Origin of the sequence: Arthrobacter sp. AOP36-C1-22 (assembly GCF_052377515.1) — a bacterium.
Lineage (GTDB): Bacteria > Actinomycetota > Actinomycetes > Actinomycetales > Micrococcaceae > Arthrobacter_H.
On the sequence record NZ_JBQSWW010000004.1, the window covers coordinates 1 to 113,288 of the forward strand.

Annotated in this window: 105 protein-coding genes and 2 tRNA genes (1 of these 107 running past the window's edge); 61 read left to right on the top strand and 46 right to left on the bottom strand. The window is 67.8% G+C overall.

Annotated elements, in window-relative coordinates:
• Positions 1-150: 150 nt before the first annotated feature.
• From mgrA to ACT3S6_RS03495, 3 genes are all read left to right on the top strand, one after another.
• On the top strand, positions 151-1,212 hold the full coding sequence (mgrA, locus tag ACT3S6_RS03485; protein ID WP_444553771.1) for an L-glyceraldehyde 3-phosphate reductase: 1,062 nt from the start codon (positions 151-153) through the stop codon (positions 1,210-1,212).
• Between the two features lie 324 nt (positions 1,213-1,536).
• Positions 1,537-2,937, top strand: a complete 1,401-nt coding sequence (locus tag ACT3S6_RS03490) for an NAD-dependent succinate-semialdehyde dehydrogenase (RefSeq protein WP_444553772.1) — start codon at positions 1,537-1,539, stop codon at positions 2,935-2,937.
• Between the two features lie 56 nt (positions 2,938-2,993).
• Positions 2,994-4,202, top strand: coding sequence for an AI-2E family transporter (locus tag ACT3S6_RS03495; protein ID WP_444553773.1), 1,209 nt, complete (start codon positions 2,994-2,996; stop codon positions 4,200-4,202).
• A 325-nt stretch (positions 4,203-4,527) separates the two neighbouring features.
• On the opposite strand, the gene galK is transcribed toward ACT3S6_RS03495, so the two are convergent.
• From galK to ACT3S6_RS03530, 7 genes are read right to left on the bottom strand one after another with little or no spacing between them, the layout of a single operon-like run.
• A complete protein-coding gene (galK, locus tag ACT3S6_RS03500; RefSeq protein ID WP_444553774.1) occupies positions 4,528-5,748 on the bottom strand; it encodes a galactokinase in 1,221 nt (406 codons plus the stop codon).
• The gene (galT, locus tag ACT3S6_RS03505; protein WP_444553916.1) at positions 5,745-6,893 is read right to left on the bottom strand and encodes a galactose-1-phosphate uridylyltransferase; all 1,149 of its coding nucleotides are present in this window, start codon (positions 6,891-6,893) and stop codon (positions 5,745-5,747) included. Before galT ends, galK begins: the two co-directional genes overlap by 4 nt.
• A gap of 5 nt (positions 6,894-6,898) precedes the next feature.
• Positions 6,899-9,016 carry an alpha-galactosidase gene (locus ACT3S6_RS03510; RefSeq protein ID WP_444553775.1) on the bottom strand — a complete coding sequence of 706 codons (2,118 nt, stop codon included), beginning with the start codon at positions 9,014-9,016 and terminating at the stop codon, positions 6,899-6,901.
• Positions 9,013-12,153, bottom strand: a complete 3,141-nt coding sequence (locus ACT3S6_RS03515; RefSeq protein WP_444553776.1) for a glycoside hydrolase family 2 TIM barrel-domain containing protein — start codon at positions 12,151-12,153, stop codon at positions 9,013-9,015. The genes ACT3S6_RS03510 and ACT3S6_RS03515 overlap by 4 nt, the downstream gene beginning before the upstream one ends.
• Positions 12,154-12,163: 10 nt before the next feature.
• Positions 12,164-13,150: a carbohydrate ABC transporter permease gene (locus tag ACT3S6_RS03520; RefSeq protein WP_444553777.1), complete on the bottom strand. Its 987-nt coding sequence runs from the start codon at positions 13,148-13,150 to the stop codon at positions 12,164-12,166.
• Positions 13,147-14,058 (bottom strand): carbohydrate ABC transporter permease, encoded by a 912-nt coding sequence (locus ACT3S6_RS03525; protein WP_444553778.1) that lies wholly within the window; start codon positions 14,056-14,058, stop codon positions 13,147-13,149. The genes ACT3S6_RS03520 and ACT3S6_RS03525 overlap by 4 nt, the downstream gene beginning before the upstream one ends.
• 23 nt (positions 14,059-14,081) lie before the next feature.
• Positions 14,082-15,443 (bottom strand): ABC transporter substrate-binding protein, encoded by a 1,362-nt coding sequence (locus tag ACT3S6_RS03530; protein WP_444553779.1) that lies wholly within the window; start codon positions 15,441-15,443, stop codon positions 14,082-14,084.
• A 305-nt stretch (positions 15,444-15,748) separates the two neighbouring features.
• On the opposite strand from ACT3S6_RS03530, the gene ACT3S6_RS03535 reads away from it, so the two are divergent.
• From ACT3S6_RS03535 to ACT3S6_RS03550, 4 genes are all read left to right on the top strand, one after another.
• Positions 15,749-16,534 carry a DeoR/GlpR family DNA-binding transcription regulator gene (locus ACT3S6_RS03535; protein WP_444553780.1) on the top strand — a complete coding sequence of 262 codons (786 nt, stop codon included), beginning with the start codon at positions 15,749-15,751 and terminating at the stop codon, positions 16,532-16,534.
• A 9-nt stretch (positions 16,535-16,543) separates the two neighbouring features.
• Positions 16,544-17,611 carry a CdaR family transcriptional regulator gene (locus ACT3S6_RS03540; protein ID WP_444553781.1) on the top strand — a complete coding sequence of 356 codons (1,068 nt, stop codon included), beginning with the start codon at positions 16,544-16,546 and terminating at the stop codon, positions 17,609-17,611.
• A gap of 146 nt (positions 17,612-17,757) precedes the next feature.
• Complete coding sequence (locus ACT3S6_RS03545) at positions 17,758-18,918, top strand: glycerate kinase (protein ID WP_444553782.1); 1,161 nt, start codon at positions 17,758-17,760, stop codon at positions 18,916-18,918.
• Between the two features lie 31 nt (positions 18,919-18,949).
• A complete protein-coding gene (locus ACT3S6_RS03550; protein ID WP_444553783.1) occupies positions 18,950-19,330 on the top strand; it encodes an RNA-binding S4 domain-containing protein in 381 nt (126 codons plus the stop codon).
• Here the strand turns inward: ACT3S6_RS03550 and ACT3S6_RS03555 are convergent.
• Complete coding sequence (locus ACT3S6_RS03555; RefSeq protein WP_444553784.1) at positions 19,327-19,836, bottom strand: ferritin; 510 nt, start codon at positions 19,834-19,836, stop codon at positions 19,327-19,329. The two genes, ACT3S6_RS03550 and ACT3S6_RS03555, sit on opposite strands and share 4 nt — an antisense overlap.
• Positions 19,837-19,980: 144 nt before the next feature.
• On the opposite strand from ACT3S6_RS03555, the gene ACT3S6_RS03560 reads away from it, so the two are divergent.
• Together ACT3S6_RS03560 and ACT3S6_RS03565 are read left to right on the top strand one after the other, a co-directional pair.
• Positions 19,981-21,678, top strand: a complete 1,698-nt coding sequence (locus tag ACT3S6_RS03560) for an ABC-F family ATP-binding cassette domain-containing protein (RefSeq protein WP_444553785.1) — start codon at positions 19,981-19,983, stop codon at positions 21,676-21,678.
• Between the two features lie 96 nt (positions 21,679-21,774).
• Positions 21,775-23,148 carry an NAD-dependent succinate-semialdehyde dehydrogenase gene (locus tag ACT3S6_RS03565; protein WP_444553786.1) on the top strand — a complete coding sequence of 458 codons (1,374 nt, stop codon included), beginning with the start codon at positions 21,775-21,777 and terminating at the stop codon, positions 23,146-23,148.
• Positions 23,149-23,207: 59 nt separating this feature from the next.
• Here the strand turns inward: ACT3S6_RS03565 and ACT3S6_RS03570 are convergent, their stop codons facing one another.
• A complete protein-coding gene (locus tag ACT3S6_RS03570) occupies positions 23,208-23,531 on the bottom strand; it encodes an acylphosphatase (protein ID WP_444553787.1) in 324 nt (107 codons plus the stop codon).
• Positions 23,528-25,516, bottom strand: coding sequence for a prolyl oligopeptidase family serine peptidase (locus ACT3S6_RS03575; protein WP_444553788.1), 1,989 nt, complete (start codon positions 25,514-25,516; stop codon positions 23,528-23,530). Before ACT3S6_RS03575 ends, ACT3S6_RS03570 begins: the two co-directional genes overlap by 4 nt.
• Before the next feature lie 59 nt (positions 25,517-25,575).
• On the opposite strand from ACT3S6_RS03575, the gene ACT3S6_RS03580 reads away from it, so the two are divergent.
• Positions 25,576-26,124 (top strand): DUF1697 domain-containing protein, encoded by a 549-nt coding sequence (locus tag ACT3S6_RS03580; protein ID WP_444553789.1) that lies wholly within the window; start codon positions 25,576-25,578, stop codon positions 26,122-26,124.
• Here the strand turns inward: ACT3S6_RS03580 and ACT3S6_RS03585 are convergent.
• Entirely contained in the window at positions 26,121-27,416 is a 1,296-nt protein-coding gene (locus tag ACT3S6_RS03585) for an MFS transporter (RefSeq protein WP_444553790.1), read from the bottom strand. The two genes, ACT3S6_RS03580 and ACT3S6_RS03585, sit on opposite strands and share 4 nt — an antisense overlap.
• Positions 27,416-27,958, bottom strand: a complete 543-nt coding sequence (locus ACT3S6_RS03590; RefSeq protein WP_444553791.1) for a TetR/AcrR family transcriptional regulator — start codon at positions 27,956-27,958, stop codon at positions 27,416-27,418. The genes ACT3S6_RS03585 and ACT3S6_RS03590 overlap by 1 nt, the downstream gene beginning before the upstream one ends.
• Positions 27,959-28,073: 115 nt before the next feature.
• On the opposite strand from ACT3S6_RS03590, the gene ACT3S6_RS03595 reads away from it, so the two are divergent.
• The 7 genes from ACT3S6_RS03595 (at position 28,074) to ACT3S6_RS03625 (ending at position 34,732) form a co-directional block, all read left to right on the top strand.
• The gene (locus ACT3S6_RS03595; protein ID WP_444553792.1) at positions 28,074-29,723 is read left to right on the top strand and encodes an MFS transporter; all 1,650 of its coding nucleotides are present in this window, start codon (positions 28,074-28,076) and stop codon (positions 29,721-29,723) included.
• 193 nt (positions 29,724-29,916) lie between these two features.
• Positions 29,917-30,120 (top strand): cold-shock protein, encoded by a 204-nt coding sequence (locus ACT3S6_RS03600; protein WP_086995297.1) that lies wholly within the window; start codon positions 29,917-29,919, stop codon positions 30,118-30,120.
• 149 nt (positions 30,121-30,269) lie between these two features.
• Positions 30,270-31,136, top strand: coding sequence for a methylenetetrahydrofolate reductase (locus ACT3S6_RS03605; RefSeq protein WP_444553793.1), 867 nt, complete (start codon positions 30,270-30,272; stop codon positions 31,134-31,136).
• A gap of 50 nt (positions 31,137-31,186) precedes the next feature.
• Complete coding sequence (locus ACT3S6_RS03610) at positions 31,187-32,179, top strand: LLM class flavin-dependent oxidoreductase (protein ID WP_444553794.1); 993 nt, start codon at positions 31,187-31,189, stop codon at positions 32,177-32,179.
• A 95-nt stretch (positions 32,180-32,274) separates the two neighbouring features.
• Positions 32,275-32,553, top strand: coding sequence for a hypothetical protein (locus ACT3S6_RS03615; RefSeq protein WP_444553795.1), 279 nt, complete (start codon positions 32,275-32,277; stop codon positions 32,551-32,553).
• 50 nt (positions 32,554-32,603) lie between these two features.
• On the top strand, positions 32,604-33,530 hold the full coding sequence (locus ACT3S6_RS03620) for a LysR family transcriptional regulator (RefSeq protein ID WP_444553917.1): 927 nt from the start codon (positions 32,604-32,606) through the stop codon (positions 33,528-33,530).
• Positions 33,531-33,667: 137 nt separating this feature from the next.
• Positions 33,668-34,732, top strand: coding sequence for an enoyl-CoA hydratase/isomerase family protein (locus tag ACT3S6_RS03625; RefSeq protein WP_444553796.1), 1,065 nt, complete (start codon positions 33,668-33,670; stop codon positions 34,730-34,732).
• A gap of 14 nt (positions 34,733-34,746) precedes the next feature.
• Here ACT3S6_RS03625 and ACT3S6_RS03630 read toward each other — a convergent pair whose 3' ends face one another.
• The gene (locus tag ACT3S6_RS03630) at positions 34,747-36,579 is read right to left on the bottom strand and encodes an FMN-binding glutamate synthase family protein (protein ID WP_444553797.1); all 1,833 of its coding nucleotides are present in this window, start codon (positions 36,577-36,579) and stop codon (positions 34,747-34,749) included.
• Positions 36,580-36,625: 46 nt separating this feature from the next.
• Between ACT3S6_RS03630 and ACT3S6_RS03635 the strand changes: the two genes are divergently transcribed.
• Complete coding sequence (locus tag ACT3S6_RS03635) at positions 36,626-37,291, top strand: hypothetical protein (RefSeq protein ID WP_444553798.1); 666 nt, start codon at positions 36,626-36,628, stop codon at positions 37,289-37,291.
• An 11-nt stretch (positions 37,292-37,302) separates the two neighbouring features.
• On the opposite strand, the gene ACT3S6_RS03640 is transcribed toward ACT3S6_RS03635, so the two are convergent.
• Complete coding sequence (locus tag ACT3S6_RS03640; RefSeq protein ID WP_444553799.1) at positions 37,303-39,681, bottom strand: ATP-binding cassette domain-containing protein; 2,379 nt, start codon at positions 39,679-39,681, stop codon at positions 37,303-37,305.
• A gap of 318 nt (positions 39,682-39,999) precedes the next feature.
• Between ACT3S6_RS03640 and ACT3S6_RS03645 the strand changes: the two genes are divergently transcribed.
• Positions 40,000-41,895, top strand: coding sequence for a hypothetical protein (locus ACT3S6_RS03645; RefSeq protein ID WP_444553800.1), 1,896 nt, complete (start codon positions 40,000-40,002; stop codon positions 41,893-41,895).
• A 42-nt stretch (positions 41,896-41,937) separates the two neighbouring features.
• Here the strand turns inward: ACT3S6_RS03645 and ACT3S6_RS03650 are convergent, their stop codons facing one another.
• The 7 genes from ACT3S6_RS03650 to ACT3S6_RS03680 all read right to left on the bottom strand — a co-directional run bounded on the left by ACT3S6_RS03650 (position 41,938) and on the right by ACT3S6_RS03680 (position 50,207).
• A complete protein-coding gene (locus ACT3S6_RS03650) occupies positions 41,938-42,696 on the bottom strand; it encodes a glucosamine-6-phosphate deaminase (protein ID WP_444553801.1) in 759 nt (252 codons plus the stop codon).
• 26 nt (positions 42,697-42,722) lie between these two features.
• Positions 42,723-43,421, bottom strand: coding sequence for an N-acetylmannosamine-6-phosphate 2-epimerase (locus tag ACT3S6_RS03655; RefSeq protein ID WP_444553802.1), 699 nt, complete (start codon positions 43,419-43,421; stop codon positions 42,723-42,725).
• A 149-nt stretch (positions 43,422-43,570) separates the two neighbouring features.
• Entirely contained in the window at positions 43,571-44,512 is a 942-nt protein-coding gene (locus tag ACT3S6_RS03660; RefSeq protein ID WP_444553803.1) for a dihydrodipicolinate synthase family protein, read from the bottom strand.
• Positions 44,513-44,606: 94 nt separating this feature from the next.
• The gene (locus ACT3S6_RS03665; protein WP_444553804.1) at positions 44,607-45,428 is read right to left on the bottom strand and encodes an ABC transporter ATP-binding protein; all 822 of its coding nucleotides are present in this window, start codon (positions 45,426-45,428) and stop codon (positions 44,607-44,609) included.
• Complete coding sequence (locus ACT3S6_RS03670) at positions 45,425-47,602, bottom strand: dipeptide/oligopeptide/nickel ABC transporter permease/ATP-binding protein (protein ID WP_444553805.1); 2,178 nt, start codon at positions 47,600-47,602, stop codon at positions 45,425-45,427. The genes ACT3S6_RS03665 and ACT3S6_RS03670 overlap by 4 nt, the downstream gene beginning before the upstream one ends.
• 3 nt (positions 47,603-47,605) lie before the next feature.
• Positions 47,606-48,562, bottom strand: a complete 957-nt coding sequence (locus ACT3S6_RS03675) for an ABC transporter permease (RefSeq protein ID WP_444553806.1) — start codon at positions 48,560-48,562, stop codon at positions 47,606-47,608.
• A 97-nt stretch (positions 48,563-48,659) separates the two neighbouring features.
• Positions 48,660-50,207 carry an ABC transporter substrate-binding protein gene (locus ACT3S6_RS03680; protein WP_444553918.1) on the bottom strand — a complete coding sequence of 516 codons (1,548 nt, stop codon included), beginning with the start codon at positions 50,205-50,207 and terminating at the stop codon, positions 48,660-48,662.
• A gap of 235 nt (positions 50,208-50,442) precedes the next feature.
• Between ACT3S6_RS03680 and ACT3S6_RS03685 the strand changes: the two genes are divergently transcribed.
• Positions 50,443-51,183 carry a FadR/GntR family transcriptional regulator gene (locus ACT3S6_RS03685; RefSeq protein ID WP_444553807.1) on the top strand — a complete coding sequence of 247 codons (741 nt, stop codon included), beginning with the start codon at positions 50,443-50,445 and terminating at the stop codon, positions 51,181-51,183.
• Positions 51,184-51,195: 12 nt separating this feature from the next.
• Here ACT3S6_RS03685 and ACT3S6_RS03690 read toward each other — a convergent pair whose 3' ends face one another.
• The 3 genes from ACT3S6_RS03690 to ACT3S6_RS03700 are packed head-to-tail and all read right to left on the bottom strand — an operon-like array spanning position 51,196 to position 54,281.
• Positions 51,196-51,705 (bottom strand): GNAT family N-acetyltransferase, encoded by a 510-nt coding sequence (locus tag ACT3S6_RS03690; protein WP_444553808.1) that lies wholly within the window; start codon positions 51,703-51,705, stop codon positions 51,196-51,198.
• A gap of 51 nt (positions 51,706-51,756) precedes the next feature.
• Complete coding sequence (locus tag ACT3S6_RS03695) at positions 51,757-52,320, bottom strand: acyl-CoA thioesterase (RefSeq protein ID WP_444553809.1); 564 nt, start codon at positions 52,318-52,320, stop codon at positions 51,757-51,759.
• 50 nt (positions 52,321-52,370) lie between these two features.
• Positions 52,371-54,281, bottom strand: coding sequence for a glycoside hydrolase family 15 protein (locus ACT3S6_RS03700; protein WP_444553810.1), 1,911 nt, complete (start codon positions 54,279-54,281; stop codon positions 52,371-52,373).
• A 195-nt stretch (positions 54,282-54,476) separates the two neighbouring features.
• Here ACT3S6_RS03700 and ACT3S6_RS03705 point away from each other — a divergent pair, with 195 nt between their 5' ends.
• The 9 genes from ACT3S6_RS03705 to ACT3S6_RS03745 all read left to right on the top strand — a co-directional run bounded on the left by ACT3S6_RS03705 (position 54,477) and on the right by ACT3S6_RS03745 (position 63,335).
• Positions 54,477-55,262 (top strand): DeoR/GlpR family DNA-binding transcription regulator, encoded by a 786-nt coding sequence (locus tag ACT3S6_RS03705; protein WP_444553811.1) that lies wholly within the window; start codon positions 54,477-54,479, stop codon positions 55,260-55,262.
• The gene (locus ACT3S6_RS03710) at positions 55,259-56,266 is read left to right on the top strand and encodes a 1-phosphofructokinase family hexose kinase (RefSeq protein WP_444553812.1); all 1,008 of its coding nucleotides are present in this window, start codon (positions 55,259-55,261) and stop codon (positions 56,264-56,266) included. The genes ACT3S6_RS03705 and ACT3S6_RS03710 overlap by 4 nt, the downstream gene beginning before the upstream one ends.
• 2 nt (positions 56,267-56,268) lie before the next feature.
• Positions 56,269-58,284 carry a PTS fructose transporter subunit IIABC gene (locus ACT3S6_RS03715; protein WP_444553813.1) on the top strand — a complete coding sequence of 672 codons (2,016 nt, stop codon included), beginning with the start codon at positions 56,269-56,271 and terminating at the stop codon, positions 58,282-58,284.
• 44 nt (positions 58,285-58,328) lie between these two features.
• Positions 58,329-60,029, top strand: coding sequence for a putative PEP-binding protein (locus tag ACT3S6_RS03720; protein WP_444553814.1), 1,701 nt, complete (start codon positions 58,329-58,331; stop codon positions 60,027-60,029).
• A 37-nt stretch (positions 60,030-60,066) separates the two neighbouring features.
• The gene (locus ACT3S6_RS03725; RefSeq protein WP_444553815.1) at positions 60,067-60,345 is read left to right on the top strand and encodes an HPr family phosphocarrier protein; all 279 of its coding nucleotides are present in this window, start codon (positions 60,067-60,069) and stop codon (positions 60,343-60,345) included.
• A 156-nt stretch (positions 60,346-60,501) separates the two neighbouring features.
• Complete coding sequence (locus ACT3S6_RS03730) at positions 60,502-61,254, top strand: mycothiol-dependent nitroreductase Rv2466c family protein (protein WP_444553816.1); 753 nt, start codon at positions 60,502-60,504, stop codon at positions 61,252-61,254.
• Positions 61,251-61,748, top strand: a complete 498-nt coding sequence (locus tag ACT3S6_RS03735; protein ID WP_444553817.1) for an SRPBCC family protein — start codon at positions 61,251-61,253, stop codon at positions 61,746-61,748. Before ACT3S6_RS03730 ends, ACT3S6_RS03735 begins: the two co-directional genes overlap by 4 nt.
• Positions 61,749-61,878: 130 nt before the next feature.
• Complete coding sequence (locus ACT3S6_RS03740) at positions 61,879-62,550, top strand: DUF4956 domain-containing protein (RefSeq protein ID WP_444553818.1); 672 nt, start codon at positions 61,879-61,881, stop codon at positions 62,548-62,550.
• Positions 62,547-63,335, top strand: coding sequence for a polyphosphate polymerase domain-containing protein (locus ACT3S6_RS03745; RefSeq protein ID WP_444553819.1), 789 nt, complete (start codon positions 62,547-62,549; stop codon positions 63,333-63,335). The genes ACT3S6_RS03740 and ACT3S6_RS03745 overlap by 4 nt, the downstream gene beginning before the upstream one ends.
• Positions 63,336-63,387: 52 nt before the next feature.
• Here ACT3S6_RS03745 and ACT3S6_RS03750 read toward each other — a convergent pair whose 3' ends face one another.
• From ACT3S6_RS03750 to ACT3S6_RS03760, 3 genes are all read right to left on the bottom strand, one after another.
• On the bottom strand, positions 63,388-63,684 hold the full coding sequence (locus tag ACT3S6_RS03750) for a peptidyl-tRNA hydrolase (protein WP_444553820.1): 297 nt from the start codon (positions 63,682-63,684) through the stop codon (positions 63,388-63,390).
• Between the two features lie 14 nt (positions 63,685-63,698).
• Positions 63,699-64,094 (bottom strand): hypothetical protein, encoded by a 396-nt coding sequence (locus tag ACT3S6_RS03755; protein WP_444553821.1) that lies wholly within the window; start codon positions 64,092-64,094, stop codon positions 63,699-63,701.
• 116 nt (positions 64,095-64,210) lie between these two features.
• Positions 64,211-67,942: a proline dehydrogenase family protein gene (locus tag ACT3S6_RS03760; RefSeq protein WP_444553822.1), complete on the bottom strand. Its 3,732-nt coding sequence runs from the start codon at positions 67,940-67,942 to the stop codon at positions 64,211-64,213.
• Positions 67,943-68,060: 118 nt separating this feature from the next.
• Here ACT3S6_RS03760 and ACT3S6_RS03765 point away from each other — a divergent pair, with 118 nt between their 5' ends.
• From ACT3S6_RS03765 to ACT3S6_RS03795, 7 genes are all read left to right on the top strand, one after another.
• Positions 68,061-68,990 carry a LysR family transcriptional regulator gene (locus tag ACT3S6_RS03765; protein WP_444553823.1) on the top strand — a complete coding sequence of 310 codons (930 nt, stop codon included), beginning with the start codon at positions 68,061-68,063 and terminating at the stop codon, positions 68,988-68,990.
• 162 nt (positions 68,991-69,152) lie between these two features.
• A complete protein-coding gene (gene putP, locus ACT3S6_RS03770; protein ID WP_444553824.1) occupies positions 69,153-70,673 on the top strand; it encodes a sodium/proline symporter PutP in 1,521 nt (506 codons plus the stop codon).
• 253 nt (positions 70,674-70,926) lie between these two features.
• Complete coding sequence (locus tag ACT3S6_RS03775; protein WP_444553919.1) at positions 70,927-71,190, top strand: GlsB/YeaQ/YmgE family stress response membrane protein; 264 nt, start codon at positions 70,927-70,929, stop codon at positions 71,188-71,190.
• 115 nt (positions 71,191-71,305) lie between these two features.
• Complete coding sequence (locus ACT3S6_RS03780; RefSeq protein WP_444553825.1) at positions 71,306-72,709, top strand: DUF1731 domain-containing protein; 1,404 nt, start codon at positions 71,306-71,308, stop codon at positions 72,707-72,709.
• A 6-nt stretch (positions 72,710-72,715) separates the two neighbouring features.
• The gene (locus ACT3S6_RS03785; protein WP_444553826.1) at positions 72,716-73,234 is read left to right on the top strand and encodes a methylated-DNA--[protein]-cysteine S-methyltransferase; all 519 of its coding nucleotides are present in this window, start codon (positions 72,716-72,718) and stop codon (positions 73,232-73,234) included.
• A 16-nt stretch (positions 73,235-73,250) separates the two neighbouring features.
• Positions 73,251-73,649 carry a hypothetical protein gene (locus tag ACT3S6_RS03790; protein ID WP_444553827.1) on the top strand — a complete coding sequence of 133 codons (399 nt, stop codon included), beginning with the start codon at positions 73,251-73,253 and terminating at the stop codon, positions 73,647-73,649.
• Between the two features lie 57 nt (positions 73,650-73,706).
• The gene (locus tag ACT3S6_RS03795) at positions 73,707-74,336 is read left to right on the top strand and encodes a DUF2249 domain-containing protein (RefSeq protein ID WP_444553828.1); all 630 of its coding nucleotides are present in this window, start codon (positions 73,707-73,709) and stop codon (positions 74,334-74,336) included.
• A gap of 7 nt (positions 74,337-74,343) precedes the next feature.
• Here the strand turns inward: ACT3S6_RS03795 and ACT3S6_RS03800 are convergent, their stop codons facing one another.
• A complete protein-coding gene (locus tag ACT3S6_RS03800; RefSeq protein WP_444553829.1) occupies positions 74,344-75,261 on the bottom strand; it encodes a 2-dehydropantoate 2-reductase in 918 nt (305 codons plus the stop codon).
• Positions 75,262-75,299: 38 nt separating this feature from the next.
• Between ACT3S6_RS03800 and ACT3S6_RS03805 the strand changes: the two genes are divergently transcribed.
• Entirely contained in the window at positions 75,300-75,836 is a 537-nt protein-coding gene (locus ACT3S6_RS03805) for a DUF421 domain-containing protein (protein ID WP_444553830.1), read from the top strand.
• A gap of 57 nt (positions 75,837-75,893) precedes the next feature.
• Here the strand turns inward: ACT3S6_RS03805 and ACT3S6_RS03810 are convergent.
• A tRNA-Ala gene (locus ACT3S6_RS03810) sits at positions 75,894-75,969 on the bottom strand.
• A 201-nt stretch (positions 75,970-76,170) separates the two neighbouring features.
• On the opposite strand from ACT3S6_RS03810, the gene ACT3S6_RS03815 reads away from it, so the two are divergent.
• A complete protein-coding gene (locus ACT3S6_RS03815; RefSeq protein ID WP_444553831.1) occupies positions 76,171-76,596 on the top strand; it encodes a VOC family protein in 426 nt (141 codons plus the stop codon).
• A 158-nt stretch (positions 76,597-76,754) separates the two neighbouring features.
• A complete protein-coding gene (locus ACT3S6_RS03820) occupies positions 76,755-78,137 on the top strand; it encodes a sugar porter family MFS transporter (protein ID WP_444553832.1) in 1,383 nt (460 codons plus the stop codon).
• 13 nt (positions 78,138-78,150) lie between these two features.
• Here the strand turns inward: ACT3S6_RS03820 and ACT3S6_RS03825 are convergent, their stop codons facing one another.
• The 3 genes from ACT3S6_RS03825 to ACT3S6_RS03835 all read right to left on the bottom strand — a co-directional run bounded on the left by ACT3S6_RS03825 (position 78,151) and on the right by ACT3S6_RS03835 (position 82,024).
• Positions 78,151-79,386, bottom strand: coding sequence for an MFS transporter (locus ACT3S6_RS03825; RefSeq protein WP_444553833.1), 1,236 nt, complete (start codon positions 79,384-79,386; stop codon positions 78,151-78,153).
• Positions 79,387-79,531: 145 nt separating this feature from the next.
• Positions 79,532-80,740, bottom strand: a complete 1,209-nt coding sequence (locus ACT3S6_RS03830; protein ID WP_444553834.1) for an NAD(P)/FAD-dependent oxidoreductase — start codon at positions 80,738-80,740, stop codon at positions 79,532-79,534.
• Between the two features lie 132 nt (positions 80,741-80,872).
• Positions 80,873-82,024, bottom strand: coding sequence for a N(5)-(carboxyethyl)ornithine synthase (locus ACT3S6_RS03835; protein ID WP_444553835.1), 1,152 nt, complete (start codon positions 82,022-82,024; stop codon positions 80,873-80,875).
• A 107-nt stretch (positions 82,025-82,131) separates the two neighbouring features.
• On the opposite strand from ACT3S6_RS03835, the gene ACT3S6_RS03840 reads away from it, so the two are divergent.
• A complete protein-coding gene (locus ACT3S6_RS03840) occupies positions 82,132-83,040 on the top strand; it encodes a cation diffusion facilitator family transporter (protein ID WP_444553836.1) in 909 nt (302 codons plus the stop codon).
• On the opposite strand, the gene ACT3S6_RS03845 is transcribed toward ACT3S6_RS03840, so the two are convergent.
• The 6 genes from ACT3S6_RS03845 to ACT3S6_RS03870 all read right to left on the bottom strand — a co-directional run bounded on the left by ACT3S6_RS03845 (position 83,037) and on the right by ACT3S6_RS03870 (position 87,573).
• A complete protein-coding gene (locus ACT3S6_RS03845) occupies positions 83,037-84,509 on the bottom strand; it encodes an enoyl-CoA hydratase/isomerase family protein (RefSeq protein WP_444553837.1) in 1,473 nt (490 codons plus the stop codon). The genes ACT3S6_RS03840 and ACT3S6_RS03845 overlap by 4 nt on opposite strands.
• Positions 84,510-84,523: 14 nt before the next feature.
• Positions 84,524-85,735 carry an acetyl-CoA C-acetyltransferase gene (locus tag ACT3S6_RS03850; protein WP_444553838.1) on the bottom strand — a complete coding sequence of 404 codons (1,212 nt, stop codon included), beginning with the start codon at positions 85,733-85,735 and terminating at the stop codon, positions 84,524-84,526.
• A gap of 16 nt (positions 85,736-85,751) precedes the next feature.
• Positions 85,752-85,982, bottom strand: coding sequence for a hypothetical protein (locus ACT3S6_RS03855; protein ID WP_444553839.1), 231 nt, complete (start codon positions 85,980-85,982; stop codon positions 85,752-85,754).
• Between the two features lie 75 nt (positions 85,983-86,057).
• Positions 86,058-86,133 (bottom strand) — tRNA-Ala (locus ACT3S6_RS03860).
• Between the two features lie 83 nt (positions 86,134-86,216).
• Positions 86,217-87,371, bottom strand: coding sequence for an alanine racemase (locus tag ACT3S6_RS03865; protein ID WP_444553840.1), 1,155 nt, complete (start codon positions 87,369-87,371; stop codon positions 86,217-86,219).
• Positions 87,358-87,573, bottom strand: a complete 216-nt coding sequence (locus tag ACT3S6_RS03870; RefSeq protein ID WP_444553920.1) for a helix-turn-helix domain-containing protein — start codon at positions 87,571-87,573, stop codon at positions 87,358-87,360. Before ACT3S6_RS03870 ends, ACT3S6_RS03865 begins: the two co-directional genes overlap by 14 nt.
• A 397-nt stretch (positions 87,574-87,970) precedes the next feature.
• On the opposite strand from ACT3S6_RS03870, the gene ACT3S6_RS03875 reads away from it, so the two are divergent.
• On the top strand, positions 87,971-88,444 hold the full coding sequence (locus tag ACT3S6_RS03875) for an Lrp/AsnC family transcriptional regulator (RefSeq protein ID WP_444553841.1): 474 nt from the start codon (positions 87,971-87,973) through the stop codon (positions 88,442-88,444).
• A gap of 21 nt (positions 88,445-88,465) precedes the next feature.
• Here the strand turns inward: ACT3S6_RS03875 and ACT3S6_RS03880 are convergent, their stop codons facing one another.
• Positions 88,466-89,932 (bottom strand): SDR family oxidoreductase, encoded by a 1,467-nt coding sequence (locus ACT3S6_RS03880; RefSeq protein ID WP_444553842.1) that lies wholly within the window; start codon positions 89,930-89,932, stop codon positions 88,466-88,468.
• A 55-nt stretch (positions 89,933-89,987) separates the two neighbouring features.
• Entirely contained in the window at positions 89,988-90,800 is an 813-nt protein-coding gene (locus ACT3S6_RS03885; protein WP_444553843.1) for a tryptophan-rich sensory protein, read from the bottom strand.
• 105 nt (positions 90,801-90,905) lie between these two features.
• Here ACT3S6_RS03885 and ACT3S6_RS03890 point away from each other — a divergent pair, with 105 nt between their 5' ends.
• From ACT3S6_RS03890 to ACT3S6_RS03925, 8 genes are all read left to right on the top strand, one after another.
• Complete coding sequence (locus ACT3S6_RS03890; RefSeq protein WP_444553844.1) at positions 90,906-91,463, top strand: MarR family winged helix-turn-helix transcriptional regulator; 558 nt, start codon at positions 90,906-90,908, stop codon at positions 91,461-91,463.
• 77 nt (positions 91,464-91,540) lie between these two features.
• Positions 91,541-92,599 carry a polyprenyl synthetase family protein gene (locus ACT3S6_RS03895; RefSeq protein WP_444553845.1) on the top strand — a complete coding sequence of 353 codons (1,059 nt, stop codon included), beginning with the start codon at positions 91,541-91,543 and terminating at the stop codon, positions 92,597-92,599.
• Positions 92,600-92,601: 2 nt separating this feature from the next.
• Positions 92,602-93,486 carry a phytoene/squalene synthase family protein gene (locus ACT3S6_RS03900; RefSeq protein ID WP_444553846.1) on the top strand — a complete coding sequence of 295 codons (885 nt, stop codon included), beginning with the start codon at positions 92,602-92,604 and terminating at the stop codon, positions 93,484-93,486.
• On the top strand, positions 93,486-95,225 hold the full coding sequence (gene crtI / locus ACT3S6_RS03905) for a phytoene desaturase family protein (protein WP_444553847.1): 1,740 nt from the start codon (positions 93,486-93,488) through the stop codon (positions 95,223-95,225). Before ACT3S6_RS03900 ends, crtI begins: the two co-directional genes overlap by 1 nt.
• Positions 95,222-95,584, top strand: coding sequence for a lycopene cyclase domain-containing protein (locus ACT3S6_RS03910; protein ID WP_444553848.1), 363 nt, complete (start codon positions 95,222-95,224; stop codon positions 95,582-95,584). The genes crtI and ACT3S6_RS03910 overlap by 4 nt, the downstream gene beginning before the upstream one ends.
• Positions 95,581-95,895, top strand: coding sequence for a lycopene cyclase domain-containing protein (locus ACT3S6_RS03915; RefSeq protein ID WP_444553849.1), 315 nt, complete (start codon positions 95,581-95,583; stop codon positions 95,893-95,895). Before ACT3S6_RS03910 ends, ACT3S6_RS03915 begins: the two co-directional genes overlap by 4 nt.
• Complete coding sequence (locus ACT3S6_RS03920; protein ID WP_444553850.1) at positions 95,892-96,746, top strand: prenyltransferase; 855 nt, start codon at positions 95,892-95,894, stop codon at positions 96,744-96,746. The genes ACT3S6_RS03915 and ACT3S6_RS03920 overlap by 4 nt, the downstream gene beginning before the upstream one ends.
• A complete protein-coding gene (locus ACT3S6_RS03925) occupies positions 96,743-98,401 on the top strand; it encodes a cryptochrome/photolyase family protein (protein WP_444553851.1) in 1,659 nt (552 codons plus the stop codon). The genes ACT3S6_RS03920 and ACT3S6_RS03925 overlap by 4 nt, the downstream gene beginning before the upstream one ends.
• Positions 98,402-98,479: 78 nt before the next feature.
• On the opposite strand, the gene ACT3S6_RS03930 is transcribed toward ACT3S6_RS03925, so the two are convergent.
• The 3 genes from ACT3S6_RS03930 to ACT3S6_RS03940 form a co-directional block, all read right to left on the bottom strand.
• Positions 98,480-98,890, bottom strand: coding sequence for a hypothetical protein (locus tag ACT3S6_RS03930; protein WP_444553852.1), 411 nt, complete (start codon positions 98,888-98,890; stop codon positions 98,480-98,482).
• Between the two features lie 154 nt (positions 98,891-99,044).
• Positions 99,045-99,545 carry a DUF456 domain-containing protein gene (locus ACT3S6_RS03935; protein WP_444553853.1) on the bottom strand — a complete coding sequence of 167 codons (501 nt, stop codon included), beginning with the start codon at positions 99,543-99,545 and terminating at the stop codon, positions 99,045-99,047.
• A 43-nt stretch (positions 99,546-99,588) separates the two neighbouring features.
• Positions 99,589-100,353 carry a SurA N-terminal domain-containing protein gene (locus ACT3S6_RS03940; RefSeq protein ID WP_444553854.1) on the bottom strand — a complete coding sequence of 255 codons (765 nt, stop codon included), beginning with the start codon at positions 100,351-100,353 and terminating at the stop codon, positions 99,589-99,591.
• Positions 100,354-100,597: 244 nt separating this feature from the next.
• Between ACT3S6_RS03940 and ACT3S6_RS03945 the strand changes: the two genes are divergently transcribed.
• The 9 genes from ACT3S6_RS03945 to ACT3S6_RS03985 all read left to right on the top strand — a co-directional run bounded on the left by ACT3S6_RS03945 (position 100,598) and on the right by ACT3S6_RS03985 (position 108,155).
• Positions 100,598-101,356, top strand: coding sequence for a LamB/YcsF family protein (locus tag ACT3S6_RS03945; protein ID WP_444553855.1), 759 nt, complete (start codon positions 100,598-100,600; stop codon positions 101,354-101,356).
• Entirely contained in the window at positions 101,353-102,978 is a 1,626-nt protein-coding gene (locus ACT3S6_RS03950; RefSeq protein WP_444553856.1) for a carboxyltransferase domain-containing protein, read from the top strand. Before ACT3S6_RS03945 ends, ACT3S6_RS03950 begins: the two co-directional genes overlap by 4 nt.
• Positions 102,975-103,706: a GntR family transcriptional regulator gene (locus ACT3S6_RS03955; protein ID WP_444553857.1), complete on the top strand. Its 732-nt coding sequence runs from the start codon at positions 102,975-102,977 to the stop codon at positions 103,704-103,706. The genes ACT3S6_RS03950 and ACT3S6_RS03955 overlap by 4 nt, the downstream gene beginning before the upstream one ends.
• Positions 103,707-103,829: 123 nt before the next feature.
• Positions 103,830-104,087, top strand: coding sequence for a hypothetical protein (locus tag ACT3S6_RS03960; RefSeq protein WP_444553858.1), 258 nt, complete (start codon positions 103,830-103,832; stop codon positions 104,085-104,087).
• Between the two features lie 7 nt (positions 104,088-104,094).
• Complete coding sequence (locus tag ACT3S6_RS03965; protein WP_444553859.1) at positions 104,095-104,988, top strand: FHA domain-containing protein; 894 nt, start codon at positions 104,095-104,097, stop codon at positions 104,986-104,988.
• 102 nt (positions 104,989-105,090) lie between these two features.
• Positions 105,091-106,548 (top strand): GuaB1 family IMP dehydrogenase-related protein, encoded by a 1,458-nt coding sequence (locus ACT3S6_RS03970; protein ID WP_444553860.1) that lies wholly within the window; start codon positions 105,091-105,093, stop codon positions 106,546-106,548.
• Between the two features lie 77 nt (positions 106,549-106,625).
• Positions 106,626-107,099, top strand: a complete 474-nt coding sequence (locus tag ACT3S6_RS03975) for an ATP-binding cassette domain-containing protein (RefSeq protein WP_444553861.1) — start codon at positions 106,626-106,628, stop codon at positions 107,097-107,099.
• Complete coding sequence (locus ACT3S6_RS03980; RefSeq protein ID WP_444553862.1) at positions 107,086-107,424, top strand: hypothetical protein; 339 nt, start codon at positions 107,086-107,088, stop codon at positions 107,422-107,424. Before ACT3S6_RS03975 ends, ACT3S6_RS03980 begins: the two co-directional genes overlap by 14 nt.
• Positions 107,421-108,155, top strand: coding sequence for an ABC transporter permease (locus ACT3S6_RS03985; protein WP_444553863.1), 735 nt, complete (start codon positions 107,421-107,423; stop codon positions 108,153-108,155). Before ACT3S6_RS03980 ends, ACT3S6_RS03985 begins: the two co-directional genes overlap by 4 nt.
• On the opposite strand, the gene ACT3S6_RS03990 is transcribed toward ACT3S6_RS03985, so the two are convergent.
• Positions 108,152-108,643 carry an Lrp/AsnC family transcriptional regulator gene (locus ACT3S6_RS03990; protein ID WP_444553864.1) on the bottom strand — a complete coding sequence of 164 codons (492 nt, stop codon included), beginning with the start codon at positions 108,641-108,643 and terminating at the stop codon, positions 108,152-108,154. The genes ACT3S6_RS03985 and ACT3S6_RS03990 overlap by 4 nt on opposite strands.
• Positions 108,644-108,820: 177 nt before the next feature.
• Between ACT3S6_RS03990 and ald the strand changes: the two genes are divergently transcribed.
• Together ald and ACT3S6_RS04000 are read left to right on the top strand one after the other, a co-directional pair.
• Positions 108,821-109,951 carry an alanine dehydrogenase gene (gene ald / locus ACT3S6_RS03995; protein ID WP_444553865.1) on the top strand — a complete coding sequence of 377 codons (1,131 nt, stop codon included), beginning with the start codon at positions 108,821-108,823 and terminating at the stop codon, positions 109,949-109,951.
• Between the two features lie 75 nt (positions 109,952-110,026).
• Positions 110,027-110,581: a DUF421 domain-containing protein gene (locus ACT3S6_RS04000; protein WP_444553866.1), complete on the top strand. Its 555-nt coding sequence runs from the start codon at positions 110,027-110,029 to the stop codon at positions 110,579-110,581.
• Positions 110,582-110,597: 16 nt separating this feature from the next.
• Here the strand turns inward: ACT3S6_RS04000 and ACT3S6_RS04005 are convergent, their stop codons facing one another.
• On the bottom strand, positions 110,598-111,050 hold the full coding sequence (locus ACT3S6_RS04005; RefSeq protein ID WP_444553867.1) for a DedA family protein: 453 nt from the start codon (positions 111,048-111,050) through the stop codon (positions 110,598-110,600).
• A gap of 49 nt (positions 111,051-111,099) precedes the next feature.
• Positions 111,100-112,371: an MFS transporter gene (locus ACT3S6_RS04010; RefSeq protein WP_444553868.1), complete on the bottom strand. Its 1,272-nt coding sequence runs from the start codon at positions 112,369-112,371 to the stop codon at positions 111,100-111,102.
• A 179-nt stretch (positions 112,372-112,550) separates the two neighbouring features.
• On the opposite strand from ACT3S6_RS04010, the gene ACT3S6_RS04015 reads away from it, so the two are divergent.
• Positions 112,551-113,288: the 5' portion of an NAD(P)H-binding protein gene (locus ACT3S6_RS04015; RefSeq protein WP_444553869.1), read on the top strand. 183 nt of this gene lie beyond the right edge of the window; only the first 738 of its 921 coding nucleotides appear in the window; it begins with the start codon at positions 112,551-112,553; the stop codon falls past the right edge of the window.

Genomic DNA, 113,288 nt, shown 5'->3' on the forward strand with positions numbered 1-113,288 from the left:
ATCGGGAACCAGCCACCAATCAGCCGCTTAACTAACGTCTATGGGCAGTACAGCTAAGGGACACCGCCTGGTATCGATCACTGAGGGGTAGTTCCCCGGGCACCGCGTAGCATGGGGCTGACCTTGTCTTCCCGTCCCCAGGAGCACCCCATGGCTGATGACGTCCACACCCCCCGCACCCCGGAAACCCACGATCCCTACGTCGCCGCCCTCGAGCGCTACGACGACCTCCAGTACCGCAGGGTCGGCAACTCCGGCCTGCTGCTGCCCCCGTTGAGCCTGGGCCTGTGGTGGAACTTCGGGGACAACAGGACCTTCGGCACCCAGCGGGAGATCCTGCGCCACGCCTTCGACCACGGGATCACCCATTTCGACCTGGCGAACAACTACGGCCCGCCCGCCGGTTCCGCCGAAGAGAACTTCGGACGCATGATGCGTACCGATTTCCGCCCCTACCGCAACGAGATGATCATCTCCTCGAAGGCCGGTTACGACATGTGGCCGGGCCCGTACGGGAACTGGGCCTCGGCCAAGTACCTCCGGGCCTCCGCCGATGAATCCCTGCAGCGTCTGGGCCTGGATTACGTCGACATCTTCTACTCGCACCGACCCGATCCGAACACGCCCATCGAGGAAACCATCGGCGCACTGGACCAGCTGGTCCGCCAGGGCAAGGCCCTCTACGTCGGCATCTCCTCCTACTCACCGGAGCGGACCGCCGCCGCGAAGGCCGTGGCCCGTGAACTCGGCACCCCGCTGGTCATCCACCAGCCCTCTTACTCGATGCTCAACCGCTGGGTCGAGGACGGGTTGCTGGACACCCTGGAGGAACTGGGCATGGGCTCGATCGCCTTCACCCCCTTGGCCCAGGGCCTGCTGACCGGGAAATACCTGGACGACAAGAACGCGGTCCCCGCCGGAGGCAGGTCCTCGCTGGCCGGACTCACCGAGGAGAACCTGTCCACGGTCCGCGAACTGGCCCGGCTGGCCGAGCAACGAGGCCAGACCCTGCCCCAGATGGCCATCGCCTGGCTGCTGCGCGAGGGCGGGGTGACCTCCGTGCTCATCGGGGCCTCCTCGACCCGGCAGCTTGACGAGAACCTTTCGGCCGTGGAAAACACCTCCTTCACCCCGGAGGAACTGGAACTGATCGATGGAATCACCAGCGGAGCCGACAGCGTGGACATCTGGCGCCGCTTCTCCCAGTCCTAGGCAGGTGCAGCCGGTGGACACCGCACCCAGGAGCCGCTCCCCCAACGACCCCGCCTCGGCGGGCACCTCGCCGCAGCGGCACCGGCCGTCGCCGCCCTGAGCGGGGACCGGCTCCGGCGGCAGCGGCGGCAGCTTCTCCGGCTCCGGAAGCTCCTCCAGCGTCCAGCCCCGCACCCCCGCGGCCCCGGGCCCTTGCACTGAAGCAGGGCCGCCAAAATGTGCAGATGCAGTGACTCGATTCACAAAGCCGGGGATCCGGGACATGATGGATCCGTGCGGCCTCCGCCCAGGGCGCCGTGAGTTTCAACGAAGAGGAGACCGGCAGTGACCACCACCGCCCAGCAGTCCAACCCGTCCGGCTACCGCGTGCAGAACCCCGCCACCGGTGAGGTCGTCGAGACCTTCGAAACCGCAACCGACGCCCAGGTCCGCGAGGCCGTGGACGCCGCCCAGGCCGCCTACGATTCCTGGGGCGCCCTGCCCATCGCCGACCGGGCCGTCATCGTCAAGCGCGTCGCCGAACTGTTCACCGAACGGGCCGACGAGCTCGCCTCCACGATCACCCTGGAGATGGGCAAGCCGTTCTCGGAGTCCAAGGACGAGGCCGAGTTCTGCACCGACATCTTCAACTACTTCGCCACCGAAGGCCCCACCCTGGCCGCCGATCAGGAGATCAAGGCCATCGGCGGGGGCCGCGCCATGGTCCAGCGGTTGCCGGTCGGCCCGCTCCTGGGGATCATGCCGTGGAACTTCCCGTACTACCAGGTCGCCCGCTTCGTCGCGCCGAACCTGATGCTGGGCAACACGATCGTGCTCAAGCACGCCGAGACCTGCCCCCGCTCGGCCTTGGCCATCAAACAGATCATGGACGACGCCGGGGTCCCGGCGGGCGCCTACGTGAACCTGTTCGCCACGCATGACCAGATTGCCGATGTCATCGCCGACCCGCGCATCCAGGGGGTCTCGCTGACCGGTTCCGAGCGGGCCGGGGCGATCATCGGGCAGCTGGCCGGCAAGAACCTGAAGAAGGCAGTACTTGAACTCGGGGGTTCGGACCCCTACGTGGTGTTGGATTCCGCGGACGTGGCGGCCGCCGCCAAACTGGCCTGGGACACCCGGGTCGAAAACACCGGACAGGCCTGCAACTCCAATAAGCGCATGATCGTCATGGAGGACATCTACGACGATTTCGTGGCGGGTCTCACCGCGCAGGCCCACGGGCTGGTCCCCGGGGACCCGGCCGCCGAGGAGGCGGGCACGTTCGGCCCGCTGTCCTCCCGCGCCGCCGCCGAGGCGGTGCACGAGCAGGTGCAGGACGCCGTCGCCCAGGGCGCCACCCTGCATGCCGGCGGAACCCTCCATGACGGCCCGTCCTGCTACTACTCCCCCGCCGTGCTGACCGGCGTCACCGAGGACATGCGGGCCTACCGCGAGGAACTCTTCGGCCCCGTCGCGGTCGTCTACAAGGTCTCCTCCGACGAGGAGGCCATCCGCCTGGCCAACGACACCCAATACGGTCTGGGCGGCGCGGTCTTCAGCACCGACGAGGAGCGGGCCCGCAAGCTCGCCCAGCGGTTGCAGGTCGGCATGGCCAACGTCAACGGCATCGGCGAGGACGCTGATCTACCGTTCGGCGGGGTCAAGCGTTCGGGCTACGGCCGCGAACTGGGCCCGCTGGGAATGGATGAATTCGTGAACAAACGTCTGTTCTACATCGCCGATTAGCAGGTCAGCGCCCGGTTGCTCGCCTAGAGTGGTGGCATGAATCCAGAGGTCATCCGATGAGTCTTCGTTTATTCCGTCGCCGCTCCAGGCGCAGCAATGCCCCGGCGCTACCCGTCAGTCCCGGCGCACGCCACGCCCAGATCGATTCGCTGGGAGCCGCGGATCCCCGCGTGGCCCCCACGGACCGGGTGGCATTGCTGTGGTCCAACGCCTTGGGCCGCACCGCGACCCGGGCCGCCCAGGTCCTGCTGGTGCTTGTCCTGGCCGGTGTCGCCGTTGTCGGGCTGGCACAGGTCAGCGTCGTCGTGCTACCGCTACTGATCGCCCTGATCCTCACCAGTGCCCTCTGGCCGCTGGTGCTGCTGATGCGGCGCCATGTCTCCGCGATGTTGGCCGCCTGGACGGTCTTTCTGGGCTCCTTCGTGATCCTGGGGGGCGTCGGGACGGCGATCGTCTTCGCTGTCCGCGCCGAATGGTCGGGCCTGGTCGACCAGGCCGTCCAGGGGTTCGGACAACTCCAGGACATGGTCAAGGACCTGCCCATCCAGATCGGCCAGAAGCAGATCGATGAAGGTGTCCACGTCGTCACCGATTTCCTGACCAGCAAGCAGTTCGGCGCCGGCGCCCTGTCGGGCCTGTCTGCGGCCGGGAGCTTCTTCACCGGCCTGTTGCTGCTGCTGGTCATCCTGTTCTTCTTCCTGAAGGACGGCGACAAGATCTGGGCCTTCTTCCTGTCCTGGATCCCGCGCAGCCACGACGCCCAATGGCGTGCCAGCGGCTACCGGACCATCCACACCCTGGGTGGCTACATCCGCGGGACCGCCACCGTAGCCTTCGTCGATGCCGCAGGTATCGGCATCGCCTTGTGGATCCTGCAGGTCCCCCTGGCCCTGCCCCTGGCCGCCATCGTCTTCATCACCGCCTTCATCCCGCTGGTCGGGGCCACCTTCGCCGGGATCCTGGCGACCCTCGTGGCCCTGGTCGCGAACGGTCCCGTCGTGGCCCTGATCGTTTTGGGCGTGGTGATCCTGGTCAACCAGCTCGAGAGCAACTTCCTGCAACCGGTCGTCATGGGCCAGGCCCTGCACCTGCACGCACTGGTCATCCTGCTGGCCCTGACCGTGGGCACCGTGCTCAGCGGTGTCGTCGGCGCCGTGCTCTCCGTCCCGCTGACCGCCGTCGGCTGGGCGATCGTGAAGATCTGGACCGGACGCGACCCCGAGGCCGTCAACGAATACGAGCCCGCGGCCGTGGAGGAGGAGTAGCGCCCCGGCGGCCCCGCACCGATCCCGGGGCAATGCCCACCCGGCGTACAGCCAACTCAAAGCTTCGGCCCCTAGAGTCATAAGTACCTCATCAGGTGCGAGTGATGAAACACAAGGCCCCAGTCCTGCCCGGACTGGGGCCTTCATCATGTCCGCCCCAGCCCCCCCTGGGCTGCGGCCATGACCGGAACCGAGGGGTTCGCAGCCAACCCCCACCCCACACACAGCGGGCAGCTAGGTTCGGCCCCTAGTGTTTTAAACACCTCATCAGGTGCGAGTGATGAATCCGGCCCCGGCTTTCTCCCCCCGAAAGCCGGGGCCTTCCTCATGCCTGGGTGGTCCGCCTCCGGGCCCCGGCCCCGGGCTGGACGGCGAAGATATCCGGGGGCCGGTATCCCTCGGCGGCGAAGCGTTCCCGAACGGCGGTCCCCACGGCCTCCGCCGCGGCGACGTCGACCAGGGCGATCGCCGATCCCCCGAAGCCTCCCCCGGTCATCCGGGCCCCGAACGCCCCGGCCTGCTGTGCCGCCTCCACGGCGGCATCGAGTTCGACGCAGGAGATGCCGAAGTCATCGCGCATCGAGGCATGGCTGGCATCCAGGAACGGGCCGATGGTGCGCGGGCCCCCGGTCTCCAACGCCGCCACCGTGTCCAGGACCCGCTGGTTCTCGGTCACGATATGGCGCACCCGGGCGAAGGTCGCGGCGTCCAGGACCTCCGCGGCCTCGACAAGCCGCTCGAGACCCACATCACGCAGTGCCGGGACCCCCAGCCCGGCGGCACCGCGGGCGCAGGCTGCCACGAGGTCCTTGTACCCGCCGGATTCATGCGCGTGGACGACCTTGGTATCGATCACCAGAAGCACCAGGGATTCGGCGGCCAGATCCAGCGGCACCTGCCGGGAGAGACGGCTACGGCAGTCCAGGAACAACGCATGGCCCGCGGTGCCCAGCAGGGACGCGGACTGGTCCAGGATCCCGGTGGGGGCCCCGACGAAGTCGTTTTCCGCCTGTTGGCAGACCAGCACCAGTTCCTCCCGGTCGATGCCGGCGTCCAGGAGCTCATCCAGGGCCAGGGCCACCGCGCATTCGATGGCCGCCGAGGAGGACAAACCGGCGCCCGAGGGGACGTCGGAGTCCAGCAGGACATCCACCCCCGGCACGTGGTGCCCGCGCTGTTGGAGGGCCCAGATGACCCCTGCCAGGTATCTGGCCCAGGGGACGACGTCGGCGGGCTCGAGCCGGTCCAGGTCCACCTCGGCGATTTCCCCGGCGAGGGCCGTCTGGCCGGTTCCCGCAGGATCCGCCCCCTGCAGCGAGGCCACCCGCAACCGGGCCGGCCCCGAGGGCCGTAGGGCCACCGCGACCCGGGCACTGTTCCGCAAGGCGAAGGGCAGAACGAACCCTTCGTTGTAGTCGGTGTGTTCGCCCATGAGGTTCACCCGGCCCGGTGCCGCCCAGATGCCATCGGGCCGGCCACCGAAGAGGGTGGCGAAGCCGGCCGAGAGCTGCTCCAGGGATGCGGCGTCCTTCTCCCCGGGCTTCATGCGCTGGCTCCGGTCGGCGTTGCGAGGGCGGCCCGTAGGCGTGCGGCGGTGGTTTCGGGGGTGACGTCGGCGATGAAGGCCCCCATCGCGGCTTCCGATCCTGCCAGGTATTTGAGTTTTTCCTCGGCCCGCCGCGGGGAAGTCAATTGCAGGTGCAGGCGCAGTTCCCCGGCCGCGGGGTGCCGGACGGGGGCCTGGAACCAGGCGGCGATATACGGGGTCGGAGTCGCATAGAGGGCGTCGACGCCGCGGAGCAGGCGCAGGTAGACATCGGCCAGGTCGGAGCGTTCCCGGGCCGTGAGCCCCGCCAGATCGGCGACGTGCCGGTTCGGGACCACATGGACCTCCACGGGCATCCGGGCGGCGAAGGGAACGAACACGGTGAAGTATTCGGTCCTCTCCACGATCCGGGTTCCTGCGGCCACCTCGAAGTCCAGGACGTCCTGCATGAGGTTGCGTCCGGTTTCCTCGCGGTGGCGTTGGGCCTGGTCCAGTTGGGTCAGGGTGCGCGGGGTGACGTAGGGGTAGGAGTAGATCTGCCCATGCGGGTGGTGCAGGGTCACCCCGATCTGCGCCCCCCGGTTCTCGAAGGCGAAGACCTGCTCGACGCCGGGCAGGGCGGAGAGCTCCGCGGTGCGCTGGGCCCAGGCGTCCACGACGGTCCGGGCCCGTGGGACATCCAGGTCGGCGAAGGAATCCCCGTGGTCGGCGCCGAAGGCAATGACCTCGCAGCGGCCCTCGGCCGGGTAAGTCTCCCCCATCGCCTCGGAGCGCTGCTGCTCCTGTTGCCCCGGCCCGAAGGAGGGGAAGCGGTTCTCGAACACGACGACGTCGTACTGTGCGGCGGCGACTTCGGTGGACCGCTCGGGCCCCGAGGGACACAGCGGGCATTCGTCGGCCGGTGGCAGATGCGTCCTGCCCTGCCGGTGGGCGGCAAAGGACACCCATTCACCGGTCAATGGGTCACGGCGTAGCCGGGCGGGGCTGGGCCGCTCCGGCAGTTCCCGCAGGTCCGCCGGGGGGACGAAGTCCTCATGCTGGCCGGGGTGGTCGAAGAAATACAGCAGTTCACGGCCATCGGCCATCCGGGCCCGGACGGGCTGGCGGAGGGCATCGGCTCCTGCGGTTTCGGTGGGGCTGTTCATGGTACTCACAAAGCCTCCAGTGCTTCGGCATGGAGCAGGATGGCCCGCTCGGGGTTCAGTGCGGGCAGGGCCAATCCCACGGTGGACAGATAACTGCCCGTGGCGGTGAAGCCGTCTTCCAGCCACGCGGGCGGTTCCCGGTGGATGAAGGTTCCCGGTTCGCGACCGGGCACGATGGCCCTGACCCGGTAGGTCTTCTCCTCCTGCAGGCCCGGCAGGGCGATGACTCCCGGGCCGGCGCCTTCGGAGGAACGCAGCAGCGCGAAGGCATACAGTGCTTCGCCGCCGTCGGCGGCGACGGTTCCGTAGAGGCTGAATGCCGCGTCCCCCAGGTCGGCCCGGACCTGGATACCGGAATGCAGCAGTCCGCGGTGCTTCTTATACAACCCGACCAGCTGGTGCAGGGTCGCCCGGTCGGCCCCGCGGGCTTCGCGGATATCCCATTCGAGCCCGAAGTGGCCGAAGAGGGCGGTGATCCCGCGGAAGGCCAACGCGTGGGTGCGCCCCGAGGTATGGGACGTGGCCGGGCCGATATGCTGTCCGACCAGTTCGGGGGCCAGCACGCGTTGGGTCAGTTCCTGGATGTGTTGGCGTTCCAGGGCGTCGTTGGAGTCCGAGGCCCAGACCCGGTCGGCGTGTTCGAGCACCCCGAGGTCCACCCGGGCCCCGCCGGAGGAACAGGATTCGATTTCCAATCCGGGATGGGCGGCCTTCAGCTGGTCCATCAGGGCGTAGGCGGCCAGCGTCTGCCCGTGCTGCGAAGGCCGGCCGGCCGAGGCCAGATCGGTCAGATCCCGGTTCTGGTCCCATTTCAGGAACGAGATCGGTGCCCCGGCCTGCGCGGCATCCGTCAACACCGCATCCAGGGCGGTGAAGAGGTGGGTGTAGGCCTCGGGCACAGTCAGGTCCACGACGTGCTGGTTCCGCCAGGTCGGGGCCAACCGGTCTCCCCGGGCCCGGCACAGCCAGTCGGGGTGGTCGGTGGCCAGTGCCGAATCGGGGTTGGCCATTTCGGGTTCGACCCAGAGACCGAATTCCATGCCCAACTCGTTGACCCGGCTGATCAACGGGACCAGCCCCTCCGGCCAGACCTGCCCGGAGACCTGCCAGTCCCCCAGTCCCGAGGTGTCGTCACGGCGGGAGCCGAACCATCCGTCGTCGAGCACGAATCGTTCCACCCCGGCCTCGGCTGCCGCATGGGCCAACGAGACGAGCTCGTCGAGGTCATGCCGGAAATAGACGGCTTCCCAGGTGTTGAGCACCACGGGCCGGGCCCGGCGCGGATGGCCCGGGCGGGAGCGCAGGTAGGTATGGAAACGGGAGGCGACCCCGTCCAGTCCTGCCGGCGAATAGGCGAAGTAGACCCACGGACCGGTATGGCTCTGCCCGGTCTCCAGGACGATCTCCCCGGTCCCCGGCAGTTCCCCGGCCCCCAGGGCGCGGGACGGGTCGGCGGTGCGTTCGGCGAAGACCGTGCTGTTTCCGCTCCAGCCCAGGTGGGCCGCCCAGAGTTCGCCGCGGCGGTGGGCGAAGCCGGGGGTTCCGGCGGCCAGGAGCAACGGGGCGTCGTGCCCGGTCCGACCCCGTCGTCCGGTCCGGGCATGGGTTCCGGTGACGAAGGGCAGGCGTTGTTCGGATCGTTCGCGGGACCAGCGTCCTGCGGTATCCAGTAGTTCGGTGGCCTGCTGTCCGACGGGGAGCATCGTGTTCAGCGCCCTGACCTCATAGCCCGCATCGCCCGTATTGGTCAGGGCGTGGCGCAGCCGCAGTAGTCCGCCGGGCAGCAATTCCACGGTGGTTTCCAGTTCCAGTCCGGCCTCGGCATCGGTGGCGGTGAGGACGAGCTGGCTGTCCCCGCGGCGCACCTCGGGATCGGTGAAGCGCACGGAGGTGTCCCGTCCGCCGCGTCCGCCCTCGAGCAACGGGGTGCCCGCCCAGCCGGCACTGGCCTGCGGCCACAACGGCATGCTCAGCGGGTGGTCGTAGTTCGAATGCAGCACCGGGCCGGTCGATTCCCGTCCGGGCAGGGCCCCCGGGTCGGCGCCGAAGTGCACGACGGCGGGATCGCCGGCGGTCTGCAGGAGCAAGGCGACCCCGTCCCCGCTGAGACGGTGCAGGCTCATGGGGTCCCACCGCGTTCCGGGAGCACGGCCAGTTCCAGGAGCAGCTCGGCACGACGGGCCGTGAAGGCCTCCGCGTCGGCGACGTCGATGCCGCAGGAGCGGCTGCCCAGCCCGTGCTGGCCGGCGTCGATCCCCAGATGCCAGTGGGTGGATTCGGGCAGTTCGGTGGGATGGCTGGCCCCGGCCAGTTCCTGCTGGCTCCAGGGGCTGAGCGTGAATCCGGTATCGGCCGGGCCCTCCAGGATGGTCAGCCGAAGGGTCCTGCCGTCCACCAGGTCCAGGTCCAGGGACCGCAGGTCGCCGCGGCGGCCGTTGGCCTGCGGGCGCGGGTAGCCGGTGCGCAGTTGCCCCACCGGCAACCGGTGGGTGCCGAAGCGTTGGGCCGAGCGGGAGTCGGCGTAGCTCTCGCCCGGTCCGGCCCCGGTGAATCGGGCGGTGCAGTCGTCGGTGAGCGCCGCGGCCGGCAGGGTGAATCCGAGGCCGAGCTGGGCCAGCGGGAATCCGTAGTCCTGCAGGGCCTGCATCTTCGCCCGGAGGCGCAGGGTCGTTCCGGTGGCGCTGAAGTGCAGATCGACGTCGAAGCCCTCGGGCCGGGCCGGGGCGCCATAGCGGTAGACGCTGGACAGTTCCCGGGCCGTGGCCCGCATGGACAGGGTCCGGCGTTGCAGCCGGTGCAATCCGGCGGTCCGCCAGTGTTCCGCCACGGCGATGACGGGGCCCGGGGCCAGCCCGGCGTAGGCCTCCCAGTCGAAGTCCTCCGGGGCCTGGGCGTTGTTCCCTGCCGTATCGGGTCCGCCGGGGCGCATGCCGCGGCTGGGTTCGATGGTGCCTTCGTCGTTGTCGGTGGGGGCCCTGTAGGCCAGTAGTTCGGGCCCGGCCAGTTCCAGGTCGGCGAGGGAGGCCAGCATTCCGGCCTCGTCGAAGGAGGCCAGTTCCCAGGGTTGCCCGGCATCCTGCGCGTGCTGCCCGGCCTGCCCGGGGGCTTCGGCAAGGGCCGGCGTTCCGGCGAGGCGTCCCTGCCCCCAGGCGACCTCGTGGCCGGCCGGCGCCCACCAGGTCGGGTCGGCCAGCTGCACGGAGACACCCAGCAGCGCGCCGGGATGCCGGCCCGCCACCACGGGGACGGGCACGGTGGCCGTGGACCGGGGCGCCGTAGGCGCCACGTCCAGGACCCCTTCGGCCAACGGTGTGCCGGACCCGTCGGGGGCCGGGTCGGCGGCGTCGAGCCGCCAACGGAAGAGGTAGTCGGAGGTGTCCGCGAAGTCCTGCCGGTTCTCGATCCGCAGCTCCTCCCCGACGGTGATCCTGACGGGTTCGATGACCTTGGCATATTCGGTCAGTCCGGGGCTCGGGGTGCCATCGGCGAAGACGAGTCCGTCCAGGACGAAGTTGGAATCGTGGATCGGTTCCGCGAAGTCCCCGCCATAGGCGTGGACCGGCTGGCCATCGGGGGTGGAGGCGAGGATGCCGTGGTCCTTGTACTCCCAGACGAAGCCGCCCGCGGCCCGGGGGTAGGCGTCGAAGAGGGCCTCGTAGTCGCTCATCCCCCCGGGTCCGTTGCCCATGGCGTGCACGTACTCGCACAGGATGTAGGGCTGGGTCCCGATGCGCCCGGAGCCTTCGGCACTGACCGAGGGGACGGGGTTCCCGGCCAGCAGCGACTCCGATTCGGTCGGGGTGGCATACATGCGGGAGTAGACGTCGGTGTAGCGGGCCTCGTGGTCGCCCTCGTAGTGGATGGGGCGCGTGGGGTCGTGGCGGCGCAGCCAGTCGGCCATGGCGGCCAGGTTGGCCCCGGTGCCCGATTCGTTGCCCAGCGAGAACATCACCACACAGGCGTGGTTCGCGTCGCGGCGCCAGGTGCGTTCGATCCTATCCAGGTAGGCCGGCAGCCAGATCGGGTCGTCGGAGGGGTTGGATTCCCAGCCGGTGGCGACGAAGCCGTGGGTCTCCAGATCGCATTCGTCGATGAGCCAGAACCCGAGCTCGTCGGCGAGGTCCAGCAGGTGGTGGTTGGGCGGGTAGTGGCTGGTGCGGATGGCGTTGATGTTGTGCCGCTTCATCGTTTCCAGCTCGCTGCGGGTGAATTCGGTGGTGATCGCCCGGCCGGTGACCGGATGGAATTCGTGCCGGTTCACCCCGCGGAAGCGGATGGGTGCGCCATTGACGCGCAGCACCCCTTCGGCGATGTCGACCCGCCGGAATCCCAGCCGCAGCGTGACGGTTTCCCCCGGGGAGGCCAGGGTGGCGGTGTAGAGCCGCGGGGTCTCGGCGGTCCAGCCGTGGACCCGGCCGACGGGGACGTCGAGCATGGCCGTGGACGTCCCATCGGTGGGGGCCTCGATCGTCTGCTCGATCCCCAGTTCCGGCAGTGAGAACCGCAGCGGGAAGGACCCCGCCGGGGCCGTCGCTTCCAGTGCCAGATGCCCGGCACCGGCGTCGTAATCGGCGACGACGTGGACATCACGGATCCCCGCGGCGGGTTCACCGATCAGGGTGACGTCGCGGAAGATGCCCGGCAACCACCACTGGTCCTGGTCCTCGAGATAGCTGGCGGCGGAGAAGGCGTGCACCCGCACGACCAGCCGGTTGGTCCCGGTTCCGTGGTGCACCGAGGAGGTGACATCGAATTCGTGGGTGAGCCGGCTGCCGGAGGCATGGCCGAGTTCGGTGCCGTTGAGCCAGGCCTTGAACGTCGATTCGACCCCTTCGAACCGCAGGATCACCCGGCCCAGGGAATCCAGGACCCCGGAATCGAAGCCCAGTTCCTCGAGCGTGAACTCGCGCAGGTAGTCGCCGGTGCCGTTCTCGTCGGGGACATGGGGCGGGTCCAGCGGGAACGGGTAGTCCACGTTGGTGTACCAGGGGCTGCCGAAGCGGTTGATCTGCCCGGTCACCAGCGGCCCGTTGGCCGCATCCAACACCCAGTGCCCGGGAACGGCCACCGCGTCGGGGAACAAGGCCTCCTGCGCGGCGGGATCCTGGTGGGCGGCGGCCACCGAGGGCGAATACCTGAACCCCCAGTCCCCGTTCAGGCTGGCTTCGGGCCGGTCCGAGCAGAGATGGGCCCGCGCCGGCAACAGGCCGGCTCCGGGTGAGGGGTCGAGGTGGTACGGCAATGCCTGCTGGTCGGTCACGGGGTTCCTCCTACTTGCTGCTGCCGAGGGTCAGCCCGGCGACGAAGTGCTTCTGCAGGATCATGAACAAGATCACTGTCGGCAGGGCGATCATGACCGCACCGGCGGCCACGAGGTTGTTGTCGGTGAAGAACGCTCCCTTGAGGTTGTTCAACGCACTGGTCACCGGCATGGCGTCGCCATCGCGGAGCAGGACCAGTGCCCAGAAGAAGTCGTTGTAGATCCAGGCGAACTCGAGGGTGGCCAGGGCCGCCAGTGCCGGGCGGGTCAGCGGCAGGACGATCTGGTAGAACTGCCGCCAGACCCCTGCCCCGTCGACCTGGGCGGCTTCTCCGAGTTCGTCGGGCAGTGCCTTCATGAAGTTGCTGAGCACGAAGACGCAGAAACCCATTTGGAAGGCCACATTGATCAGCACGACCCCGAACTGGGTGTTGTAGATGTCCAGGGACAGGAACATCCGGTACAGCGGGGTGATGATGACCTGCTGGGGCAACAGGTTCGCGGCGGTGAAGAACATCAGCATGAACAGGTTCAACTTGAAGCTGAAGCGGGCCAGGACGAAGGCGGCCATCGAGGACATGAACAACACGATGATGACCGCCGGGACGGCGATGTAGAGCGAGTTCAGGAAATAGTGCGGCAGGTCGGCCTGCGTCCAGGCGGTGACGTAGTTGTTGAAGTTCAGCGTGTCCGGCAGGGACACGTAGCCCTTCTCCGCCGTCTCCGAATAGGGACGCAGGGAGGTGTAGACGGCCCAGGCCAGCGGGGCCAGCCACAGGACCGCCCAGACGATGAGGCCCACATGGAGGATGACCCGTCCGGGGCGCAACGGGGCCTTGTTCTTCCGCCCTGGTGCGGCGGAGGGGGCCGAGGTGCTGCTCCTGCGCCCGGTTCCATGGCGGCCCCGGGGCGGCGCTTCCTGCGTCACCACGGTGGCGGAGGATGTGCCGGTGCGGTCCGGATGGGATTCGTCGGGGGTCGTGGTGGCGGCACTCATCGGGCCCCCTCCTTCTTGAAGGTCTGAACCAGGTACGTGATGATGAACACCAGCGAGATGACCAGCAGGACGACGGCGATCGCCGAACCGAAGCCGATCCGGCTGGCCTCGCCGATGATGTTGTTGGTGATCAGCACCGAGAGCAGTTCCAGCCCGTTGGTTCCCTTGTTGATGATGTAGACGATGTCGAAGGCGCGCAGCCCTTCGATGACCGTCACCACCAGGACGATCACGTTGATGGGCTTCAGGGTCGGGAAGACGACCTGGAAGAAGGTCTGTCGCTGGTTGGCTCCATCGATCGCCGCCGCCTCCTTGATCGAGACGTCGACCCCCTTCAGTCCGGCCAGGTAGAGGATCATGATGTAGCCGACATGGCGCCAGCTGGCCGCCACGAGCACGGCCCAGAGGTTGATGTCCGAGTTGCCCAGCCAGTTCACGTTGGCACCGGTGAGCTGGTTGATCAGCCCCTGGTCCTGCGAGTAGAGCAGGGTCCAGATGAAGCCGACCAGGGCCAGGGAGAGCACCACCGGAAGGTAGAAGATGCTCTGGTAGACGCGGGTTCCCTTGATGTTCTTGTCCAGCAGCACGGCCAGGAACAATCCCAGTGGGGTGGCCACCAGGGCCAGGACCAGCAACCAGATCACGTTATGCCACATGGCCGGCCAGAAGGGCGGGTAGATGGTGGCCAGTTGCTGGTAGTTCTGGAACCCGACGGGTTCCATGGCCGTCACCCCGTTCCACCGGGTGAAGGAGAGGAACACCGAGCCCAGCGCCGGCCCCCAGATGAAGGCCAGCACCACCAGCGCCGGGGCACCGAGCATCAGGGTCAGTACCACCCGGTCGGTGCTGCTGTAGCGGCGGACCTTGCGGGGTGGGGCCGCAGGCGCGCTCTGTGTCGTCGTAGTCATGGTGTTCCTCTCCTGCAGCGGCATCAGGCGGTGAAGATGGCCTTCTTCTGCGCCTCGATGTCCTTCAGGATGTTGTTGATGTCCTTCGGGTCCTTGATGAAGGCCTGCAGCGAGGGGATCATCACCGTGGAGGCGAAGTCAGGGCGGGTGTCGCGGTCCAGGAACTGTGCGGTGTGCTTGGCTTCCCCGACCAGTTCCACCGCCTTCTTCTGCAGGGCCGTGTAGTTGGAGGTGTCCACGTTCGTCGCCGGGCCCACGATCGACTTATCGGCTTCGGTGTTGATCTGCTCCGCTTCGGCACTGCCCAGGAACTCGAGGAGGTCCTTGGCGGTTCCACCGTTTTCGGTCTTCGCGCTCATCATGAACCCGTCGGTGGGGGCGTCGATGGAGTCCGTGCCGTGTTCGTCGTTGATCTTGGGGAACTTGAAGAAATCCAGGTCCTCCAAGGCCTCGCCGCCCTCCGCTCCCTGGAACTGCTGTGAGATCGACATGCCGAAGACCGCCATGCCGGTCTTTTTCTGCAGCAGCCCCTGGGCCATTTCCTGCCAGTCACGGCCCAGGCCACCCTTCTGGTGGTAGGGCATCTGCTTGGCCCACGTGTCGAAGACGTCCTTGACCTCATCCGATTCCCACGATTCTTCGCCGGCCAGGAGGCTGGTGTGGAAGTCGTAGCCGTTGATGCGCATGTTCAGGATGTCGAAGGTGCCCATGGCCGGCCACCCGTCCTTGTCGCCGAGGCCGATGGGGGTCAGCCCGTCCTTCTGCATCTCCTTGCTCAGGCTGATGTACTCGTCCAGCGTGGTGGGGATGTCGTAGCCCTTGTCCGCGAACACCGACTTGCGGTAGAACACGGCCCAGGGGTAGTAGGAGACCGGAACGAAATACTGCTTGCCGTCGGTTGCGGTCGCGGAGGCCTTGAAGGCCTCGCTGAAATCGTCACCGATGTTGTCCCAGACGGAGCTGACGTCCCCGGCCAGACCCTGGTCGGCGAAGAAGCGCATGCGGTAGCCGGCGAACCAGCTGAACACGTCATCGGGTTCGCCTTGCAGGTAGGAGTTGATCTGCTCCTGATAGGTGTTGTGGTCCACCGTGTTGATGCTGACCTTGGAACCGGAGTCCTTCTTGAAGGTGTCGATCATCTTCTTATAGGCGGCCTTCGGCACGGCATCGGACTGGTTGGAGCCGAAGGAGATGGCCCCGGTGCCCTCCTTGACGTCCGAGCCTCCTCCGCCTCCTCCGCAGGCGGTCAACGCGGCCATGGCCGACAGGCCCACGGCCCCGCCGAGCACCGAGCGGCGGCCCACCGGGACGCTGAGACCAGCTCCGAGCGAAGACGGGCTGGGTGCGAACGAATATCCGCTCTTCCGGGGGTTGGACTGTGCCACGGTGACTCCTTGGGTTGTGCCGCAGACCCGTTTCAGGTGCCAGGCGACGGAGAATTCTTGAAAAACACTCAAAGTCGATCATAAAGCAACGTAATCAGACTTATCGCTACTATGGCACGCGTCACTTTGGAGCGCAAGGGGTCGATGTCAACCAATTGTCGAGGGCGCTTTTGGCGGGATTTATCGGTATTTTTTGAAAAAAGAACCACTCGCACATTTCCGAACCTCGACTATGCTGATCTGACCGGGCCATCCCGCCCTCCGTCCGTCCGCTCCCCGCAATCCCCGAAAAAGGTGTCCCGAACATGGCAGAAATGCTCCCGCAGCAACGTCGTCGGCACATCCTGGACGAGTTGAACAAATACGGACAGGTGCGCGTCACCGAGCTCTCCCACGAACTGGGCATCTCGGAGATGACCGTCCGGCGGGATCTGAACGCGCTGGCAGCGGCCGGGGAACTGGTCAAGGTCCACGGCGGGGCCACCCGTGAACAATCGGCCACCAGCATCGAGCCCGGCTTCACCCGCAAACTCGGGCTCGCGGCCCCCGAGAAGGAGGCCCTGGCGCTGCGGGCGGCCGAACTGATCGAACCTGGCATGTCCGTGGCACTGAATTCCGGGACCACCACCTATGCCCTGGCCGGTCACTGCACGGGTATTGCCGACCTGACGGTGGTGACGAACTCCCCCCGCATCGCCGAGGTCTTCTACAGTGCCGACAACCCTTCCCAGTCGGTCATCCTCATCGGTGGCATCCGGACCCCCTCCGACGCCCTGGTGGGCCCGTTGGCCACGGCCGCCCTGGCCCAGCTGCATGTGGACATCTGCTTCATGGGGATCCATGGCATGACCGCCGAAGACGGTTTCACCACCCCGAACATGCTCGAAGCCCAAGCCAACCAGGCGTTCATGTCCGCGGCGGCGGAACTCGTCGTCGTCGCGGACCACAGCAAATGGGGCATCACCGGGTTGTGCCAGATCGCCGAACTCGGCACGGCGGATGTCCTGATCACCGGGGACAACCTCTCCCCCGAGGCGGTCGACATCCTCGGGCAATCCATCGAAACGCTCCTGCTGGCACCCACCGCCTAAACTGGCGGCATGCCCCAGCCCCTCAGCCCGGAACTGGCCCAGCGCGTCATCGACCAGGTCGCCCCGACGCTGGAGTTCAACATCAACATCATGGATCCCGCCGGACGGATCATTGCGTCCACCGACCCCGCACGGATCGGCTCGACCCACGCCGTCGCGCGGGCCGTGGCCGCCGGCGAACCGGGGATCGTGCACGACGGCGCGTCGCCCGCCGAACGCCCGGGGGCGAACCTGCCGCTGCGGTTGGACGGGAAGATCGTGGGCGTACTGGGCCTCACCGGACCTCCGGAGCGGGTCTCGCCCGTGGCCCAGGTGCTGGTTCTGACCACGGCCCTGCTGCTCGAACGCGAACGTGAACTCGATGACTCCGCCCGCCGCGAAGCAGCCGACCGCGAACTGCTGTCCGGGATGGTGGCCGGCGATATCGACGGTGCGGCCATCACCGGGGCGCTGGCCTCCGGGCTTCCCGGGCTGGCGGCCCCGTGGAGCCTCTCCGCCGTCCTGGACCGCCAGGAGAGCGGCACGGTGGAACCCGACCCCGGGGCAGTCCCTCCTCCCGGCGCCCAGCGGCGGGCCCGTTTCGGCGGGGCACAGTGGATCCTGACCGGGGCCCGGTCCACCCGCCCGGAAGACCGGGCCACGGCAGTCCCCCCGGCGGGGACCCTGATGATCGACGGCGGCCCCTGCGCCGACGGCGCCGAGCTGGCCGGGGTGGCCCAGGCCCTGGGGGCGTTGGTCGCCGCCGCCGATCTGCTGCCGGAACCACCGGCGTCGGGGATCCTCAGGCTCGATGAATTGGCTCCCGAACTCAGCGTCTCCTGCCTGCCGGCGGCGACCCGCGCCTCGATGGCCCGCCGGGTGGACTCCCTGGGCGCGGGGCACCGAGGCACGGTGGTGGCCTTCCTGCGCTGTGGTGCCTCGGTCGCGGCCGCGTCCCGTGAGCTGTACCTGCACCGGAACACGACCGTGCAACGCCTGGAGCGCATCACCGAGCTGACGGGGCTCGACCCGCGGAGCCCGGCCCAGGCGGCTTCGCTGCAGCTGGCGATCATCGCCGCCCGCCGCCGGACCCGGTAGCCACGCAGGCGGCCGCACCTCCCGGGGGCCTTCCCCGACACATCCGGAAAAACAGTGCATATTGCACATGTTCTGGTGGACCAATGCACCAAAGACCGGACAACTCATCCATATTTCTTCGTTCGGCAGTGTCCTAGAGTGGAGCCATGAGCCCCCAATCACCTCCCGTCATCGTCGTCGCCCCCGATTCGTTCAAGGGCAGTGCCTCCGCCGCCCAGGCTGCCGCCGCCCTCGCCCGCGGGGCCCGCGCCGTCGCCGGACCGGCCGCCACCATCCTCGAACTGCCCATGGCCGACGGCGGCGAAGGCACCCTGGATGCGCTGCTGGCGACCTGGGGGACGGAACCGTTGACCATGGAAACCACCGACGCCCTCCGCCGCCCCGCCACGGCACGGTACGGGCTCTCCGCGGATGGGACCACGGGCATCATCGAGGCGGCCGAAGCCAACGGGTTGCCCCAGGTCGCCGATCTCGACCTGCGCCCGCTGGAGGCCGATACCTACGGGGTCGGGCTGATCGCCGCCCGCCTGCTGGACGCAGGGGTCTCGGAGATCCTGCTGTGCATCGGCGGCTCCGCAACCACCGACGGGGGTACCGGGATGCTCCGCTCCCTGGGGGCCCGGTTCCTGGATCCCGGGGGCGAACCCGTCGCCCCGGGGGGCGGCTCGCTCTCGGCCATCTCCCGGGTGGACGTATCGGGGCTGCACCCCCGGGCCGCCTCCATATCCTGGCGGATCGCCGTGGACGTGGACAACCCGTTGTGCGGGCCACGGGGTGCCGCCGCGGTCTTCGGCCCGCAGAAGGGGGCCGGCCCCGAGGACGTCGCGGTGTTGGATGCCGGTCTGGCCCATCTGGCCACGGTGCTCGACGCCGAGGAGGTGTCCCGGCACCCCGGGTTCGGGGCCGCCGGCGGACTGCCCCTGGCCCTGGTGTCCCTGCTGGGGGCCGAAACGGTTCCGGGGGCCGAACTCGTCTCCACCGCCGTCGGACTACGCACTGCCCTGGCCGGCGCCGACGTCGTGCTCACCGGGGAGGGACGGCTGGATAGCCAGTCCCTGGGCGGCAAGGTCGTCGACGCCGTCCGCCGCACCGCGGACCAGCACAGCCGGATCGTGGTCATCGCCGGTGCCGTGCAGCTCGATGCCGCCTCCTGCCGGGAGGCCGGGCTGACCGCGGCGTTCTCCATTGCCTCGGGAGCGGCGACGCTGGCCGAGCTGCAGGCCGATGCCGAGCGCCTCATCGAGGACGCCGCGGCCCAGGCCTGCGCGGCCCTCGGCCTCGGAGCGCCGGGGGCTTCGACCCGGTAGCTCCCGCCGCGGGCGGCTAGGCTCGGGGATCATGAAGATTCTGGACAAGGCAGTGCGCATCGATGCGTGGCTCTGGGGGATCCGCGCCTTCAAAACCCGCTCCGCGGCGACGGCGGCCTGCCGGGCGGGTCACGTCAAACTCAACGACCGCCCGGCCAAGGCCGCGGCGGTCGTGGTTCCCGGAGACATGATCCGGGTCCGGGAATCCGGGTTCGAGAAGATCCTCGAGGTGCGCGCCCTGATCTCCAAACGCGTCGGGGCTCCGGCGGCGGCCAGCTGCTACACCGACCACACCCCGGAACGTCCGAAGGCGCCGTCGTTGATGATTCCGGTCCGCGACCGCGGAACGGGGCGCCCCACCAAGAAGGACCGGCGCGAACTCGAACGGCTGCGCCGCGAACTGGAAGGCTAGACCGCCTCGTCCGCGCCCGGACGCTCCGCGAGCTCCGCGTCCAGACGCAGCAACCCGTTCCCGTCCTCACCGATCAGGCGGACCCGGCCGATGATCTCCCCGACGGTCGCCTCCTCTTCGAGCTGTTCCTCGACGAACCAGTTCAGCAGCGGCAGGGCGTCGATGTCCCCCTCCTGCTGCGCCAGACGGTAGAGGCTGCGGATGGCTTCCGACACCTTGACCTCATGGGCCAGCGAGGCCTCGAAGGCCTCCAGGACGGTACCGGCCTTCACACCGGGTGCCTTGATGCCACCGATGGAAGGGCTCGCGTCGCGGTCGGTCATATGGGCGATGAACTTCTCCGCGTGGACGACTTCTTCCTGGGCCTGGGCCCGGAACCATCCGGCGATGCCCGGCAGGTCATGGACGTCCATTTCGATGGCCAGCTGGCGGTAGACCACGGAGGCCTCGAGTTCGAGGGTGACTTGGTCGTTGAATGCTTCCTTCAGTGCTCCAGTAAGTTTCATGTGGATTAATCTACGGTGATTCCACCGGGCTGTCATCGCAGTCTGGCCTAACTGACCCGGGCATGGATCCATTAGCGAACACGGGCGTTGTCCCCCACGGGACGGGGTTGGGAAGCCATGCCTGCCCGGCCCTAGACTGGCCGGATGGGTCATATTGATGTTGCCGGAATCGACTATTTCCTCTCCGACGGCACGCAGCTGCTGAACGAGGTCTCCTTCAAGGTCGGCAACGGCAGCAAAACCGCCCTCATCGGACCCAACGGCGCCGGGAAGACGACGCTTTTCAAGATCATTGCCGGTGACCTCACCGCCGACGGCGGGACCGTCGGCCTGTCCGGCTCGATGGGCATCATGCGCCAGTTCGTCGGGCAGGTCCGTGACGAGTCCACGGTGCGCGACCTGCTGGTCTCCGCCGCACCCCCGGCCCTGGCGAAGGCCGCGGCCGAGATGGCAGCCGCCGAGGAGGCCATGCTCGAAGACCATACAGACCCCGCAGCCGAGGAGAAGACGCAGATGCGTTACGCCCAGGCGATCGTGGACTGGGGTGACGTGGGCGGATACGACATCGAGACCGTCTGGGACGTGGTCTGCATGGAGGCCCTCGGTCTGCCCTTCGAGGCCGCCGCCCACCGTCCGGCGACCACGCTCTCCGGTGGCGAGCAGAAACGGCTGGTACTGGAGGCGCTTTTCGCCGGCAACGACGAGGTCCTGCTGCTCGACGAACCGGATAACTACCTTGACGTCCCGGGCAAGCGTTGGTTGGAAGGCAAGCTGCGCAGCTCCGACAAGGCAGTGCTGTTCATCAGCCACGACCGCGAACTACTCAATCAGGCCGCCGAACGCATCATCACCCTTGAACCCGGTGTCAACGGTGCCTCCGCCTGGATCCATGGCGGGTCCTTCGGGAACTACGGCGAAGCACGTGCGGACCGCAACGCCCGCTTCGAGGAACTGCGCAAACGCTGGGACGAGGAGCACACCAAGCTCAAGGAGCTGGTGAACATGTACAAGAACAAGGCGGCCTTCCGTTCCGATATGGCCACCCGGTACAGCGCGGCACAGACCCGGTTGGCGAAGTTCCTGGAGATCGGCCCTCCCGAGGCGCTGCCGATGGAACAGAACGTCAAGATGCGGCTGAAAGGCGGCCGCACCGCCAAACGGGCCGTGGTGGCCACGAGACTGGAGCTCACCGGGCTGATGAAGCCCTTCTCCACCGAGGTCTGGTTCGGGGACCGGGTGGGGGTGCTCGGTTCCAATGGTTCCGGCAAATCGCACTTCCTGCGGCTGCTCGCCGCCGGCGGCACCGACCCCGAACGCGAACATCTCCCCGTCTCGGATATCGCCCTGACCGAGGTTCCCCACGAGGGCAAGGTCAAGCTCGGCGCCCGCATCCGTCCGGGCTACTTCGCCCAGACGCATATCCGGCCGGATCTGGGTCATCGTTCCCTGCTGGACATCCTGCACCGCGGCGACGAGCACCGCTCCGGCATGGGGCGCGAGGCGGCTTCGGGGGCCCTTGATGGTTACGGATTGGCTGCACAGGCCGAACAGGCCTTTGATTCACTCTCCGGAGGGCAGCAGGCCCGTTTCCAGATCCTGTTGCTGCAACTTTCGGGAGCGACCCTGCTCCTCCTCGACGAACCCACCGACAACCTGGACCTGCACTCCGGCGAAGCCCTGGAACGGGCGGTCAATGCTTTTGAAGGAACCGTTCTGGCGGTCACCCACGACCGCTGGTTCGCCAAGTCCTTCGACAGGTTCCTGGTCTTCGGGTCCGACGGGAGGGTCTACGAGTCCGAGGAACCCGTCTGGGATGAGGCCCGGGTCCAACGGACCCGCTGAGCGGGAATACCCGTCCCGTCCGGGACGCTGTGCCCGGCAGGTGACCGTTGAAGGACAACGGCCACGATTGATCGTCCCCCACCGAAGGAGACCACGTTGAGCATGTACGCCGTCACCAACCCAGCCACCGGAGAAGTCGAGAAGGAATACGAGACCTTCACCGACGCGGCCCTGCAGGAAGCCCTCGCCGGCGCCCATGCCTCCTTCGCCACCTGGCGGAACACCTCGGTGGACGACAGGGCCGCCCTGCTCGGACGCGTCGCCGACCTGTACGAGGAACGCCGGGACGAACTGGCAGCGATCATCACCCGTGAGATGGGCAAGCCCGTCATGCAGGCCAAGGGCGAAATCGGCATCGTCGCCTCCATCTACCGGTACTACGCCGCCAACGGCCCCGGCTTCCTCGCCGACGAGGAACTCGACGTCGCCGCCGGCGGATCCGCCGTGGTGCGCAAGGAGGGTCTGGGCGTGTTGCTGGGCATCATGCCCTGGAACTTCCCGTACTACCAGGTTGCCCGGTTCGCCGCCCCGAACCTGATGAACGGCAACACCATCCTGCTCAAGCACGCCCCGCAGTGCCCCGAATCGGCTGTGGCCATGGAGCAGATCTTCCGCGATGCCGGAGCCCCCGAGGGGGCCTATGTGAACATCTTCGCCACCAACGAACAGATCGCCGAGCTCATCGCCGATCCGCGGATCCAGGGCGTATCGCTCACCGGTTCCGAGCGCGCCGGTTCCGCGGTGGCCGAAGTCGCCGGCCGGAACCTGAAGAAGGTCGTTCTGGAACTGGGCGGTTCCGACCCGTTCATCCTGCTCGATACCGAAAACCTGGAGAAGACGGTCAAACGCGCCGTCAACGCCCGCATGGGCAATGGCGGCCAGGCCTGCAACGCGGCCAAACGCTTCATCGTCATGGCGGACCTCTACGACGACTTCGTCGAGAAGTTCACCGCGGCCGCCGGCGCCATCACGCCGTCGGATCCCACCGAGGACCAGACGGCAGTGGGCCCGCTGTCCTCGCAGTCGGCCGCGGACAATCTGCAGAAGCAGGTCGATTCGGCCATTGCCGAGGGGGCCAAGGTACTGGTCGGTGGTTCCAAGGTGGCCGAGGATTCAGCCTTCTTCCAGCCCACCGTGCTGACCGGGGTCACCGATGAGATGGAGGTGTTCCATCAGGAACTGTTCGGCCCGGTCGCCATGATCTTCAAGGTCTCCAGCGAGGAGGATGCCGTGGCCCTGGCCAACGACACCCCCTTCGGACTCGGTTCGTCCATCTTCACCGAGGATCCCCAGCGGGCCCAGCGGGTGGCGCATCAGATCGACGCCGGAATGGTCTTCATCAACGAGCCCGGCGGGACCGCCGCCGAGTTGCCCTTCGGCGGGGTCAAGCGCTCCGGCGTCGGCCGGGAACTGGGCAAATACGGGATGGAGGAGTTCGTGAACCGCAAACTCATCCGCACCCGCAAGTAGACACCCCGTCAGGCCGTTTCCTTCCCACGGGAAGGAAACGGCCTGTATGCCGTGGTGGCTCAGCCGACCTCGAAGCCTCCGCGGCCGGCACGCACCTCGATCTGCCGGACGTCGAGGCGTTCAACCCGGCCCGGGGCATCGGGCGAACGCAGCCAGTCGGCCAGGGCGGCCACCGCCGCCGCGGGACCCTGCGCAGTAACGCACACGCTGCCGTCGGGGAGGTTCTGCGCGCTTCCTTCCACCCCGAGGGCTTCGGCGCGCTGCCGGGTCCGGTACCGGAATCCAACCCCCTGCACCATGCCGTAGGCCATCGCCTCGACGGCCGTGACCGCGTCGCCGGCGTCCGGGCCGCTGCTGCCGCGGGTCCCCGGCCCGCCGTTCATGCCGCCCCTGTCGATCCGCCGGTCAGTTCGATGGGTGCCACCCCGGCGTCGAAACCGAAGACGTGGGCGTAGAACGCCAAGGAGAGTTCCTGGGCGCGTACGATGTTCGCTGCCTGCCGGAACCCGTGCTGTTCCCCGGCAAAAAGCACGTAGGCATGTTCGATCCCCTTGGCCGCCAGCGCGTCGGCGAACTTCTGCGACTGGTTCGGCGGGACGACCTTGTCCTCGTCGCCCTGGAGCAACAGGACCGGGCAGTCCAGGTCGTCGACGTGGTTGATGGGGGCCCGTTCGACATACAGTGCGCGGGCCTGTGGCCACGGGCCCACCAACGACTCCATGTAGTGGGCTTCGAAATCGTGGGTATCGGCGACGAGCGCCTCGAGATCGGCCACCCCATACCGCGAGATCCCGGCGCTGAAGGCCGTGGTGTTGGTCAGGCAGGCCAGGGTGGTCCACCCGCCGGCCGAACCGCCTTCGATGGCCAGCCGGTCGGGATCGGCCAGCCCGGCATCCACGAGGCCGCGCATCACCGCGACGGTGTCCTGGACGTCGGCGACGCCCCACTGTCCGGCCAACCGTTCCCGGTAGGCCCGACCGAATCCGCTGGATCCCGCATAGTTCACGTCCACCACGCCCAGCCCACGGCTGGTGTAGTAGGCGATCTCCAACGACAGGCCGATGCGCGCCTGTCCGGTCGGGCCGCCATGCACCATGGCGATGAAGGGGGGTTTCTCGTCCGTACCGCCCAGGTATCCGGCAAGCGCCGGTTCGTAGACGTTCGCGTGCACCACCGTCCCGGTTTCATCGGTGAACTCCATCGCCCGTCCGGTCGGCAGCACCCCGGGGTCGGGGAGTTCCGCCAGCGACCGGCGGATGGTCCTCATCTGGCAGGAAGCCAGATCGAGCACCCGGATGCCGTTGCCTTCGGTCGAGTTCTGCGACACGGTGAGGACCTGTGGGCCGGTGCCCTCGTCGTGGATCTCGATGGGCAGGGCATGGGTCAGCACGGCCTCGAGGTCCTCCAGGGTCCCTGTCCGTGGATCGAGCACGCCCAGCCGCATCCCGTGGGTGCCATGGGCGGCCAGGATCCTCCCGTCCTCGAGCACCGAATACCAGGTGCTGCCGATCTGCCACAGGGGTTCGGCGAATTCCTCCTCGCGTGGGCACAGCGCCCGGGCCGTCCCGGCGTCGACGTCTTGCCTGTAGAGGTTCCACCAGCCCGAGCGGTCCGAGATGAAGGCCAGGGCCCCGGCGTCGAGCCATTCGGGTTGCAGTACGGATTCAGCCACCGAACCGGCCAGCTCAGTCACCGAGGACACGATCCCTGCGTCGTCGAGTTCCCCGACATGCAGGACGGTCCCGTCCCAGGGCATCTGCGGGTGTTCCCAGCTGATCCAGGCGATCCGCCGGGCATCGGGGCTGAGCCGGGGATAGGCGACGAACCGGGACGGCGGCGTCACCCGGCGCAGCCGCGACGCATCCTGGGCGGCACTGCCGTCCAGCGGGATGGCGACGATGTAGCGTTCCGGGGCGGGCCCGCTGAGATCCTCGCAGACGGCGAGCATCTCGCCGGCATCCGCGGAGGGGACGAACTCGGCGAAGCGCAGTTGCGGGTCCGTCTGACCGCCGGGCCGGGAATCGGGGGTCAGGGCACTGATGCCCGCGGGTCCTCGCAAATGGACCCTCTGATCAGCGAAGTTCGTGAAGACGAAGCGGCCGGTTTGGGCGGAGTCGGCCAGCGGGGCCCAGGCCGCGCCCCCGTATTCGTGGACCCGGCTGCGGACATTGTAGGGCGCTGGAAGCAACTCCACCTGCGGGTCCCCGTCGGCCATGATGGTGTTGCGTCCGCCTTCTTCCGGGCGACCTTCAACCCACCAGACCACGTCGGCCACGAACCGGGGGAAGCCCACCGGCCTACGGGTGGCGATCAGTGATGCCGCGGTGAGTGGGGAGGGCCAGGAGCCGTATGATGCACGAATACTCATGACATACGAGCCTACCGGTGGGCCTTCCGCCGTCGAACCGGCCGAGGCAGGATGGACTCATGACACGCTTTGCCGTCTTCCTCCGTGGCATCAACGTCGGCGGGGTCCGCATCACCATGAAGGACCTGGCTGCCGCGCTGGCTGCTGCCGGATATCGACGGGTCATCACCGTGCTGGCTTCGGGGAACGTGGTGCTCGATGCCGACGAAGACGACGCCGGCTCCCTGGGGACGGCGCTGGAGGCCCTGTTGGGCGAGCGCTTCGGCTATCCGGCGCGGGTCGTCGCCACGACGACGGCCCGGGTGGCGGCGTTGGTCGAGGCCTACCCCTTCCCCCCGATCGACGACGGGGTTCCCCGGCACGACTACGTGGTCCTGGCCGCCTCCGAGACAGCCGTGGCCTCGGTCATGGCTGCGGCCCCACGGCCCGCCGACGGGGAGAGCTTCGCCACCGGGGACTCGGTACTGTATTGGCAGGTTCCCCGCGGCGAATCGCTGAGCTCACCGCTTGCCAAGGTCCTGGCCCGCCCGCAGCACAAGGCGTCCTTGACCACGCGGAACCTGAACACCCTGCACAAGGTCCTGTCCCGGGCGGCTGCCGGGGACTAGACGCGTTCGGGTGTCCGGGCGGCTTCGGCGTCGTCCTCGATCTGCCGGGGCCCGTTGATCATGAAGGCACCGGCCACCATGACCACCAGGCAGATTCCCAGCATTCCGAAGGAGGCGCCCCAGCCGCCGGTGGCCTCGTGGACGACCCCGAAAAGCAGCGGGGCGATCGCGGCGCCGACGTAGCCCAGGCCCTGGCTGAATCCTGCCAGCACCCCGGATCCATAGGTCGTGCGCGAACGCAGGTTGATCATCAGCAGCGCCATGGCGAACGTTCCCTGCCCGAGCCCGGCCGAGGTGATCCACCACCAGGTCCCCTGGGTCGGGAGGAAGTACATGCCCAGATGCCCGATGACCCATAGCAGGACGAAGAAGCCGACGGCGTAGATGGGTTGGCGCATCCGCGGGACCACCAGCGGCACCAGCAGGCTCACCGGTAGTCCAAGGACCGCGAAGTAGGCCAGCGCGCTGCCGGCCACGGCCGGGGAGATCCCCTCGCCGATGAGATAGGGCGGAAGCCAGGTGAAGTAGACGTAGGTCTGTCCGGAGTTCCCGGCCAGGAAGATGGCCAGGCCCCAGGCGACCCGGGAGCGCCAGGGGTTGATCCTGCGGTCCGCTTCCACCGCGACGACGCCGGCGAGTCGGCTTTTGGTTTCGGCCGGGGTCTCTGCCGCCGCCATCCGGGCATGTTCTGCCGCCTCCGCGCCCCGCCGGCGCCGGTCGGCCGCGAACTGGATGAACCAGGGCACCAGGACGACGGCGCTGGCCAGGGTCCAGAAGCCGATGGAGAACCGCCAGTTGGACACCTGCTCGAGCGGGACCGCGAACATGGGGCTCATGGCGGTGCCGATCGCGATCAGGGTCACGTAGCCGGAGGTGACGGTGGAGATCTTATCCGCGAAGTATTTCTTCACCAGTGGCGGCAGAACCACGTTGCCCATGCCGTAGCCGATCATCGTCAGCGCGGAGAGCAGCAGGAAGGAGGTCACGTCCCCCACGAAGGCCCGGCCCGCCTGTCCGACGATGGCCAGTGCCACCGAAAGCAACAGGGTCCGTTCCAGTCCCAGCATGGCTATCATCCGCGGGGTGAACAGCCCCGAGATTCCGAAGATGATCGGGGCCAGCATGGCCAAGAGCCCGGTACTGAAGGCGGTGAAGCCCAGCTCCGGGCCGATGAGGTCCAAAAGCGGCGGAACCGAAACGACGGCGGCACGCACGCTCAGGGCCATGAGCATGATCCCCACCAGAGCGGCGATGCGCCCCTTCCATGGGCGGGACTTGAGCTTCAAGGCCATCAGTGGCCCTCCTTGAGCCGGTCGACCTGCTCGAGCAGGGCGCCGATATCACTGCCGACCAGGGAACGGGACCAGGTGCCGGGCATCGTCGAATGGTAATAGAGGCCTTCACCGATCAGCATGATGGCTTCGGCGGCATGCGGGTCGGCGACGTCTTCGCGCACCAGTCGCTCCCAGTCGCCGTGCACCTGGTCCAGGGCGGCGACCGCCGGGGCATGGGCCCCCGCCGCCAGACGGACGACGGCCTGGTAGAAGGAATCGAATTCGGTTTCCTCGACCGTGGAGGTGCGCACATAGTACCGGGCGGCCCCCTCGGGGGCGGCTTCCATGCGTTCGCTATCCTGCTGCGCGGCGTCCAGCAGACGTTCGATGACGGCTTCGGCGAGGGCGTCCTTGGAAGGAAAGTGGTACAGCAGCCCGCCCTTGGAGACACCGGCCAGTGCCGCGGTCGCGTCCATCGTCGCCGCCCGTTCGCCATCGCTGCGCAGCAGGGCCGCATAGGCGTCGAGGATTTTCTCCCGTGCTGTTGGTGGTCTGGACATGCCTTCGACTCTAGCGTTTTCGACCGCCTCCGCCGTCATCGACATCATATGGACTCCATACCGTCCGGACGGTACAGTTACTCGGGAGATTCCTCCCCACCCCAAGGACACCGGCATGAGCGCGTTGGACGACCGGCAGACCCGAAGCCTGCACCCCGGACGAGCGCGCCGTTGGGCCGCCCTGGCCGTACTGATGTTCCCGGTGTTGCTGGTCGCCGTCGACAACACCGTGCTCAGCTTCGCCGTCCCCTCGCTGTCCCGGGCCCTGGAGCCCTCGTCGACCCAACTGCTATGGATCATCGACATCTATCCCCTGGTGCTGGCCGGCCTGCTGGTTCCCATGGGGAGTCTCGGTGACCGGATCGGCCGACGGAAGCTGCTGCTGATCGGCGGGGCGGGCTTCGGCCTGGTCTCGGCGGCGGCCGCCTTCGTCCCCGACGCCACGCTGCTCATCGCCGCGCGGGCCCTCATGGCAGTCTTCGGCTCCATGCTCATGCCGGCGACCTTGTCGCTCATCCGGAACATCTTCACCGACGACTCCGAACGCCGCACCGCCATCGCCGCCTGGGCTTCGGCCTTTTCCGGAGGCGCGGCACTGGGGCCGGTCCTGGGCGGCTGGCTGCTGGAGCACTTCTGGTGGGGCTCGATCTTCCTGATGGCCATCCCGATGCTCCTGCCCTTGATCGTCCTGGGCCCGTTCCTCATCCCCGAATCCCGCGACCCCCACCCGGGGCGCATGGACCCACCGAGCATCCTGCTGGCCGTGGGGACCCTGCTGCCGATCGTGTACGGCATCAAATCGGTGACGGGCGCCGGATCCCTGGCCGTGGGGATCGTGGCGATCTCCCTGGGGCTGGCCTGCGGCACCACCTTCGTGCGCCGTCAGTTGCGCAGCAGCTCCCCCATGCTCGACGTCCGGTTGTTCTGCAACCCCGTCTTCTCCGCTGCCCTGGTGGTGAATCTCTTCAGCGTCTTCGCGCTGGTGGGATTCATCTACTTCCTTTCACAGCATCTGCAACTCATCGCCGGCCTGTCGCCGATGGAGGCGGGGCTCTTCATGATCCCCGGCCTGGTGTTGACGGTCGTCTTCGGATTCGTCGCCGTGCCGTTGGTCAAGCGGATCGGGCCCGCCGGGGTGGTCATGACCGGTCTGGCCTTCAACGCCATGGCCTATGCCCTGGTCGTGGTGCTGGGACGTTCCGGATCGTTGGGGGGCCTGCTGCTGGCCTTCTGCGTCCTGGGCATCGGGGTCGGCCTGGCCGAGACGATCTCCAACGACCTGGCCCTCTCGGCGGTTCCGCCGGCCCGTGCGGGATCAGCTGCGGCCATCTCGGAGACCGCCTACGAAGTCGGGTCGGTGCTGGGCACCGCGGTCCTGGGGAGCATCCTCAACGCCGCCTACAGCCGGGGCGTAGCCATCCCGTCCTCGCTGGACGCGGACGCGGCAGACCGCGCCCGGCAGACATTGGCCGGGGCCAACGACGTCGCCGATTCGATGCCCCCCGGCTCCGCGGCCAGCGGACTGGCCGAATCCGCGGCACGGGCCTTCGATGGAGGCGTCACGATCACCGCGGCCATCGCCGTGGGCCTCATGGTCGCCGCATTGCTGGTCGTCCGCTTCGCCCTGAGGGACAGGATCCCGGAGGCAGGGAACCCCCTCGAGCCCCCGCAGGAAACCGGCCCGGGAACCTCGGAGGAGCCCGGCGTGGAGGCCCTCTCCGACCCACCCACCGAAGAAATCCCAAAGAATTTGACCATCCAATAGGTTCTTGGCGTGATCTCGCGTATCGTAGAAGGCGTAGTCGTAGTTTTCTCGCAGTAATTTCAGTGTCAAGGCCCCGTTCGCGGGGAGTGTCTCTTTTTGACTCGCGGTAAATACTCGTAGCTGCATGTCACCGTCAAGTCCGATGGTGACAACCCCTACGTCCCCTGCGGACAGTCTCGAAAGGACACATATCATGGCAATTGGTACCGTCAAGTGGTTCAACGCTGAAAAGGGCTTCGGCTTCATCGCCCCCGACGACAACTCGGACGACGTGTTCGCGCACTACTCCGCGATCCAGTCGAACGGCTTCCGCTCCCTCGAAGAGGGCCAGCGCGTTGAGTTCGAGGTGACCCAGGGCCAGAAGGGCCTGCAGGCCACGGACATCCGCACTGTCTAAGTCTTTCATGAGGCCCTAACGGGCCGATGTGAACACCTGGAAATGGTGGCATCCCCGCGGGGATGCCACCATTTCTTTTGGTCCGGACGCACTCTGGACGAACACCCCGGGTCATGGATACGTTGGGGATCCCAGACGAAGGACCGCCCATGACCTCCCCCGCGGAGTCTCCCCCTCCCCCCGGCCTCGAACTGGTGCGCGGATTCTCCTTGGAAATGACCGGCAAGGACCGGCGTTCCCTGGCCGAAGCCGCAGGATCCCTCCCGCCCCGGACCCGCGTCAACGTCACGTTCCTGGGCAACGAGGAGACCGGGCTGCGCGTCGCTGCCGCGGCCGATGTCCGCGCCGCCGGGCTCGAACCGGTCCCCCATATTTCCGCCCGTCGACTGGTCTCCGGGGCTGAACTCGACGAATTCCTCGACCTGCTGGTCGGGCAGGCCCAGGTCACCGACGTCTTCGTCGTCGGTGGGGATCCGGTGGAGCCACTGGGCCCGTTCCCCGATGCCTTGTCGCTGATCACCTCCGGGCGCCTGCAGGCCCACGGCGTGGGAGCGGTCGCCATCGCCGGCTACCCCGAGGGGCATCCGGACATCGATGACGCGACCTTATGGGCCGCCCTCCAGAACAAGGCGACCGCGCTGCAGGAGGCCTCGTTGTCGGGGTCCATCATCACCCAGTTCGGCTTCGACTCGCGCGCGGTGCTCTCCTGGCTGGCCGAGCTGCGCCGTCGCGGCATCGACCTGCCCGTCAGGATCGGCGTGCCCGGCCCGGCCGGCATCAGGCGCCTACTGAGCTACGCCCGCCGCTTCGGCATCTCGTCCTCGGCGGGAATCGCCCAACAATACGGTTTCTCGCTGGCCAACCTGCTGGGCACCGCGGGGCCGGACCGGTTCGTCCACCATCTGGCCGCCGGCCTGGACCCGCCGACCCACGGTGAGGTGCGACTGCACTTCTATACCTTCGGCGGACTGGCTGCCACGGCCCGGTGGGTGGAGGATTTCATCGCCGGGGCCTGAGGGCGGCGCCCCCGGGGAATGTTCGGGGCCGCGAACGGGTTGTCGCCGGTGTGAGTATTCCCCTTTCCCTTCTTGACCTTGCTTCCGTTTCCGCAGGAAGCTCCATCGCCGACACCTTCCGGGGGTCCGTCGAACTGGCGCAGACCGCCGAAGCCGCAGGCTACACGCGCATCTGGTATGCCGAGCACCACAACATGGCCAACATCGCCTCCAGCGCCACCTCGGTCCTGATCGGCCATATCGCCCAGCAGACCTCCACGATCCGGCTCGGTTCCGGCGGGGTGATGCTGCCCAACCACTCCCCACTGGTCATCGCCGAACAGTTCGGGACCCTGGAGACCTTGTTCCCCGGGCGCATCGACCTCGGGCTGGGGCGTGCCCCGGGAACCGACCAGGCCACGTTCCGTGCGCTGCGCCGTGATCCGGCGGCAGCGGACGCCTTCCCCCACGATGTCCTCGAACTGCAGGGCTACCTCACCGGGAACTCCCGGATCCCCACGGTGTCCGCCGTCCCCGGGGCCGGGACCAACGTGCCGCTGTACATCCTGGGTTCGAGCCTGTTCGGAGCCCAGCTGGCCGCCCAGCTCGGACTGCCCTACTCCTTTGCCTCGCATTTCGCCCCCGATGCCCTGCATGCGGCCGTCGCGGCCTACCGGGACAACTTCCAGCCCTCCGAGCAGCTGGCGGAACCGCATGTCATCGCCGGGGTGGGGGTCGTGGCCGCCGAAACCAACCAGCAGGCCCAGGCCCAGATGGAGCAGTCTCGGCGCGACCGGGTCGCCATGTTCCTCGGTCGCGGCCGGGAGGTCCCCTTCACCGAACCCGAGATCGACCTGTTGATGGAGTCCGCCGCGGGCGAGCAGATCCTGAAGATGATGGCGTACACCGCCGTCGGCACCCCGGACGCCGTGAAGGACTACCTCGAGGGTTTCGCCCACAGCGCCCGCGCCGACGAACTGATCACCGTCCACAACGCCTCCACGGCGGCCGACCGGCTCACCTCGATCAAGCTCACCGCCCAGGCCATGGGGCTGACCGGCTGAGGCCCGTTCCCATTGCGGGCCCCACGTCCTACGCTGGAGGAGTCAGACGTGCCCCGGGCATCAGGCCCGGCACGCGGACCAGGAGGGCGACGGCCATGAGCGGAATCTACGACGAGACGGTGTTCGACGAACAGCCCGACGACGATCTCGATGAGCCCGAAGACGGGCGCTACGGCACCCCCGAGGACGGCTCCTCGGACAACCCGGAGACCATGGACCGCATCGACCCGTTGCGCCGACACAGCTATCTGGTCGTGGATGATCTGGAGGACGGCGGAGAGTCCGTGGAGGGCGACTCCGAGGACGAGACGCTGGCCTCGCAATGGGAACTCGACGATGAGCAGGAAGCCGAGCGGGAGGACGACGAAGACTAGCATGGCATAACATTGCTTGCTGTCCCCCGCCTCGACACCCAGGAGTGCTGTTGGTCAACCCGGTGCATCTGCACACCCTGCTGGAAGTCATCGCGCACGGCTCCTTTGCCGCGGCCGCGGTCCCCCTCGGCTATACGGCATCCGCCGTCTCCCAACAGATGACGGCGCTGGAACGCGATACCGGCGTCGCGCTCTTCCGGCGTTCTGCCCGGGCCATCGAGCCGACCGAAGCGGCCACGACGATGGCCCGGCACGCCCGCAAGGTCCTGACCGACATCGACGCCCTCCTGGCGGCGAGCACGACGGCGGCCGGCCGGCCCGGGGAGCACCCCGTCGAGGAGCTGCGGCTGGGGATCTTCCCTTCGCTGGCCACCTTCGCCCTGCCCCGGCTGCTGGGCTCCTCCGGCTGGAACGACCTGGGGATCAACCTGCGCATCAGCGTCGGGGAGCCGCACCAGACGATCGCCAGCCTGCAAAGCGGCAACGAACTGGATCTGGCCCTGGTCTTCCAGGTCGGCCAGACAGGGCTGGGATGGCCCGGCACCATGGACCGGCAATGGTTGGGCGACGACGATTTCCGCGTGGTCGTCCCGGCGTCCTGGAAGATCGCCGAGGGGGCCCAGGTCTCCGCCGCCCAATTGGCCGATATGCCGTGGATCATGCACCACGCCGGCACCTCGGATGCCACCGTGATCTCCCGCCTCTTCGCCTCCTGCGACCTGCACCCGCGGGTGGTGGCCTACTGCGACGATTTCAACGCCTCGCTGCATCTGGCCGGCGCCGGTCTCGGGGCCGCCCTGGTCCCGGCGCTGGCGATGCAGCAACGTCCCCCCGGGCTGGTGGTCCTGGATGTTCCAGAGATCCGGTTGGCCCGCAGCATCTTCGCCCTGCAACTGGGCAATTCCAGAAGCCCCAAGGTCGATGTCTTCATGGACAAGCTGGCCGCCGAGCTACGCAAGATCAGCATCGTCCCCTGAGCCGGCCCGGGCCTTCCTCGGTCGGCAGCCACGGGACACAGCCGGGCACGATGGCCCGCCTTCGGGATTCCACCCGCCGGGAGCGGTAGCTTCAATGAATGGGAACAACGCAGGATGCACCAAGGGGACCGGCTTCGATGACACTGACCAACGGAACGAATGCCGCGGACGATGACGACGTCCTGGTCGAGGTCATGGACGGCATCGGCCTGCTGACGTTGAACCGTCCTCGACAGATCAATGCCCTCACCCGGGGGATGGTCAAGATCCTGACCGACCAGCTCGAGCTATGGCGTGAGGACCCCGAGGTCGGCATCGTCGTACTGCGTGGGGCCGGGACCCGTGGATTCTGTGCCGGAGGGGACATCGTGGCCTTCCATACGGCCATCACCACCGGCAAGCAGCATGAGTTCCTGTCGTTCCTGGCCGAGGAGTTCCGCCTCGATGGACTCATCGCCGCCTACCCGAAACCGGTCCTCGCCTACATGGACGGGGTGTGCATGGGTGGCGGGGTCGGGTTGGCCGGACACGCCGGGATCCGCATCGTCACCCCGCGCTCCTCCATCGCCATGCCCGAAGCACGGATCGGCTACTCCCCCGACGTGGGCGGAACCCACCTGCTGGGGCTGGCGCCCGGACGGCTCGGTGAGCATCTGGCCCTGACCGCCTCGACCATGGGGGCCGGGGACGCGATCCATGCCGGCTTCGCCGACTTCTGCATCTCCGAGGACTCCTTCGAGGAGGTCCTGTCGGCGCTGCCCGATCTGGTGGGGCTGCCGGCCGGGGAGGTCTCCATCGCCCTGGAGATCCTCCACGGCACCCCGGCACCGCCCGCGCCACTGGTGGCCGAGGCCGGATGGATCGACCAGGCCTACGCCGCCGACGACGTCTCGGCCATCCTGGAACGCCTCGATTCCAGCCCCTATCCGGGGGCCGCCACGGCCGCCACCGCCCTGCGGGGCAATTCCCCGCTCTCCACACAGACGGCCCTGCGGGCGGTCCGTGCCGCCCGCGACGAGGCCCACCTGCCCTCGGCCCTGGCCCGGGAGTTGCGGGTGGCCGACTACCTGATGAAGCATCCCGACCTACCGGAAGGGATCCGCGCCCAGATCATCGACAAGGACCGCATGCCGCAGTGGTCCCCCACGGATCCGGCAGAGGTGGACCAGCAGGAAATTGCCGCGGCCATCGCCGTCGACTGACCGGGGATACCCGGCTAGCCTCCGGGACGGGATTCGGGGCGGACGCCGGAGGTTTCGACCCGCTTGGTCTTCCCGGTGTCGGTGTCATCCATCTCGTCACGCGAGGGGCCGACCCGGACCTGGTCGATGGAACTGGTCTCATCCCAACGCGCCATGTCGGGCCGGTCCCGCCGTGGTCCCCCGGAACGGACCGGCTCGCCGGTTCCCGGGCCGCCCGAAGGCTGGAGCCACGGGATGGGGGCATGTTCGCCGAAATGGTCGGCGTCTGCCTCGTCCCAGTCCCCGCTCCACCCCCGGGGCGGATCCTCCAACAACTCGCCGGGGCGCAACCAGTTGTACAGGGCGGCGTAGCTGCTGGTGGTCAGATGGTCGATCCGCCGGCGCAGCATCCGCTGGTTCAGGTTCGCCGGGGTCGAGACCCCCATGGACGCCATGATCTGCTCGGCCTCGGTGACGGTGAGCTTCTGGTAGTTGTAGACGCGGTTGCCCTTGTCCTCAACGTCGACGGCCCGCATGAGCCGCGGGTTCTGGGTGGCGACGCCGACCGGGCAGCGGTTGGTGTGGCAGAGCTGGGCCTGGATGCAGCCGGTGGCCATCATCATCGAGCGGGCGCTCATGGTGAAGTCGGCGCCCTGGATGAGGCGTTTGACGATATCGCTGCCGCTGGCGACCTTGCCGGCGGCACCGAGGCGGATCCTGTCCCGCAGACCGGCACCGACCAGTGCGTTGTGCACCAGCATCAGGCCTTCGGTCAGCGGGGTGCCGATATGGTCCTCGTATTCCAACGGGGCGGCACCGGTGCCACCTTCGGAACCGTCGATGATGATGTAGTCCGGGGTGATCCCGGTATCGAGCATCGCCTTGCACATGGCCAGGACATCGGTCCGTGAACCCACGCAGAACTTATAGCCGATCGGTTTACCCTCGGTGAGTTCGCGCAGCGTTCCGACGAATTCCATCAGCTCGCGTGGGGTGTGGAACGCCGAATGCGAGGCCGGGGACACGCAGTCCCGGTCCATGGGGATCCCGCGGGCCTCGGCGATTTCGGGGGTGATCTTCGACTTCGGCAGCACGCCGCCGATGCCCGGCTTGGCGCCCTGGCTGAGCTTGATGGTGACGGCCTTGACCGCGTCGGTGGCGGCCTTGGTCCGGAAGGTCTCCGGGGCGAACCTGCCGTGTTCGTCACGGCACCCGAAGTAGCCCGACCCGATTTCCCAGAACACGTCGGCACCGTGCTCCAGGTGGTACTTGGTCAGACCGCCCTCACCGGTGGCGTGGACGAATCCGCCCATGGCCGCGCCCTTGTTCATCGCCTGGACAGCATTCTTGGACAACGATCCGAAGCTCATCGACGAGATGTTCATCAGGGCGATGTCATAGGGCTTGCGGCAATCCGGGCCGCCGATCCGCACCCGGTGGTGCTCCTCGGGCGGGGCCAGCGGGGCGCTGGAGTGCAGCAGGAACTCGTAGCCCTGCGAGTTCACATCACGTTCGGTGCCGAAGGCCTTATGGCTATCGGCCCCCTTGGAGCGGGTGTAGATCAGCGAGCGCGTGTCCCGGTCGAAGGGCCGGCCGTCGGTGTTCCGCTCGATGAAGTACTGCTGGATCTCGGGGCGGATGGACTCCAGCAGGTAGCGCATGCGTCCCAGCACCGGGAAGTTGCGCAGGATCGCATGCTTGGTCTGGAAAAGGTCATGCAGGCCCAGCCCGACCAGCAGGAGCACGAGCACGCCCAGGACAACCCAGCCGGTGGTCCCGAACGAGGCGGCCACGACGGCGGCCGCTGCCAGGACGACGAATAAGGTCAGAAGGAAGAAACGCACCATGGGGCCGAGTTTACGCGTCATGGGGCCGTGTCGACACAGCAGCGTCCGGTCGGAGACAATGTTGGGCATGTTGGAGCATCCAGGACGGTCCGCCGCACGCTTGACGGGGCTGGTCGGCATCACGACGATCGCCGTACTATTGACCGGCTGCGCCGCCGGGAACATGATCGATCCCGGCGCACCGGATGAGGCCACCCCGACCGTGACGCGGACCCCTGCCGACACGGTCCCCTCCTCTTCCGGGGCCCCGGAGGCGAGCATCCCCGCCCATGAGTCCCCGGTGCGCCTCATCAGTGAACGCGGTCTGCCCCTCTACGCCCCGGGGGACGAACTGGCGTTGCAGGGTTCCGAAGCCGAACCACGAATCACCTTGACGGTCACCTCGCTCTCGGTCGAGCAGACCTGCCCGATCGACGGTGGGAAACCCGATCACGGCGCCTTCGCCGTGCTGGAGATCGATGCCTCCTTCGCGGCCCCGGACGACGAGACACAGCGCCCGCTGCGCCTCTCCCCGCAGATGTGGTCCTTCTTCTCCACCGATAATGTCCCGTTCGACGACGATCTGGGCACCACCGCTGCCGCCTCCTGCCAGAATGCCGGCACGGCGTTGCCCGCCGAGCTCAAGGCCGGCGCCTCGGTCCATGGGACCCTCGTCCTGGACATCCCCGAGCCGGAAGGATCGCTCACGCTGGCCGATGCCGACACCGACATCGCCGAGTGGCAGCTTCCCTGACGGACCAGGCCTCAGGAGCGGACGTAGGCCGCCAGGTGTTCTCCGGTGATCGTTCCCCTCTCCGCCACCAGTTCGGCGGGGGTCCCTTCGAAGACCAGGGTCCCGCCGTCGTGTCCCGCCCCGGGCCCAAGGTCGATGATCCAATCGGCGTGGGCCATCACGGCCTGGTGGTGTTCGATCACGATGACGGTCTTGCCCGCATCGACCAGTCGGTCCAGCAGGCCCAGCAGCTGTTCGACGTCGGCCAGATGCAGCCCCGAGGTGGGCTCGTCCAGAACATAGATCCCGCCTTCCTCCCCCATCCGGCTGGCTAGTTTGAGCCGTTGCCGTTCGCCGCCGGAGAGGGTGGTGAGCGGTTGGCCCAACGCCAGGTAGCCCAGTCCGACCTCGCGCAGCCGTTCAAGGATCCTGACCGCTGCCGGAACCCTGGCCTCACCGGCGGCGAAGAAGCCCAATGCCTCATCGACCGGCATGGTCAGCACCTCGCTGATGTTGCAGCCACCGAGCCGGTAGTCAAGTACCGACGTCTGGAAGCGCCGGCCCTCGCATTCCTCGCACACGGTGGACACCGTCGCCATGACGCCCAGTTCGGTGAAGATGATCCCGGCTCCGTTGCAGGCCGGGCAGGCACCTTCCGAGTTGGAGCTGAACAGCGCCGGTTTGACCCCGTTGGCTTTCGCGAACGCCTTGCGGACCGGCTCCAGCAATCCCGTGTAGGTCGCCGGGTTGCTGCGTCGCGAACCCTTGATGGCCCCTTGGTCGACGGTGACGACCCCTTCCCGGCCGGCGATGGAACCGTGGATCAACGAGCTCTTCCCCGAACCTGCCACCCCGGTGATCACGCAAAGGACCCCCAGCGGAATATCCACGTCGACGTCGCGGAGGTTGTGGTGGTCCGCTGACCGGATCTCCAGCGTTCCCGACCCCCGCCGTGGCGTCTCCTTCAGTGCCGCCACATAGCCCAGGTGCCGGCCGGTGGGGGTGTCGCTGCGGCGCAGGCCCTCGAGGTCCCCCTCGTAGCAGAGCAGCCCACCCCCGGATCCTGCCCCCGGCCCCAGATCCACCACATGGTCGGCGATGGCGATCATTTCCGGTTTGTGCTCCACCACCAGGACGGTGTTGCCCTTGTCCCGCAAGCGCATCAGCAGCTGGTTCATGCGCGCGATGTCGTGGGGATGCAGGCCCACGGTGGGCTCGTCGAAGACATAGGTGACATCGGTCAACGCCGATCCCAGGTGGCGGATCATCTTCGTTCGTTGGGCCTCGCCTCCCGAGAGGGTTCCGCTGGGCCGATCCAGGCAGAGATAGCCCAACCCGATCTCCACGAACGAGGCCAGCAGCCCAGCCAATGAATCCAGCAGCGGTGCCACCGAGGGTTCGTCCAGGGTGCCGACCCAGTCGGCGAGATCACTGATCTGCATCGCGCAGGCCTCGGCGATGGACAGGCCCCGGATCCGTGAGGAGCGGGCCGCCTGGCTCAACCGGGTTCCCCCGCAGTCGGGGCAGTCGGTCAGTGTGACGGCACGCTCCACGAAGGCACGGATATGCGGTTGCATGGCGTCCAGGCCCTTGGAGAGCATGGATTTGCGGATTTGTGGGATCAAACCCAGATAGGTGAGGTTGATGCCTTCGACCTTGATCCTGGTGGCTTCCCGATGGAGCAGGTCCTCGAGTTCCTGCTCGGTGAATTCACGGATCGGCCGATCCGGGTCGAACCATCCGCAGCCCCGCAGGATGCGCCCGTGCCACCCCTGCATCGAGTAGCCGGGAATCGTCAGCGCCCCCTCGTTGAGGGATCTGTCGGCGTCGTACAACTGGGTGAGATCGAAGTCCGAGACGGTGCCGGATCCTTCGCAGAGCTGGCACATCCCGCCGGTGACGGAGAATTCCCGGCGCTCCTTGACCTTCCTGCCCCCGCGTTCCATGGTCACCGCCCCGGCACCACTGATCGAGGCGACGTTGAAGGAGTAGGCCTGCGGAGAACCGATCCGTGGTTCGGCGAGTCGGCTGAAGATGATGCGCAACAAGGCATTGGCGTCCGTTGCGGTGCCCACGGTCGAGCGCGGGTTCGAGCCCATGCGCTCCTGGTCGACGATGATCGCCGTGGTCAGCCCCTCCAGGACGTCGGCGTCGGGGCGGGCCAGCGTGGGCATGAAGCCCTGGACGAAGGCACTGTAGGTTTCGTTGATCATCCGCTGGGATTCGGCGGCGATGGTCCCGAAGACCAGCGAACTCTTCCCCGATCCCGAGACCCCCGTGAAAACGGTGATCCGCCGTTTCGGCAGGTCGAGGCAGAGGTCCTGCAGGTTGTTTTCCCGGGCTCCGCGGACCCTGATCAGATCGTGGCGATCGGCGGGGACGCCGTCTGCGGGGGCATGGGTATCGGACATGATCACCAGTGTAGGCGCACCCCGGCGAGGCGGAAGGCTACGGCGTCGAGCTCGCGGCAGCACTTTGTTACTGATTCGTAGATTTTTTCCACGAACCCCTTGAAAAGCTACCGGACAGTAGGTTCAATGTAAGGCAGGTCACAACCAACGACGTTTGTCCGCTGCGTAAATCCACCGCTCGGGCCACCGCGATCGCCTTCCACCCGGTGAGGCATCGCGGACCAATCCATCCGGTTACTGGATCCGGCCAGCACGCAGCGGCACCATGCCGAACGGTGCTGGGCCGGCCAGCCCGATCCGACCTCTTCGAGGAGACGCATGCATGCTCATCACGCTGCCAAGCAGCATTCGCTGATGCACACCATCATCACCGTCCTGCTGGGCCTGTTCCTGGTGGCCGTCCTGGCGTTCTACGTCATCTATTCGAGCCAGGTGGCCACCGGGGCCTCCAAACTGGACAACGGAATGGGCCAGGCCCAATCCGGCATCAGCGAACTGAACAACGGGGCCACCCGTGCTGCCAGCGGTGCCATCAAGCTCCACGACGGCACCGGGGAGCTCGACGACGGCGCAGCAAAGCTCTCCAAGGGCATCAGCACCGCCTCCAACGGCGCCGGGGAGCTGGACGACGGGGCCAAGGAACTGCACTCGGGCACCGGCGAACTGGCCACGGGGGCAGGAACGGCCGCCCAGGGGGCCACGAAGCTCTCCGACGGCGGCAAACGCCTGGCCGTCGGATCCCAGAAGGTCGCCGCCGGTGCCGGCCGCGCCGACCGCGCAGCCAAGAAGCTCGACGACGGCGCCGTGAAGCTGGTCGACGGCACCAAGAAGGCCGCCGCCGGCGCGGACGAACTCGACGCCGGGGCCACCAAGCTCGGCGACGGGGGCCAGAAGCTCGGCGACGGGGCCCAGGAGCTGAAGGCCGGCGCCAAGAAGGCCGCCGCCGGTTCCACCGAGCTCTCTGCGGGCACCAAGGAGCTGCATACCGGCGCCCAGAAGGCCTCGACCGGCGCCAATGAACTCTCCGCGGGCACCAAGGAACTGAACACCGGCGCCCAGAAGGCCTCGACCGGAGCCAATGAACTCTCGGCAGGGGCCAAGAAGCTCACCGCCGGCACCGGGGAAGCCCTCGCCGGCAGCGCCCAGTTGAAGGAAGGCACGGCCGAGGCCGCCCCCGGCGCCCACGAGTTGGCCGATGGTTCGGCCGAACTGGCTGCCGGGACGCAGAAACTTCTCGATGCCGCCAACGGACCGCAGGGCGCGGTCCCGCTGGGGCTGCTGAAGGCGCAGCTGAAGGAACTCAATGACGGGGCCCAGAAAATCGCTGCCGGCAATGGCGAACTCGCCGCAGGAACCGATGAGCTCAAGGACGGGACGGCCCGCCTGTATGCGGGTCTGAGCGAGATCGACAACGGCGCCAACCGGCTGAACGACGGTGCCGCCGAATTGGCCAAGGGCAATGCCGCCTTGGCCACCGGTGCCGGCAAGCTCAACCAGGGGGCCGCCAAGCTGGCCAAGGGCAACGCCGCCCTGGCCACCGGTGCCGGCAAGCTCAACAAGGGCGCCAAAAAACTGGACACCGGCAATGCCGCACTGGCTACCGGCGCCGGGGAACTCGCCAAGGGGGCCGACAAGCTCTCCGCCGGGTCCGTCCGGGTCGCGGCCGGGGCCTCGGAGCTCGCCGAGGGCAACCAGGCACTCGGCGCCGGTTCCATCAAGCTCCATAAGGGGACCAGCGAGTTGGCCCGCAAGACCCCCGATCTGGTGAGCGGTGCCGAGGAGGCCGCCGCAGGGTCGGTGAAGATCCGTGATGGGGCCGGGGAACTGGCCGTGGGCAACGGCAAGCTCGCCGCAGGGGCCGGCAAGCTCGACGCCGGGGCCGAACGTCTGGTGGCCGGCACCGGCCAGCTCGGCGATGGCCTGGGCAAGCTCGATACCGGGTCGAAGACCCTGCAGGCCGGCATCGGCAAGGTCGATGACGGGGCCGGCGAATTGGCCGACGGCAACACGAAGCTCTCCGACGGCACCGCGGAACTGTTCTCCGGCTCGACCGAACTGGCCGGCGGGACCGAGGAGTTGCGTGGATCCACCAACGCGGTTTCCGCCGACTCGATCGTCACCTCACCGAAGGGCCTGTTGCTGTTGCTCCCGCTGTTGCTCTTAGCGATCCCCGCCGTCCTGCTCCTGCGGGCACGCCGGCACCTGGGCCGCTAGGAGGACCCCGTCCGGCCCCCAGGCCGGACGGGCCGTCCGCGTCTAGTCGCTTGCCCGCTGCCCCAGTCGGGCCGCGGCTTCCCGATCCAGTACCACGGTGACCTGGGGATGGCGCTGGATCACCGAGGCCGGGAACTGCTCGCCCACCGGTCCTTCCAGGGCCAGTCGGACGGCGTCGGCCTTATGCGCGCCGTGGGCGATCAGCAGCAGGTGCCGGGCCTCGAAGATCGTGCCGATCCCCTGGGTGACGCATTGGTCCGGGACTTCCGCCAACGATCCGAAGAAGCGGGCATTATCCTGCCGGGTCCTCTCGGCCAGCGGCACCACACGGGTCCGCGAGTCGAAGGCGGACCCGGGCTCGTTGAATCCGATATGTCCATTTGATCCAATGCCCAGGATCTGCACGTCGATCCCTCCGGCCGCCGCGATGGCCGCGTCGTAGGCCGCCGCGCGGGCCGCGTGGTCCTCGCCCTGCGGATCCGGAGTGTGCACCAGCGCCGGATCCAGTCCCAATGGTTCGGTGACCTCGGTGCGCACCACTTCCGCATAGGACTGCGGATGCCCCTCGGGCAACCCGAGATACTCGTCGAGGGCGAACCCCGAGACCGCCGAGAAATCGGCGCCGGAGGCCGCCAGGGCGGAATAGAGCGGCAAGGGGGAGGACCCCGTGGCCAGGCCGATCACTGCCGCCGGGTCGGTGGTGACCACATCCAGAAGCACCTGGGCGGCCAGACGGCCGGTTTCCTCGGCGTCCTCCCCGATGAGGATGCGTGCGTTCGGATGCTTGAGGCTGCTGGCCATGTGGTCTCCTTCTGCTGCGGTGGGGCTCATGATCGGGGTCCGTTTGGGGGAAGGGCGGCGTCGAACCAGCCGGTGATGCTGGTCGGATGGGTGATGGCCGTTCCCACCACGACGGCGTGGGCCCCCGTGTCGAGTGCCGCCCGGGCCTGCGCCGGGGTGTGGATGCGCCCCTCGGCCACCAACGGCGCCCCGAGTCCTGCGTCGGCGATCGCGGCCAGCAGCTGCAGGTCGGGTCCGTCGGTCTTCGGGCGTTCGTCCGTATAGCCGGCCAGGGTGGTGCCGATGAGGTCGGCCCCCGCCTCGACGGCGGCTCGGGCATCGTCCAAGGACCCGCAGTCGGCCATGACCAGGGCCGGGGTCTCCGCATGCACCCGGGCGATGGTCTGTGCCAATGTCAGTCCGTCGGGGCGGGGGCGGCGGGTCCCGTCGAGGGCCACGACGTGGGCTCCGGCGGAGGCCACCGCCAGGGCGTGGTGGGCCGTGGGGGTGATGAAGACCCCTGTGGTCCCGTCCTTCCACAAGCCGATGACCGGGACCTCGACGGCGGACCGGGTGAATTGGATGTCGGCCAGGCCCTGGACCCTCACGGCCGCGGCCCCGCCGGCGACCGCCGAGGCCGCCATCTGTGCCATGGCCTGGGGGTTGCGCAGCGGTTCGCCGGGATAGGCCTGGGCGGAGACGATCAGGCGCCCGTGGACGGTGGAGAGGAAATCTTCGGGCGACATGCTGCGGTCCTTCTGTGCGGAGGTGCTTCGGGGCGACGACTGCGGGGCCTGCCGGTCCCGTCCGCATTCTTCCACGCTGGGGATGCGGACGGGAACCCGGCGGGTCCTCCGGCCTGTGCATGAACCGGCGGATATCCGCCGGCTGCGGATCAGAGCAATCCGGCCCGGCGCAGGATTGCGGCGATGGCCTGGCTTTCGTCGTCGTTCAACGAAGCCATGGGCACGCTCATGGTGTTGGATTCGATGATCCCGAGCAGGACCAGCGCGGTCTTGAAGGAGCCCAGTCCGGAGGCCCCGCCCGAGACACGGGTGGAGTCGGGGGTGAAGGCGATCTCAAACAGGTTCGCCAGACGGTCCTGCTCGGCGCGGACCGCCGACCAGTCCCCGGCCGTGGCGGCATCGAACATCCGCCGGTATCCGGCCGGATCAACGTTGCCCAGTCCGGGCACGACGCCGTGGGCGCCGCCGAGCAATGCCCCGTCGACCACCACCTCGTGTCCGGTGAAGACACAGAACCCTTCGATATGGGCGGTGGCCAGCAGCAGGCGGCGGCAGGCCACGTCGTCACCGGAGGAATCCTTCACCCCGACGATGACCCCGTCCTCGGCCAGGCGGATCGCCACGTCCAGGGGTAGCTTGGCGTGGGTGCGCACCGGCACGTCGTAGGCGAAGAGATCCACCCCGGTCGCCTTCTTCACCGCACGGAAGTGGTCTTCGATCTCGGCGGCGTTGGACAACGCGTAGAACGGCGTCGTGACGACCAGGGCGTCGGCCCCGAGTTCGATCATGCGCAGGCCTTCGTTGATGACACGGTTGGTGGTCTGTTCGCTGGCACCGGCCAGCAGTGGAACCCGTCCGTTGTTGCGGGCGGAAATGGTGGTCATGACCAGCTCACGCTCGTCATTGGTCAGGTACGGGACCTCCCCGGAGGAGCCCAGGACGAACAGACCGGAGACCCCGCCGTCGATCAGGTGGTCCACGACCCGTTCCAGGGAGGCCGTGTCGATCGCCCCGTCCTGGGTGCGCGGGGTGACGACCGGCGGGATGACCCCGGAGTAGGTGCGGGTGGGTGCTGACGATGTTGCGGTCACGGAATGCGTTTCCTGTTCTGCTTGATACTGGAGGGAAATTTATCGGTGGCGGCCGGAACCGGCCGCCGGTCTCGGCTGGCGGGAACGGGCCCGGCTAGCCTGCGTGGAGCAGCGAGGGGGCCGCGCCGAGCAGTTTGCGGGTGTAGTCATTCGTCGGGGCGTCGAAGACCCGGGCCGCGGGCCCCTGCTCGACGATCTCCCCGGCATTCATGACACAGATCCGGTCGGAGACGTAGCGGACGGTTTGGATGTCATGGGAGATGAACACCATGCCCAGGTTCAGTTCGGTCTTCAGGTCCGAGAGCAGGTTCAGCACCTGGGCCCGCACCGAGACGTCCAGGGCCGAGGTCGGCTCGTCGGCCACGATGACATCCGGGTCCAGGGCCAGTGCCCGGGCAATGGCCACCCGCTGTCGCTGTCCGCCGGAGAGTTGGTTCGGCACGGCGGCCCCGGCGGAGGCCGGCAGGCCCACCAGTTCGAGCAGCTCGGCGGCCTTCCGGCCGCGGCTGGCCAGGCTCCCGATCCCATGCACGGTCAGCGGGTCCATCAGGATGTCGCGGACCTGCATGCGCGCATTCAGTGCCGTGGAGGGGTCCTGGAAGACGACCGAGACGCTGCGCCCGAATTCCTTGCGCAGGGCGGCGTTGCGTTTCAGTGCCGGCTTCCCACGGAAAAGCACCTCCCCGGAGGTCGGCGGCTGCAACCCCACCAGGACGTTGGCCAGTGTCGACTTCCCGCAGCCGGATTCCCCGACGATGCCCACGGTCTCACCGCGGCCGATGGTGAAGTCCACGCCGTTCACCGCCTTGACGATCAAGGGTTTGAACGCCTTGCCGGAACGGGCCCGGTGATGGACGTGCAGGTCCTTCAGTTCGATGACCGGGGTGGCCTGCTGTTCCGATGCCGTCTGGCTCATGGCCGTACTCCCTTCGTGATGGTTCCTGCGGCCGGGTCCGGCGCCCTGTCCTGCGGGCTGGCCCAGAGGTGGCTCTCGTTGCCGCCGACCGGTGTCAGGACCAGTTGACGGGACGAATCGGCCCCCGGCAGCGTGGAGCGGTCGGCGAACCGGTCCCCCTCGCCGAAGTCGTTCGGGGACGGCACGGTCCCGGGGATCTGGTGGAGTCGTTCGGCCCCCGATTCGATGGACAGCACGGCCCCGAGCAGGCCCCGGGTGTATTCGTGCGTCGGGTTCGTCAACAGCGCGTTGACCGGGCCCGATTCGACCACCTGGCCGGCATACATGACCGTGACCCGGTGGGCCAACGAGGCCACCAAGGCCAGGTCGTGGCTGACGAACACCATGGCGAACCCCAACTGTTCACGGAGTTCGTTGAGCAGATCGACGACCTGTTTCTGCACGGTCACGTCCAGCGCCGTCGTCGGCTCGTCGCAGACCACGAGCTTGGGCGAACGGGACAGTGCCATGGCGATGAGCACCCGTTGGCGCTGGCCTCCGGAGAGCTCGTGCGGATAGGACTTCAGCGTGCGCGAGGGATCCAGCTTGACCAGTTCCAGCAATTCCGCGGGGGTCTTCCGGCCGCCGCGGCGGGTGAGCTGTCCGAGCTGGTCCTTGATGAGCATGGCGGGGTTCAGCGAGGACAACGCGTCCTGGTAGACCATGGCGATCTGTGAACCGCGCAGCCCCTTGTAGACCGTGGCATCCCCGGCCAGGGTTCCACCCCTTCCGTCGTCCGGCAGCAGCTCGCGGTCGCCGAAGCGGATGGATCCGGTGATCCGGGCGTTGTCCGGCAGCAGGCCCATGATCGCCAACGAGGTGATGGACTTGCCGCAACCCGATTCCCCGACCAGGCCCATGGTTTCGCCCTCGTGGACGGTGAAGGAGACGTTGTCCACGATGCGGGTCCGGCCATAGCGTTCCGGGAAGCGGATCGAGAGGTTGCTGACCTCGAGCACCGTGCCGGCATCGGTCCCGCCGCCGGCCAGCTGCAGCCGGTCGGTGCGGGCGGATTCCACCGACGCCAGCCGGTCCAGTTCCCGGGCCAGGCGTCGGCGGTCGGCCTCGGCATCCCCACGGGGGGAGCTTCCGGCGCCGACGGCTGCCGAGAGGTCCCCCGGACGGCTGCTGCCGGCCTCGAGGTCATGCACGTCGGAACCGTCATCCTCGGCGTCGGGGACGGTCAGTTCCTCCGTGACACGGCGGACGGTGGAGTCACCGGCGGCTTCGACCTCGACACTGGCGGTATCGGAGCCCTTGGACTTGCCACGCAGCTTCGGGTTCACCAGGGCGTCGGTCATCCCTTCGGCGAGGATGTTCAACGCCAGGACGGTCAGCAGGATGACCAGGCCGGCGAAGGTGGTGGCCCACCAGGCGCCGTTGAGCACGAGGGTGCGCCCGTAGGAGATCACGTTGCCCCAGGACGGGTCGGGGTCCTGGACGCCGGCACCGAGGAAGGACAGCGAGGCCTCGAGGATGATCGCGTCGGCCACCATGACCGTGGCGAAGACCAGGACCGGGGCCGCGGTATTGCGCATGATGTGCTTGATCAGGATGTGGAAGCGACCGGCACCGATGACGCGTTCCGCGCGGGAGTAGTCCTCGTCCCACTGGGAGAGCACGTTGGCGCGGACCACCCGGGCGATCTGCGGGGTGTAGATGATCGCGATCGCGATGATGATCACCGGAATGGAGTTCCCCAGGGAGGCCAGCAGTGCGGCGGCCAGCGCGATGCCGGGGAAGGCCATGAGCATGTCCATGATGCGCATGATGACTTCGTTGGTGGCCTTGCTGCTCGTGGCCGCCAGCGAACCCAGCAGCCCGCCGGCCAGCAGGGCCAACGCCACCGAGCCCAGGCCGATGACCAGCGAGGAACGGGCGCCGTAAAGCAAGCGGGAGAAGATGTCGCGACCGAGCCGGTCGGTGCCGAAGAGGTTCTCGGCACTGGGCTTCTGCGCAGGCATCCCGGAGAGCAGCGGGTCGTGCGGGGCGAGGACCGGGGCGAAGACCGCGGCCAGGATGATGACCACCAGGAAGCCCAGCGCGATCTTCGAACCGGTGGTCAGTGAGGTGAAGCGGGTGGCGCCGGAACTCAGGCGCGCCACCAGGGCATTGCGTGGTGCCAAGGGAGCCATCGGTTACACCGTCCTAATGCGGGGGTTGATCAAGAGGTATACGAGGTCCACCAGGATGTTGACCAGCACGAACGTCACGGCGATGGCCAGCACCACCCCCTGGACCAGATTGGTGTCGTGGGCGGTGATGCCGTTGAGGATCAGCTGACCCATGCCCGGCAGGGAGAAGATCATTTCGATCACGACGGCGCCGCCGAGCAGATAGCCGATCCGCAGGCCCAGCACGGTGACCGGGGTGACCAGCGCATTGCGCAGGACGTTGCGGCTGATCACCTCGTTGCGCGGTACGCCGTTGCCGATGGCCGTGCGGACGTAGTCCTTGTCCAGTTCCTCCACCATGGAGGTCCGCACCACGCGGATCAGTGAGGCCGACACGGGGATCGCCAGGGCGAAGGCAGGAAGGGTCATATGCGCCAGCCAGCCGCCCAGCCCCTCTCCCGGTCCCGCCATGCCGCCGGAGGGGAAGAGCGGGTTCTTGCCCAGGGCCAGCCACTGGATGAGCAGGATGCCCAGCCAGAACGACGGCGTGGCCACCGCGGCGATGGAGAAGACGCGGATCAGCTGGTCGGGCAGCCGGTCCCGGTAGAGCGCACCGAGCACGCCGAAGACCAGGGAGATCACCACGGCGATCAGCACGCCGAAGGCGGTGAGTTGCAAGGTCAGCGGGAAGGCCTGGGCGATCATGCCGGCCACCGGGCGCGATGGAGGGGTGGTGACCCCGAAGTCCAGCGTCAGCAAGCGGCCCAGGAAGGCGATGTACTGCACGGGCAGTGACAGGTTCAGACCGCGTTCGGCGCGGTAGGCTTCCTTGGCTTCGCTGCTGGCGCCCTCACCGAGGGCCTGGGTGGCCTCGTCCCCGGGGGAGAGTTTGAGGATCACGAACACCAGGAACGTGACGCCCAGGATCATGAGCGGAAGCGCGGCAAGGCGGCGTAGCAAGAGTCGCAGGAGGGTCCCCACGGTTGAACTCCCATGTGTCGGGGAAGGATGTGCTCGAAGAAGTCCGGTACGGGGTGGCGCGGACGGAGGTCCGGCGCCACCCCGTACCGGGTCGGCGCTAGGCCGTGGGGGTGACTCCCATGAAGGACACACCGGTGGTGGGCAGCGGCTTGAACCCCTCCAGCTTGTCCTCGTCCCAGGCGGTGGGCAGCTGGCGGTGGAAGATCGGGTAGAGCGGTGCCTCCTCGGCGAGGATGTTGATGATCTCGCTCCAGGCCTCGTTCGCCGTCGATTCGTCCTGGGCCGTCGCGGCCTCGTCGAGCTTCTTCTGGACCGTCTTGTACTCGGCGGTCTTGTTCCAGCGGAAGCGGTTCTTGGGCCACACATCGCCGCGATAGAACCAGCTCAGCAGCAGGTCCATGTCGTTGCCGAAGACCGAGGGGTCACCGGGGGCCGCCACGACCGAGAACTTGCCGGAGTCGACGTTCTCGTCGTACAGGGCCCCGGACTGCAGGCTCCGTAGGGTGACCTTGACGCCGGGGATCTTGTTCCAGGATTCCAGGATCAGCGGGGCGACGTCCTTGACCCAGGAGGTGTCGGTGGTCAGCAGCTCGAACTCCAGCGAGGTGACGCCGGCTTCCTTGAGCAGCGACTCGGCCTTGGACTGGTCGTAGGTGTAGACCGTATCGGCCTCCACGTACTGCGGGTGGGTGTCCTGGACGTAGGAGGTGGCCGGTTTGGCGTTGCCCAGCAGCGCGGTCTTGATGATCGACTCGGTGTCCATGCCATAGTGCAGCGCCTGGCGGACCTCCTTCTTGTCGAAGGGGGCCTTGGTGCAGTTGAACATCAGGAACAACAGACCGAAGGACTGGACCGATTCGACGTTGATCTTCGAATCCAACCGGTCCATATCCAGGTAGGGGACGTCCTCGATGGCGGCAACGCGACCGGATTCAGCGGCCGTGACCCGGGCGGCGGCGTCGGAGAGCAGGTACCAGGTCATGTCCGCGGCGCCGGCGGGGTAGTCGCCGTTGTAGTCCTCGAACTTCTTGAAGACGATCTTGTCGTCCTTGGTGGCCGAGACTAGCTGGTACGGGCCCGAGCCGATCGGCTTGGCGTCGAAGCCTGCCTGGTCCTTGGAGGCCACCTTCTCCGGAACGATCTTGACCACGGAGATGCGGGTGGCGAACAGCGGGAAGGCGTACTTGAGCTTGAAGACCACCGTGTCCTCGCCCTTGGCCTTGACCGATTTGATGAATGGCACGAATTGGGCGAACAACGAGGCGTTCTTGGGATCGATCACGCGCTCGAAGGAGTAGACGACGTCGTCCACGGTGACGTCATCGCCGTTGTGGAACGTCGAGTCGGAGCGGAGCTTGACCTCCCACGTGGTCTCATCCACTTCCTTCGGCTCCGCGGCGGCCAGCGCCAGGTAGGGCTCACGGGTGGCCGGGTGCAGATCGACCAACCCTTCGAAGATGTGCATGTTCGCGGCGAACGGGGTGGCCCCCGAGGAGGTCATCGGGTCGAATCCCGTCGACAAGGCATAGGAGATGCCGGCCTCGATCGTCCCCGTGCCGGCCGCCCCGGACGCTGCGCCGGCCCCTGCCGAATCGGTGCTGCTGCACGCCGCGATACCGGCCGAGAATGCTGCGGCGGCCCCCATCAGTCCGGAGACCTTGAGGAAGTTGCGTCGGCTGCCTTCTTTGGCCACCAGGTTGTTGAGGGGCACGGTTTACCTCTTCTGTACGATGAGAAGTCGGACGTAGGATGTCCGACGTATTCATGTAGACTGTAAGCGTCATCACAGATGATGGTCAAGTGGTGTTGCCCACATTCGAAAGAGTCATCCGTCAAGGGACCGATCACCCCGGCCCCTCCCCCGAGGAAGGAAGCCCGCCTTGAGCGCTCCCGCACGTCATATCCGACTCGGCGCCCAGGAACGCCTGCGCGCCCTGACCACGGATCTCATGGACCTCATCATCGATCGCGGACTCAGGGCCGGTGACGCACTACCCACCGAGGCCGTCCTGACTGCGGAGCTCGGCGTGGGCCGCAACACCCTGCGCGAGGCCATCAAGGTCCTGCAGGCCCTCGGGGTGGTGGAGATCCGCCACGGCTTCGGCACCTTCGTCGCCGCCAACAACCTGGTCGCCCTGGCCGACAGCCTGACGTTCCGCGGACGGATGTCCTTGCGCCATAAGGGTCATGAGGCCCATGAACTCGTCGAAGTCAGGCAGGCCCTGGAGTCCGGCCTGATCGGTTCCGCGATCGACTCCCTCGATGACGCCCATCTGGACGAGCTCGAGGCCCTGGTCGCCCGGATGGAGGTCCTGGCCGCCGACGGGCGGACCTTCGTCGAGGTCGACCAGGAGTTCCACCGGCTCCTGTTCTCCCGCCTGGAGAACGAGTTGCTGACCAACCTGCTGGGAGTCTTCTGGCAGGTCTACCGCACCATCCACGAAGCCATCGACGGCCTCGGGGGCAACACCTCCGGGACCACCCTGCCCGAGACGGCCCAGATCCACCGCGACATCCTCGGGGCGGTCCAGTCCAAGGACAAGGACGCCGCCGCACGATTGATGCATCGCCACTTCGATGGCATCCGCGAACAACTCGCGGACTTCGCCCTCGAGGCCTAGGCGTATCGGGGCCTAGGGGCCGGACGCGGCGGCCGGGCGGACGAAGCGAAGTTCGGCCCCCTCGGCGGGCTCGGGCCGGAAACCGTGGGATTCCAGCACCCGGATCGAGGCCTCGTTCCCCGGAAGGACCCGTCCCAGCAGGGCCCGCCCGCCGAAGACCGAACGGATCGGCTCCAGGGCGGCACCGAGCATCCAGCCGGCGATCCCCCGCCCCCAGGACCCGGGGTGGACCCAGTACCCGATTTCCACGGCGGGACCACGGCGCGAGGAGACGAACAGACCCACGCGATGGCCGTCTTCGAGGCCGATGAACCATCGCACGGCGCCCGGGTCCCCGCCCGGGAGGCCACCGAGGGCGTCGCGGACGCGCCGGCCGGTGTATCCGGGGCTCCAGGGCTCTCCGTTGCCGACATAGCGGGTCACCCGGGGATCGCCGGCCAGCGTCGCGACGAATGCCGCATCATCGGCGGCAAAGTCGCGCAGCACGCGCGCGGCGGGGCCCGTGGCCGGAGCATCGGTCATGTCCCGATTTTTGCACCGACCCGGCGGGCCTGTCCACGCTGCGGGACCCGTCTAGCTGCGGACCCGCCGCCCCCACGTGTGCGGGGCCGGTTTGCGCGCCCCGGGAAGCGCCGTCGATTCGCGCCACTGCGTCGCCCACTCGGGCAGCTGCAGGTCCTCGGGGACTTCGGCACCGAAAGCCGTGAGGATCTCCTCATTGGTCAGCGGCCCCTGGCGCCCCAACAGGCGGGTGCAGATCAGTGCGCTGACATAGATCTCGCCGCCGGAGACGATCCGCTGCTCGAAGTAGATGCTGCGTTCGTCCATGCCGGCGATCCGTGTTTCCACGCTGAACTTCTGGTTGAAGACCACCGACTTCCTGAACGTGATGGTCTCCGCCTGGACCACCGGGGTCCAACGGCGGCGCTTCATCGTGTCCCACGCCCCGGCGCGGACCATCAGATCGAACCGTCCCAGGTCGAAGATCGAGAAGTACATGCCGTTGTTGATGTGCCCGGCCACGTCGATGTCGGTGAGCAGGGCACGCATCGGCATCGAATCGACGTCGAAAAGGTCGAGTTTCGGCCGGCGTCGGGCCTGCAGGAGCATGAGCAGGAGGCGGAAGATCATGTGCATGCCCTCATGTTACCCATGAGTAACCAGTTCGTCACTCCCCCGGCGGCGGGTCAGCGGTTGCGCAGGGAGTATCCGTTGATCGCATCCGCCGCACGAATGAGGGTCAGATGCGAGAAGGCCTGCGGGAAGTTCCCGGCCATCCGCCCGCTGACGGTGTCGTATTCCTCGGCCAGCAGCCCCAGTCCGTTGGAATACCCCACGAGCTGGTCCATCAGGGACCTGGCATCGTCGATGCGCCCCGTGCGGGCATACTGCTCCACCAGCCAGAACGAGCAGGCCATGAAGGGATGCTCGTCACCGGCCAGGCCGTCATGTCCCGCGGAGGTCCTGTACCGCAGGAGCAATCCCGACTCGTCCATCAGATCGCGTTCGAGGCGTTCCACCGTTCCGAGCATCTTCGGATCGTCGTAATCGATGAACCCGACCTGGGGCAGCACCAGCAGCGAGGCGTCGACCTCGGTGTCACCGTAGGTCTGGGTGAAGCAGTTCTCCCCGGTGTTGAAGCCGTGCTCCATGATCTCCGCGTGGAGGCGGTCGCGCAGCTGTGCCCAGGAGGCGTCGTCGCCGTCGAGCCCGTGTTCACGCACCGCCCGCACGCCACGGTCGAACGCGGCCCACATCATCACCCGCGAGTGGGTGAAATACTGCAGGTCCCCGCGCATCTCCCAGATGCCGTGGTCCTTATGGTCGAAGTGCCGTTCCACGTACCCGAGCAGGGTCTTCTGCAGGGGCCAGGAGAAGTGGTCCTCCACGCCCCCGATGTTCCGCAGCTTCTCCAGCGCCACGAGCACCTCGCCGACGACATCACCCTGGTACTGGTCCACGGCTCCGTTCCCCACGCGCACCGGCAGCGAGCCCTCGTACCCGGGCAGGTGGTCCAGGTCGCGTTCGGGCAGCCGCCGCTCCCCGGCCAACCCATACATGATCTGCAGGTCCTCGGGGTCCCCGGCCACGGCGCGCAGGAGCCAGTCGCGCCAGTTGAGCGCCTCCTTCTCGTAGCCGTGGGTCATCATCGCCTCGAGCGTCAGGGCGGCGTCACGCAGCCAGCAGAAGCGGTAGTCCCAGTTCCGTTCCCCGCCGAAGTCCTCCGGAAGCGAGGTCGTCGGCGCGGCGACGATCCCGCCGGTGGTTTCGTGGGTCAGCGCCCGCAGCACCAGCAGCGAGCGCTTGACGACCTCGTGGTAGGACTCCTGGGCAGGAATGTCCCGGGACCAGCGCTGCCAGTAGGAGATGGTCTCCTGGATGCTCGACCCGGGATCGATGCGTGAGGGGACCTTGCGGTGCGAGGGGAACCAGCTCAGCTCGAAATCGACGGCTTCGCCGGCCGAGACGATGAAGTCCCCGAGGTGGCGGTGGCCCTCCCCGTGGGGCAGCCGGTCGCCGTGGAGCACCATGGCGTCGGGCCCGGCCATCGCGACGATCGAGCTCACCCCGGTGGAGGCGTCTTCATGGCGGCGGACCCAGGGGATCACCGACCCGTAGCCGAAACGGAAGCTGATCTCCTGGTGCATGGTCACGCTGCCCACGAGTCCTTCGACCCGGCGTACGATCGATGCCCTCCGAGCGCCGACCGGCATCAGATCGGTGACCAGCACCTGGCCTTCGGAGGTCTTCCAGAGGGTCCTGAGCACGAAGGTGGAGTCGATGTAGGTGCGCTGGACGACGACGGGGCGTCCGTCATCGGCCGGGCCGCCGGCCGACTCGGCGTCCTCGACCCCTGCGGCCCGGGCCGCCTTGATCCGCTCGGAGCGTCGGGCAGGGTGGTCCGACTCGCAGTCGTCGGCCGCGCCGGCGGGGGCCAGCAGCCAGCGACCGTGCTCGGAATCGCCCAGCAGGGCGGTGAATGCCGCATCGGAATCGAAGCGGGGGAAACAGAGCCAGTCGACACTGCCGGATTCGGACACCAGCGCACCGGTGCGCTGGTCGGAAAGAAGTGCGTAGTCTTCGATCAAAGAGGCCATCCCCCTAGCAAACCGCAGCGCGGGCGCCGGGGCAAGCCATCGTTGAAGGACACCATGTGGGCAGACGGGACCCTTCCCCACATAAGCCCGTTTATGTGTGTATTTCTGTTTTTCTGTTGACTTGCACTTCAAGGACCATCTAAAGTCAACGAAACACAGATTCATTGTGATGGAGACCACCGAAGGGACAACGCCATGTTTGCCGAGGAACGGCACCGTTTGATCGGCGACCGCGTCGCCGACCAAGGTCGGGTCACCGTCGCCGAGTTGGCGCGGCAACTGGATATCACCCGCGAAACCGTCCGCCGGGATCTGGCCCAGCTGGAGCAGGAGGGGGTCCTGCGCCGCGTCCACGGCGGAGCAGTCGCCGGGCGGACCACCAGCACCGTGGAGGAAAGCCTCAGCGTCAGGACCTCGTTGAACCACGAACAGAAGTCCCGTATCGCCGCTTCGGCCGTTGACCTGCTGCCGGCCGGAGCCACCTCGGTGGTGCTCGATGCCGGAACGACGACGGAACTGTTCGCCCAGCAGATGGCCTCCAGCCTGGGCGCTTCCCGGGCCGCGGACCTGTTGGTGCTCACGCATTCCGTCCCGGTCGCCTACCGGGTCGCCGCCAGCGGTTCCTTCCAACTCGAGGTCATCGGCGGTCGCGTCCGCGCCCTGACCAGCGCAGCGACCGGGGCCTCGACCATCGACCAGTTCCGTGCCCTGCGCCCGGATATCGCCTTCATCGGCGCCAACGGCGTCGACGCCGATTTCGGGCTGAGCACCCCCGATCCGTTGGAGGCCGCGGTGAAATCGGCGATCGTCGCCTGCGCGCGCCGCGTCGTCGTACTGGCCGACTCCAGCAAGCTCGGGGAACAGACCCTCATCCGCTTCGCCGCCCTGGAGCAGATCGACACCCTGGTCACCGACACGGCGCCGGGCCCCGAACTGGCGGCGGCGCTGGACCGGGCCGACGTGGAGGTGACGCTCGCATGATCACCACCTTCACCGCCAATCCCAGCATGGACCGCACCATCGACCTGGGGGCCACCCTGGTCCGGGGCGCCGTGCAGCGTGCCCTCCGCGCCGACGCCCAGGCCGCAGGAAAAGGGGTCAACGTCACCCGGGGGCTGGTCGCCGCGGGGGTCCCGACACTGGCCGTGCTGCCCGGGGACGCCACGGATCCCGTGGTGATCGGCCTCGGCATCGACCATCTGCCTCATCGGGCCCTGCCGATCGGGCAACCACTGCGCAGCAACGTCACGGTCACCGAACCCGACGGCACCACCACGAAAGTCAACGAGCCGGGCCCCACCATCGACGCCGCCCACCAGGCAGTCATCACCGAGGCACTGGTCCGGGCCGCCAACGGATCGTCCTGGGTCGTCCTGGCCGGCTCGCTGCCCCCGGGCCTGCCGACCGGCTACTACGCGGGAATCATCAACCACCTGCACGACTCCCTCGGAGGGAACTGCCCGCTGATCGCCGTCGACACCTCCGAGGCCCCGCTGACCGAATTGTATGCAGGAGCCGGCCCGCTTCCCGATCTGATCAAACCCAATGCCGAGGAACTGGCTAGCCTGGCCGGGAGCCACAGCGCGGCGGAACTGGAGGCGTGCCCGGAGTCGGCTGCCGCGGCGGCGCAGCGACTGGTCGAGCGGGGCACCGGGGCGGTCCTGGCCACCCTGGGCGCCCGGGGAGCGGTCCTCGTCACCGGCTCAGGCTCCTGGTGGGCCACACATCCGCCGGTGAAGGCCCGCAGTACCGTCGGCGCCGGGGACTCGTCCCTCGCCGGCTACCTCATCGCCCACGACCGCGGCGCAGCAGCCACCGACTGCCTGCGCTGGGCCGTGGCCTACGGGGCGGCAGCCACCTCGCTGCCCGGCTCGCTGATCCCCACCCCGGAACAGACCAGCCCGGATTCCGTCACCATCACGGAACTGCCCCCCTCCCCGATCGGCGGCCCCCGGTCCGCCGCACCCCAGACCGCTAAGGAATAACCATGTCCGAGCTCATCACCGCCGATCTGGTCCTGCTGGACCGGGACCTCGGCACCACCAGCGCCGAGGTCATCCGCGCACTCGCCGCGGTCGTCACCGAGGCAGGTCGTGCCACCAGTGCGGAGGCCCTGGCCGGCGATGGCATCGCCCGCGAATCCAAGACGGCCACCGGTGTCCCCGGAGGGATCGGCATTCCGCACTGCCGCTCGACGGCGGTCACCCGGGCCACCCTGGTGATGGCCCGTCTGGCACCGGCCGTCGACTTCGGGGCCAAGGACGGGCCCGCCGACCTGGTGTTCTTCATTGCCGCCCCCGAGGGTGCCGACCAGGAACACCTGAAGCTGCTCTCCAAACTGGCCCGTTCGCTGGTCAAGAAGGATTTCACCGCAGCACTGCGCTCCGCGGGCGCCGCCGCCGAGATCGTGTCATTGGTGGACGCTGCCATCTCCCCCGCCCCCGCCGCGCAGGCTCCCGTGGAAGCCACCGCCGCCCCGGAACCGGCGACCGGGCCTTCCACCCGCCGCACCTTGGTCGCGGTGACTGCCTGCCCCACGGGGATCGCCCACACCTACATGGCCGCGGATTCGCTCGTCGCCGCGGCGGCCGACGCCGGGGTCGACCTCCAGGTAGAAACCCAGGGCTCCTCCGGGTCGACCCCCTTGGACCCGGCAGTCATCGCGGCCGCGGATGCGGTGATCTTCGCGGTCGACGTCGACGTGAAGAACAAGGAGCGTTTCGCCGGGCTGCCCGTCATCCAGGTCCCCGTGAAGCGGGGCGTGGACGAGCCGGCCAAGCTCGTCGCCGATGCCCTGGCCGCCGCGGACAACCCGCAGGCCCGCCGCGTGCCCACCGGCGCGGGAACCGCGGATACCGATTCCGCCCCGGAAGGCCGGGAACGGGTCGGTGCCGCACTGAAGCGCTCGCTGTTGACCGGGGTCAGCTACATGATCCCCTTCGTCGCCGGCGGGGGGCTGCTCATCGCGTTGGGCTTCCTGCTCGGCGGCTACGAGATCTCCGATGTCGCCGACCAGGTATCGGTGGAGAACAACTTGTTCAACCTGCCCGATGGCGGGCTGCACATCTACCTTGCCGCCGTCGCCTTCAAGATCGGGAACCTCTCCATGGGGTTCCTGGTCCCAGTCCTCGCCGGATACATCGCCTATGCGCTGGCCGACCGCCCCGGCCTGGCTCCCGGCTTCACCGCCGGCGCCGTCGCCGGGTTCATGGGGGCCGGCTTCCTGGGCGGCATCATCGGCGGGCTGCTCGCCGGTGTCCTGGCCCGCTGGATCGGCAACTGGCGCGTCCCCAAGCTGCTGCGCGGGTTGATGCCGGTGGTGATCATCCCGCTGATCGGTTCGATCCTCGCCTCCGGGGCCATGTTCCTCTTCCTCGGCGGCCCGATCGCGGCCCTGAGCAACGGCCTGAACAGCTGGCTTTCGGCGCTCTCCGGCTCGGCCGCGGCCCTGGTCGGCCTCATCCTGGGGCTCATGATGGCCGTGGACCTCGGTGGCCCGATCAACAAGGTGGCCTATTCCTTCGCGGTCGCCGGTCTCGGGGCCGGGTCGATGGCCAATCAGGCCCCCTGGGAGATCATGGCGGCGGTCATGGCCGCCGGCATGGTGCCCCCGCTGGCCCTGGCCCTGGCCACCGCCCTGGACAAGAAGCGCTTCTCCGCCGCGGAACAGGAAAACGGGAAGGCAGCCTGGCTGCTTGGTGCGGCGTTCATCTCCGAAGGCGCCATCCCCTTCGCCGCGGCGGACCCGCTGCGCGTCATCCCCGCCAGCATGCTCGGCGCCGGGGTCACCGGAGCCATGATCATGGGATTCCACGTCACCAGCCAGGCCCCGCACGGAGGCATGTTCGTCTTCTTCGCCATCGGCAACGTGGCCATGTTCATCGTCTCGATCATCGTGGGCATGGTTATCTCCGCCCTCGCCGTCCTGGCCCTGAAGCGCTACGCAGTGAAGAAGCAGCCCGCCTCCGAGGACCAGGCCCTTCCGGTCACCGTCCAGGGATGACCCCGGACACCCTGACCCCCCCTCGACACAGTAAGGACAGACAGATGAGCACCATCCACGGAATCGGCGTCAGCCCCGGCCGCATCATCGGTCAGGTCCGCCGCATGGCCGATCCCATCGACGCCCCGCAGGACCCCGGAGCCCAGGAACTGGCCTCCCCCGGATACGTCGAGGAGGCCACGGCCCGGTTGACGGAGGCCGGTCGGGCCGTCGCCGCGGGGCTGCGCGCCCGGGCCGGGCAGGCCCATGGTGCCGGCGCCGAGGTCCTCTCGGCGACCGCATTGATGGCCACCGACTCGATGCTCCACAAAACCGCAGGAAAGGCACTGGCCGCCGGACGCGGGCTCGAACCGGCGATCTGGGAGGCGGCGGAAACGGTGGCGGCGATGCTGACGTCGTTGGGCGGCTACATGGCAGAACGGGCCGCCGACGTGCTCGACGTCCGTTCGCGCCTCATTGCCGAGCTGCGTGGCGTCCCCGCCCCGGGGATCCCCGACTCCGGGAGCCCGTTCATCCTGCTCGCCCGGGATCTGGCTCCCGCCGACACGGCCACCCTGGATCCGGCACAAGTCACCGCCCTGGTCACCAGCGAGGGCGGGCCCCAGTCCCATACCGCCATCCTCGCCCGGGCCCTGGGCCTGCCCGCGATCGTCGCCGCGGTCGGCGCGGAGTCCATCGTCGAGGGCACCGACATCTATGTCGATGGTGCCGCCGGGACCGTCTGCACCTGCCCCGGGACGGAGGAGCAGGCCGCGGCCCTGGCCTTCGCGGCCCGGGGCCCTTTGGAGGTCTTCAACGGTCACGGCACGACGGCGGATGGGCATCCGGTGCCCCTGCTCGCCAATGTCGGCGGCGGGTCCGATGCCGTCGCCGCGGCGGCCGCCGGGGCCGAGGGCGTGGGGTTGCTACGCACCGAATTCTGCTTCCTGGGACGTGATGCCGAACCCGGGCACGACGAGCAGGTCGCCGCCTACGGGGCCGTCTTCGTCGAATTCCCCGGGCGGAAGGTCGTGGTCAGGACCCTGGACGCCGGAGCCGATAAGCCACTGCCCTTCCTCACCGATGCCACCGAGCCGAATCCGGCGCTGGGCGTGCGGGGGTTCCGCACCAGTGCCGGCACCCCGGGGGTATTGGCCCGGCAGTTGGCGGCGATCGCCGCCGCGGCCGCGGCCCATCAGGCGCAGGTGAAGGTCATGGCCCCGATGATCTCCACAGCCCAGGAGGCCACCGACTTCGCTGCCCTCTGCGCCGTGGCCGGGCTGCCGGACCCCGGGGTCATGGTCGAGGTTCCCTCCGCGGCGGTACGTGCCGCCTCGGTGCTGCGTCCGGTCGCCTTCGCCTCGATCGGGACCAACGACCTCACCCAGTACACCCTGGCCGCCGACCGCCAGCTCGCTCCCCTGGCCGCCTTGAACGATCCCTGGCAGCCGGCGGTCCTGGAACTCATCCGGCTCACCGTCGCCGGGGCCGAAGCCGCGGGGGATTCCTCCGCCCCGCTCCGGCCGGTGGGCGTCTGCGGGGAGGCCGCCGCCGATCCTGCCCTCGCCGTCGTCCTGGTGGGCCTGGGGGTTGCTTCCCTGTCGATGACCGCCCGGGCGTTGGCCCCGGTGGCCGCCGTCCTGCGGACCGTCACCCACGCACAAGCCGTCTCGCTGGCCGCCCTGGCGGTGGAGGCCGAAGGCCCCGCCCAAGCCCGCGCCGCAGTGCGCGCGGCCTTGCCGGTTCTGGACGAGCTTGGACTCTGACCACCCACCATCCGAACCACCACCACAGGAGAAAACCATGGCAGAACGTACCGCAACCATCGCCAGCCGCGTGGGGCTCCATGCCCGTCCGGCCGCCATCTTCGCCGAAGCCGCCGGGGAACTCGATCTGGAGGTCACCATCGCCCTGCCGGGCGAGCCCGCCGATGAGGCGATGGACGCCTCAAGCATCCTGTCCCTGATGGGCCTGGGCGCCGAACACGGGACCACGGTAGTCCTGCGGGCCGAAGGGCCGGGGGCCGACGCCGCCCTGGACCAGCTCGTCGGCATCCTCGAAACGGACCACGACGCCGAATAGGCTCCCGGAGGGGAGCCAGGGCGACCGTGCGTCGCCACGGCCTGCGGGTCGGCGGTGGAACCGCCGGCGGCTCGTCCCAGCACCGAATGTGCATTTTTGGTCCCAGGGCCTGGCCCGGCATGGACGCGGGTTGCCACCCGGTGCCAAGGTGGGGGGATGAGCGCCACCATCAACTTCTACTTCGACCCGGTCTGCCCCTTCGCCTGGATGACGAGCAAATGGGTGCGGCAGGTGCAGGCACAGCGCGACTACACCGTGGACTGGCGTTTCATCTCGTTGCGCCTGATCAACGCCGAGGTCGACTATGACGCGCATTTTCCGCCGGAGTACGAGGCCGGGCACACGGCAGGCCTCCGCCTCCTGCGGGTGGCCGCTCGAGCGCGTGCGGAGCATGGCCGCGCCTCGGTGGCCGGATTATATGCGGCCCTCGGGGCACACATCTTCGACGCTGCCCCCGACCCGGCCGACCAGCGAGGCGAGGGTGGGGTGCGTGAGCGTCGAGGCACGCGTGGGTTCGTGGAGCCGATCCTCGACGAGGCCGGCCTGCCCCGGGCGTTGGCGCAGGCCCTCGACGACGAGTCCTGGGACCGCGGGATCCGCCAGGAGACCGACGAGGCGCTGGCGCTGACCGGAAAGGACGTGGGCACGCCCATCATCCACTTCGAACCACCCGCCGGTGTGGCGTTCTTCGGGCCGGTGATCAGCCGGCTGCCGGACGAGGATTCGGCCGCCAAGCTGTGGGACCACGTGGTCGGGCTGGCCCGGTTCCCGGGCTTCGCCGAACTCAAGCGCAGCCTGCGTGAGCAGCCACAATTGGCTGCCCTCCGCGGCAACACCACCACGGTCGGCCAGCAGGAGGACTGGCAGGGCGGCAGAAAGGCCGACCCGTCAGGAAGGAACAACCCATGACCCGGACCGCCCTCCGCCACCATGAGCAGTCCATCACGGTCGCAGCCACAACCGGGACGCTCTACGATCTGGTCTCCGACATCCGCCGAACCGGGGAATGGAGCCCGGTATGCACCTCCTGCTGGTGGGACGACGAGGCCGGCGCCGGGCTGCCCGGCGCCTGGTTCACCGGCCGGAATGAACTCCCGCACCGGACCTGGGAGACCCGTTCGCAGGTCGTGGCTGCCGAGTACGGGCGCGAGTTCGCCTGGATCGTCGGTGGCAGCTTCGTCCGATGGGGCTTCACCATGACCCCCGCCGATCCCGGAACGATCCTGCGCGAATCCTGGGATTTTCTGCCGGACGGGATCTCGATGTTCGAGGAGAAATTCGGTGACGGAGCGGACGCCCAGATCACCGACCGTACCCAGCAGGCTCTCGACGGCATCCCGAAAACACTCGCGGCGATCAAACGGATCGCCGAGTCCATCGGCCTGCATGAGGACGCCCGGTAACCTCGCCGCCCTCCGGCGACCCAGCAGCGCGAACCACCCATCAAGTGGTCTCATTCTTCTCTCCTTGCGGTCTCATCTTCGTCTCATCTTCGGTCCCTAGAGTTGTCCACCAGAGCAACGAGAGGGAATCATGTTTACGTTTTGGATGGCCTTGCTGGCCAATATCCTGGGCACCGCCGTCCTGGTGTACGTCGTCTACTTCCGCAGGCACCACCGCCGGGATCTTGCGCTGGCCTATGTCGCCCTGAGCATGGGGATCTTCGCGGTCACCCTGCTGCTGACCACCAGTGACGCAGGAATGGGCCTGGGCCTGGGGCTGTTCGGCATCCTGTCGATCATCCGACTGCGTTCAAATACCCTGACCCAGGAGGAAGTGGCCTACTACTTCGTTTCCCTGGCCATCGGGCTGGTCAATGGCCTGCATCCGGATCCCGCCTGGCTCGCCCCGACGATCACCGCCGCACTGCTGGTGGTCATGTTCGCCGCAGACCACCCGCGCTTCGCCGCCACCACGACCCGCCAGGTCGTGACCATGGACACGGCCTACCCGCGCCGGGCGGAGATGGATGCCACCCTGGAGCAGCTGCTCGGGGCCCGCATCCTGCGCACGGTGGTCCTGGAACTGGACATGGTGCGTGACACCACCGTCGTGGATGTGCGCTTCCGCGAATTGCCGGCCAAGACCAGCCGTCGGGCCCGGGACACCGTGGCCGAGCCGGTCCCCCGGCAGGAAACCACCGGTGCTTCCGCGCCCGCCGCGGCCGAAAGGGAGTACGCCACCCAGGGCCAAGGCTCCAAGTGAAGGCCCGCCAGGCGTTGGAGGACGCCGTCGCCGCCCGGGAACCAATCGGGCTGCAGGAGGTCAACGAAGGGGCCGCCCTGCAGACCCGGGTGGACCATAAGTACCTGCTGACCCCCGGGCAGTTCACGGCCCTGGCCGCGAAGCTGGACGACCGGTTCCGGGTGCTCACCATCGATGGCAGACGCACCTTCCGCTACGAATCGGTCTACTTCGACACCCCGGAATTCGAGCAGTATCGCGCCCACCGGCAGGGTCGCCGCCGCCGCTACAAGGTCCGCACCCGCACCTATGCCGACACCGGGCTGTGCATGTTCGAAATCAAGACCAAGGGCCTGCGCGGGGCGACCGTCAAACACCGGATCCCCCACCAGATGGACGACGCCGGCCGGATGACCTCCGACGCCCGCTCCTTCCTGGACGGGGTGATCGCCGCCGAATATTCCATGTCCCCCGCCGCACTGCAGCCGGTGATGGAAAGCGACTACCGGCGGGCGACCTTCGTCGATCCCGTCGACGGCGAACGCCTGACCTGCGATGTCGATCTGGTCTACTCCGACCAGGCCCGCACCTTGCACGGCCCCGAGCTGTTCGTGATCGAAACCAAGACGGCCTCCGGGCAGGGGGCCGCCTCCACCGCACTGTCCGAACTGGGCATCCGTCCGGTGAGCATGAGCAAGTACTGCGTGGGGATCGCCATGCTCCACCCCGAACTCCCGGCGAATAAGTGGAGCCGGCTGCTCCGGCGCAACTTCCAGTGGGAACCGGACCGCGCCGCCGCCGCCTGATCCCCTCCCCCTGACGGGCAAGGCCCGGGCCCCCACGGGGCCCGGGCCTTCTTCATCGTTTCCGACCGGTGAGCTGCCACCAGCGGCGCCGGCGGGGAGTCCCCGCTGGGACCGGGGCGACCACCAGTGCGGTGACGGACCCGGGGGCGATTTCGGTGTGCCCGGCGTCGTGGATCAGTGGCCCGGCGCCCACGGCGGCCGCACCGGCCAGCAGTTCGACTTCCCCTTGCCACCCGACGCAGACCTGTGGGCCGGCCCGGAACCATTCGACGCTGGGTTCCGGCCCCAGTTCCATCACCCAGGCGAAGAGTGCGTGGGCCGCCTGGGCTGCCGCCTTCCCGGTGCTCATCCCCAGATCCCGGTTCAGCACGATCCTCGGCCGGTCACCGGGTCCTCCGGGCCCGCAGGCAGCCGGGTCCCGGAGACCTGGAGCCGGGCCAGCGTCCTGGGCAACGCATCCATCGGCAGCGGAGGCAGGGCCATGGCCCTGCCCCGGCCGTGGGTCGCTTCGACGGCTTCGGGGTGGGCGGCGGCGGTCTTCGCGTAGTTTTTGGCATCGGCCCGGCGCACCGATTTGCCGACGGGACCTGACAACCACCGCTCCCAGGCGGGATTGGAAGGGTCCCTGGCCCGGGCCATCACCGAGGCCAGCGCCACGGCGGCGAGGCCATCGGGCTCGGGGGCCGGGCTTTCGCGGTCCACGAGCAGGACAATGACCTGGACCAGGGCCGCGGAGGAGCCCGGGGTTTCTTCGCTCATGGGCGGGCGGCTTTCGTGATGGGAGGGTAGTTGACTCCACCGATGATGCCACACAGACGAACGACGCCGGCCCGGGGTCGGAACCCCGGGCCGGCGTCGTTGGACACGCTGCGGATCTAGATGATCGCGTCGCTGAGGTGGTCGGGCGTACCGAAACGGTGGGCCGTGATCGAGATCGCCTGTTCACGCAGGAACGGGAGCATCTCGACCCGCCCCGCGGCCACGACCGGGTGGTCGTAGATCGCGACGTCGGGTTTGCCCTGTGCCGCGGCGTAGGTGGCCCGCGACGAGGCGCCGATGTAGCGGATCCGGGTTCCGGAATCGGGGCCGGTCCGGCGTGCCAGACGCTCGACGTGTCCCTTCCACATCCGGTCGTCCTCGACCGCCACCTCGACGCCCTCGGAACGCAGTGCCGCCAGCACGCGGGCCGGCAGTTCGGTGGTGACGCTGACACTGATCCCCGCCCCCGGGCGTTCGGTGGTGCCGATCCGTCCGCTGGCCCCGGCGCTGGAGGTGGCCTTATGGGCGCGGAGCCCGGCAGCCACCACCCGCAACAGTTCGGCCATCCCGTGGCCGGAGGTGCCCTCCTCGTAGCGCACGGTCACCGGGACCGGACGATAGCGGAAGAGGTTGCGTTCGGCCTGCAGCATGGAGACGTCCTTGACGGCCCCGAACTCCTTGACCACCTGGTGGTAGTCGGTCGCCCGGGCGGTCTGCAGCCAGAGGAAGTCCTCGGCGGCGATGGCGTTGCCCGTCGCGGGACCGGCCTCGGCTGCGACGACCCCGAGGATGTCGCTGCCTCCGGCGACCTCCGCGTTCGAGGTGGCCGAGGTGTCGGTCCCCGTCGCGGTGCGCACGGTGGCGTGGGAGACGGCCGCATGGGATTCGGCCGCGGCTTCGGCCTCGGCGCTGACCGGGGCGTCGGCCCAGGAGCCCATGCCGACCAGGTAGTTCGGCCCACCGGCCTTGGTCCCGGCGCCGACGGCCGACTTCTTCCAGCCCCCGAACGGCTGCCGGCGCACGATCGCCCCGGTGATGCCGCGGTTGACGTAGAGGTTGCCGGCCTTGACGTTGTCCAGCCAGTACTCCAGCTCATCGGGGTCCAGCGAGTGGAGCCCGGTGGTGAGTCCGTACTCGATGTCGTTGACCATTTCGACGGCTTCTTCGAGGGTCTCGGCGGTCATGACCCCCAGGATCGGGCCGAAGTACTCGGTCAGGTGGTATTCGGAGCCACGCTGCACCCCGGTGCGCACCCCCGGGCTCCACAGTTGGCCGGTGTCGTCGAGTTGGCGCGGTTCCAGCACCCAGCGTTCACCGGCCCCCAGGGTGGTCAGCCCGCGCAGCAGCTTGCCCTGCGCCGGTTCGATGACCGGGCCCATCTGGGTTCCGGCGTCGTCCGGGTAGCCGACCTGTAGTGAACGGACGGCGTCGATGAGCTGGCTGTGGAAGCGCGGCGACTTGGCGACCGCGCCGACCATGATCACCAACGAGGCAGCCGAGCACTTCTGTCCGGCGTGGCCGAAGGCGGAGGCCGCGACGTCGCGGGCCGCCAGATCCAGGTCGGCCGAGGCCGTCACGATGAGCGCGTTCTTGCCCGAGGTCTCCGCCAGCAACGGCAGGTCCTCGCGGAAGGAACGGAACAGTTCGGCGGTTTCATACCCACCGGTGAGGATCAGCCGGTCGACGCTGGGATGCGAGACCAGCCGGGTGCCCAGATCGCGTTCGGAGAGCTGGACGAAGGAGAGCAGTTCGCGACCGATCCCGGCCGCGTCCAACGCCTCCCAGATGGCCTGGACCATGATGGCCCCGGAGCGCGCCGCCTGCTTGGCCGGTTTGATGACGACGCCGGAGCCGGCGGCCAGTGCCGAGAGGGTGGAACCGGCGGGGATGGCCACCGGGAAGTTCCACGGAGGGGTCACCACGGTCAGCCGTGAGGGGACGAACGTGGCCCCGTCGACGGTGTCCAACGCGCGGGCGGATTCGGCATAGAAGTGGGCGAAGTCGATGGCTTCGGAGACTTCCGGGTCGCCCTGGTCCAGGGTCTTGCCGCATTCGGAGGCCATGACCTCAAGTAGTTCACCGCGATGGGCGGCGAGCCGTTCGCCGGCGTGGTGCAGGACCGCGGCACGCTCGGCACCGCTGAGCCCGCCCCAGGATTCCGCTGCCGCGTGGGTGGCCGCGATGACGGCGTCGACCTCGTCGGTGGTGTTCAGCAGATGGGATTCGATGGTCTCGCGCCCCAGTGTGCTCTGCGGGACCCTGGCCAGGATGTCGTTGGCCCAGGCCCGGTTCCCGGCCAGATCGGGGTCGGTGTCGGGGGTGTTGGAGAACTTCCGTTCCCCCGAGGCGTATTCGGCGACCTCCGCGGCGGCTGCTTCGGTGTCGTAGCTGCCGCGGTCCTGGATGCGGTTCGGGGTGGGGACGACATCGCTCAGGTCCTCCAGGGAGGCCCGGAACCGGTCCGTCTCGCGTTCGAAGAGGGCTTCGTTCTCGTGCAGTTCGAAGACGGCCGACATGAAGTTCTCCTGGCTGGCCCCTTCTTCGAGCCGGCGGATGAGGTAGGAGATCGCCACGTCGAATTCCCCGGGGTGGACCACCGGGGTGTAGAGCAGCAGGGAGCCGACGTCGGCCTTCACGGCCGCTGCCTGGCCGGTGGCCATGCCCAACAGCATCTCGAAGTCGATGCCTTCGGAGATCCCGCGGGCCTTCGCCAGCAGGTGGGCCAGGGCGACGTCGAAGAGGTTGTGCCCGGCGATGCCCAGGTGCACGTTGGCGGTGCGCTCGGGACGCAGTGCGTAGTCGATCACTGCCTTATAGGAGGTATCCGTGGCCTGTTTGGAATGCCAGGTCGCGGCCGGCCAGCCGTGGATGTCGGCTTCCATGATCTCCATGGGCAGGTTGGCGCCCTTGACCAGGCGGACCTTCACCGGTGCGCCGCCGGAGCCGACGCGTTCGGCAGCGAACTCCTGGAGTTCGATCATCGCCGGCAGGGCGTCCGGCAGGTACGCCTGCAGCACGATGCCGGCTTCGACGTCCTTGAACTCGGGCAGGGCCATGAGCCGTTTGAAGACGGCCATGGTCAGGTCGAGGTCCTTGTATTCCTCCATGTCCAGGTTGATGAACTTGCGCGGGGAGGAATCGCGGGCCTGCCGGTAGAGCGGGGTCAGCTGCTCCACGATGTTCCCGACGGCCGTGTCGAAGTCCCAGTGGTTGTGCGGGGCGACGCTGGAGGAGACCTTCACGGACACGTAGTCCACGTCGGGGCGGCGCAGGAGCCGGGAGATGCCCGCCAGCCGGCGACCGGCCTCCTTCTCGCCGAGGATGGCCTCGCCGAGCAGGTTGATGTTCAGCCGCACGTCCTCCTGCTGGATCTTCTCGATGGCCGGACCGAGTTTGGCATCGGTGGCATCGACGATCAGGTGGCCGACCATCTGGCGCAGGACGCGACGGGCGACGGGGATCACGACCCCGGGCAGGGCGGGGGCCATGGCCCCTCCGAGGGCGACGGCGGAACGCATGTACCAGGGCAGGAAGGAGGGGACCTTCGGGGCCAGTGCCCGCAGGTTCCGGGCGGCGACATGCAGGTCCTCCGGGCGGATCACCCCGTCGACGAAGCCGACGGTGAAGTCCAGACCCTGCGGATCCTTCAGCACTCCGGCCAGTTGGCGGGCCGAGGCATCGACGGGTTGTTTGGAACCTTCGGTCAGCCAGTGGCGGACCAGGGCAATGGCGTCGTCGGCCAGGTCCCGAGGGGAAATGGGGTCCGTCCCGACGGAAGGAGAAGTAGTGGTCACGTCAGTGATGCTCCTAGCAGAAAACGACCGGTGGGGAACCGGCCTGCGCGACATGGGGCAGAGTCCCCCACGAAGTAAGTATCCAACGCCCATGAGTTAAGGAAAAGCGACGAATAGTGAAGGATGATGTTAAGCGGAAGTGAATCGACGATGAATCGTGAAAGGGGTCACCATGCTGGAGGTCAGGAGGCTGCGCCTTTTACGGGAATTGAGCATCCGCGGCACGGTATCCGGGGTCGCCGCGGCGCTGAATTACAGTCCGTCGGCTGTCTCACAACAGTTGTCCCTGCTCGAGAAGGAAGCCGGGGTGGCACTCCTGCGCCGTAGCGGTCGGATGTTGGCCCTCACCCCGCAGGCGCAGGTCCTGGTTGCACACACCACCGAGTTGCTCGCGGCGCTGGAACGCGCCGAAGCCGCCCTGTCCAGCACCCTGCCGGCGATCTCGGGGACCGTGCGGCTGGCCATGTTCCAAAGTGCCGTACTGGCCCTGATGCCAGCCGCACTGGAGGCCTTGCGCACCGACCATCCGGGAATTCGCGTGGAAATGACCCAACACGAACCGGAAACGGCACTGCATGAGACCTGGGCCCGCGATTTCGACCTGGTGGTCGCCGAACAGTATCCGGGCCATGCGGCCACCCACTACCACGGGCTGGACCGGCAACCGCTGGCACTGGACTCCATCCGGTTGGGGGTGGCGGCCGAGGCGACCGGCCCCTCGGCGGTCGATGCCCTGGAGCAGGCCGCCACCCTGCCCTGGGTCATGGAACCGCGCGGCACCGCCTCGCGGCACTGGGCCGAGCAGCTTTGCCGGACCGCGGGCTTCGAACCGGATGTCAGATACGAATCGGCCGATCTGCAGGCACATATCGCCCTCGTGGAGTCCGGGCAGGCGGTGGCCCTGCTACCTGATCTGGTCTGGGCCCACCGTGAACCGCGGCTGCGACGCCTCGAAGTCCCCTCACGCCCCTGGCGGACGACCTTCACCGCCGCCCGGGAATCCAGCACCCAGAACCCGGCCATCGCCGCGGTCCGCAAAGCCCTGGAGGACCAGGCGGACTCCTTGGCCCGGAACACCCCCCATGTGGTCACGGAAAGATAACACCCCCGTGACGCCAATCACACAGATCATTGACAATGCCCTACTCTGAGAAGCACACACTCGCATCGCCCGGTGGTTGACAAAGGTTGACAGCTGGCCGGACGTACCTTTCCGGGGACTCCTCGGACGCACATTCCACCTTCCAGCCAAACGAGGAACACCATGTCTGAACAAGCATTCCAGCTTGTGGCCATCGTCATATATCTCGCCGCAATGCTCGGGATCGGCTACTACGCCTACCGCCAAACCTCCGACCTCGACGACTACATGCTCGCGGGCCGCGGACTCCGCCCCGGGGTCGCCGCACTCTCCGCCGGCGCCTCCGACATGTCCGGCTGGCTGCTGCTGGGCCTTCCCGGTGCCATCTACGCCTCCGGGCTGATCGAAGCCTGGATCGCCATCGGCCTGACCGTCGGCGCCTGGTTGAACTGGAAGTTCGTCGCCCCGCGCCTGCGCTCCTACACGGAGATCTCGCAGAACGCGATCACGATTCCCAGCTTCTTCGAGAAGCGGCTCAAGGATAATTCGCACGTGCTGCGCATCGCCGCCTCGGCGATCATCCTGGTCTTCTTCACCTTCTATGTCTCCTCCGGCATGGTCGCCGCAGGCAAGTTCTTCGAGAGCTCCTTCGGCTGGAACTACACCATCGGCATGGTCACCGTGGCCGTGATCACCCTGGGCTACACGCTCTTCGGCGGCTTCATCGGCGCTACCCTGACCGATGTCGCCCAGGGACTGCTGATGTTCGTTGCCCTGATCACCGTGCCGATCGTGGGCGTGATCGCCACCGGCGGCATCGGTGCCACGGTCGACGGCATCAAGGCGGCCCAGCCCGGCGCACTGAACCTCTTCGATGGATTCGGTGTGGAGCCGACCGGGCTCTGGCTGCTGGGCATCATTTCCGCCGCGGCCTGGGGCCTGGGCTACTTCGGCCAGCCGCACATCATCGTCCGGTTCATGGCACTGCGGAGCCCCGCCGACGCCAAGGCCGGCCGCCGGATCGGCGTCAGCTGGATGGCCATCTCGGCCCTCGGCGCCGTGGCCACCGCCCTGGTCGGCATCGCCTACTTCGCCGACGACCCGGCCAAGGAAATCACCGACCCGGAGACGGTCTTCCTGCTGTTGAGCCAGATCTTCTTCCACCCCTTCCTCGCCGGCCTGGTGCTGGCGGCGGTGCTGGCGGCGGTCATGTCCACGATCTCCTCGCAGCTCATCGTCTCCTCCTCCGCCTTGGTGGAGGACCTCTACAACATCGTCGGCCGGGAATCGACGCCCAAGAAGCAGGTCGCACTGGGCCGGGCCGGCGTGCTGGTGATCGCCGTGATCGCCTTCCTCATCGCCCTGGACCGCGAGGCCAGCGTGCTGGATCTGGTGGCCTTCGCCTGGGCCGGCTTCGGCGCGGCCTTCGGCCCGCTGGTGCTGCTGAGCCTGTACTGGCGCAAGCTGACGAGCACCGGCGCCTTGAGCGGCATGATCGTCGCCGCGGCCACCGTGTTCATCTGGGGCAAGACCCCCGTGTTGACGGAGAACCTGTACGAGATCATCCCGGCGTTCATCCTCAACGTCGTCGTTGCCGTCGTCGTCTCGAAGATGACGGCGAAGCCCAACGAACTCATCGACGAGGAGTTCTCCGCCATGGAGGGCCAGGTGGCAGCAAAGCCCCGCCAGGCCTCCACCAAGTAGAAGCAGGCGACCGCCGACGGCGGCATGCCACCAGCGTCCCGGATTCCGGGATGCCGGTGGCATGCCGCCGTCGTCTTTCCCGAGGGGGTGGACGGCTCGTGGCGGACCTCACGGACGCGATGTGACGACAAATCTGGTCCAGAGCGATTTTTGTCAATTCTTGCTGCTAATATTTCGATACGTACCCCGGAGACAGCATGTCCCCGGGGCAAACCGCCCACGCCACGTGGGAACGTAAAGGAGGAATATCGTGCTGCATTTCCTGGCTTTTCTACTTCTTGGACTGATTGCCGGTGCCATCGCGAAGGCGATCCTGCCCGGTAGGCAGGGAGGCGGCTGGATCGCCACCCTCATCCTCGGCGTCATCGGCGCCATGCTGGGTGGTTGGATCGGCGGCGAGTTGTTCAACGCTAATACAGGCCAATTCTTCAGCATCGTTTCCTGGATCTGGGCCATCATCGGTTCGTTGATCGTTCTGGTCATCTGGGGCTTCATCACAGGGCGCCGCAAGGCCTAGGCCATAGCGGCAACACCGACGAAGGTGGCCATCCCGCACGGGGTGGCCACCTCACGCGTTAACGCCCCTTTTCATGGCCCCTGTTTGTCCGGTGGTTCGCGGCTAAGCTGAAACCATGGCCTGGAACCGCACGCAAGAGCATGTGCTCGCCCTGGCGCCGGACGATGTCTGGCGCATCATCTCCGATCCCGCCCGCCTGCCCGACTGGAACCCCGCGGTCAGGTCCCTGGTCCCCGCCCACGACGGCGCCCTGGTTCCGGGCAGCCGGCTGGCCTTCACCCCGAATCCCCCGTTGCTGGGCGCGGTGCATTCGCGGACGGCACCGGATGCGGTGGTCACACGCAACCAGGCGGGGGTCTCCTTTGCCTGGCGCCAGCCGCAGCCCGGTGGTGGCCTGCTGGTGCATTGGGAGATCGCCGAGCATCCAGCCGGGACCCTGCTGACCCAACGGGTCGCCATCGAAGGCCACGGGTCCTGGCTGTTCACCGAGTCGAACGCCAAGCCGCTGGCCTCGCACTTCGCGGAGAATTGTGCCCGGCTCTACCGATTGGCCGGCGGAACCCCGGATCCGTCCCACCGGATCGTCATTGCCGGCGGCAGCGGCTTCCTCGGCATCCGGTTGGCCGCAGATCTCCTCTGCCACGGCCTGGACCCCGTGATCCTCACGCGGAGTCCCGACCCCGTCTCTCCGTTCCGCCAAGTCCGTTGGGATGGGCACAGCCAGGGCGCCTGGACCACCGAACTGGACCCTGCCGAGGGCAGCGTCAGCCTGGTCAACCTGGCCGGACGGCTGGTGGATGCCCGCCCCACGGCAGAGAACATCGCCGAACTGCGCGACTCGCGGGTCGATGCCACCCGCGCACTCGTCCAGGCCAGCCGGAAACACGAGGTCCCGCTGGACCACTGGGTCCAGGCCAGCACGACCGCCATCTACTCCGATGCCGGTGATGAACGGCTCACCGAGGACTCCCCCTTGCCCGAGGCCACGGCCGCCCTGCCGCAGATGACCGGTGTCGCCCGGCCCTGGGAGGAGGCACTGAACGGCGCCCGGGCCCTCCGGTCCACCATCCTGCGCACCGGCGTCGTCCTGGAACAGGAGAGTCCTGCCTTCGACCGGTTGTCCCTGCTCGCCCGCACCGGACTGGGCGGCCCGGTCGGCTCGGGCGTCCAATGGGTCAGCTGGATCCATCTGACCGATTGGCTGCGCATCGTGCGGGCCGGCCTCGGACTGGAGCCCGGGATCGATCTGGATGAAGGGGTCGTGATCGCCGCTTCCCCGGCTCCGGTCCGCAATGCCGGGTTCATGGCGGCACTGAGATCCGTGCTGGCGCCGGGCCCGTTGAAACGTTTCTCACTGGCCACCCCGGAACCGATGCTCAAACTCGGCGCGGCCGCCCTCCGCACCGACCCCGCCCTGGGTCTGACCGGACGGCATGCGACGTCGAACCGGCTGCCCCGGGCCGGGTTCGCCTTCACCTATCCCGAACTCGATGGCGCACTCGCGGCCATCACCGGTTAGTCCGCCATGCTCCGCTACGCGTACATGGACTCACCGATCGGTCGGATCCGGCTCTCCGCCACCGGGAAGGGGTTGGCCGGCGTCCACATGGAAGACCATGCCCACCAGCCCGCGGGGCCGCCGGAAGGCACCGAGGTCTCCGATTCCGCGCCCTGCCCGATCATCGGGCAGGGCATCGACGAACTCGGCGAATACTTCGCCGGCACCCGAACCCGTTTCGACGTGACCCTGGATCCCTCCGGCACCGACTTCCAGCAGCGGGTCTGGGCCCTGCTGCGCACCATCGACCATGGGACGACGCGCAGCTACGGGGATCTGGCCGCCGCACTCGGTGACCCTCATTTGTCCCGCGCCGTCGGTACCGCCAACGGACGTAACCCGCTGTCGATCATCGTCCCCTGTCATCGCGTCATCGGCGCCGATGGGTCGATGACCGGCTATGGCGGAGGGGTCGACCGCAAACTCTTCCTGCTCCGGCTCGAGGGCGTCCTGCCGTCGGCCGAGGACCAGCCCCCGTTGTTCTGACGCCCGAGGAGGCACCATGCGTACCGTCGCCATTGTCTACTACGGCCGCCACGGCCCCAGCCGCGCCTATGCCCAGGCACTGGAGAATGCCCTGCGCGGTGCGGGGAACCTGGCCGAACAGATCCAGGTGCGTGACGCCGCGGCCAACGACGTCGTCTTCTACGACGGGCTGGTCCTGGTCGGGCCGCCACTCTTCGGCCGCCTGCATGGCCTGGCCCTGGCCCGCGCGCTCGCCCCCGAACGCCGTAGCGCCGTCGTGGTCCTCGGCGGAAACCGGCCGGCGGAACACTACCGGAAGCTGTTCCGTCCGGCCGAGCGCCCCAGCATCTCCTTCTTCCAGGAGCAATCCCACCAGGACACCTCGGTGGTCTTTTCCACGGTGGCCCCGGTGGTGGACTGGGCCAGGAAGCTCTAGGAACGGCCACGGCCTACCGTGGAGTCACCAGTTCCCCCGAAATCAAGGAGACCACCGATGACCAACACCGATCCTCCCGGAACCACGCAGGAACTGGACCTGCGGGAACTGGATGCCCCCGAGCGCCACCGGCACGTCCTGGAACGGTATGCGCAGCTGCCGGTCGAGGCGTCCCTTCTTCTGGTCGACGACCGCGACCCGCACGACCTGCGCCACGAGTTCGAGTCCGAACACCCGGGCAGCCACGAGTGGGAGCAGCTGGCCTCCGGCCCCGGACGGTGGCGTATCCGCCTCACGAAAATGGCCAGCACCCCGCTGCCTCGGTTGCTACTCGACACCCGGGCCGTGGCCGGGCGAACGGGCGAACCCGGGGTCTCGGGAGCGGTGTGGAACATTCCGGCCCGCGAACGCGACCTCGACTCGAACATCATCTCCCTGGAGCCTGGAGGCTCCATCGACGCCTACGCCGGCCCCGAACTCGATGTACTCATCCACGTCCTGGGCGGCGAGGGCACCCTGGGCACCGAACGCGGGGACGTCCCGCTCTCCCCCGGGTCGCTGGTCTGGTTGCCCCGCCGGTCCCGGCGGTCATTCGCGGCCGGGCCGGGCGGGCTGCGCTACCTCACGGTGCATCAGCGCCGGCAGTCACTGGTGCTGCGGACCACGCGTCCCGACGCCCCGGCCTGACCCCTCCTCAGGGTGCCGGTGCGGCCGCGGCCCGCCCGCCGGCCCGGAGCTGCACCAACGTCAGATCCACCAGCGGAGTGTCCACCTCCACGGCGCGGGCCCGCACCTGGAGGTCCCCCAGGATGTGTTCGGCCTCCGTGGCGTGTCCGGAGACCACATCACGGTAGAGCGAGGAAACGAACGCCGAACCGGGATCGGTGAGCAGACCGACGGCCTGGTCGTGGCTGGCCGTCTGCGTGCGATGCCCGGCCGCCGCGGCGACGGCCTCGGTTTCGGCGATCGCGGCATCGATATGGGCCCGCCCCCCGGCGGCGAGGATGTTGCCGACACTGTTGCGGAACAGGCAGGTGACGACCCCGGCGGCGGCAATGAACACCCACTTGTCCCAGAGCGCCTGCAGCACGTCGTTCGTTTCGAAGAGCTCCAGCCCGGGGACCCGCAGCGTGTCGGAGATCCGTGCAGGCACGGCACTGCCGTCGAAGGTGCCGATGGTCATGGTGGCCAGGTCCGTCATTTGCCGCACGGAACCCTCCTCGCCCAATGCGGCAATGATCTTCACCAACCCGCCCAGCGGGATTCCGGCCGGCAGGGACCGGATCAGGTCGATATGGCGCATCCCGTTGAGGAAGGGGACGACGGTGGTCCCGGTGCCGATGAACGGGGCCGCGTCGTCCAGGGCGGCGTCGAGGCCGGTGGCCTTCACGGCCAGCAGGACCAGATCGAATTCCCCGGCGGACTGACCGGCCGTGATGACCTGGACGGGCAGGACCCGGTCACCGTCCGGGGCCATGAACCGCAGCCCCCCGCGGCGGAGTTCTTCGGCCCGGGCGGCCCGGACCAGATAGGTGACGTCACGGCCTGCTTCCAGCAGTCGTGCACCAAAAGCACCACCGGTGGCCCCGGCGCCTACGATCAGTATCCTCATATCGACAGTATCCCCCACCCCCATGCCAGAATGTCCGAATGGACTTGAGTTACTTCTGGACCGGCTGGGAGCCGGTCATACATACCCTGCTCATCGGCATCGTCGGCTATCTCGTGCTGGTGATCCTGCTCCGGGGGACCGGGCCGCGCACCATGGCGAAAATGACGCCGTTGGACTTCGTCATCGCCGTCACCCTGGGGTCCACCTTCGGCCGCACCGTCACGGCGGTCGATGTCAGTCTCGCCCAGGCGGTGGCAGCACTGGTGCTGCTCGTCGGGGTGCAGTGGGCCCTGGCAGGTCTCCGGGCGCGCTGGAACGTCATGCGCCGTGTCCTGGACTCACCCCCGGTGCTGCTCTACTACAACGAGGAACTGCAGCACCGGGCGTTGCGCCGCCACCGGTTGACGGAAGCCGATGTGCACACCGCTGCCCGGCAATCGGGGCAGGGGTCCCTGGCGGACGTCCAGGCAGTGGTCCTGCAACAGGACGGCTCGCTGGGAGTCATCACCCGTTCCGCGATGGGCGACGGCTCCAGCATCCTGCCCTACGCCGAGCGCGAGGGTGAAGGCCACTAACCCGGGAAAGACAAAAAGGGCTTCCCGATTCCAATGAACCGGGAAGCCCTTTTCCTGTGGTGGAGGTAAGGGGATTCGAACCCCTGACCTTCTGCATGCCATGCAGACGCGCTACCAACTGCGCCATACCCCCGCAGGTCGTCCCCACCGTCGGCTTCCGACGTCCGGGACGATTCAATAATCTACAGCACCGGCCCCGTGATGCGCCAATCGGGGCCTCCCACGCGGGAGCGCCACCGGCAGGAGCGCCCCTCCCCTTCACAAGCCCGCGCTGCGGCAGCAGGATGGGTGGAGGACACCACCGTGTCCGTTCCCCCGGACGAAGGGCACCACCATGAGCATCGGAATGACCCCCTACTTGAGCTTCGGCGGCAATGCCCGTGAAGCCATGGAATTCTACAAATCAGTTTTCGGCGGCGAGCTGAGCGTGCTGACCTTCGCCGAGGGCATGGGCGAAAAGGATCCGGAACAGAGCCAAAAAGTCATGCACTCCTCGTTGTTCCTCGAACGGGGCATCCACCTGATGGCCAGTGATCCGGGCCCGGGATGCGATCCCACCCCGAACGGGACCATCTCGCTGAGTTCGGACGGGTCCGAGGGCGGCGACGGGGACACCCTGCGCGGCTGGTGGGACCGGCTCGCCGCCGACGCCACCATCACCATGGCACTGGAAGAAGCCCCCTGGGGCGATTCCTTCGGACAACTGACCGATGGGTTCGGCATCAACTGGATGTTCAACATCACGGCCGCCCACGGCTAGGCCCCGGGCCGCCTTCCGGCCCCGGAGGGTGCTGGCTGTTCCGGAGGGGACCAGGACCAGTAGGCTGAAAACGGTGGACCAGGCCACCTCGTCCAGGTGCTTCGCCTGCCGTGGCAGCCCCACGGCCCGCGTCCCGACCATCTCTCAAGAAAGCCGCCATGCGCACAGAATCCCGGGACCGCACGAACCCTGCCCCGAAATCGCCCAAACTGGTCTACGCGGTCAGTGCCATCGCAGCGGTCGGGGGTTTCCTCTTCGGCTACGACACCGGGGTGATCTCCGGGGCCCTGCTGTTCATCAACGACGACTTCTCCCTGACACCGCTCACCGAAGGCGTGGTCGTCAGTTCCATCCTCGTCGGGGCGATCATCGGCGCCGTGGGATGCGGGCCCCTCGCGGACCGTCATGGACGGAAGAACACCATCATCGCCGCGGCAACCGTCTTCACGATTGGTGCACTGTTGGCGGCCTTCGCCCCCACGGCGGAACTACTGGTCGTCGCCCGCCTGGTCCTGGGTCTGGCGGTCGGGGCCGCGTCGGTGCTGGTTCCGCTCTTCATCGCCGAAGCAGCACCCCCGGCGATCCGCGGTCGGCTGGTTTCGGCCAACCAGCTGCTCATCACCATCGGCATCCTGGCTGCCTACCTGACCAACGCACTGTTCGCCTACGACGGCGGATGGCGGTGGATGTTCGGTCTGGGCGTGATTCCGGCGATCGTGTTGGGCGTGGGGATGCTCTTCCTGCCGGAGACCCCCCGGTGGCTCTTCGAGAAGGGGCGGACCGAGGAGGCCCGCACCGTATTGGGCCGGCTCCGGGACCCGCAGACGGCCGATACCGAGTTCCAGGAGATCCACCGGTCCCTGCATGAGGACCTCGAACCCAAGTCCACACTGCGCGACCTCACCACTCCGTGGGTCCGGCCGGCGCTGATCGCCGGCATAGGCGTGTCCATCTTCGGCCAGGCCAGCGGCATCAACAGCGTCATCTACTACGCCCCGACGATCTTCAACTCCACCGGGCTCGGAGCCTCCACCGCCATCCTGGGCACCGTGGGCATCGGGGCCGTGAACGTCGTCATGACCATCGTCGGCATGTCCCTGGTGGACAGGATCGGGCGTCGCATCCTGCTGATGAGCGGATTCGCCGTCATGAGCATCACGCTCCTCGTCCTCGGCTTCGTGCTCCACGGCGACAGCCTGGACCCCTCGGCCGGGTGGATCGCCATGGTGTGTCTGGCCGTCTACATCGCCGCCTTCGGCGCCAGCGTCGGCATCGTCGTCTTCGTGCTGCCCTCCGAGGTCTACCCGCAGCGGATCCGCGGCTCGGCCATGAGCGCCACCCTGATGTGCAACTGGGGCATGAACTTCGTGGTGTCGCTGACCTTCCTGTCCCTGTTCGACGCGCTCGGCAAGTCGTGGACCTTCTGGCTCTATGCCCTCATCTGTGCGCTGGGCTGGCTCTTCGCCGTCAAGCTCGTTCCCGAGACCAAGGGACGCAGCCTGGAGGAGATCGAGTCCTGGTCACGGGCGCGGGCGAACTGATGCCCCCTGGGGTCTAGTTGGGCCCGGCGGCCGGGATTTGCGCCGCGGCCGCCTCGGCGGCCGCCCGGACCTTGAAGACCCGGGCGGTCAGCAGTGCCAGGCACAGACCCAGCAGGGCCAGGCCTGCCCCCAGGAAGGCCGGGGCCTGGTAGCCGAAGCCGAGTTTGATCACCACGGCACCCAGGGCCGCACCGAGGGCGTTGGCGACATTCAGCGCCGAGTGGTTCAACGAGGCCGCCAACGATTGGGCCTTCGGCGCCGAATCCATGAGCAGGGCCTGCAGGCTCGGCACCAGGATGGAGCCGGTACCGCCGAGGATGAAGACCAGGATCAGGGCGGGCACCGGGTAGGGCGAGAGGACCCCGAAGGCGCTCATGAACACGACCATGGCCGAGGTGGCGATGTAGATGCTGCCATGGACCGACCAGTCGGCCAGCCTCCCACCCAGCAGGTTCCCCAGGACCATCCCGATCCCGTAGAGGCTCAGGACCAGCGGGACGGCCCCTTTTTCCAGACCGGTGACATCGGTCAGGGTCGGTGAGATGTAGGAGTAGACGGCGAAGAAGCCCCCGAAGCCGACGATGCCGGTGGCCATCGCCAACCAGACCCGTCCGCTGCGCAACGCGGACAGTTCCCGGCGGATGCTCGCCCCCTCATGGATCGGGTTGTAGGGGACCCAGAGGCGGATGCAGATCAACGTCAGGACACCGACCAGGGCCACCGAGGCGAACATCCACCGCCACCCCAGCTGCTGACCCAGCCAGGTCACCGCGGGCACCCCGAGGACGTTGGCCACCGACAGGCCCATCATGACCCAGGCGATCGCCCGGCCACGCATGGTGGCGGGGACCAGGTTCCCGGCGAGGATGGCGGCGAGTCCGAAGTAGGCCCCGTGGGGCAGCCCGGAGAGGAAGCGGGTCACCAGCATCGAATCGTAGGTCGGGGCCAGGAACGAGGAGAAGTTGGCGAGGGTGAAGAACACCATCAGCCAGGACACCATCGTCTTATGCGCCACCCGGGCCCCCAGGGCGGTCAGCAGCGGGGCCCCGACCACGACGCCGAGGGCGTAGGCGGAAATCATCAGCCCCATGTCGGCGTTGCCGACACCGAGGTCCGTTGCCCCCTCCTGGAGCAGGCCCATGATGGCGAACTCGGTGGTGCCGATGCCGAATCCGCCCAACGCCAGCGAGACCATGGCAATGAACAGGGGACGCCCGGTAAGCATGGTGTTATGTGGCGGGTGGGTCATGCGGCGGTTCCTACCTTCGGGGTTCTGCGGTGGAGGGTGACCGGCCAGGTGTCTCTTTGCCGTCCGTGGCGCGTATCGACCACAACAGTCTATGGACCCCGTTCCATTCCCGCACCATCGACGACGCGGAGCCCCGCCCCGGGGCTCAGAGGTCGGCCAGTTCCACCCCGGTGTCGGCCAGCCGCTCCTCAGCCACCGTGCGGCCCACGATGGAACGCAGGGTGTCGTTGACATCCCAGATGTTCACGTTCATGGCCGCCGTAACGACGCCTTCCTCGAGCCAGAAGGCAATGAACTCCCCCGAGTCCAGGCTCCCCCGGACGACGGCCTGGGCACCGGGCCCGGCATGCCCGACGTATTCCATGCCCAGATCGAACTGGTCGGTGAAGAAGTAGGGCAGCCAGTCGTAGCGGTCCGCATGCTTCAGGATGGTCTTGGCCGCGAGTTCACCTTGCCGGATGGCGTTGTCCCAGTGCTCGACCCGCAGCCGGCCCAATTTGGTGTTCACCGCGTTGGCGAGGTCCCCGGCGGCGAGGATATCGGGATCGCTGGTGCGCAACGACCCGTCCACCAGCACCCCGTTGTCGGTTTCGAGCCCGGCGGCCTCCGCCAGGGAGGTGGCCGGGACGGCGCCGATGGCAATGAGCACGACGTCGGCCGGCACCTCGCCGTCCGAGGTGTCCAGGCCGGCGGCCCGTCCGTCCCGTTCGATGATGCCCTTCACCTGGGTGCCCAGGCGCAGCTGGACCCCGTTGCTGCGGTGCACCTCCGCGAAGTGTGCGCCGATCTTTTCGCCCATGACGTTTTCCAGCGGCGTGTTGTTCGGGGCGACCACGGTCACTTCCATCCCGGCCTGCCGGGCGCTGGCGGCGACTTCGAGGCCGATCCAGCCGGCCCCGACGACGGCGAGGCGCCCTCCGGCGGCCAGGGCGTCCTTAAGAATCTGCGCATCGCCCAGCCGGCGCAACATCATCACCCCGGGCAGATCGGTCCCGGGCAGGTCGAGGTGACGCGAATCGGCGCCGGTGGCCAACAGCAACTGGCCATAGGGGAACTCATCCCCCGAATCCAGCCGCACCACATGACGTTGACGGTCGATCTCGGAGGCGTGCCCACCGAGCACCAGGTTCACCTCGTGCGCGGCGTACCATTCGGCGTCGTGCTCGACGCCTGCCTCGGCGTCCTGCTTGCCCTGGAGGAACTCCTTGGACAGCGGGGGACGCTCATAGGGCGGGGTCGCCTCATCGGCGATCAGGGTGATGCTCCCGGAGTACCCCTGCTCGCGCAGGGTCTGGGCGGCATGCGATGCCGCGAGTCCCCCACCGATGATGACCGTACCGTCCGATGTTGCCATGATGACCTCCCGGCTGATGCTGCTTTTCCCCGGTATGGGGACTCCTTCCTTCAACGTAGGCCCGTCCCCGTCGGGGTGCAAGCACCGGTGGGATCAGGCCTGCTCGTGCGGGTACCCCAGCGCCCGGTGGGATCAGGCCTGCTCGTGCGGGTACCCCAGCGCCCGGTGCTGGAATTCGAGGATCGCCGGGTTGGCGACCGCACCGTCCCGGATCTCGATGGCCCGGGTGACGGTTTCGCTGTTTCCCCAGGCGTCCGGACCGCCCATGACCAGGGGCAGGAACGGCAGAAGTGCCTCGCTGATCTCCCAGCTGGCCGAGTTCCAGAGATAGGACGGGCTGTGGTCCACCGCGTAGTAGTCGATGTTCTTTCCAACGGTGAACATCGGCTCCGCGAAGGTGGTGGGACGGGCCCAGTCGAAGCCCATTCCCGCGTCGCAGGAGACGTCGATGATCAGGCTGCCCGGTTCGAACGCCCCCAGGTCCTCCGTGCGCAGATACAGCAACGGGTCGTTGGGGTCCTGCAAGGTGCAGTTCACCACGATGTCGCTTTCGGCCAGGAACGGTGCCAGCGGGACCCGCCCCCGGTCATCGGTGATGACCTCGGAGAGGTAGGGGCCGCCGTCGTGGTCGAATTGGATCATCTGTGCGGCGTGGATCGGCGCCGCCACCGAGGCGACCTTGCGGTTGGTGAGCACCCGGATGTCGCTCACCCCGTGGGCCTTCAGCGCGGTGACCGCACCCCGGGCGGTGGCCCCGAAACCGATGACGACGGCGGTGAGCCGGCGCCCGTAGTCCCCGGTGACCCCGGTCAGGGCCATCGAATGGATGACCGAGCTGTAGCCGGCGAGCTCGTTGTTCTTATGGAAGACATGCAGGGAGAACCCGCCGTCACCGGCCCAGTGGTTCATGGCTTCGAAGGCGATCAGCGTCAGCTTCTTGTCGATGGCCAGCTGGGTCATTTCGCGGTCCTGGACGCAATGCGGCCACCCCCAGAGCGTCTGGCCTTCGTGCAGGTCCTCGAGGTCCCGGGCCTGCGGTTTGGCCAGCAGGACCGTATCGGCGGCATCGATGACAGCGGTACGGTTCGATACCCCGCGAACCAGGGTGGTCAGATCGGCGTCGGAATATCCGAACCTCTCCCCGTAGCCCTCCTCCAGGACCATGCGGGCCCGCAATGCCGGATCGATGCGTTCCAGGTGCGCGGGGTGGATGGGGACGCGATGCTCGTCGACTTTTCGCGATATGCCCAGTACGCCCAGAACGGGTTCCTTCTCAGTTGCCATGGTCCACATCCCTTATCGGGGCGCCGCCCTGGCGCCATTGGCCTTAGGCTACACCGCAGCCGGGCCCACGGTCCCCGGTCCTAGACTGGCACCATGGGGAAGCCAACATGACCGTGGTCATCGCGTTCATCGCCAACATCCTGGTGGCGATCGCGAAGTCGGTGGCTGCCGTGGTGACCGGCTCGGCCTCCATGGTCGCGGAGGCCGCCCACTCCTGGGCCGATGCGGGAAACGAGATCTTCCTGCTCATCGCCGACCGGCGTTCGGCCCGCCCGAAGGACTCAAGGCACCCGCTGGGTTTCGGGCGGGAAGCCTACGTCTGGTCGATGTTCGCCGCCGTGGGGATCTTCACCGCCGGCGCCGTCTTCTCGATCATGCACGGGCTCCAGGAACTCAGCAACCCGGCCCCCGTGGAGTCCCCCGGGATCGCCTTCCTCATCCTGGGGCTGGCCTTCCTGATCGAGGGCACCTCCTTCACCCAGGCCGTGGTGCAGGCCCGGCGCAAGGCCCAAGCGCAGGGCACCTCGACGTTCGAGCTGGTGCTGCGGACCTCCAATACGACCCTGCGGGCCGTGGTGGCGGAGGACTTCGCCGCCCTGATCGGTCTCCTCGCCGCCGGCACCGGCATCTACCTCCACCAGGTCACCGGCGATGCCCGATGGGATGCGGCCGGCTCGATCGTCATCGGCGTGCTGCTGGCCGTCGTGGCGTTGGTGCTCATCGACAGGAACCGGTTGTTCCTGATCGGCGCCAGTTCCACCCCGGAAATCCGGGCGCGGGTCGGCCGGGCCCTGCAGCGGCATCGGGAAATCGAGCGGGTCACCTACCTGCATCTGGAATACATCGGACCGGACCGGCTTTTTCTGGTCGCCGAAGTGGATCTGGTGGGAAACGATCCGGAGGAGGACGTGGCCCGGCAGATGCGCCGGCTCGAACGTGAGCTCGAAGCCCATGAAGGCATCGAAACAGCCGTGTTGTCGCTCTCGGTCAGCGACGAGGCGTCACTGGAGTTCTAGGCCTCACGCCAGCGGGTGATTCCACCGGTCCACGCCGGGAATCCGGCACCATCTACCGAGGCGATGTTCAGTGCTGCGGCCATCGCCGGCCCCTGGTCCTCCAGGTGTTTGCGTCCGGCCCGGGCCATCGCCGAGAGCAGGCGTGTCTGGGCCGGATCGGTGGACAGCCCGGGGGCCTCCTGCCCTCCTTCGGGGGCCGGGGCGATGGCGTCCCGGCGGGGCGGCTCCTGCAGGCTTTCGACCACGGCCTGGAACAGCGGGGACGCCAGCCCCGCCTTCTCGGCGGCCCGTTCAACGGAGATGGCTGACATCCCCCCGACCACCAGGTCCCGTGCGGTGTCCCGGGCGGCCGCCAGGAGGTCCGCTCCCATCCGCCGGGCCATTTCCGGGGCGCTCATCCGCGCATCCTCGCCGACTTCGTCGTCCGCCACCGCAGCGGTTCCCGCGGCGGCAGGAGTCTGGGCAGCGGCGGAGGTCACCGCATCGGGAACGGCACCGGTGGTCGCGTCGATGGCCTGGCGTCCGGCCGCCTTGCGGTCGGTGTGCCGCAGGCCGATCATCGCCGTGGAGACCGGCGAAACGACGGTCTGCGTGTAGTAGCGGGCCTCGATGGCGGTGGCTGTCTCCACGTCGACCTGTGCCCCTTCCACGGCGGCGGCGAGGATGGCGCGTGGCGCCGGGTTGTGCAGCGCGTCCGGGCGGCCGCGCAGTCGGGCGGGCAGGAACTGCAGGATCTCGGTCAACGCGTTCCGGCCGGGTCCGGTGGGAACCTGCGGTGCCCCGTCGGGAATGACGTAGCCCTCGGCGTCCCAGGGCTGGCGCGCCACGGGATGCTCCCGGATCCACCGTCGTGCTGCCGGCAGCAGGTGTTCCTCGGTCTCGAGCGACTCGTCGATGATGCCCAGTTGGAGCCCGTCCCGGGCGCCCACGATGGTTCCGCTGAGCAGCAGTTCGTCCAGGGCGCGTTCGATGCCGAGCAGCCGGGTGGTGCGCAGGACGCCTCCGGCGCCCGGGCAGATCCCGAAATCGACTTCGGGCAGACCGAACCTGTTGCCGGGGGCGTCCACGGCGATGCGGTGGTGGGTGGCCAAGGCCAGCCCCAGGCCGCCGCCGATGGCCGCCCCGTTCAGTGCGGCCACGACGGGGACCCCGGTCGTTTCCAGGCGGCGCAGCAACCGGCCCCACCCCCGGGCCAGCTCATCCACCGTCCGGGCATCCGCGGCGGTCGCCGCGGCCATCGCCTCCAGATCGGCGCTGGCGCAGAAACTGCTCTTCGCCGAGGTGAGGATGATTCCGGCGACGGAGGCGGGGTCCGCGGCCCGGCGTTCGTCGAGGGCATCCAGCCGTCGGGTCATCGAGGCGATGAAGGCAGCATCGAGCAGGTTCACCGTCCGTCCGGGGGCATCGAGGATCCAGGTGAGGATCCCGGCGTCGTCCTCCTGCTCGCGAATGGCCTCTTGCTCTTCCATGTCCATCCTCCGGTTCAGCTGCGTTCGATCAGGGTGGCGACGCCCATGCCGCCGCCGATGCACAACGTGACCACCGCACGGCGGAGCCCGGTGCGTTCGAGTTCATCGACCATGGTGCCCAGGATCATCGCCCCCGTGGCACCGAGGGGGTGGCCCATCGCGATGGCGCCACCGTGGACGTTGAGCCGGTCGTCGGCGATGGCGAAGTCACGCTGGTATTTGAGTGCGACGGCGGCGAAGGCCTCGTTGATCTCCCACAGGTCGATGTCCTCGGGGCCCAACCCCGCGGTGGCCAACAGCTTGCGGGTGGCGGGGGTGGGGCCGGTGAGCATGACCGTCGGATCCGCTCCGGAGACCGCGGCTGCGGTGATACGCGCCCGCGGGGTCAGCCCCAGGTCCTCGCCCACGGTTTCGGAGCCGATCAGGACCAGACCGGCCCCGTCGACGATGCCCGAGGAGTTGCCCCCGGTATGGACGTGGTCGATCTCCGGGACCCAATGGTATTTTTCCAGCGCGACGGCATCGAAGCCGCCATCGGTGCCCATCCGGGCGAAGGCGGGACGGATCGAGGCCAGCGTGTCCACGGTGGTCCCGCGGCGCAGATGCTCGTCGTGGTCCAGGACGGCCACCCCGTTCTGGTCCTTCACCGGCACGATCGACCGCTCGAAGTACCCGTGGTCCCACGCCGCGGCAGCCCGTTGCTGTGATCTGGCGGCGAAGGCGTCCACGGTCCTGCGGTCGAAGCCTTCGATCGTGGCGATGAGGTCGGCGCTGATCCCCTGCGGGACGTAGGAGGTGTCGAAGCTGGTGGCCGGGTCGAAGGCCCAGGCCCCGCCGTCGGAGCCGATGGGGACCCTGGACATGGATTCGACGCCGCCGGCGATGACCAGATGTTCCCAGCCGGAGCGGACCTTCGCGGCGGCAAGATTGGCCGCCTCCAGTCCGGAGGCACAAAACCGGTTGAGTTGGAATCCGCCGACGGTGTCCGGAAGTCCGGCGGCGATGGCCGCGATCCGGGCGATGTCGGCCCCCTGGTCGCCGATCGGGGTGACCACCCCGAGGATGAGATCGTCGATGCGTGATTCATCCAGCCCCGGATTGCGTTCACGCAGGGCATCGATCAGACCGGTGACCAGCGAAATCGGTTTGGTCCCGTGCAGGGCCCCCTGGCGACCGCGACCGCGCGGGGTGCGCACGGCGTCATAGATATAGGCTTCGCTGCTCATGCCAGCTCGGCTCCCTTCAGCGCATCCGTCCTGCGTGCAACATCGCACGGTGGTTCCATCGTAGGCGGTTCGGCTCCACGGGGGCAGGGTCGGGTGCTTCACCGGTCGGCGGCAGGGAAACCATGGCCCGGATCTTCTGCGGTGCTGCCTGCGACTTCGCGGGCGAGGCATTATGCCTGGCCGTCCTTCCCACGGGCCAGCCGTGGGCGGCGGCGAACCAGCTGGCAGGAGCCGCAGGTGAACTCATTGGAAGCCCGGGACCCGGTCGGCCGAAGGGCAGAAAAAGAGTCCAGTCGGGGTGACACCCGGCTGGACTCCGCTGTGGTGGAGCTTGGGGGAATCGAACCCCCGACCTTTTCATTGCGAACGAAACGCTCTACCAACTGAGCTAAAGCCCCGCGCGCATGAAATCACACGCTGATACCACGTCCGTCAGCTTAACGCACTCCAAGGGGTCAACACAAAACATGCCGGCCCCGGCTCAGCTATTGCGGCCGCGCGCAGCCACGATCCAGCGGTCGACTATGTCGTAACCGGCCTCCGGACCGGTCCTGCCGTCCTTCCGCCGGACCACCGTCACCGCATCCACGAGATTCGGCACGAGGCACACGTGGTTCGGGATGACCTGCAGGACCTCCCCATGGCCCGGAAGCCGACTTCCCGCCGGGTACTCCACGGTCCCGTGGTGCTCCGATAGTGCCGAGACATGCGCCCGTGGGGCACCCAGGATCCGCCCGAATCCGGTGGCCCAGGCGGGGCGGTCCCCTCCGAGGACCTTCGACCCGGCATCGAGCACCACCTGCCCACCGCCCTCGGGGCGGTCCCGCCGGGAGACGACCGTTGCCGCGACCGTCAACGCGATGTCCCCGACGTCGCAGTGGCCCATTTCCAGCTGCTGGGCATCGTTGAACACATAGACCCCGGGCCTGACCTCGGTGGCCGCGCCGGGCTCCGAGGCATAGGCCGTCGGGGTTGAACCGCCACTGAGCTCCAACCCTTCGAAGCCGGCGGCCCGCAGCGAACCGGCGGCCTGACGCAGAACCCGGGATTCGTCGTCCACGGCGCCCGCGGAGGCGCCGGGGCCATAGCTGTGCCCGGGGAAGGTGAACAAGCCCACGATGCGCAGCCCGGCCTCGCGGGCCGCCACGGCAACGGACGCGGCCTCCTGCGGATCCGCGCCGCTGCGGTGGTGTCCGCTGTCGAGTTCGATCATGATGCCGGCCGTAGCTGCTTCCTCGCCCAGTCGGGAGGCCAGGTTCCGTGCTCCTTCGAGGGAATCGACGCCGACGCGCAACCGGGTCCGTCGGGCCAGTGCCGCCAATCGGGGTGCCATCGGCTCGCCCACCCAGAGCGGATAGGCGATGAACAGGTCCTCCACGCCGGCGTCGGCGAAGACCTCGGCCTCCCCGAGGGTCGCTACGGTGAGTCCGGTTGCTCCGGCGGCCCGCTGCATGGCCGCGATCTGCAGGATCTTATGGGTTTTGGCATGGGGACGCAGTCGCTGTCCCCGTGCGGAAACGGCCCGCCCCAGCGCGTCGATGTTCCGGCGAAGGATATCGAGGTCGATCAGGACCTCGGGGGTCTGCAGCGTCGAGGGGACGACGGCGGGGAGCTTGCTGCCCCTAGCGGCTTCCATCACTGGTGATGCCACCGCCCTGTTTGAGCCCTTCGCGGGTGGCGACATATTGACGCTCGATATAGGCCTCGAGTTCGCTGCGCTCCACGCGCCAGACGCCCCGCCCGCCGACCTTGATGGCGGGGAGCTCGCCGCTACGGACCAGCGAACGAACCTGGGGCATGTTCACGCTCAACTCCTCGGCGACGTCTTCCAGACGCATGAATCTCATATCTCGAAGTTAGCCCGTGTTTGACGTCGTTTCCAGTCATTAGGAGCACGTGGGGACAATCAGGGGTCACGTCACGTAGGCCCGCAGGATTCCCTCTGGGGGAATCTCGCGGGCCATACTCGTAGTGGACTATTGGTTGCGGGGCTTCTTGGGCCGTACCGTTCCGGAAGCGCTGGTGGTGCCGCCGAACCGTCAACCTGACCTTCGAATGCTTGTGGCATTGCCCAGTTCCTCTCATCAATAGACCATTCGCCGGTCAGACCGCGCAACAGTATTGATTTTGATTGATCAATATGACTACTCTTGGATTCCGTTCGCGGAGAACGTTGGTCATTTTGACCGGCATCCGGCCGAGGCCATCCGCAGCACCCCAGCAAAGGAGCACCGGGTGACACCCGAGCGATATCAACTCGACACCACGGATCGCCGCATCCTGGCCGCCATGGACCAGGACCCGCGCATCCCGATCATGATGCTGGCCCAGCGGCTGGGCCTGGCTCGTGGGACCGTACAATCCCGCCTCGAGAAGCTGGCAGCCTCGGGTGCCTTGCGTCCCAACAGCAGTCGCGTCACCCCTGCCGCCCTGGGCCGCGGGGTCTCCGCCTCCGTCTCCGCGGAATTGGACCAGTCCAAGCTGGACGAGGCGATCGCTGCGTTGCGGGACATTCCCGAGGTGCTCGAATGCTTCGCGCCGGCCGGTGACACCGACCTGCTCATCCGGGTCGTGGCCTCGGACCCGGATGACCTGTACCGGGTCAGTGAGGTCATCCGTTTCTGCCCGGGCATCACGCGCACCTCGACGTCGATGTTCCTGCGTGAGGTCATCCCCTACCGCACCACCGGCCTGCTCCACGAACCCTGATCCGTCGAAAGGCAGTGGGTTTCAGGCCCCGGAGCGTTGATGCGCTGCGCGGACCACGCGGTCCACCATGCTCTTGAAGATGACCCCATGGAAGGGCAGAACCCCCAGCCAATAGAGCCGACCCCATAAGCCGCGGGGGAAGAAGATCGCCCGCTGACGGTACATGCTTCCGCCCCCGGGCGCCGGCTCGACCCTCAACTCCAGCCAGGCGCCACCGGGCACCTTCATCTCGGCGCGCAACAGCAGTGACTTCCCGGGCTCGATGGCCTCGACGCGCCACCAATCAACGACGTCATTGAGCATGAGGTTCGTTTGACTCCTGCGCCCACGACGCAGCCCGACACCACCGGCCAGCTTGTCCATCCAGCCACGGACCGACCAGGCCAGGGGCATGGAGTACCAGCCGTTATCGCCACCGATGCCCTCGATGACCTTCCACACCTGCTCGGGGGAAGCGTCGGAGGCCCGTTCCCGGTCGTCGGTGAAAACGGTCCGCCGGGCCCATTCCGGGTCACTCGGCAAGGGTTCGGCCGGCTCCGCCAGTACTTCGGCATTGGCCCAGGACGTCTCCACGGCCCCCGCCTCGATCTTGATCAGAGCCAACTCCACCGACCGCTCATAGCCGGTCAGGCCGCCCTCGGGAGGAGAAATCAGATCATCGATGCGCCGGTCCTTCACCACGCAGTCATGCTGCAACGACTCCACCAGCGGGATGGCCAGTGCGCGGGGAATGGGCGTGACCAGATTGACCCACTGGCCGGCGAGCCACGGGGTGAGCACGGGCAGCGCAATCACCCAGGGTTGGCGCAGACCCGCGACCTTGGCATAACCGCGCATCATCTCCGAATAGGTCGGGGCGTCGGGCCCGCCGATATCGAAGGTTCCGGCGGCCCCTTTGGGCAACTCGGCGGCATTGACCAGATAGTAGAGCGCGTCCCGGACGGCGATGGGTTGGACCCGGTTCCTCACCCAGCGGGGCGCGGGCATGACCGGCAGGACGTCGGTGAGGTGCCTGACCATTTCGAAGCTGGCGGATCCTGAGCCGATCAGTAGTCCGGCTTGCAAGACCACCGTTGGGGTTCCCGAGGTGGAGAGGATCTCACCCACCTCCTTGCGGGAGGCCAGATGGCGGCTGAGCTCACCTTCGGGGTGGAGCCCGGAGAGGTAGACAATCCGCTTCAGACCAGCTTCGCGCGCGGCCTGGGCCACGTTGAGCGCACAGCTACGCTCGATTCGTTCGAAGGAGGCGTCCCCACCCATGGAGTGCACCAGATACATCATGACGTCGACCCCCTCGACCAGCTGCTGCGCGGCCCGGGCGTCCTCGAGGGCCCCTTCGACGACTTCCACCTGATGGGCCCACGGAATATCGCGGAGCTTGGCGGGATTGCGGGTCAGCACCCGCACGGTGTGCCCCCGTTCCAGCAATAGCGGAACCAACCGGCCCCCGACGTATCCGGTGGCTCCGGCCACGGCAATGCGGCTCATCTGCTTCTCCTTCGTCGGTGGTGCTCTTGAAAACTGGTGGTTCAACGAACAGCTGTCACGACCGCGCGACCTCGGCTGCCGGCCCGTGCGTGACCAGTCGTGCCGCCACGACGGCTACCAGGACGAGGGCTGCGGCACTGGCCGCAGTGACGGCCACGGGGGTGGATTCCAGCCCGCCGTCGCTGCGGCCGACGGTGATCCAGACCAATCCCCACGCCAGCGCCACACCGGGTCCCAGCCGACCGCGCGAGTACACCGCGGTTCCCACGCCGATCGCTGCGACCACCAGTAGGACGGCACCGGCGATGACCGGCACCGGAAGCCCGAAACCCGTGAACCCGGAGGAGGCCAGCAAGGCCGAGACGTTGGCCACTGCGGCCACCGACACCCACCCCAGATAGAGGCCAAACGTGCCACCGAGAACAACCCGGTCCAGCAGATTGGACTCCGGGGTGCGCCGCAGGATCACCAGGATGACGCACAGCGTGGCCAAAAGGGCGAAGATCACCACCACGCTGACCCCCAACCATCCCAGTTGGACCACCCCGAGCCACAGGGCGTTGAGCAGGCCGGACGCCGCCGCCCATCCTCGGAGCTTGCGGTGAAGGGCATCATCCCGCCGGGAGGGCAGGAACTGGACCACGGCGTAGAGCAGGAGGCCGAGATAGATGATGCTCCAGATCGAAAAGGCACCCGACCCCGGTGCCAGGATGGTGCCATCCGCTGACAGCCAGCCGTCCGCCACATCCTGCACCGACGTCCCGACCACGGCGCCGCTTCCGAGGAAGGCCCCGGCGATGGCCAAGGCCATGGCGGCAGCCGTCAGCAATGGGGCCAGGGTGCCCGAGCGTGCTGTCGTGGTCGGCATTCTTCGCTCCTGCTTCATCGTCTCCAGAGGAGTCGCACTCGACAAATGGTGATTCATGCACAAGTATGTAGCTAGATTTTCTTATTATCAAGTAAGGCTGGACCCATGGCAGAGAATGAGCAACCCACCTCCCCGGCGAGCCGAATGCACCCGGCATCAGTGCACCTGCGCAGGATCCTGGTGCTCAATGACGTCATGGAATACCGCATGCGGATGCACCTGAAAACAAACGACACCGATTTCCAGGCCATGCAACAACTCATGCAGCTGGGGCCGCTGACACCCTCGAAATTGGCTGGGGCCCTCCACCTGACCACGGCGGCCATCACCAGCGTCATCGACCGGCTGGAAAAAGCGGGCCATGCCGAACGCGTCCCCCACCCCACCGACCGCCGCGGGGTCCTGGTCAAACCCACCGACTCCTCGGTACGCGAGGCCATGGCGCAACTCATGCCGATGATCCTGAAAACCGACTCCCTGGTGCGGGAGATGGACGACAAGGAACAGCAGGCCGTCACCCGCTATCTGCAGGGAGCAGCGGATGCCGTACAGGAACGGATCGACGCGATGGCCCAGGAACACCAGGAGCAGTCGGAGGAAACCGGCGGACCCACCACCGCCGGCCCCACCGCAAAGGCGAAGAAGACGGAGGATGGGACATGAGTACCGAACTCCATGAGTGGAAACACGCAGGCTCATCCGGAAGCGTGTGCACGAGGCCGCCTCCTGAATCAACCGGCATGGCGCCTTCGCCCCAGGAGGCCTCCCCCTCCTTCGACGAGATGGTGCAACGAATACTCGATGCGGAGCAACGGGCGGACCGTGCGGCACCGGGGTTGAACTCACGGAACTACGACGCCTTGTGCCGGCGACTGGAAGCCACCCTGCACGGCGGCAAGCGGACGCGACCCCACCTGGTCCACGTCGCCTTCCGGGCCTTTGGAGGCCGGGATCTCGAGGCAGCAGCCACACTCGGTGCCGGATTCGAAATGCTTCACGCCGCCTTGCTGATGCACGACGACGTCATCGACCGTGATTTCGTCCGTCGCGGTGTCCCGACCCTGGGAGCCGGGTATCGCGACGATGCACTGGCCCATGGACATGCCTCGGGGACCGCCGAACATGCAGGACATTCAGCCTCCATCATCGCCGGCGACATCCTGCTGGCTGGTTCCATTCGCCTGGCGGCCTTGGCCTCGGCCGGCTCCCCGAACGCCCGCACCATCCTCGACGTGGTGCATTCCGCGCTCCTGGCTTCAGCCGCCGGGGAACTCGATGACCTGGTGTTCTCCCTCTCCCCGGCCAGGACACCTGAATCCGATGTGCTGAACATGGAACGGCTCAAGACCGCCATCTACTCCTTCGAAGCCCCGCTGCAAGCCGGGGCGTTGCTCGCTGGCGCGCCGCCACGTCTGGCGGCACGGTTGGGCGGGTTGGGCCGGAACCTGGGAACCGCCTACCAGATCATCGACGACGTCCTGGGGACCTTCGGGAACCCCCAGGAGACCGGCAAGTCCATCGACTCGGACCTACGCTCGGGCAAACGCACCGTGCTGACGGCCCAGGCGGAAGGCCACCACGGGTTCCGCTACGCCCGGGATGCCTACGCTGCCGGTCGTGCCGGCATCGAGGAGGTGCGTTCGGCGTTGGCCGATAGCGGCGCCGAACCCCGAGCCCGGGCCCTCGCGTCGAAGTTGGTCACCTCCGCCTTGAACGAGGCACGGGGTCTCGAGCTGACTCCGGCGATCCTCGACGAGCTCGCCACGATCGGCGAACATGTCCTGAATCGGAAGAAGTAGTCATGAGCATCGAGGACCTCTCCAAATACTCCGACGCGGCCGGCCGAAGTGCCGGCGTCGTGATTTCCCGCTATTCCTCCTCGTTCGGTCTCGCCTGCCGGATGCTGGGCCCCCGGGCCCGCCGGGACATCGAGAACATCTATGCGTTGGTTCGTGTCGCCGACGAAGTGGTGGACGGCGCAGCGGCTGCCGCCGGTCTGGATGTCGTCGCCGTGGGCGAGCAATTGAACCGCCTCGAACAGGAGACCGAGCTGGCGATGCTGTCGGGGTACAGCACCAACCTGGTGGTCCACGCCTTCGCCGGCACGGCCCGGGACTGCGGGATCCAGGCAAGCCTGACACAACCGTTCTTTGCGTCGATGCGAGCCGACCTGACGGTCACCCGGCATGATGCCGACTCATTGGAGGAATACATCTATGGTTCCGCCGAGGTGGTGGGACTGATGTGCCTGCGCGTCTTCCAGACCATGCCCGGAGCCAGCAAGGGCCACGACCAGGAACTGGAACGGGCGGCACGCAGCCTCGGATCAGCCTTCCAGAAAGTCAACTTCCTGCGCGATCTGGCGGCCGACGGCGAGGAACTGGGACGCAACTACGTTGCCGCCTCCGGCACCGCGCCCCTCGACGAGGCGGCCAAGGACCATTTGATCGCCCAGATCCGCTCGGAACTCATCGAAGCGCAGGCGGGCCTTCCCCTTTTGGCCCCCGGCGCCCGGCGGGCCGTTGGCTTGGCCCACGGGCTGTTCGTGGCCCTGGTCGATCGGCTTGACGCAGCTCCCGCAGAGCACCTGCTCCAACGCAGGATCCGGGTCCCGGGAGCCGAGAAAGCTTCGATCGCGCTGCGTGCCATCGCAGCACGGTCCCCGCGCAAGGCAAAGGCAGTTTGATGAGCTGGACTTCATTCCGACGTCGTGCCGCACGACGCTACTACGACCCCGCCGCCCGGGCCGCACGACGAAACAGGCGCGGTCCCACCGGCTCGGCCCCCACCACCGGCCCTTCGTCCCCGACGGGCCAAGCAACCCGCAGGATCGTGGTCATCGGCGGCGGCATCGCGGGGCTGGCCACCGCTGGCCTATTGGCCCGCGACGGTCACGACGTCACGCTTTTGGAACGCGGGGAACAACTCGGAGGACGGGCCGGACGCCATGCGGTCGACGGCTTCACCTTCGATACCGGCCCCTCCTGGTACCTCATGCCCGAGGTCATCGACCACTGGTTCCGGCTCATGGGAACCAGTGCCGACGAGCAACTCGACCTCGTGAAGCTCGCCCCCGCCTACCGCACCTTCTTCGAGGCGTACCAGGAGCCGGTGGACGTGCGCACCGGCCGAGCCGACGTCGAGGCACTTTTCGATTCCATGGATCCCGGGTCCGGGCAGAAGCTGCGGTCCTATCTCGAGTCAGCGGAACTGACCTACTCGCTGGCCAAGAAGCACTTCCTCTACGACGACTTCCGCACCTTGGCGGGGCTGGCCCACCCCATGGTGCTCCGCCATGGGGTGGACATGGCCCGGCTGCTGGCCACGAACCTCAACGCCTTCATCAGCGCAAGGTTCCGCGACCCGCGCCAACGCCAGTTGCTCGGATACCCCGCGGTCTTCCTGGGGACCACCCCCTTCAAGGCGCCGGCGATGTATCACCTGATGAGCCACCTGGATCTCGCCGACGGCGTCCTCTACCCCAAGGGCGGATTCGCCGCCCTCGTCGATGCCATGGAAGCCATTGCACGCGCCGCAGGCGTCACGATCATCACCGACGCCACCGCGCAACGGATCACCACCCGTGACGGGTCCCGCCGGCGTGCCGTGGTCGATACCGTGGAATACTCCGATGCCGCCGGGGCCCGGCAGGTAATCCAGGCCACCGACGTGGTGGCCGCCACCGATTTGCACCATGTCGAGACCACGCTGCTTCCGCCCGGAAGGCAGAGCCACCCCGAACGGATGTGGCGGCGGCGCGACCCGGGCCCCAGTGCGGTACTGGTCTGTCTGGGGATCCGTGGAAACCTCGATGAATTGGTCCACCACAACCTGCTCTTCACCGCCGACTGGCGGGAGAACTTCGGCCGGATCGACGCCGGGGAGGACCTGGCCTCGCAGACATCAATCTACGTCTGCAAACCCAGTGAAACCGATGCCGGTGTTGCCCCGGCCGGGCACGAGAACCTTTTCATCCTCGTCCCTTCCCCGCCCGTTGAGGCCTGGGGTGCCGGTGGCGCCGACGGCACCGGGGCGCCCATGGTGGAACGGGTGGCCGACGCCGCCCTCGACCAGCTCGCCGAATGGGCGGAGATCCCCGACCTGCGTGAGCGGATCGTCGTGCGGCGCAGCTACGGTCCCGGGGATTTCGTGGAGAACTTCAATGCCTGGAAGGGCAGTGCACTGGGTGCTGCCCATACCTTGCGCCAGAGCGCCTTCCTGCGGCCGGGGATCCGCAGCGCCAAGGTAGACGGTCTGTTCTACGCCGGAAGTTCCGTCCGCCCCGGCATCGGGGTCCCCATGTGCATGATCAGCGCCGAACTGGTCCTCAAGGCCATCCGCGGGCAGACGTTCCGGGGCGCGTTGCCGGTGCCCGGGCCTCGAACGACCAGGGCGAATGCCGAATCCCCGGCGAGAACGGCATGACCTATCTGCTGATCCTGTTGTTTCTGCTCGGCTGCATGACGCTGCTCGATGCCCGCTTCGGCCTGTTCTTCTGGTCACGCCCTTGGAAGGCGGCGCTCGTCCTGGCCCTGGGCATCGTCTATTTCCTGAGTTGGGATCTATGGGCCATCGCTGCGGGCATCTTCCTGCACCGCGACTCCCCCTTGATGACCGGCATCATGCTGGCCGACCAGCTTCCCTTGGAGGAGCCGGTCTTCCTGCTGTTCCTGAGCTACCAGACCATGATCGCGTTCACCGGATGCATTCTCTGGCTTCGCCACCTGGCCCGGGACAAGACAGGCCACCGGGCCACCGTGCAGGAAGGACCGGTGGGCTCGTGAGCTATCTGGCACTGAACTACTTCTTTCTGGGGCTGTCCCTGCTGACACTGCTCGGGGCCTCCCTGGCCCGTCGGCTGGATCGCCGTCGGATGACGGCGATGTTGGTCGGTGTCTTCGCCCTGTTGATCCTGACGGCAGTCTTCGACAACGTCATGATCGGCTCAGGGCTTTTCGACTACTCCTCCGAGACGCTGGCCGGGCCGAGGGTCGGTCTGGCTCCGTTGGAGGACTTCGCCTATCCTCTGGGGGCCGCCATCCTGCTGCCTTCGGCTTGGTTGCTGTTGGATCCCCGTCCCCGAAAGGACCCATGAAGGACCTCATTGCCACCTCCCGCCCCGTCTCGTGGGTCAACACCGCCTACCCGTTCGCGGCTGCCTACCTGCTGGCCACGGGTGGCATCGACTGGATCCTGGTGGTGGGGACACTGTTCTTCCTGCTGCCGTACAACCTGGCGATGTATGGGATCAACGACGTCTTCGACTACGAATCGGACCTGCTGAACCCCCGCAAGGGCGGGGCCGAAGGGGCGGTCGTGGATCGAACCCGGCACCGGACGATCCTGTGGGCCTCGGCGTTGTTCGCGCTGCCCTTCGTCCTTGCCCTGGCCACGCAGGGCGGTTGGCCCGCCAACCTGGTCCTGCTGGTGTCCTTGTTCGCCGTCTATGCGTACAGCGCCCCGGTGTTCCGGTTCAAGGAACGCCCCTTCCTGGATTCGGCCACCTCCAGCATCCACTTCGTCTCCCCTGCCCTGTACGGGCTGGTCCTGGCCGGGGCCACCTTCACCCCCGGGCTGTGGTGTCTTTTGGCGGCCTACTTCCTTTGGGGGATGGCCAGTCATGCCTTCGGGTCGGTGCAGGACATCGTCCCGGACCGTGAGGCGGGCCTGGGCTCGGTGGGCACCGTGCTCGGCGCCCGCCCGACCGTCGTCGCCGCTGCCGCTGCCTATGTTGCCGCCGGACTGTTGATGCTAGCCAGTGCTTGGCCCGGGCCCCTGGCCGGGCTGTTGGCCTTGCCGTATGCGGCCAACGTCCTGCAGTTCCTGCGTGTTGACGATGCCGGATCGGGGGTCGCCAACCGGGGATGGCGCCGCTTTTTGTGGTTGAACTACTTCACAGGGTTCTGCGTGACCATGCTGCTGATCTGGTATGTGGGGATCCGATGAGTTCGATCATGTGGTTTCGCGACGACCTACGCCTCGCCGACAACCCCGCCCTCCTGGCGGCCACCGACGACGGCGGGGTCGTGGCCGTTTACATCCTCGACGAGGAATCGGAGGGGCTGCACCCACTGGGTGGGGCCGCCCGCTGGTGGCTGCATCAGGCCTTGACCGGTCTGCACAGCGATCTCGCGGACCGGGGCATCCAATTGGTGTTGCGCCGTGGCCCGGCGGCCACGGTCATGTCGGCTCTGGTGCAGGAGCTGAACCCGGAGAGCATCTATTGGAACCGCAGGTACTGGGAACCAGAACGGGTAGTGGATACGGCGGTCAAGGAGAACAGTCGGGTCGCCGGAGTCCATGCCGAGAGCTTCCAGGCCTCGCTCCTTCACGAACCGTGGAAGGTCACCACCGGTCAGGGCGGGCAGTACCGGGTCTTCACGCCGTTTTGGAACCAGCTCAAGAAACTGGACTTCCGACACCCGATGGAAGCCCCGTCAGTTGGCGCCAACCCACGTGATCCGCGGCCGGGAAAGGAGATCCCCGCAATCGGTTCGGACGATCTGGCTACCTGGACACTGGTTCCTGCCGGTTCCACCTGGCCGGAAAAACTCGCGACCCATTGGAGCCCCGGAGAGGCCGCCGCCTGGCGCTTGCTGGAGGAGTTCAGCGAGGAGGCCGTGGCCGACTACGAAGAGGGGCATGATTTCCCGGGCATCGCCGGCACCAGTCGACTGTCGCCGTATCTTCGCTGGGGACACATCAGCCCCTTCCAACTCTGGCATGCCCTCTCCGAGGCTCCCGGCCCGAGCACGGCTGGCGCTGCGGCCTTTCTGCGGCAGGTGGGATGGCGCGAGTTCTGCTGGCATCAGCTCTTCCACCACCCGGAATTGGCCCAAGCGAACCTACGGCGGGTCTTCGACGGCTTCGACTGGAGATGGCCGACGGAACCCGGGTCGGCCACACCGGCCCGGCTGCGCGGTATCCGCAGCCCGACGGCGACCACCGAGCAGGCCGTCTCGGAGGAACCCGTGGACGCCTGGAAGGCGGGGTGCACCGGGCTGCCCATGGTCGACGCGGGCATGCGTCAGCTGTGGGAAACCGGGTGGATGCACAACCGCGTGCGGATGCTGGTCGCCAGCTTCCTGACCAAGAACATGGGGGTGCATTGGCAGGTCGGGGAACAATGGTTCTGGGAGACCCTGGTGGATGCCGATCAGGCGTCCAACCCGGCGAACTGGCAATGGGTGGCCGGTTCCGGCGCCGATGCTTCACCGTTCTTCCGGATCTTCAACCCGCAAACCCAAGCCAAGCGCTTCGACGCGAATGGCCGGTATGTCTCCCGCTGGGTCCCGGACGCAGCACTTCCCGACTATCCCGAGCCCCTCGAGGACCTCTCCGAGTCCCGTCGGCGGGCGTTGGCGGATTACGACCGGATCAAGAAGTCTAGCATGCATCGGGCTATTTGGCTCGGCGCAAGGTGGCCCCTGGAAGAAGGCCGGGTAGCGCCACCGCATGTAGAACATGACGACCACACCCAGGGCAAGCACCGCGATACCCAGGATGAACACCATCCCGAGCCCGGCGATGTTGCTTCCCGATCCGTACTCGGGGTCCATCGAGTCGACCGCGGTCTTGAAGAGCGCCTTCGACGTCGGTGACACCCCGCGGCAGGTCGCAGGCTCTTCGGCCGCAGCTGGAGCGCTGTTGAAAGGGCTGCTCTGCGGCCAGCACCAGGGCTAGGAGCCGGTGGCGCCCATCATCGACTGCATCAGATCGGGGTTGGCGGACTGGTAGGTCAGCCAGAGGATCCCGGCGCTCAAGGCCAGCGAAAGGCCGCCCCAGATGACCCCGAGCTTGGCCAGGAAGCGGACCTCGTCGCTCGGCATGGGGAGTTTGTCCGTCTTGAAATCATCGGCCAGACGCCCCATCCGCATCGCCGGGGATTCGGGGACGCGTTCGGTGAGCCCGGCCAGCGTGTTGGCGGCCCAGTCGGTGCGTCCGCCCTGCAGGCGGGCGATGGTCAGATCGTGCTTGCGATCCTGACGGAGCTGGATGATGCGATCACCATGGCGGGCCAGCAGGATGTCCTCGCCGAGATGCATCGTCCTGCCCGTTGCACGCTGCTGACGATCCGGTGCGACGCTCATGACCATGCTCCCTCCGAGTGAATCGACACTCCGTGAAATTCTTCGTACTATCAAAGTACGCCGCAAATCCGCGCCGACACGGTGAAGGGCGTTGGAAGGCGAGCAAACTCACAAGGGGGTGTGGGGCGCGCCGCCCCGCGGGGAGCGCCCACGTTCACCGAGCGGAAAAATGCCAGATGACCCCGATGGTCCAGACCGAACCGGCGAGCGCGGCGCAACCGAATTCGATGAGTATTCCGATCCCCGTGGACTTCAGTGTCCTCACGCTGGCGCGCATCGCGGATCCCAGGTTCCGCCTCCGGGCATATTCGGCCAGGAGCAGCCCGACACCGAACCCCAGGAAGAGCCCGACGATGGGGATCAGGAACATCCCGGCAATGCCTGCGGCCACGGCGAACAGGATCGTTCCCCGGGGGATCTGTTGGCTTTTGAGGCTGCGCCCGGTCAGGACCATCGACGCCGACCAGCCGGCCAGGGCCAGGACCATGCCCACCACCGCGCAGGTCCACGCCGCCGGGCCGCCGATGAACAGGGCCCATCCCAAGAGCGTGAGGATCGTCAGCAGGCTTCCCGGCAACACGGGATAGATCGTTCCTGCGACGGAAAAGACCAGCAAAAGGCCGGCGATGATGGTGACCAGGACCTGTGTATCCACGGTCCTAGTCTGCCAGCATCACCGGCCCGGAAACGTCTCGATCCTAGAGGTTGATCTTGACGTCGGCGTCCTTACGCAGCTTCTTCACCAGTGTCTGGGTGGCTTCGTTCTCCTTCTGCTGGACGAGCTGCTGCTTCAGCTGGGACTTGGCGTCCTTGTACTTGGGCATCTCCGGGGCGTCCTCACCGGATTTGCCCTGCTGCTTCTGGGCGTCCTCGGCCTTCTTATAGGCGGCCTTCAGCTCCTTTTCGCTGGGTTCGAAGGGACCGGCTTCCTTCTCGATGTAGCCTTCGACCTCGACCTGCTGCTTGATCTGCTTATCAACGGTCTTGCGCTCCATGCCCTGCTTCTTCAGGGCGGCCAGGAACTCCTTCTTATCCATCTGCTGGGACTTCGCCGCTTCGGTCAGCGCCTTGTCCATCTGCCTTTCGGTGGCTTTCACGCCGGCTGTCCTGGCCTTCTGGATCAGCAGTTCGGTGCCGACCATGCCGTCGGCGACCTGCTTCTTCATCTCCGTCTGGTCGGAGAGGTCCTGGCCGGACATCTGTGCCTGCATGGCCGCCTGCTGGAACTGGCTCTCGTAGACACGGGTGAACTCCTTCTTGGAGATGTCCTTGTCATTCACCGTGGCCACGACATCGGGAATGCCCTTCAGGTCCGGCGAGGGGGCGGCCGCCTGCTCACTGGACTGCGAGGAGGGTGCCGCGGACGAGCCATCGGCTTCTTCATTGCCGCCGCTACCGCAGGCAGTGACCAGGGAAAGCGACCCCACCAGTGCCAGTGCGGCCAGCATCTTCTTCTTGTTCACGTGCTACCTCCTGAGGATTTTGAATCTTGTCGAGGCTAGCAATGCGACCTGAACGTCCACTGAAGATCGCCCCCTCCACGGCAGATTTATGCTCTGGGCCAACTTCCGGCCCCTCCGGGCGGGGCCGGTTCTCCGCCGTGGCTGCTCCTCGCCGACGGCGGAACCAGCCCGCAACCATCGGATTGTTGAACAATCATTGTCTCTGGTGCATGCTGGTCGGACCAGCAACCGGACGGAGACCACGGTGCCCACCATCGACCTGAACAGCGACGTCGGCGAATCCTTCGGCGAGTGGAGCAAGGGCGACGATGCCGCCATGTTCCGCTCCGTCACCAGCGCCAATGTCGCCTGCGGCTTCCATGCCGGCGACCCCTCCACCATGGGCCGGACGTGCCGCGATGCCGTGGCTGCCGGAGTAGGCATCGGGGCCCATGTCTCCTATCAGGACCTGGCCGGCTTCGGCCGCCGCTTCGTGGACTGCTCCCCCGTCCAACTGGCCGACGACATCCTGTACCAGCTCGGGGCCCTCGATGCGGTGGCCCGGGCGGCCGGTGGTTCCATCAGCTACGTCAAACCCCATGGCGCCCTCTACAACGCCATCGTCCACCACCGTGAGCACGCCGAGGCCGTCGTCGACGCGGTCAAGGCCTTCGGCAACGATCTGCCCCTGCTCCTGCTGCCCGGATCCGTGGCACTGGAACGCGCCGAATCCGCCGGATTGCGTCCGGTCATCGAGGCCTTCGCGGACCGTGCCTATGATTCCGACGGGTCGCTGGTCCCGCGCCGCGAAGAAGGGGCCGTGCTCCACGATGCGGCAGCCATCAGCACCAACATGGTCCGGCTGGCCACCCGGGGCACCCTGACGGCCCGGGACGGCTCGACGTTGTCGATCCCCGCCGAGAGCATCTGCCTGCACGGCGACACCACCGGAGCCGTCGAACTCGCGGGCGCGGTCCGCCGGGGACTGGAGGAGGCAGGCGTGGACATCCGGCCGTTCGCATGAGGACGACGGCGCTGCGTTGGGCCGGCACGCGCACCCTCCTGGTCGAAGTCGGCACGCTGGAGGACGTCGTGGCCCTCCACCGCCGGTTGACCGATGCTCCGTTGCCCGGACAGATCGAGGTGCTCGCCGCGGCATCCACCGTGATGCTCGCCTTCGACACCCGCGCCCACGCCCTGGCGGCCCCCGCCGCCCTGGACCGGTTGGATGACGGGCCGTCGACCACGGTGGGCGGACGCGAGATCACCGTGGACGTGGTGTACGACGGCGATGACCTCGCCGAGGTCGCCCGGATGACCGGACTGGGCGCCGACGGGGTCATCGCCGCCCACACGGCCCAGCTCTGGACGGCCGCCTTCGGTGGTTTCGCGCCGGGTTTCGCCTACCTCCACGGGGACGACGCGTCCTTGGAGGTGCCGCGTCGGCAGTCCCCACGCACGGCCGTGCCGGCCGGATCGGTGGCCGTGGCGGGGAGGTTCTCGGCCATCTACCCGGCCCGGTCCCCGGGTGGGTGGCAGCTGATCGGCCGCACGCAGGCCGTGATGTGGGATCTGGACCGGGACCCTCCGGCGCTGGTCCGGCCCGGGGACCGGGTCCGCTACCGTGCCGTCCGTGAACTCGTTGAGCTCCACCCGACGGCCGGCACCCCCACCCCACGGGCCGAAGACACCGGAGGCGCCGAGGCCTCCGACACCTCCCTTCTTGTTCTTTCCCCGGGACCGCAGTCCCTGATCCAGGATCTGGGCCGCCCGGGGCTGGGCGATCTCGGGGTTCCGGCGGCAGGTGCCGCCGATACCGCCTCGGCCCGGCAGGCCAACCGGCTGGTGGGAAACTCCGCCCACGCGGCGGTGGTCGAAACCCTGGTGGGAGGACTGCGGATCCAGGCCTGCGGCGAGCTGACGCTGTCCTTGACCGGTGCCGCCGAGACGGCGACGGTCTCCGGACCCCACGGCCGACGGCCCGTGGCGGCCCGCGCACCCTTCGCCCTCCACGATCACGAGGTCCTCTCGGTGCAAGCCCCGACCAGCGGATTACGCAGCTACCTCGCGGTCCGTGGCGGACTGGTGGCCGAGGCGGTGCTGGGCAGCCGTTCGGCGGACACGTTATCGGGCCTCGGCCCGGCACCACTGGCGTCCGGCACCTCGGTGCCGGTCGCTTCCGTGGCCCGCGGGCATATCGTCACCCACCCCGAACCCTCCGTCCTGCCCCGGCCCCGGGAGGGCACCGTAAATCTGCGCATCACCTCCGGCCCCCGGGCCGACTGGTTCGCCCCTGACGCCATCGATGCCCTCTGCCGCCACCCATGGTCCGCCGGAAGCCAGTCGAACCGGGTCGGGCTCCGCCTGGAGACCGGCGACCGGCAAACCCCCGTGGAACGCATCCGGACCGACGAGCTGTCCAGCGAAGGCACGGCCACCGGCTCCCTGCAGGTTCCCCCCTCGGGGCTGCCCGTCCTCTTCCTCACCGACCATCCCGTCACCGGCGGGTACCCGGTGATCGCCGTCGTCGTCCCCGAGGACCTGCCGGCCGCAGCCCAGGTTCCCCCGGGCACGTCCATCCGCTTCACCGTGGTGGACCCCGACACCCTGCTGCCCCGACCACCAGCCAGGAGCCGGGAGCCATGACGCCTCCAGTTCATGAGCACGACGGCGCTGGCTCCCGTCACGCCCACACGGGGGCGTGGATCGCCGCGGTCCTTCGCCGGCGGATCGCAGCGGGCCTGCTGACCCCGGGGTCGAAGCTCTCCGAGCAGAAGCTCTCGGTGGAGCTCGGTGTCTCGCGCAACACCCTGCGGGAAGCCTTCGGGACACTCGTCGCCGAATCGGTGGTGGTGCGGATCCCCAACCGCGGGGTCTTCGTGGCCTCCCCCGGAGCCGAGGACGTCCGGGAGATCTACCGGGTGCGCCGGGTGATCGAACCCTCCGCCGTCCTGTGGGGCACCCCTGCGGAACGGGAACTGGAAGCCATGGACGCCATCGTCCGCCGGGCCGCGGAGGCCCGGGACGCCGGGTCGGTGCCCGGGATGGCTGACGCGAACCAGGCCCTGCATCAAGCGGTCATCGCCCTGACCGGAAGCCAGACGCTCCAGGTGCTCATGGACCGGGTGCTGGCCCGGATGAGACTGGTCTTCCACACCATGTCCACGACGCCGGATTTCCATCCGCACTACGTGGAACGCAATATCGGCCTCGTGGCCTGCCTGCGGGCCGGCCGGCCGGAGGAGGCCGCCCGGATGCTGCGCGATGGCCTCGATGCCGCCGAGGGGGAAATCCTGGCCCGCATCGAGGCCCGGGCCCCCGATCCGGAGGTCCGCCATCGCGCAGTGCCGGTCACGCCAATACGAAATAAATAGGTCTATCAAATAATTGATAACTAGAATATCGTACTACTTGAGACGAACGCAGTCCCACACCAGACCTGACTCACCCGGAGCAGGCACCGAAATTTCGTCCGCGACCGAAGAGGAAGTTTTGCGATGTCACAGGAAGCCAGCACGCCACAGGAATCCGGAGCAAACCAGGTCAGCGACTGGTCGGATCTGGGCCAGCAGTTGTGGTCCTATCTCACCGGACGCGGCGCAGCCGTGAACTACACGCTCGTTGACATGACCGTCGAAGTCCCCCGGGACATCGGTCCGGACGCACCTCGTGCGACCTGGAAGTTCGACGGCACGCTGCGGGTCACCACCAGCGATGATCAGGCCGTCGGCTCGGACCCCCACCGGGATCGGTGATGATCCGATGAGACTGGATATGGACCTCGCCTTCTCAGTCACCGTCCCGGCGACCGATACCGAGCCGGAGTCCACGGTGAACGGAACCATGAAGGCCAACGGGACCGAGGTGGTCATCAGCACCGACACCCCCGATCTGTACCGGATCGGTCCGCGTGCCGATCTGCGCTCGGTCAGGGGATTCGCCAAGGAGCTCAGCGAGTGGGGCCTGAGTGTTTCACTGGCTTCACCCGAAGGGACCATCGTGTCGCTGGGAGCCGTCAAGGCCAATGCCGCACAGCGGCTACTCACCAGATCGGCCCACATCCGGCCGGGAAAGGACGGGACTTGGTCCGCGCTGCTCCGCGGTTCCCCGGGCGATCCCGCACAGAGCCTGATTCCCCCGGGAACACCCTTCCCGCTCTCGCCCACGTTCCAGCGCAACTACCGGATGCGACCGACGACGACCCACTACACCTATGGTGGCGGCCGCCCACGGTTGATCTTCGTGAAGGACGGCGAAGCCTGGGACGGGCGCCCGGCGCAGGTCTTCGACCTGAGCGCAGAAACCACGGTGATCGGCGGCAACGCCGAGGCCGAACTCCGGCTACCGCAGACCAGCGATGCCCATGCCACCATCACCCACTCCACGGATGATGAGTACATCCTCACGGCCACCTCACCGGTGACCGGCAGCACCCGGTTGCCGGAGGGTGGCTCCTACACGTTGCGTACCGGCGCCCGCATCGGCATCGGCCCCTGGCGGCTGGTCTTCGTCCGCGAGGAATATGCCGACCATGGTCGCCCCCATGGCGGTCGGCAAGGCGGCGAGTTGGCCTACCAGAAGCCGCAGTACGATCACCGGTATGGAGCGGTCGAACACGACGCAATCTACGGACTGGGAGACCCGCGCGAGGACTAGCCCCGGGTGCCTCGCCACGCATGGCGCGGCGAGGCACCGGACATGCCCCACGACCCCGGCGGTGGTGTCGCGTGGACTCATTTGAACGGTACCCTCGAGCATGTGAAGTTTCTCAATGACGTCAACCCGTCCCATGACCTGACCTATAACGACACCTTCATGGTGCCCTCGCGTTCGGCCATCGCCTCACGCACGAGCGTGGACCTGACCACCCCCGACGGCATCGGAACCTCGATCCCGTTGGTGGTGTCCAACATGACCGCCGTCGCCGGACGGCGCATGGCGGAAACCGTGGCCCGTCGCGGAGGCATCGCGATCCTGCCCCAGGACATCAGCCGGGAGGCGGTCGACGACATGGTCGGCCAGGTCAAGGGCGCCCATACCGTCTTCGAAACCCCGATCACCGTCCAGACCACCGATTCCGTCTCGACCGCCCTGTCCCTGCTGGGGAAGCGGTCCCACGGGGCCGCCGTCGTCCTCAACGGCCACGAGCCGGTGGGCATCGTCACCCTGGGCGACTGCCAGGAGGTCGACCGCTTTGCCCGCATCTCCGAGGTGATGAGCGAGAACATCGTCACCGCTTCGGTCGACGAGGACCCGCGCGCCGTCTTCGATACGATCGCCGAACGCCATCTGTCCATGGTTCCCATGCTCGAGGACGGCCGGCTGGCCGGGGTGCTGACCCGCAAGGGCATCCTGCGCTCGACCATATACTCCCCCGCCGTCGACCCGCAGGGCCGGCTCATGGTCGGTGGCGCCGTGGGCATCAACGGGGACGTGGGGGCCAAGACCACCAGCCTGCTCGAATCCGGCGTCGACGTCCTCGTCGTGGACACCGCCCACGGCCACCAGGAGAAGATGATCGAGGCGCTGCCGCAGGTCACCGCCGCCCGGGATGAATTCGCCGAACGCACCGGCCGTCGGCTGAAGGTCGTGGCCGGGAACGTCGTGGCCGCCGAGGGGGTGACCGATCTGGTCTCCGCCGGGGCGGACATCCTGAAGGTCGGCGTCGGCCCGGGGGCCATGTGCACCACCCGCATGATGACCGGGGTGGGACGCCCCCAGTTCTCGGCCGTGCTCGAATGCGCGCAGGCTGCCCACGAATCGGGGGCCGAAGTCTGGGCCGACGGCGGGGTGAAGTACCCGCGCGACGTCGCCCTGGCCCTGGCCGCGGGCGCCGCCAGCGTCATGATCGGCTCCTGGTTCGCCGGAACCCACGAATCCGCGGGCGACCTGGTGGTGGACCCCCACGGCCGCTCCTATAAGGAAAGCTTCGGGATGGCCTCCGCCCGTGCCGTGCAGAACCGTACCAAGAGGCAGTCGGCCTTCGACCGGGCCCGTTCGGGACTATTCGAGGAAGGCATCTCGCATTCGCGGATGTACCTCGACCCGGCGCGTCCCGGGGTGGAGGACCTGGTTGATTCGATCATTTCCGGCGTCCGTTCCTCCTTCACCTACGCGGGAGCCGAGTCGATCGCCAGGTTCCGCGAACGTGCCGTCGTCGGCGTGCAGTCCAGCGCCGGCTATGAGGAAGGCCGTCCCCGCGAAACCTCCTGGTAGCCACCCGCTCCGGGCCGCCGGCCGGATGCGGGCCCACGGGCTTGACCCGTGGCCCCGGCAGGGATCTCATGGGTTCCATGGGCACTGAGGCACCAGCCATCGAAGTCGACGACCTGGTGGTCCGTCGCGGCCGGACCGTGGTCCTGGACGGACTGGGGTTCTCGGTCGGTTCCGGGGACGTGGTGGGGTTGCTTGGCCCCAGCGGCTGCGGGAAGTCGACCCTGCTGCGCAGCATCGTCAGAACCCAGCTGGTCCACGGCGGGAGTGTCCGGGTCCTCGGCGAGCCGGCCGGTTCCCGGCAGCTCCGCCGCCGGGTCAGCTACATGACCCAATCGCTGAGCATCTATGACGATCTCACGGTGCGGCAGAACCTCGAATACTTCCGCAAGGTCCTCGTCGCCCCCGGCGGGGACACCGACCGGGTGCTGGAGCTGACGGATCTGGCCGGTTCGGCCCATGAGGTCACCGAAAACCTCTCGGGTGGCCAGCGCAGCCGGGTTTCGCTGGCGGTGGCCCTGCTCGGGGGACCCCGAGGTGATGATCCTGGATGAGCCCACCGTCGGACTCGATCCCGTGCTGCGGGCGGACCTCTGGTCCCTCTTCCGGCAATTGGCCGCGGACGGGGCCACCCTGCTGATCTCCAGCCATGTGATGGATGAGGCGACCCGGTGCGACCGGTTGCTGCTGATGCGCGAGGGCAGGTTCATTGCCGACGATTCCCCCGCCGGACTGCTGCGGAGCACGGGAACCGGGACCACCGAGGAGGCCTTCCTGACCCTGATCGCCGCCAACGACCCGCCGGCCACGGCCACCCCGCGGACCCGCGGACGGCATCGCCGGGCCCCGGCCGGTCAGGCCCCGGGAGGCAACCGGTGAGCCCCTCGGGCACCTGGGCGACCGCCGGACGCGTCCTGGCGCAGATCCTTCATGATCCACGCACGATCGCCCTCCTGCTGGTCGTCCCGAGCCTCCTGATCGGCCTGGTGGCCTGGATCTTCTCCGAGACCGACGTCTTCAGCACCATCGGGCCGGCCCTCATCGCGATGTTCCCGTTCATCGTCATGTTCCTGGTGGCGAGCATCAGCACGCTGCGCGAACGTCGTTCCGGGACCCTTGAACGGCTGTTGACCATGCCCCTGGGCAAGGGGTCCTTCGTGCTCGGCTACGCGTTGGCCTTCGGTCTGCTCGCGGTGGCGCAGACGGCGATCGCCGTGGCATTCTCGATCTGGGTCTGCGGTCTGGAGATCAACGGCCGGCTCTGGCTGCTCTTCCTGGTCGCGGTGGCCGATGCCCTGCTGGGCACCGCCCTGGGCCTGCTGGCCAGTGCCTTTGCCCGCACCGAGTTCCAGGTCGTGCAGTTCATGCCTGCCTTCGTCTTCCCGCAGATCCTCCTGGGGGGACTCTTCCTGCCCCGCGCCCAGCTCCCGGACGTGCTGGAAACGATCGGGGACTGGCTGCCGCTCTCCCACGCCATGGACGCCCTGACCGCCGTGGCCACCGGTGACGAGGACTCCGGCTACATCGTGGTGCGGACCCTGTTCATCGGGGCATGGATCGTCGGTTCCATCGTCCTGGGGTCAATCACCCTGCGCCGCCGCACGCCCTAGAGCCAGGGAACTTCGCCGCGGGTATGTTCGAAGACCAGTGAGGTCTGCGTGGAGGCCACCGCCGGATTGGCCGAGAGGTTGTCCAGGACGAACTGGCGCACATCGCTGGAATCCTTGACCGCCACGTGGATCACGAAGTCATCCGTTCCTCCCAGGAAGAACAGCTGCATCACCCCGGCCTTGCTGCGGATCTCCTCGGCGAAACTGGACATCAGGTGCCGTGCCCCGGGGCGGATCCGCACGAAGATCAGCGCCTCGAGCGCATGCCCGAGGACCTCCGGATCCAGATCCAAGGTGAATTTGCGGATGACCCCCGTCTCACGCAGCGCGTTCATGCGGGCCAGGCAGGTCGAGGGGGCGATCCCGAGCTCCTCGGCCAAGGAGTTGTTGGTCCGCCGCGAGTTCTCGGTGAGCATCCGCAACAGACCACGGTCGATATCATCGAGCTCGTAATGCCGACTGGTCCGAACATTCTTCGCTGTGGCCACGTCACACTCTTTCGGGCGGATGGAAATTACGGATATTCTCGATTGTACCGAAATAAAATCTGCGTCACACCCGAAGAACCGCAGGAAAGCCACCACTGTTTCGTACCGCCAGCCGTCGACCCCTGGAGAGGAAATCCGAGGGTCCGTCACGGCGTACAGACCCACCAAGGAGTCCTCATGATCATCGGCGTCCCCCGTGAAATCAAGAACAACGAGTTCCGCGTCGCCATCACCCCGGCAGGGGTCTCCGAATTCGTCGCCCAGGGTCACGAGGTCCTCGTCGAGACCGGCGCGGGCCTCGGCTCGGGCATCCCCGACGAACTCTACGTCGACGCAGGGGCGACGATCGCCTCGGACGCCGACGGGGCCTGGGCCGACGCCGACATGGTGCTCAAGGTCAAGGAACCCGTCGCCGAGGAATACCACCGCATCCGTGCCGGCCAGATCCTCTTCGCCTACCTGCATCTGGCCGCCTCGAGCGAGTGCGCCCGGGCCATCATCGACGCCGGCGCCACGGCGATCGCCTACGAGACGGTCACCGCCGGCCGGACCCTGCCGCTGCTGGCGCCCATGTCCGAAGTCGCCGGTCGGCTCGCCGCACAGATCGGGGCCTTCCAGCTCCAACAGCCCACCGGCGGCTCGGGCATCCTGATGGGCGGCGTGCCCGGCACCCGCCCGGCCAAGGTCGTGGTCATCGGTGGTGGTGTCGCCGGTGAAAATGCGGCGGCGATCACCTCCGGCATGGGCGCCGACGTGACGATCATCGACATCAGCCTGGCCCGGTTGAAGGAAATCGATGTCGCCTACAACGGTCGGATCAAGACGCTGGCCTCCACGAAGTTCACGATCGCCGGCGAGGTCGCCGCGGCGGATCTGGTCATCGGTTCGGTGCTGATCCCCGGGGCCGCGGCCCCGAAGCTGGTCACCACGGAGATGGTCTCGCATATGCGTCCGGGATCGGTGTTGGTGGACATCGCGATCGACCAGGGCGGCTGCTTCGAGGGATCGCATGCCACCACGCATGTCGACCCCACCTATACGGTGCACGACGCCGTCTACTACTGCGTGGGGAACATGCCCGGCGCCGTCCCGCAGACCTCGACGGTGGCGCTGACCAACGCGACCTTGCCCTACGCGCTACGGATCGCCTCCAAGGGCTGGCAGCAGGCACTACAGGACGACGACGGGCTCGCCAACGGCTTGACCGTGCACGACGGCCACGTCACCTTCGCCCCCGTGGCCGAGGCCCTGGGGCTGGCCCACACCCCGACCGCAGAGGTTCTCGCCGCAGCAACGAACCACGCGTAGGCCCCTCCGCCGCTGCTCCCCGTCGGGCCCCAGCCGCCTACCGGTCTAGGCTTGAGGCTGGCGGAAAGGAAAAAGATGTGGGAAGAATATGGACTGACGTGGGTTGATGCCGGTCGGGTGGTGGTATCCGCCATTGCGCTCTACCTCGTGATTCTGGCATTGATCAGGGTCATGGGCCAGCGCACGATGGCGAGCCTGTCCAGCTTCGACCTGGCAGCCGCCGTAGCCCTCGGCGCCGTCGTCGGGCGGGCGATCCTCGGCTACACCCCGACGGTGGTCGCCGGCGCCCTGGGACTGGTCACCCTGCTGGCGCTGCAGGCGGTTACCGGTCAGCTGCGTCGGTTCCGGCGGGTCTCGGGAATGATCAACAACCGCGCGTTCATACTCATGGCCGGGGACGAGGTCATCCAGGCCAACCTGCGGCGGACCCACGTCTCCGAGCGGGAACTGGTGGCCCGGCTGCGCCAGGCAGGCATCCGCCACCGCACCGAGGTCGCCTGCGTGATCCTGGAGTCCACCGGGCAGATCAGCATCCTGCGTTCGGGGGTCCTGATCGAACCGCGGATGCTCGAAGGCGTCACGGGCGCGGATCTGGTCCCGGCCTCGTTCATGGCGGTCCCCTCCGACTAGGGGCAAGCCCCATGCTCTAGCCGTTCCGGCGCCGGTACCTGATCCACAGGACGGCCCCGGCCACCACCACGACCCCGGCCAACGCGATCCACTGCCAGCCGACCGCGATGGCCGCGTAGACCACCGCCATCCCCACCGTGGCGTAGATCAACGCCCACATCAGGCAGCCGACGATCACGGCGGGCAGGTAGCGCGACAACGGCATCCGGGACATCCCCGCGCTGGCGTTCACCGCGGTCTGGATCCCGATGGTGAGGAAGGACAGCGGAACCGCCAGGATCCCCCAGCGGGCGACGAAGCGCTGGGCCCGGCGGTAGATCGGGCCTTCCAGGACGTATTCGAAGCGGGAATGGCTCACCCCCGCGGCGACCCCGCGACCCACCCAGTAGGTCGTGTTCGCCCGCGCCATGGAGAGCAGGAAGAGGAAGAGGTACGCCCAGCCGAAGGGAGCCTCGCGTAACCAATCCATCCACCCAGAATACCGCCGAATCCAGGGCGTCCCGACCACGGCCGGACCCTTAGGGAACGGATTTGATCCGATACACCAGGGCGGCCGCCGCCAGACCGATGATCGCCGCCAAGACGAACAGGGCCATGTAGCCGCCGAGGAACTTCACCGCCAGCAATGCCAGCGCCGGGGCGACCACCTGGGGCAGGGCGGCCGCGACATTGACCACCCCCATGTCCTTGCCGCGGGCCGCTGCCGAGGGCAGCACCTGGGTCAACAAGGCGAAGTCGACCGCGAGATAGGCGCCGAAGCCGATGCCCAGGACCGCCGCGCCGACCATCGCCGCCGGCCAGACCTGGAAGAACGCCATGATCAGCGCGGCGCAGGCGATCACCGCCGAGGCCCCGGCGACGAAGACCTTGCGCTGTCCCACCCGGTCGCTCCACCGCCCGGCCAGCACGCTGGTGATGACCACCATGACCGCGTAGAGCCCGGTCAGCACCAGCACACCGGCGGCGGGATCCGGATGGTGGATCACATCGGTGAGGAAGAACAGCAGGTAGACGATGACCAGCTGGTTGCCCACGAACATGAGAAAACGGGTCAGCCAGGCCCAGCCGAAGTCCGGATGCTTCACGGGGTTGATCCAGAAGGAGCGCAGGAACCGGCCGAGCCGGAACGGCGGATGGTGCCCCGGAGGAAGGACCGGATCATCACGATGGGTCAGGTAGGGGATCACCCCGACGGCGATGGCCGCCGCGCAGATCCAGTAGCCGACGGCGATGTTCCCGGAGATGACGAATCCGACGACGGATCCCCCGAGGATGCCCAGGGTCTGGCCCATGGCCGCCAGCCCGCCCACGGAAGCCCGCTGGGCGACCGGCACCCGGTCCGGGACCGCAGCGGTGATGGTCGAGTACATGGCGTTGCAGCCGGCCTGGACCAACGCCCAGCCGATCACCAGGGCGGCGACCGTGGTGGCCCCGGAAAGGAAGAGCATCGCCGCGGTGCCCAGCACCGCTCCGGCGAGGATCCACGGCGAGCGCCGGCCCCATCTGGAGGTGGTCCGGTCCGACAGGGCCCCGGTGACGGGGTTGGCGACCAGCGCGACGGCGGCACCGCAGGCGGTCACCAGGGTGAGGATGGCTTCCTTGTTCCCGGCGTCGATCGCCGTGGCCTGCAACCCGATCAGGATGTTGATGGGCGCGAAGAACGCGACGTTGATGACCAGGTTGACCATGATCGCCCCGGTCACCCAGCGGGCTCCGACGCGTCGGGTCGGCTCGATCAGTGCTTCCGCGGGGGAGGCGGCGGTCCCGGCCCCGGTGGCGTCCTCGTTCACGACTCCCCCGTTCACAGGACGCCTTGCAGCGCACCGGCTCCTACGGTTCCTACCAGGGCGATGATCAACAGCCACGTCAGGGGCTTGGCGAGGGAACGAGTTTTTTCATGATGTCGCCATCGTATTCGCAACCGCCCCCTCCGCCCATTCCACGTCGCCCCCGGCGTACCGTGGGGGTCATGACCGACGACGATTCCCCCAACACCCCCTTGATCGCCATCACCGGCGCCACCGGCAAGGTCGGTTCCCTGGTGGCCCGCCGCCTGGCCGGAACGGTGCGGTTGCGGCTGTTCTCCCGTGACGTCGAACGGGCCGAGGCCGCGGCCCGCGCGCTGCCCCGCACGACGGCGGCCGCCGAGGCTTCCGCGGCGGCCCTGGACTTCGCCGATCAGCCGGGGGCCGTCCGTGCCCTGGAGGGGGTCGACGTCGTCCTCATGGTCTCCGCGGAGGAGGCCTCCGACCGGCTGGCCCAGCATGCCGCGTTCATCCGGGCGGCCCGGGCGGCCGGGGTGGGGCAAATCGTCTATACCTCGTTCTTCGCCGCCGCCCCCGATGCCGTCTTCACCCTGGCCCGCGACCACTTTGCCACCGAGAAGCTGCTGGCCGATTCCGGGGTGCCGCATACGATCCTGCGCGATAACTTCTACCAGGACGTCTTCCCGCTCTTCGCCGGTGACGACCATCTTCTGCGCGGCCCGGCGGCCGAGGGCAGGGTTTCCGCGGTGGCCCGGGACGACGTCGCCGCGGTGGCGGCAGTGGTGCTCGCCGAAGCCGCCGTGGCCTGGGCCGCCGGGCGGGAACCGGTCCATGCCGGCCACACCTACGACCTGACCGGGCCCGAGGCGTTCGACCTCCATCAGGCGGCAGCGGTGATGACCGAGGTCACCGGGGTGCAGACCCGCTACCTCCACGAGACC

Coding starts and splice junctions, on each gene's coding strand:
- mgrA (WP_444553771.1), top strand. CDS start 151: ATGGCTGATGACGTCCACACCCCCCGCACCCCGGAAACCCACGATCCC.
- ACT3S6_RS03495 (WP_444553773.1), top strand. CDS start 2,994: ATGAGTCTTCGTTTATTCCGTCGCCGCTCCAGGCGCAGCAATGCCCCG.
- galK (WP_444553774.1), bottom strand. CDS start 5,748: ATGAAGCCCGGGGAGAAGGACGCCGCATCCCTGGAGCAGCTCTCGGCC.
- galT (WP_444553916.1), bottom strand. CDS start 6,893: ATGAACAGCCCCACCGAAACCGCAGGAGCCGATGCCCTCCGCCAGCCC.
- ACT3S6_RS03510 (WP_444553775.1), bottom strand. CDS start 9,016: ATGAGCCTGCACCGTCTCAGCGGGGACGGGGTCGCCTTGCTCCTGCAG.
- ACT3S6_RS03520 (WP_444553777.1), bottom strand. CDS start 13,150: ATGAGTGCCGCCACCACGACCCCCGACGAATCCCATCCGGACCGCACC.
- ACT3S6_RS03525 (WP_444553778.1), bottom strand. CDS start 14,058: ATGACTACGACGACACAGAGCGCGCCTGCGGCCCCACCCCGCAAGGTC.
- ACT3S6_RS03535 (WP_444553780.1), top strand. CDS start 15,749: ATGGCAGAAATGCTCCCGCAGCAACGTCGTCGGCACATCCTGGACGAG.
- ACT3S6_RS03540 (WP_444553781.1), top strand. CDS start 16,544: ATGCCCCAGCCCCTCAGCCCGGAACTGGCCCAGCGCGTCATCGACCAG.
- ACT3S6_RS03545 (WP_444553782.1), top strand. CDS start 17,758: ATGAGCCCCCAATCACCTCCCGTCATCGTCGTCGCCCCCGATTCGTTC.
- ACT3S6_RS03550 (WP_444553783.1), top strand. CDS start 18,950: ATGAAGATTCTGGACAAGGCAGTGCGCATCGATGCGTGGCTCTGGGGG.
- ACT3S6_RS03555 (WP_444553784.1), bottom strand. CDS start 19,836: ATGAAACTTACTGGAGCACTGAAGGAAGCATTCAACGACCAAGTCACC.
- ACT3S6_RS03560 (WP_444553785.1), top strand. CDS start 19,981: ATGGGTCATATTGATGTTGCCGGAATCGACTATTTCCTCTCCGACGGC.
- ACT3S6_RS03570 (WP_444553787.1), bottom strand. CDS start 23,531: ATGAACGGCGGGCCGGGGACCCGCGGCAGCAGCGGCCCGGACGCCGGC.
- ACT3S6_RS03575 (WP_444553788.1), bottom strand. CDS start 25,516: ATGAGTATTCGTGCATCATACGGCTCCTGGCCCTCCCCACTCACCGCG.
- ACT3S6_RS03580 (WP_444553789.1), top strand. CDS start 25,576: ATGACACGCTTTGCCGTCTTCCTCCGTGGCATCAACGTCGGCGGGGTC.
- ACT3S6_RS03585 (WP_444553790.1), bottom strand. CDS start 27,416: ATGGCCTTGAAGCTCAAGTCCCGCCCATGGAAGGGGCGCATCGCCGCT.
- ACT3S6_RS03590 (WP_444553791.1), bottom strand. CDS start 27,958: ATGTCCAGACCACCAACAGCACGGGAGAAAATCCTCGACGCCTATGCG.
- ACT3S6_RS03595 (WP_444553792.1), top strand. CDS start 28,074: ATGAGCGCGTTGGACGACCGGCAGACCCGAAGCCTGCACCCCGGACGA.
- ACT3S6_RS03600 (WP_086995297.1), top strand. CDS start 29,917: ATGGCAATTGGTACCGTCAAGTGGTTCAACGCTGAAAAGGGCTTCGGC.
- ACT3S6_RS03605 (WP_444553793.1), top strand. CDS start 30,270: ATGACCTCCCCCGCGGAGTCTCCCCCTCCCCCCGGCCTCGAACTGGTG.
- ACT3S6_RS03615 (WP_444553795.1), top strand. CDS start 32,275: ATGAGCGGAATCTACGACGAGACGGTGTTCGACGAACAGCCCGACGAC.
- ACT3S6_RS03625 (WP_444553796.1), top strand. CDS start 33,668: ATGACACTGACCAACGGAACGAATGCCGCGGACGATGACGACGTCCTG.
- ACT3S6_RS03630 (WP_444553797.1), bottom strand. CDS start 36,579: ATGACGCGTAAACTCGGCCCCATGGTGCGTTTCTTCCTTCTGACCTTA.
- ACT3S6_RS03635 (WP_444553798.1), top strand. CDS start 36,626: ATGTTGGAGCATCCAGGACGGTCCGCCGCACGCTTGACGGGGCTGGTC.
- ACT3S6_RS03640 (WP_444553799.1), bottom strand. CDS start 39,681: ATGTCCGATACCCATGCCCCCGCAGACGGCGTCCCCGCCGATCGCCAC.
- ACT3S6_RS03645 (WP_444553800.1), top strand. CDS start 40,000: ATGCATGCTCATCACGCTGCCAAGCAGCATTCGCTGATGCACACCATC.
- ACT3S6_RS03650 (WP_444553801.1), bottom strand. CDS start 42,696: ATGGCCAGCAGCCTCAAGCATCCGAACGCACGCATCCTCATCGGGGAG.
- ACT3S6_RS03655 (WP_444553802.1), bottom strand. CDS start 43,421: ATGTCGCCCGAAGATTTCCTCTCCACCGTCCACGGGCGCCTGATCGTC.
- ACT3S6_RS03665 (WP_444553804.1), bottom strand. CDS start 45,428: ATGAGCCAGACGGCATCGGAACAGCAGGCCACCCCGGTCATCGAACTG.
- ACT3S6_RS03670 (WP_444553805.1), bottom strand. CDS start 47,602: ATGGCTCCCTTGGCACCACGCAATGCCCTGGTGGCGCGCCTGAGTTCC.
- ACT3S6_RS03680 (WP_444553918.1), bottom strand. CDS start 50,207: ATGGGGGCCGCCGCAGCATTCTCGGCCGGTATCGCGGCGTGCAGCAGC.
- ACT3S6_RS03690 (WP_444553808.1), bottom strand. CDS start 51,705: ATGACCGATGCTCCGGCCACGGGCCCCGCCGCGCGCGTGCTGCGCGAC.
- ACT3S6_RS03695 (WP_444553809.1), bottom strand. CDS start 52,320: ATGCACATGATCTTCCGCCTCCTGCTCATGCTCCTGCAGGCCCGACGC.
- ACT3S6_RS03700 (WP_444553810.1), bottom strand. CDS start 54,281: ATGGCCTCTTTGATCGAAGACTACGCACTTCTTTCCGACCAGCGCACC.
- ACT3S6_RS03705 (WP_444553811.1), top strand. CDS start 54,477: ATGTTTGCCGAGGAACGGCACCGTTTGATCGGCGACCGCGTCGCCGAC.
- ACT3S6_RS03710 (WP_444553812.1), top strand. CDS start 55,259: ATGATCACCACCTTCACCGCCAATCCCAGCATGGACCGCACCATCGAC.
- ACT3S6_RS03715 (WP_444553813.1), top strand. CDS start 56,269: ATGTCCGAGCTCATCACCGCCGATCTGGTCCTGCTGGACCGGGACCTC.
- ACT3S6_RS03720 (WP_444553814.1), top strand. CDS start 58,329: ATGAGCACCATCCACGGAATCGGCGTCAGCCCCGGCCGCATCATCGGT.
- ACT3S6_RS03725 (WP_444553815.1), top strand. CDS start 60,067: ATGGCAGAACGTACCGCAACCATCGCCAGCCGCGTGGGGCTCCATGCC.
- ACT3S6_RS03730 (WP_444553816.1), top strand. CDS start 60,502: ATGAGCGCCACCATCAACTTCTACTTCGACCCGGTCTGCCCCTTCGCC.
- ACT3S6_RS03735 (WP_444553817.1), top strand. CDS start 61,251: ATGACCCGGACCGCCCTCCGCCACCATGAGCAGTCCATCACGGTCGCA.
- ACT3S6_RS03740 (WP_444553818.1), top strand. CDS start 61,879: ATGTTTACGTTTTGGATGGCCTTGCTGGCCAATATCCTGGGCACCGCC.
- ACT3S6_RS03750 (WP_444553820.1), bottom strand. CDS start 63,684: ATGAGCACCGGGAAGGCGGCAGCCCAGGCGGCCCACGCACTCTTCGCC.
- ACT3S6_RS03755 (WP_444553821.1), bottom strand. CDS start 64,094: ATGAGCGAAGAAACCCCGGGCTCCTCCGCGGCCCTGGTCCAGGTCATT.
- ACT3S6_RS03760 (WP_444553822.1), bottom strand. CDS start 67,942: ATGTCGCGCAGGCCGGTTCCCCACCGGTCGTTTTCTGCTAGGAGCATC.
- ACT3S6_RS03765 (WP_444553823.1), top strand. CDS start 68,061: ATGCTGGAGGTCAGGAGGCTGCGCCTTTTACGGGAATTGAGCATCCGC.
- putP (WP_444553824.1), top strand. CDS start 69,153: ATGTCTGAACAAGCATTCCAGCTTGTGGCCATCGTCATATATCTCGCC.
- ACT3S6_RS03780 (WP_444553825.1), top strand. CDS start 71,306: ATGGCCTGGAACCGCACGCAAGAGCATGTGCTCGCCCTGGCGCCGGAC.
- ACT3S6_RS03785 (WP_444553826.1), top strand. CDS start 72,716: ATGCTCCGCTACGCGTACATGGACTCACCGATCGGTCGGATCCGGCTC.
- ACT3S6_RS03790 (WP_444553827.1), top strand. CDS start 73,251: ATGCGTACCGTCGCCATTGTCTACTACGGCCGCCACGGCCCCAGCCGC.
- ACT3S6_RS03795 (WP_444553828.1), top strand. CDS start 73,707: ATGACCAACACCGATCCTCCCGGAACCACGCAGGAACTGGACCTGCGG.
- ACT3S6_RS03800 (WP_444553829.1), bottom strand. CDS start 75,261: ATGAGGATACTGATCGTAGGCGCCGGGGCCACCGGTGGTGCTTTTGGT.
- ACT3S6_RS03805 (WP_444553830.1), top strand. CDS start 75,300: ATGGACTTGAGTTACTTCTGGACCGGCTGGGAGCCGGTCATACATACC.
- ACT3S6_RS03815 (WP_444553831.1), top strand. CDS start 76,171: ATGAGCATCGGAATGACCCCCTACTTGAGCTTCGGCGGCAATGCCCGT.
- ACT3S6_RS03820 (WP_444553832.1), top strand. CDS start 76,755: ATGCGCACAGAATCCCGGGACCGCACGAACCCTGCCCCGAAATCGCCC.
- ACT3S6_RS03825 (WP_444553833.1), bottom strand. CDS start 79,386: ATGACCCACCCGCCACATAACACCATGCTTACCGGGCGTCCCCTGTTC.
- ACT3S6_RS03830 (WP_444553834.1), bottom strand. CDS start 80,740: ATGGCAACATCGGACGGTACGGTCATCATCGGTGGGGGACTCGCGGCA.
- ACT3S6_RS03835 (WP_444553835.1), bottom strand. CDS start 82,024: ATGGCAACTGAGAAGGAACCCGTTCTGGGCGTACTGGGCATATCGCGA.
- ACT3S6_RS03840 (WP_444553836.1), top strand. CDS start 82,132: ATGACCGTGGTCATCGCGTTCATCGCCAACATCCTGGTGGCGATCGCG.
- ACT3S6_RS03845 (WP_444553837.1), bottom strand. CDS start 84,509: ATGGAAGAGCAAGAGGCCATTCGCGAGCAGGAGGACGACGCCGGGATC.
- ACT3S6_RS03850 (WP_444553838.1), bottom strand. CDS start 85,735: ATGAGCAGCGAAGCCTATATCTATGACGCCGTGCGCACCCCGCGCGGT.
- ACT3S6_RS03855 (WP_444553839.1), bottom strand. CDS start 85,982: ATGAGTTCACCTGCGGCTCCTGCCAGCTGGTTCGCCGCCGCCCACGGC.
- ACT3S6_RS03865 (WP_444553840.1), bottom strand. CDS start 87,371: ATGGAAGCCGCTAGGGGCAGCAAGCTCCCCGCCGTCGTCCCCTCGACG.
- ACT3S6_RS03870 (WP_444553920.1), bottom strand. CDS start 87,573: ATGCGTCTGGAAGACGTCGCCGAGGAGTTGAGCGTGAACATGCCCCAG.
- ACT3S6_RS03880 (WP_444553842.1), bottom strand. CDS start 89,932: ATGAGCCGCATTGCCGTGGCCGGAGCCACCGGATACGTCGGGGGCCGG.
- ACT3S6_RS03885 (WP_444553843.1), bottom strand. CDS start 90,800: ATGCCGACCACGACAGCACGCTCGGGCACCCTGGCCCCATTGCTGACG.
- ACT3S6_RS03890 (WP_444553844.1), top strand. CDS start 90,906: ATGGCAGAGAATGAGCAACCCACCTCCCCGGCGAGCCGAATGCACCCG.
- ACT3S6_RS03895 (WP_444553845.1), top strand. CDS start 91,541: ATGGCGCCTTCGCCCCAGGAGGCCTCCCCCTCCTTCGACGAGATGGTG.
- ACT3S6_RS03900 (WP_444553846.1), top strand. CDS start 92,602: ATGAGCATCGAGGACCTCTCCAAATACTCCGACGCGGCCGGCCGAAGT.
- crtI (WP_444553847.1), top strand. CDS start 93,486: ATGAGCTGGACTTCATTCCGACGTCGTGCCGCACGACGCTACTACGAC.
- ACT3S6_RS03910 (WP_444553848.1), top strand. CDS start 95,222: ATGACCTATCTGCTGATCCTGTTGTTTCTGCTCGGCTGCATGACGCTG.
- ACT3S6_RS03920 (WP_444553850.1), top strand. CDS start 95,892: ATGAAGGACCTCATTGCCACCTCCCGCCCCGTCTCGTGGGTCAACACC.
- ACT3S6_RS03925 (WP_444553851.1), top strand. CDS start 96,743: ATGAGTTCGATCATGTGGTTTCGCGACGACCTACGCCTCGCCGACAAC.
- ACT3S6_RS03930 (WP_444553852.1), bottom strand. CDS start 98,890: ATGAGCGTCGCACCGGATCGTCAGCAGCGTGCAACGGGCAGGACGATG.
- ACT3S6_RS03950 (WP_444553856.1), top strand. CDS start 101,353: ATGAGGACGACGGCGCTGCGTTGGGCCGGCACGCGCACCCTCCTGGTC.
- ACT3S6_RS03955 (WP_444553857.1), top strand. CDS start 102,975: ATGACGCCTCCAGTTCATGAGCACGACGGCGCTGGCTCCCGTCACGCC.
- ACT3S6_RS03960 (WP_444553858.1), top strand. CDS start 103,830: ATGTCACAGGAAGCCAGCACGCCACAGGAATCCGGAGCAAACCAGGTC.
- ACT3S6_RS03965 (WP_444553859.1), top strand. CDS start 104,095: ATGAGACTGGATATGGACCTCGCCTTCTCAGTCACCGTCCCGGCGACC.
- ACT3S6_RS03975 (WP_444553861.1), top strand. CDS start 106,626: ATGGGCACTGAGGCACCAGCCATCGAAGTCGACGACCTGGTGGTCCGT.
- ACT3S6_RS03980 (WP_444553862.1), top strand. CDS start 107,086: ATGATCCTGGATGAGCCCACCGTCGGACTCGATCCCGTGCTGCGGGCG.
- ald (WP_444553865.1), top strand. CDS start 108,821: ATGATCATCGGCGTCCCCCGTGAAATCAAGAACAACGAGTTCCGCGTC.
- ACT3S6_RS04000 (WP_444553866.1), top strand. CDS start 110,027: ATGTGGGAAGAATATGGACTGACGTGGGTTGATGCCGGTCGGGTGGTG.
- ACT3S6_RS04005 (WP_444553867.1), bottom strand. CDS start 111,050: ATGGATTGGTTACGCGAGGCTCCCTTCGGCTGGGCGTACCTCTTCCTC.